107 protein-coding genes and 2 pseudogenes (2 of these 109 only partly in view) are annotated in these 112,023 nt (G+C 67.9%); 51 read left to right on the top strand and 58 right to left on the bottom strand.

What is annotated here, in order from left to right; all coding sequences use genetic code 11:
* A protein-coding gene (locus tag SOM10_RS09125; RefSeq protein WP_056276254.1) for an extracellular solute-binding protein crosses the window boundary here: on the bottom strand, window positions 1-1,090 show its 5' portion. The gene continues 293 nt to the left of window position 1, outside the view; the window shows 1,090 of its 1,383 coding nt (coding positions 1-1,090); it begins with the start codon at window positions 1,088-1,090; its stop codon lies off the left edge, out of view.
* A gap of 195 nt (window positions 1,091-1,285) precedes the next feature.
* Here SOM10_RS09125 and SOM10_RS09120 point away from each other — a divergent pair, with 195 nt between their 5' ends.
* Window positions 1,286-2,311, top strand: coding sequence for a LacI family DNA-binding transcriptional regulator (locus tag SOM10_RS09120; RefSeq protein ID WP_053098481.1), 1,026 nt, complete (start codon window positions 1,286-1,288; stop codon window positions 2,309-2,311).
* A 22-nt stretch (window positions 2,312-2,333) separates the two neighbouring features.
* Window positions 2,334-3,125 carry an IclR family transcriptional regulator gene (locus SOM10_RS09115; protein ID WP_320489569.1) on the top strand — a complete coding sequence of 264 codons (792 nt, stop codon included), beginning with the start codon at window positions 2,334-2,336 and terminating at the stop codon, window positions 3,123-3,125.
* On the opposite strand, the gene SOM10_RS09110 is transcribed toward SOM10_RS09115, so the two are convergent.
* The 3 genes from SOM10_RS09110 to SOM10_RS09100 are packed head-to-tail and all read right to left on the bottom strand — an operon-like array spanning window position 3,108 to window position 6,524.
* Window positions 3,108-3,878: an IclR family transcriptional regulator domain-containing protein gene (locus tag SOM10_RS09110; protein ID WP_320489568.1), complete on the bottom strand. Its 771-nt coding sequence runs from the start codon at window positions 3,876-3,878 to the stop codon at window positions 3,108-3,110. The genes SOM10_RS09115 and SOM10_RS09110 overlap by 18 nt on opposite strands.
* A 40-nt stretch (window positions 3,879-3,918) precedes the next feature.
* A complete protein-coding gene (gene alr / locus SOM10_RS09105; RefSeq protein WP_053098478.1) occupies window positions 3,919-5,049 on the bottom strand; it encodes an alanine racemase in 1,131 nt (376 codons plus the stop codon).
* Window positions 5,046-6,524, bottom strand: coding sequence for an amino acid permease (locus tag SOM10_RS09100; protein ID WP_320489567.1), 1,479 nt, complete (start codon window positions 6,522-6,524; stop codon window positions 5,046-5,048). Before SOM10_RS09100 ends, alr begins: the two co-directional genes overlap by 4 nt.
* A gap of 289 nt (window positions 6,525-6,813) precedes the next feature.
* Between SOM10_RS09100 and SOM10_RS09095 the strand changes: the two genes are divergently transcribed.
* Together SOM10_RS09095 and SOM10_RS09090 are read left to right on the top strand one after the other, a co-directional pair.
* A complete protein-coding gene (locus tag SOM10_RS09095) occupies window positions 6,814-7,866 on the top strand; it encodes a homoserine dehydrogenase (protein ID WP_053098477.1) in 1,053 nt (350 codons plus the stop codon).
* Window positions 7,866-9,275: an aldehyde dehydrogenase family protein gene (locus SOM10_RS09090; RefSeq protein WP_320489566.1), complete on the top strand. Its 1,410-nt coding sequence runs from the start codon at window positions 7,866-7,868 to the stop codon at window positions 9,273-9,275. Before SOM10_RS09095 ends, SOM10_RS09090 begins: the two co-directional genes overlap by 1 nt.
* Before the next feature lie 55 nt (window positions 9,276-9,330).
* Here SOM10_RS09090 and SOM10_RS09085 read toward each other — a convergent pair whose 3' ends face one another.
* Window positions 9,331-9,774 (bottom strand): Lrp/AsnC family transcriptional regulator, encoded by a 444-nt coding sequence (locus SOM10_RS09085; RefSeq protein WP_295103972.1) that lies wholly within the window; start codon window positions 9,772-9,774, stop codon window positions 9,331-9,333.
* 114 nt (window positions 9,775-9,888) lie between these two features.
* Here SOM10_RS09085 and SOM10_RS09080 point away from each other — a divergent pair, with 114 nt between their 5' ends.
* Window positions 9,889-11,103: a trans-sulfuration enzyme family protein gene (locus SOM10_RS09080; RefSeq protein WP_053099350.1), complete on the top strand. Its 1,215-nt coding sequence runs from the start codon at window positions 9,889-9,891 to the stop codon at window positions 11,101-11,103.
* A 130-nt stretch (window positions 11,104-11,233) separates the two neighbouring features.
* A complete protein-coding gene (locus SOM10_RS09075; RefSeq protein WP_187248998.1) occupies window positions 11,234-11,986 on the top strand; it encodes an SDR family NAD(P)-dependent oxidoreductase in 753 nt (250 codons plus the stop codon).
* A gap of 166 nt (window positions 11,987-12,152) precedes the next feature.
* Here the strand turns inward: SOM10_RS09075 and hisD (SOM10_RS09070) are convergent, their stop codons facing one another.
* Window positions 12,153-13,469 (bottom strand): histidinol dehydrogenase, encoded by a 1,317-nt coding sequence (gene hisD / locus SOM10_RS09070; RefSeq protein ID WP_053098473.1) that lies wholly within the window; start codon window positions 13,467-13,469, stop codon window positions 12,153-12,155.
* A 77-nt stretch (window positions 13,470-13,546) separates the two neighbouring features.
* On the opposite strand from hisD (SOM10_RS09070), the gene SOM10_RS09065 reads away from it, so the two are divergent.
* A complete protein-coding gene (locus tag SOM10_RS09065) occupies window positions 13,547-14,473 on the top strand; it encodes a LysR family transcriptional regulator (RefSeq protein WP_053098472.1) in 927 nt (308 codons plus the stop codon).
* A 248-nt stretch (window positions 14,474-14,721) separates the two neighbouring features.
* On the opposite strand, the gene SOM10_RS09060 is transcribed toward SOM10_RS09065, so the two are convergent.
* From SOM10_RS09060 to SOM10_RS09045, 4 genes are all read right to left on the bottom strand, one after another.
* Complete coding sequence (locus tag SOM10_RS09060) at window positions 14,722-15,603, bottom strand: nitrilase-related carbon-nitrogen hydrolase (protein ID WP_320489565.1); 882 nt, start codon at window positions 15,601-15,603, stop codon at window positions 14,722-14,724.
* On the bottom strand, window positions 15,596-16,765 hold the full coding sequence (locus SOM10_RS09055; protein WP_320489564.1) for a hypothetical protein: 1,170 nt from the start codon (window positions 16,763-16,765) through the stop codon (window positions 15,596-15,598). Before SOM10_RS09055 ends, SOM10_RS09060 begins: the two co-directional genes overlap by 8 nt.
* Window positions 16,766-16,795: 30 nt before the next feature.
* Window positions 16,796-17,776: an ester cyclase gene (locus SOM10_RS09050; RefSeq protein WP_320489563.1), complete on the bottom strand. Its 981-nt coding sequence runs from the start codon at window positions 17,774-17,776 to the stop codon at window positions 16,796-16,798.
* 134 nt (window positions 17,777-17,910) lie between these two features.
* Window positions 17,911-18,912: a LacI family DNA-binding transcriptional regulator gene (locus SOM10_RS09045; RefSeq protein ID WP_320489562.1), complete on the bottom strand. Its 1,002-nt coding sequence runs from the start codon at window positions 18,910-18,912 to the stop codon at window positions 17,911-17,913.
* A 99-nt stretch (window positions 18,913-19,011) separates the two neighbouring features.
* On the opposite strand from SOM10_RS09045, the gene hisD (SOM10_RS09040) reads away from it, so the two are divergent.
* Genes hisD (SOM10_RS09040) through SOM10_RS09030 form a run of 3 tightly spaced genes read left to right on the top strand, consistent with a single transcriptional unit; the run spans window position 19,012 to window position 21,838 of the window.
* The gene (gene hisD / locus SOM10_RS09040) at window positions 19,012-20,343 is read left to right on the top strand and encodes a histidinol dehydrogenase (protein WP_053098468.1); all 1,332 of its coding nucleotides are present in this window, start codon (window positions 19,012-19,014) and stop codon (window positions 20,341-20,343) included.
* Window positions 20,340-21,098 carry an SDR family oxidoreductase gene (locus SOM10_RS09035; protein WP_320489561.1) on the top strand — a complete coding sequence of 253 codons (759 nt, stop codon included), beginning with the start codon at window positions 20,340-20,342 and terminating at the stop codon, window positions 21,096-21,098. Before hisD (SOM10_RS09040) ends, SOM10_RS09035 begins: the two co-directional genes overlap by 4 nt.
* Window positions 21,095-21,838, top strand: coding sequence for an HpcH/HpaI aldolase family protein (locus SOM10_RS09030; protein ID WP_053098466.1), 744 nt, complete (start codon window positions 21,095-21,097; stop codon window positions 21,836-21,838). Before SOM10_RS09035 ends, SOM10_RS09030 begins: the two co-directional genes overlap by 4 nt.
* 165 nt (window positions 21,839-22,003) lie before the next feature.
* Here SOM10_RS09030 and SOM10_RS09025 read toward each other — a convergent pair whose 3' ends face one another.
* The 8 genes from SOM10_RS09025 to SOM10_RS08990 all read right to left on the bottom strand — a co-directional run bounded on the left by SOM10_RS09025 (window position 22,004) and on the right by SOM10_RS08990 (window position 28,469).
* Window positions 22,004-22,717 carry an alpha/beta hydrolase gene (locus SOM10_RS09025; RefSeq protein WP_320489560.1) on the bottom strand — a complete coding sequence of 238 codons (714 nt, stop codon included), beginning with the start codon at window positions 22,715-22,717 and terminating at the stop codon, window positions 22,004-22,006.
* Window position 22,718: 1 nt separating this feature from the next.
* Window positions 22,719-23,612 (bottom strand): carbohydrate ABC transporter permease, encoded by an 894-nt coding sequence (locus SOM10_RS09020; protein WP_056276215.1) that lies wholly within the window; start codon window positions 23,610-23,612, stop codon window positions 22,719-22,721.
* On the bottom strand, window positions 23,609-24,481 hold the full coding sequence (locus SOM10_RS09015) for a carbohydrate ABC transporter permease (RefSeq protein WP_056276212.1): 873 nt from the start codon (window positions 24,479-24,481) through the stop codon (window positions 23,609-23,611). Before SOM10_RS09015 ends, SOM10_RS09020 begins: the two co-directional genes overlap by 4 nt.
* Window positions 24,482-24,553: 72 nt before the next feature.
* Window positions 24,554-25,861, bottom strand: a complete 1,308-nt coding sequence (locus SOM10_RS09010; protein WP_053098462.1) for an ABC transporter substrate-binding protein — start codon at window positions 25,859-25,861, stop codon at window positions 24,554-24,556.
* Between the two features lie 153 nt (window positions 25,862-26,014).
* The gene (locus SOM10_RS09005) at window positions 26,015-27,238 is read right to left on the bottom strand and encodes an MFS transporter (RefSeq protein ID WP_295105270.1); all 1,224 of its coding nucleotides are present in this window, start codon (window positions 27,236-27,238) and stop codon (window positions 26,015-26,017) included.
* A gap of 85 nt (window positions 27,239-27,323) precedes the next feature.
* Complete coding sequence (locus SOM10_RS09000) at window positions 27,324-27,614, bottom strand: hypothetical protein (protein ID WP_320489559.1); 291 nt, start codon at window positions 27,612-27,614, stop codon at window positions 27,324-27,326.
* Between the two features lie 3 nt (window positions 27,615-27,617).
* On the bottom strand, window positions 27,618-27,947 hold the full coding sequence (locus SOM10_RS08995) for a hypothetical protein (RefSeq protein ID WP_053098459.1): 330 nt from the start codon (window positions 27,945-27,947) through the stop codon (window positions 27,618-27,620).
* 72 nt (window positions 27,948-28,019) lie between these two features.
* Window positions 28,020-28,469: a MarR family winged helix-turn-helix transcriptional regulator gene (locus tag SOM10_RS08990; RefSeq protein WP_320489558.1), complete on the bottom strand. Its 450-nt coding sequence runs from the start codon at window positions 28,467-28,469 to the stop codon at window positions 28,020-28,022.
* 123 nt (window positions 28,470-28,592) lie between these two features.
* Here SOM10_RS08990 and SOM10_RS08985 point away from each other — a divergent pair, with 123 nt between their 5' ends.
* On the top strand, window positions 28,593-28,844 hold the full coding sequence (locus tag SOM10_RS08985; protein ID WP_053098457.1) for a hypothetical protein: 252 nt from the start codon (window positions 28,593-28,595) through the stop codon (window positions 28,842-28,844).
* On the top strand, window positions 28,844-29,401 hold the full coding sequence (locus tag SOM10_RS08980) for a MarR family winged helix-turn-helix transcriptional regulator (protein ID WP_053098456.1): 558 nt from the start codon (window positions 28,844-28,846) through the stop codon (window positions 29,399-29,401). The genes SOM10_RS08985 and SOM10_RS08980 overlap by 1 nt, the downstream gene beginning before the upstream one ends.
* 15 nt (window positions 29,402-29,416) lie before the next feature.
* On the opposite strand, the gene SOM10_RS08975 is transcribed toward SOM10_RS08980, so the two are convergent.
* From SOM10_RS08975 to SOM10_RS08965, 3 genes are all read right to left on the bottom strand, one after another.
* Window positions 29,417-30,994 (bottom strand): MFS transporter, encoded by a 1,578-nt coding sequence (locus SOM10_RS08975; RefSeq protein ID WP_187249003.1) that lies wholly within the window; start codon window positions 30,992-30,994, stop codon window positions 29,417-29,419.
* 100 nt (window positions 30,995-31,094) lie between these two features.
* Window positions 31,095-31,268, bottom strand: a complete 174-nt coding sequence (locus SOM10_RS08970; protein ID WP_072590528.1) for a CsbD family protein — start codon at window positions 31,266-31,268, stop codon at window positions 31,095-31,097.
* Between the two features lie 56 nt (window positions 31,269-31,324).
* Complete coding sequence (locus SOM10_RS08965) at window positions 31,325-31,573, bottom strand: hypothetical protein (RefSeq protein WP_320489557.1); 249 nt, start codon at window positions 31,571-31,573, stop codon at window positions 31,325-31,327.
* 91 nt (window positions 31,574-31,664) lie between these two features.
* On the opposite strand from SOM10_RS08965, the gene SOM10_RS08960 reads away from it, so the two are divergent.
* Window positions 31,665-33,329, top strand: coding sequence for an SDR family oxidoreductase (locus SOM10_RS08960; protein ID WP_320489556.1), 1,665 nt, complete (start codon window positions 31,665-31,667; stop codon window positions 33,327-33,329).
* Window positions 33,330-33,894: 565 nt separating this feature from the next.
* Here the strand turns inward: SOM10_RS08960 and SOM10_RS08955 are convergent.
* The 3 genes from SOM10_RS08955 to SOM10_RS08945 form a co-directional block, all read right to left on the bottom strand.
* Window positions 33,895-35,952, bottom strand: coding sequence for a BCCT family transporter (locus tag SOM10_RS08955; protein WP_372984536.1), 2,058 nt, complete (start codon window positions 35,950-35,952; stop codon window positions 33,895-33,897).
* A 173-nt stretch (window positions 35,953-36,125) separates the two neighbouring features.
* Window positions 36,126-37,814, bottom strand: coding sequence for an ABC1 kinase family protein (locus SOM10_RS08950; RefSeq protein ID WP_053098453.1), 1,689 nt, complete (start codon window positions 37,812-37,814; stop codon window positions 36,126-36,128).
* Window positions 37,815-37,838: 24 nt separating this feature from the next.
* A complete protein-coding gene (locus tag SOM10_RS08945; RefSeq protein WP_053098452.1) occupies window positions 37,839-38,426 on the bottom strand; it encodes a PadR family transcriptional regulator in 588 nt (195 codons plus the stop codon).
* Between the two features lie 165 nt (window positions 38,427-38,591).
* Here SOM10_RS08945 and SOM10_RS08940 point away from each other — a divergent pair, with 165 nt between their 5' ends.
* The 3 genes from SOM10_RS08940 (at window position 38,592) to SOM10_RS08930 (ending at window position 41,801) form a co-directional block, all read left to right on the top strand.
* On the top strand, window positions 38,592-38,969 hold the full coding sequence (locus SOM10_RS08940; protein ID WP_053098451.1) for a YciI family protein: 378 nt from the start codon (window positions 38,592-38,594) through the stop codon (window positions 38,967-38,969).
* Window positions 38,966-40,153: an RNA polymerase sigma factor gene (locus tag SOM10_RS08935; RefSeq protein WP_320489555.1), complete on the top strand. Its 1,188-nt coding sequence runs from the start codon at window positions 38,966-38,968 to the stop codon at window positions 40,151-40,153. Before SOM10_RS08940 ends, SOM10_RS08935 begins: the two co-directional genes overlap by 4 nt.
* 73 nt (window positions 40,154-40,226) lie before the next feature.
* Window positions 40,227-41,801 carry a glycosyltransferase family A protein gene (locus SOM10_RS08930; RefSeq protein WP_320489554.1) on the top strand — a complete coding sequence of 525 codons (1,575 nt, stop codon included), beginning with the start codon at window positions 40,227-40,229 and terminating at the stop codon, window positions 41,799-41,801.
* A gap of 6 nt (window positions 41,802-41,807) precedes the next feature.
* Here SOM10_RS08930 and map read toward each other — a convergent pair whose 3' ends face one another.
* On the bottom strand, window positions 41,808-42,578 hold the full coding sequence (map, locus tag SOM10_RS08925; protein WP_187249009.1) for a type I methionyl aminopeptidase: 771 nt from the start codon (window positions 42,576-42,578) through the stop codon (window positions 41,808-41,810).
* 78 nt (window positions 42,579-42,656) lie between these two features.
* On the opposite strand from map, the gene SOM10_RS08920 reads away from it, so the two are divergent.
* A complete protein-coding gene (locus SOM10_RS08920) occupies window positions 42,657-42,935 on the top strand; it encodes a helix-turn-helix transcriptional regulator (protein WP_320489781.1) in 279 nt (92 codons plus the stop codon).
* Window position 42,936: 1 nt separating this feature from the next.
* Window positions 42,937-43,695, top strand: coding sequence for an SDR family oxidoreductase (locus tag SOM10_RS08915; protein WP_320489553.1), 759 nt, complete (start codon window positions 42,937-42,939; stop codon window positions 43,693-43,695).
* 31 nt (window positions 43,696-43,726) lie between these two features.
* Here the strand turns inward: SOM10_RS08915 and SOM10_RS08910 are convergent, their stop codons facing one another.
* Window positions 43,727-44,032, bottom strand: coding sequence for an ArsR/SmtB family transcription factor (locus SOM10_RS08910; RefSeq protein WP_053098447.1), 306 nt, complete (start codon window positions 44,030-44,032; stop codon window positions 43,727-43,729).
* A gap of 85 nt (window positions 44,033-44,117) precedes the next feature.
* Here SOM10_RS08910 and SOM10_RS08905 point away from each other — a divergent pair, with 85 nt between their 5' ends.
* The 3 genes from SOM10_RS08905 (at window position 44,118) to SOM10_RS08895 (ending at window position 46,819) form a co-directional block, all read left to right on the top strand.
* Complete coding sequence (locus SOM10_RS08905; protein ID WP_285363704.1) at window positions 44,118-45,332, top strand: MFS transporter; 1,215 nt, start codon at window positions 44,118-44,120, stop codon at window positions 45,330-45,332.
* Window positions 45,333-46,127: 795 nt separating this feature from the next.
* Entirely contained in the window at window positions 46,128-46,616 is a 489-nt protein-coding gene (locus SOM10_RS08900; protein WP_320489552.1) for a DUF2975 domain-containing protein, read from the top strand.
* Entirely contained in the window at window positions 46,616-46,819 is a 204-nt protein-coding gene (locus SOM10_RS08895) for a helix-turn-helix domain-containing protein (protein ID WP_042540715.1), read from the top strand. The genes SOM10_RS08900 and SOM10_RS08895 overlap by 1 nt, the downstream gene beginning before the upstream one ends.
* Before the next feature lie 572 nt (window positions 46,820-47,391).
* Here the strand turns inward: SOM10_RS08895 and panB are convergent.
* From panB to SOM10_RS08880, 3 genes are read right to left on the bottom strand one after another with little or no spacing between them, the layout of a single operon-like run.
* Entirely contained in the window at window positions 47,392-48,261 is an 870-nt protein-coding gene (panB, locus tag SOM10_RS08890; RefSeq protein ID WP_320489551.1) for a 3-methyl-2-oxobutanoate hydroxymethyltransferase, read from the bottom strand.
* A complete protein-coding gene (gene panC / locus SOM10_RS08885; protein ID WP_320489550.1) occupies window positions 48,258-49,124 on the bottom strand; it encodes a pantoate--beta-alanine ligase in 867 nt (288 codons plus the stop codon). The genes panB and panC overlap by 4 nt, the downstream gene beginning before the upstream one ends.
* A complete protein-coding gene (locus tag SOM10_RS08880) occupies window positions 49,121-49,846 on the bottom strand; it encodes a Rossmann-like and DUF2520 domain-containing protein (protein WP_320489549.1) in 726 nt (241 codons plus the stop codon). The genes panC and SOM10_RS08880 overlap by 4 nt, the downstream gene beginning before the upstream one ends.
* A gap of 324 nt (window positions 49,847-50,170) precedes the next feature.
* Between SOM10_RS08880 and SOM10_RS08875 the strand changes: the two genes are divergently transcribed.
* On the top strand, window positions 50,171-51,679 hold the full coding sequence (locus SOM10_RS08875; RefSeq protein WP_187249016.1) for a SulP family inorganic anion transporter: 1,509 nt from the start codon (window positions 50,171-50,173) through the stop codon (window positions 51,677-51,679).
* Between the two features lie 18 nt (window positions 51,680-51,697).
* Here the strand turns inward: SOM10_RS08875 and SOM10_RS08870 are convergent, their stop codons facing one another.
* The 4 genes from SOM10_RS08870 to SOM10_RS08855 form a co-directional block, all read right to left on the bottom strand.
* The gene (locus tag SOM10_RS08870) at window positions 51,698-53,020 is read right to left on the bottom strand and encodes an enolase C-terminal domain-like protein (RefSeq protein ID WP_320489548.1); all 1,323 of its coding nucleotides are present in this window, start codon (window positions 53,018-53,020) and stop codon (window positions 51,698-51,700) included.
* Window positions 53,017-54,603 (bottom strand): aldehyde dehydrogenase (NADP(+)), encoded by a 1,587-nt coding sequence (locus tag SOM10_RS08865; RefSeq protein ID WP_320489547.1) that lies wholly within the window; start codon window positions 54,601-54,603, stop codon window positions 53,017-53,019. The genes SOM10_RS08870 and SOM10_RS08865 overlap by 4 nt, the downstream gene beginning before the upstream one ends.
* Window positions 54,604-54,639: 36 nt before the next feature.
* Window positions 54,640-55,575 (bottom strand): 5-dehydro-4-deoxyglucarate dehydratase, encoded by a 936-nt coding sequence (locus tag SOM10_RS08860; protein ID WP_320489546.1) that lies wholly within the window; start codon window positions 55,573-55,575, stop codon window positions 54,640-54,642.
* A 116-nt stretch (window positions 55,576-55,691) separates the two neighbouring features.
* A complete protein-coding gene (locus SOM10_RS08855; protein WP_320489545.1) occupies window positions 55,692-56,669 on the bottom strand; it encodes a 2-hydroxyacid dehydrogenase in 978 nt (325 codons plus the stop codon).
* 259 nt (window positions 56,670-56,928) lie between these two features.
* On the opposite strand from SOM10_RS08855, the gene SOM10_RS08850 reads away from it, so the two are divergent.
* From SOM10_RS08850 to SOM10_RS08835, 4 genes are read left to right on the top strand one after another with little or no spacing between them, the layout of a single operon-like run.
* Window positions 56,929-58,497 carry an ABC transporter substrate-binding protein gene (locus tag SOM10_RS08850; protein ID WP_320489544.1) on the top strand — a complete coding sequence of 523 codons (1,569 nt, stop codon included), beginning with the start codon at window positions 56,929-56,931 and terminating at the stop codon, window positions 58,495-58,497.
* Window positions 58,498-58,526: 29 nt separating this feature from the next.
* Entirely contained in the window at window positions 58,527-59,516 is a 990-nt protein-coding gene (locus tag SOM10_RS08845; RefSeq protein ID WP_053098434.1) for an ABC transporter permease, read from the top strand.
* The gene (locus tag SOM10_RS08840; protein ID WP_053098433.1) at window positions 59,509-60,474 is read left to right on the top strand and encodes an ABC transporter permease; all 966 of its coding nucleotides are present in this window, start codon (window positions 59,509-59,511) and stop codon (window positions 60,472-60,474) included. Before SOM10_RS08845 ends, SOM10_RS08840 begins: the two co-directional genes overlap by 8 nt.
* 7 nt (window positions 60,475-60,481) lie before the next feature.
* Window positions 60,482-61,207 (top strand): sulfite exporter TauE/SafE family protein, encoded by a 726-nt coding sequence (locus SOM10_RS08835; RefSeq protein WP_320489543.1) that lies wholly within the window; start codon window positions 60,482-60,484, stop codon window positions 61,205-61,207.
* A 36-nt stretch (window positions 61,208-61,243) separates the two neighbouring features.
* On the opposite strand, the gene SOM10_RS08830 is transcribed toward SOM10_RS08835, so the two are convergent.
* Window positions 61,244-62,224, bottom strand: coding sequence for a 2-hydroxyacid dehydrogenase (locus SOM10_RS08830; protein ID WP_320489542.1), 981 nt, complete (start codon window positions 62,222-62,224; stop codon window positions 61,244-61,246).
* Window positions 62,221-63,534 (bottom strand): glucarate dehydratase family protein, encoded by a 1,314-nt coding sequence (locus SOM10_RS08825; RefSeq protein ID WP_320489541.1) that lies wholly within the window; start codon window positions 63,532-63,534, stop codon window positions 62,221-62,223. Before SOM10_RS08825 ends, SOM10_RS08830 begins: the two co-directional genes overlap by 4 nt.
* A gap of 132 nt (window positions 63,535-63,666) precedes the next feature.
* Between SOM10_RS08825 and SOM10_RS08820 the strand changes: the two genes are divergently transcribed.
* The 7 genes from SOM10_RS08820 (at window position 63,667) to SOM10_RS08790 (ending at window position 72,729) form a co-directional block, all read left to right on the top strand.
* Window positions 63,667-64,575 carry a LysR family transcriptional regulator gene (locus SOM10_RS08820; RefSeq protein WP_053098431.1) on the top strand — a complete coding sequence of 303 codons (909 nt, stop codon included), beginning with the start codon at window positions 63,667-63,669 and terminating at the stop codon, window positions 64,573-64,575.
* Between the two features lie 124 nt (window positions 64,576-64,699).
* A complete protein-coding gene (locus SOM10_RS08815) occupies window positions 64,700-66,406 on the top strand; it encodes an ABC transporter ATP-binding protein (RefSeq protein WP_320489540.1) in 1,707 nt (568 codons plus the stop codon).
* Window positions 66,407-66,753: 347 nt separating this feature from the next.
* Entirely contained in the window at window positions 66,754-67,830 is a 1,077-nt protein-coding gene (locus SOM10_RS08810; RefSeq protein WP_320489539.1) for an extracellular solute-binding protein, read from the top strand.
* Between the two features lie 47 nt (window positions 67,831-67,877).
* Entirely contained in the window at window positions 67,878-68,894 is a 1,017-nt protein-coding gene (locus SOM10_RS08805; RefSeq protein WP_320489538.1) for an ABC transporter ATP-binding protein, read from the top strand.
* Between the two features lie 82 nt (window positions 68,895-68,976).
* Window positions 68,977-70,770: an iron ABC transporter permease gene (locus SOM10_RS08800; RefSeq protein ID WP_320489537.1), complete on the top strand. Its 1,794-nt coding sequence runs from the start codon at window positions 68,977-68,979 to the stop codon at window positions 70,768-70,770.
* On the top strand, window positions 70,767-71,804 hold the full coding sequence (locus tag SOM10_RS08795; protein ID WP_320489536.1) for a LacI family DNA-binding transcriptional regulator: 1,038 nt from the start codon (window positions 70,767-70,769) through the stop codon (window positions 71,802-71,804). Before SOM10_RS08800 ends, SOM10_RS08795 begins: the two co-directional genes overlap by 4 nt.
* Window positions 71,805-71,844: 40 nt before the next feature.
* Entirely contained in the window at window positions 71,845-72,729 is an 885-nt protein-coding gene (locus SOM10_RS08790) for a metallophosphoesterase (RefSeq protein ID WP_320489535.1), read from the top strand.
* Between the two features lie 61 nt (window positions 72,730-72,790).
* Here the strand turns inward: SOM10_RS08790 and SOM10_RS08785 are convergent, their stop codons facing one another.
* Entirely contained in the window at window positions 72,791-73,693 is a 903-nt protein-coding gene (locus tag SOM10_RS08785) for a restriction endonuclease (RefSeq protein ID WP_320489534.1), read from the bottom strand.
* Window positions 73,694-73,892: 199 nt separating this feature from the next.
* On the opposite strand from SOM10_RS08785, the gene SOM10_RS08780 reads away from it, so the two are divergent.
* Entirely contained in the window at window positions 73,893-74,264 is a 372-nt protein-coding gene (locus SOM10_RS08780) for a PH domain-containing protein (protein WP_320489533.1), read from the top strand.
* A 63-nt stretch (window positions 74,265-74,327) separates the two neighbouring features.
* Here SOM10_RS08780 and SOM10_RS08775 read toward each other — a convergent pair whose 3' ends face one another.
* The 4 genes and pseudogenes from SOM10_RS08775 to SOM10_RS08760 all read right to left on the bottom strand — a co-directional run bounded on the left by SOM10_RS08775 (window position 74,328) and on the right by SOM10_RS08760 (window position 77,303).
* A complete protein-coding gene (locus tag SOM10_RS08775; RefSeq protein ID WP_320489780.1) occupies window positions 74,328-75,188 on the bottom strand; it encodes an Ltp family lipoprotein in 861 nt (286 codons plus the stop codon).
* Window positions 75,189-75,224: 36 nt separating this feature from the next.
* A pseudogene (locus SOM10_RS08770) lies at window positions 75,225-75,320 on the bottom strand (DUF2510 domain-containing protein); the annotation flags it as partial.
* 147 nt (window positions 75,321-75,467) lie between these two features.
* Window positions 75,468-76,241, bottom strand: coding sequence for a DUF2510 domain-containing protein (locus SOM10_RS08765; RefSeq protein ID WP_320489532.1), 774 nt, complete (start codon window positions 76,239-76,241; stop codon window positions 75,468-75,470).
* 131 nt (window positions 76,242-76,372) lie between these two features.
* Window positions 76,373-77,303, bottom strand: a pseudogene (locus SOM10_RS08760) (NADP-dependent oxidoreductase).
* 90 nt (window positions 77,304-77,393) lie between these two features.
* On the opposite strand from SOM10_RS08760, the gene SOM10_RS08755 reads away from it, so the two are divergent.
* Window positions 77,394-77,897 (top strand): MarR family winged helix-turn-helix transcriptional regulator, encoded by a 504-nt coding sequence (locus tag SOM10_RS08755; protein ID WP_320489531.1) that lies wholly within the window; start codon window positions 77,394-77,396, stop codon window positions 77,895-77,897.
* Between the two features lie 277 nt (window positions 77,898-78,174).
* Here the strand turns inward: SOM10_RS08755 and SOM10_RS08750 are convergent, their stop codons facing one another.
* Window positions 78,175-80,646 (bottom strand): DEAD/DEAH box helicase, encoded by a 2,472-nt coding sequence (locus SOM10_RS08750; RefSeq protein ID WP_320489530.1) that lies wholly within the window; start codon window positions 80,644-80,646, stop codon window positions 78,175-78,177.
* Window positions 80,646-82,634: a site-specific DNA-methyltransferase gene (locus tag SOM10_RS08745; protein ID WP_320489529.1), complete on the bottom strand. Its 1,989-nt coding sequence runs from the start codon at window positions 82,632-82,634 to the stop codon at window positions 80,646-80,648. Before SOM10_RS08745 ends, SOM10_RS08750 begins: the two co-directional genes overlap by 1 nt.
* Before the next feature lie 631 nt (window positions 82,635-83,265).
* Here SOM10_RS08745 and SOM10_RS08740 point away from each other — a divergent pair.
* The 3 genes from SOM10_RS08740 (at window position 83,266) to SOM10_RS08730 (ending at window position 85,747) form a co-directional block, all read left to right on the top strand.
* Complete coding sequence (locus SOM10_RS08740) at window positions 83,266-84,267, top strand: SDR family NAD(P)-dependent oxidoreductase (protein WP_320489528.1); 1,002 nt, start codon at window positions 83,266-83,268, stop codon at window positions 84,265-84,267.
* A 214-nt stretch (window positions 84,268-84,481) separates the two neighbouring features.
* Window positions 84,482-85,198 carry a hypothetical protein gene (locus SOM10_RS08735; protein ID WP_320489527.1) on the top strand — a complete coding sequence of 239 codons (717 nt, stop codon included), beginning with the start codon at window positions 84,482-84,484 and terminating at the stop codon, window positions 85,196-85,198.
* Between the two features lie 168 nt (window positions 85,199-85,366).
* Window positions 85,367-85,747, top strand: coding sequence for a hypothetical protein (locus tag SOM10_RS08730; RefSeq protein ID WP_320489526.1), 381 nt, complete (start codon window positions 85,367-85,369; stop codon window positions 85,745-85,747).
* A 10-nt stretch (window positions 85,748-85,757) separates the two neighbouring features.
* On the opposite strand, the gene SOM10_RS08725 is transcribed toward SOM10_RS08730, so the two are convergent.
* Window positions 85,758-86,168 carry a DUF1428 domain-containing protein gene (locus SOM10_RS08725; protein ID WP_320489525.1) on the bottom strand — a complete coding sequence of 137 codons (411 nt, stop codon included), beginning with the start codon at window positions 86,166-86,168 and terminating at the stop codon, window positions 85,758-85,760.
* A 74-nt stretch (window positions 86,169-86,242) separates the two neighbouring features.
* Entirely contained in the window at window positions 86,243-86,812 is a 570-nt protein-coding gene (locus SOM10_RS08720) for a TetR/AcrR family transcriptional regulator (RefSeq protein ID WP_320489524.1), read from the bottom strand.
* A 137-nt stretch (window positions 86,813-86,949) separates the two neighbouring features.
* Here SOM10_RS08720 and SOM10_RS08715 point away from each other — a divergent pair, with 137 nt between their 5' ends.
* The gene (locus SOM10_RS08715; RefSeq protein ID WP_320489523.1) at window positions 86,950-87,462 is read left to right on the top strand and encodes a hypothetical protein; all 513 of its coding nucleotides are present in this window, start codon (window positions 86,950-86,952) and stop codon (window positions 87,460-87,462) included.
* On the opposite strand, the gene SOM10_RS08710 is transcribed toward SOM10_RS08715, so the two are convergent.
* Window positions 87,440-88,000 (bottom strand): dihydrofolate reductase family protein, encoded by a 561-nt coding sequence (locus tag SOM10_RS08710; protein ID WP_320489522.1) that lies wholly within the window; start codon window positions 87,998-88,000, stop codon window positions 87,440-87,442. The genes SOM10_RS08715 and SOM10_RS08710 overlap by 23 nt on opposite strands.
* A 229-nt stretch (window positions 88,001-88,229) precedes the next feature.
* Between SOM10_RS08710 and SOM10_RS08705 the strand changes: the two genes are divergently transcribed.
* Both SOM10_RS08705 and SOM10_RS08700 read left to right on the top strand, forming a co-directional pair.
* On the top strand, window positions 88,230-88,541 hold the full coding sequence (locus SOM10_RS08705) for a hypothetical protein (RefSeq protein ID WP_320489521.1): 312 nt from the start codon (window positions 88,230-88,232) through the stop codon (window positions 88,539-88,541).
* An 85-nt stretch (window positions 88,542-88,626) separates the two neighbouring features.
* Window positions 88,627-89,010 carry a VOC family protein gene (locus tag SOM10_RS08700; RefSeq protein ID WP_320489520.1) on the top strand — a complete coding sequence of 128 codons (384 nt, stop codon included), beginning with the start codon at window positions 88,627-88,629 and terminating at the stop codon, window positions 89,008-89,010.
* Window positions 89,011-89,106: 96 nt separating this feature from the next.
* Here the strand turns inward: SOM10_RS08700 and SOM10_RS08695 are convergent, their stop codons facing one another.
* A complete protein-coding gene (locus tag SOM10_RS08695) occupies window positions 89,107-89,592 on the bottom strand; it encodes a hypothetical protein (protein WP_320489519.1) in 486 nt (161 codons plus the stop codon).
* Window positions 89,593-89,753: 161 nt separating this feature from the next.
* Here SOM10_RS08695 and SOM10_RS08690 point away from each other — a divergent pair, with 161 nt between their 5' ends.
* Complete coding sequence (locus tag SOM10_RS08690; protein ID WP_320489518.1) at window positions 89,754-90,725, top strand: G5 domain-containing protein; 972 nt, start codon at window positions 89,754-89,756, stop codon at window positions 90,723-90,725.
* A 102-nt stretch (window positions 90,726-90,827) separates the two neighbouring features.
* On the opposite strand, the gene SOM10_RS08685 is transcribed toward SOM10_RS08690, so the two are convergent.
* The 3 genes from SOM10_RS08685 to gnd form a co-directional block, all read right to left on the bottom strand.
* Window positions 90,828-90,992, bottom strand: coding sequence for a hypothetical protein (locus tag SOM10_RS08685; protein WP_157534255.1), 165 nt, complete (start codon window positions 90,990-90,992; stop codon window positions 90,828-90,830).
* A 47-nt stretch (window positions 90,993-91,039) separates the two neighbouring features.
* Window positions 91,040-91,510 (bottom strand): GNAT family N-acetyltransferase, encoded by a 471-nt coding sequence (locus SOM10_RS08680; RefSeq protein WP_320489517.1) that lies wholly within the window; start codon window positions 91,508-91,510, stop codon window positions 91,040-91,042.
* Between the two features lie 198 nt (window positions 91,511-91,708).
* Entirely contained in the window at window positions 91,709-92,770 is a 1,062-nt protein-coding gene (gene gnd / locus SOM10_RS08675) for a phosphogluconate dehydrogenase (NAD(+)-dependent, decarboxylating) (RefSeq protein ID WP_056276027.1), read from the bottom strand.
* A gap of 497 nt (window positions 92,771-93,267) precedes the next feature.
* Here gnd and SOM10_RS08670 point away from each other — a divergent pair, with 497 nt between their 5' ends.
* A complete protein-coding gene (locus SOM10_RS08670) occupies window positions 93,268-94,434 on the top strand; it encodes a MalY/PatB family protein (protein ID WP_320489516.1) in 1,167 nt (388 codons plus the stop codon).
* Window positions 94,435-94,579: 145 nt separating this feature from the next.
* On the opposite strand, the gene SOM10_RS08665 is transcribed toward SOM10_RS08670, so the two are convergent.
* The 3 genes from SOM10_RS08665 to SOM10_RS08655 form a co-directional block, all read right to left on the bottom strand.
* Complete coding sequence (locus tag SOM10_RS08665; protein ID WP_320489515.1) at window positions 94,580-95,764, bottom strand: MalY/PatB family protein; 1,185 nt, start codon at window positions 95,762-95,764, stop codon at window positions 94,580-94,582.
* A 182-nt stretch (window positions 95,765-95,946) separates the two neighbouring features.
* Window positions 95,947-96,693: a 3-keto-5-aminohexanoate cleavage protein gene (locus SOM10_RS08660; RefSeq protein WP_320489514.1), complete on the bottom strand. Its 747-nt coding sequence runs from the start codon at window positions 96,691-96,693 to the stop codon at window positions 95,947-95,949.
* 6 nt (window positions 96,694-96,699) lie between these two features.
* A complete protein-coding gene (locus tag SOM10_RS08655; RefSeq protein ID WP_053098394.1) occupies window positions 96,700-96,927 on the bottom strand; it encodes a DUF2188 domain-containing protein in 228 nt (75 codons plus the stop codon).
* Window positions 96,928-97,144: 217 nt separating this feature from the next.
* Between SOM10_RS08655 and SOM10_RS08650 the strand changes: the two genes are divergently transcribed.
* On the top strand, window positions 97,145-98,629 hold the full coding sequence (locus SOM10_RS08650; RefSeq protein ID WP_320489513.1) for a serine/threonine-protein kinase: 1,485 nt from the start codon (window positions 97,145-97,147) through the stop codon (window positions 98,627-98,629).
* Window positions 98,630-98,735: 106 nt separating this feature from the next.
* Here the strand turns inward: SOM10_RS08650 and SOM10_RS08645 are convergent, their stop codons facing one another.
* Entirely contained in the window at window positions 98,736-99,197 is a 462-nt protein-coding gene (locus SOM10_RS08645) for a VOC family protein (protein ID WP_320489512.1), read from the bottom strand.
* Between the two features lie 100 nt (window positions 99,198-99,297).
* On the opposite strand from SOM10_RS08645, the gene SOM10_RS08640 reads away from it, so the two are divergent.
* Complete coding sequence (locus SOM10_RS08640; RefSeq protein ID WP_320489511.1) at window positions 99,298-100,251, top strand: helix-turn-helix transcriptional regulator; 954 nt, start codon at window positions 99,298-99,300, stop codon at window positions 100,249-100,251.
* Window positions 100,252-100,303: 52 nt separating this feature from the next.
* Here SOM10_RS08640 and SOM10_RS08635 read toward each other — a convergent pair whose 3' ends face one another.
* The 4 genes from SOM10_RS08635 to SOM10_RS08620 are packed head-to-tail and all read right to left on the bottom strand — an operon-like array spanning window position 100,304 to window position 104,611.
* Window positions 100,304-100,699: a Rid family hydrolase gene (locus tag SOM10_RS08635; protein ID WP_200955145.1), complete on the bottom strand. Its 396-nt coding sequence runs from the start codon at window positions 100,697-100,699 to the stop codon at window positions 100,304-100,306.
* Window positions 100,700-100,731: 32 nt separating this feature from the next.
* Window positions 100,732-101,943: an N-methyl-L-tryptophan oxidase gene (gene solA, locus SOM10_RS08630; protein WP_320489510.1), complete on the bottom strand. Its 1,212-nt coding sequence runs from the start codon at window positions 101,941-101,943 to the stop codon at window positions 100,732-100,734.
* A complete protein-coding gene (locus tag SOM10_RS08625; RefSeq protein ID WP_056276002.1) occupies window positions 101,940-103,079 on the bottom strand; it encodes a tyramine oxidase subunit B in 1,140 nt (379 codons plus the stop codon). The genes solA and SOM10_RS08625 overlap by 4 nt, the downstream gene beginning before the upstream one ends.
* Before the next feature lie 59 nt (window positions 103,080-103,138).
* On the bottom strand, window positions 103,139-104,611 hold the full coding sequence (locus SOM10_RS08620; protein WP_053098388.1) for an APC family permease: 1,473 nt from the start codon (window positions 104,609-104,611) through the stop codon (window positions 103,139-103,141).
* A gap of 220 nt (window positions 104,612-104,831) precedes the next feature.
* Between SOM10_RS08620 and SOM10_RS08615 the strand changes: the two genes are divergently transcribed.
* From SOM10_RS08615 to SOM10_RS08595, 5 genes are all read left to right on the top strand, one after another.
* Entirely contained in the window at window positions 104,832-106,343 is a 1,512-nt protein-coding gene (locus SOM10_RS08615; protein ID WP_320489509.1) for an APC family permease, read from the top strand.
* Window positions 106,340-107,023 (top strand): helix-turn-helix domain-containing protein, encoded by a 684-nt coding sequence (locus SOM10_RS08610; protein WP_320489508.1) that lies wholly within the window; start codon window positions 106,340-106,342, stop codon window positions 107,021-107,023. The genes SOM10_RS08615 and SOM10_RS08610 overlap by 4 nt, the downstream gene beginning before the upstream one ends.
* A gap of 84 nt (window positions 107,024-107,107) precedes the next feature.
* Window positions 107,108-109,441, top strand: a complete 2,334-nt coding sequence (purL, locus tag SOM10_RS08605; protein WP_320489507.1) for a phosphoribosylformylglycinamidine synthase subunit PurL — start codon at window positions 107,108-107,110, stop codon at window positions 109,439-109,441.
* Window positions 109,438-109,581 carry a hypothetical protein gene (locus SOM10_RS08600; RefSeq protein ID WP_171821968.1) on the top strand — a complete coding sequence of 48 codons (144 nt, stop codon included), beginning with the start codon at window positions 109,438-109,440 and terminating at the stop codon, window positions 109,579-109,581. Before purL ends, SOM10_RS08600 begins: the two co-directional genes overlap by 4 nt.
* Before the next feature lie 244 nt (window positions 109,582-109,825).
* On the top strand, window positions 109,826-110,536 hold the full coding sequence (locus tag SOM10_RS08595; protein ID WP_320489506.1) for a DUF2786 domain-containing protein: 711 nt from the start codon (window positions 109,826-109,828) through the stop codon (window positions 110,534-110,536).
* Window positions 110,537-110,557: 21 nt separating this feature from the next.
* Here the strand turns inward: SOM10_RS08595 and SOM10_RS08590 are convergent, their stop codons facing one another.
* Window positions 110,558-111,127 (bottom strand): TetR/AcrR family transcriptional regulator, encoded by a 570-nt coding sequence (locus SOM10_RS08590; protein WP_320489505.1) that lies wholly within the window; start codon window positions 111,125-111,127, stop codon window positions 110,558-110,560.
* A gap of 72 nt (window positions 111,128-111,199) precedes the next feature.
* On the opposite strand from SOM10_RS08590, the gene SOM10_RS08585 reads away from it, so the two are divergent.
* Window positions 111,200-112,023, top strand: partial view of an MMPL family transporter gene (locus tag SOM10_RS08585; protein WP_320489504.1) — the 5' end (the start) only. 1,717 nt of this gene lie beyond the right edge of the window; only the first 824 of its 2,541 coding nucleotides appear in the window; the start codon lies at window positions 111,200-111,202; its stop codon lies beyond the right edge, outside the window.

Here is a 112,023-nt window from a genome sequence, read left to right as displayed (position 1 = left end):
AGACACAGTACTTGAGCCACTCCCACGCCTCGTCCTTGCGCGGCGAGGTCTCCATGATCGCGTAGCCGCCGGCGCCGAACTGGTGCCGCTGCCCCGCCATCCTCGGGAAGTAGGTGACGTCGTAGGCGTCGTTCGCGACGCCGGCCTCCTCGAGGCCGCGCACCCAGAAGCCGCCGGCCGGGGTCATCCCGACGGAGCCGGTGGAGAACAGGGAGACCAGCTCGTTGCCGCCGCCCTGCGCCGGGTTCGCCGCGAGCCCTTCCGAGACCATGCGCTCGAGCACCGAGAAGCTCTCGACCGCATGCTCGTTGAGCGCGTCGGCCTGCTTCCACACGTAGCCTCCGCTGCGGGCCGGCTGATCCGGATAGAAGCGGTCCCAGAGCCAGTCGCCGCCGGTCGCCTTCTCCTCATGCAGGAAGCTGGTGTTGTTCACATACAGCCAGGGCACCACTCCGCCCCACAGCCGGTTGTTCCAGAAGTACGGCAGGAACTGCCCCGAGGCGCTCTTCTTCATCGCGCGGGCGGTGCCGAGGAAGTCCTCCAGCGTCCAGTTGTCCGCGGGACGCTCCAGCCCCGCGCGCTCCATGGCCGTCGTGCTGTAAAACACGTTGGCGGCGTTGAAGTTGTCGGGCATCTGGAAGAGGCTGCCCTGATACATGAACGCCTCGATGAGGGTGGGGTTCACGTCATCGAAGTACTCCTGCATCTCGGACGCGTCACGACGCACGAAGTCGTCGAGCGGGTGCGCGAGGCGCGAGGCGAAGAGCTGCGCCCCCTCGGTCGCGACGGTGACGACATCGGGTGGCGTGCCCGCGGCGATCATCGTGAGGATCTTCGCGAAGTACTCGCTCCAGTCCTGACCCTGGATGGCGACGATGCGCACCTCGACGCCGGGGTGCTTGCGCTGGAAGCCGTCGATCAGCGACTGACGAGCCAGCGCATCCTGCGCGGTGCCGAAGAGGGCGACCGTCAGAGTGTCCTTGCCGCGCCCGGGGATGTCCGATCCGGTGAGCCTCGGCCACGAGACGACGGTGCCGACGATGCCCAGTCCGATCGCGCCGAACAGAGCCCTGCGAGTGAGATCAACCACGATGTTCTCTCCTGTGTGATGACTTCGCGGCACGGATCGAGAGTCCCGGACTGCGATGCTAAATTGATTCAGCATCGCCGAGAGTAGCATCGTCGAATCGTGGTCGCAACGATTTTGCTAAATCAATTCAACACGGGTGGTTTCGGGGCTCGGCATCCACTGCCTATGCTGGATCGCAGCGACTGGAGGACGCCGATGCCGAAGAGAGTGGATCGCAGACCGACGCTCGCCGACGTCGCGGCGCTCTCGGGCATGTCGAAGGCCTCGGTGAGTATGATCCTCAACGATCGACCGGGGTCGCGACTCTCCGTCGACGCGGCGCGACGGGTCAAGGCCGCCGCCGAGGAGCTGGGCTATCGCCCGAATCCCGCGGCTCAGAGCCTGCGCCTGGGCAAGACGAAGACGCTGGGTTTCATCTCCGACCAGATCACCGTCACCCGCTACGCCTCCGAGATGATCCGCGGCCTGCTGTCGGCGGCGAAGGAGCACGGCCACACCGTCCTCATCGCCGAGACCGAGGGCGACGACGCGACCATCGCCGATGAGATCCAGGCGATGATCGACCGCCGGGTCGACGGCATCCTGATCGGCCTCCTCGGCGCCCGCATGATCGAGGTGCCCGAGACGCCCGCAGACGTCCCCGTGGTGATCGTCAACGGCACGTCGACGACGGGTCACCCCTCGGTCCTGCCCGACGAGCGCGTCGCGGGCCACGCGATGGCGCGCCTGCTCACCGATGCCGGGCATCGCCGTGTCGGCGTGATCGGCAACAATCCCCGTGCGGTCTCGTCCCCCGTGTACTCGGTGACCATCGGCTCGCGATTCGACGGCATCCGCGCCGCGTTCGCCGAGGCGGGCGTCGATCCGCTCATCATCGACGTCCCCGAGTGGAACCCCGACATCGGATACACGCGGACCCTGCAGATGCTCGACGCGCACCCTGACCTCACGGCGATCCTGGCGGGCAACGACGGCGTGGCGTTCGGCACGTACCAGGCGATCGCCGAGCGAGGGCTGAGGGTGCCGGACGACATCTCGGTCGCCTCCTTCGACGACGAGGAGCTCGCCAGCTTCCAGCGGCCGGGGCTCACGACCGCCCGGCTCCCGTACGACGTGATGGGTCGCACAGCGGTCGAGATGCTGCTCGGCGAGCGGCCGCTCGACGCCGTGCTGATCCCCATGCCGGTCATCGAGCGGGCGTCGATCCGCCGTGTGAGCTGACGCGCAGCGGTAACCTCGTTCCATGCCCCCCGCAACGCCGAGTGTCCCCTCGTCGAGCAGCATGGGCCGAGGACTCGATGTGCTCTCCTCCGTCGCGACTCTCACCCGCGACCTCCGACCGGCCACGGTCAGCGTCATCGCGGATTCCCTCGGTCGCGAGCGCTCGCAGGTGTCGCGCACGCTGGCGAGCCTGGAACGCTCGGGCCTCGTGACCAGAGCGGCGGACCGTACATTCACCCTCGCGTGGGGATGGTACGCCGCCGCCCAGGAGCTGAGTGCACGGCGGCTGCGCACGCACGGCCTGGTGGTGCTCGAGGACCTGTCGTCGCACCTCGGCGAAGCCGCCTTCCTCAGTGTGCTGCAGGGCGACACGACGCTCACCACGCTCGAGAGCCTTCCCGCGGACTCACGCATGATCGGGTCGTGGATCGGACGCGCCTACCCCGCCTATTGCAGCGACGCAGGCCGTGCCACATTGTGGGACGCGTCGGCCGACGAGATCCGCGCGGTGTTCCGCGCCACCGAGTTCTCACCTCAGGCGCCGAACACCCCCACCTCGATCGACGACTTCCTCGCACGGCTCGACGACGATCGGCGCCGAGGGTTCGCGATCGTCGACCAGGAGGCCGAGCCTGGTCTCTACTCCGTCGCCGCTCCCGTGTGGGACCACCGCGGCGAGGTCGTCGCCGCGGTCCAGGTGATCGGCACGCGCGACGTGATGGCGGAGCGCACGGCGACGTGCGGCGAGGCGTGCGCCCGCGCTGCCGCCGAGCTCTCCCGAGAACTCGGCGCCCCTTCAGCCGTTCTCGCGTGAGGGCTGATCCGCGCCCGCTGCGGCGCTGAGCTCGCCGGCGAACTGCATGAGCAGGGCCCGCGTATCCCGCGTGATCCCCGTCGGCCGATGCCTGCCGCGCACAGCCAGGGAGGCGATGACCTCACCCCTGCTGCGGATGGGGAGAGCGAACTCGTCGATGCCCTCGTCGTATTCCTCCGCCGCCGCGATGAGCGAGTCCGCGCGGTCCCGCTCGAGCAGCGCCCACACGTCGCGCGTCGAACGAGCGGCCGTCGGTCCACCGACCCCGACGAACTGGACGTCCTCGAGCAGCGCCTCGAGCTGCTCGAGCGTGTGATCCCAGAGCAGCGCCCGACCCGCGCCGGTGCACCAGATCGGCGTGACGAGCCCCTCACGGATGGAGCGATCGAACCCGTCGGCCGACCTCTCGCAGCGCAGCAGCACACCGCGCGCGCCGTCGGCGATCGTGATCAGGGCGTTGACACCGCGCTGCGAGGCGAGCGCCCGCAGAGCGGCTCTCGAGGCCCGCAGCCACGTCGTGTTGAGCACGGCGGCGGTGCCGAAGAACTCGGGCCCCGCCGAGAACAGCGCATCGTCGTCTCGACTGAGGAACTGTCGCGCACGCAGCTCCTGTGTGAGCCTCGACACACGACTGCGCTCGATCCCGGTGTGCTCCGCAAGACGCGACGCGTTGAGACCCGGCCGCGCGCGGCGCTCCTGCGAGACGGCGGCGTCGAGGAGCTTCAGTCCCTGCACCAGAGACGAGGAAGCCACCACCGGTCCTCCTTCGCTGCGGGTCGAGATCACCGCAATCCTATCCGTCGCCGACCACGCGACGACGAGGGAGAAGGCGTCCCCACGCGACGTAGAGGTCGGCGGCGATGTGACCGTGGGCGCCCTCGACATCAGCCGAAGCGATCGTCTGGTCACCCTGACGGCCGAACAGCACGGCCTCGTCGCCGGCCACTGCGTCGTCTATTCGGGTGACGTCGACGAGAAAGCTGTTCATGGCGATCCGATCGACGATCGGTGCACGTCTCCCCCGCACGAGCACCTCGCCGGTGCCGCTGAGGCTGCGATGGATTCCGTCGGCATACCCCAGGGGGATCACGGCTAGACGCGCATCGTGGTCGAGACGGTGCCAGCGTTCGTACCCGACGGTGCTTCCGCGACGGTAGGGGTTGATCGCTGCGATCCGGGACGCGACCCGCATGGCCGGCCGCAACACGCCGCCCACGGCATCGGTGTCCCCGTACAACCCGGCTCCGATGCGCACGAGATCGAACCGGGATGCGGGCACCCTGAGCGCCGCGAACGTGGTCGCGCAGTGACGCACGATCCGATCACCCGCACCCGCCCGCACGCACACTGCGCGCGTCTCCGCGTCGAAGCGGGATGCACCCTCGACCACGTCGGTGATGTCTTCACAGGGAAAGTGGGAGCACAGGCCGACGACGTCCAGGTTCGGGTCTGCGAGAACGCCGGTCACGGCATCCATCCCCGTGGCCTCGCCGAGGTCGATGCCGTCGCGACCGAGCCCGGTCGAGTTCAGCGAGAGATGGACGCGCATCCTGACCCCCTGCGCTGCCGCGACGGCTCCCACGATTCCCGCGTGCGCGGCACCGCCGATCCACTCCTCCACGCCGAAGCGGATGCCGTCGCCGATCTCGTCGCGTCCGCCGGGGCGCACTCGCATCAGTCGCCCCGTGAAGCCCGCCCGCCGCACGGCGGCCGCGTCGTCGTTGGACGCGACGCCGATGATCGTGACCCCCTGCGCGGCGAGCACCGGAGCGACGATGTCGATCCCGTGTCCGTAGGCGTCGGCCTTCACGACCGCGCAGAACTCGACGTTCTCGCCGAGTTCTGCGCGGATCGTGCGGACGTTGTGGGCGATGGCGCTCTCATCGATCTCCACCCACCCGGCCGCGGAGACGGGGGTCGTCACGCCTCGACGGATTCAGCCTCGTGATCCTGCACGACATCTCGCGCGCCCTTGCGACCGTGACGCCACCAGAAGTACAGGTAGCACGCCCCGACGAACGGGATGCCGAAGTAGAGCGCGGCGACCTGATTCGGGTCGAATGCGATCGCGATGATCGAGATGAGCAGCAGCGAGAAGGCGACGATGGGCAGCGCCGGGTAGAGCGGTGTGCGGTAGGCGAGATCCTGCACGCGTCCCCCCTCGCGGAGGAACCTGCGCCGGTGGAAGAACTGCGAGGCGACGATCGACATCCACACCGCGACCACGGCGAATCCGGCGATCGACACCAGCACCAGGTACACCGTGCCCGCCGCGACCACGCTCGTGAGCAGCGAGACGAGGCCGATCAGAATGCTGACGCTCAGCGCGATGAGCGGCACACCACGCCGGGTGAGGCGGGTGAACGCCTTCGGTGCGTGGCCCTCCTCGGCGAGCGAGAACAGCATCCGTGCGCACGAGAAGAGTCCGCTGTTGCCGGCGGAGAGAAGCGCGGTGATGATGACGAAGTTCATGATGTCTGCGGCGTACGGGACTCCGACGTACTGGAAGACGTCGACGAACGGGCTGCTGGTGACGCTGGCCTGGTCGTACGGCAGGATCGCGGCGATGACCGCGATCGCCCCGACGAAGAGCACAACGAGTCGCAGCACCGTCGAGCGCAGGGCACGAGGGATGTTCTTCGCCGGATCCTTGGTCTCGCCCGCGGCGACACCGATGAGCTCCGAGCCGCTGAACGCGTAGAAGACGGCGAGGGCGGTGACGATCACGCCACTGAACCCGTTCGGGAAGAGGCCGCCGGGGGTCTCGAAGTTGCTGAAGAGGAGTGCGGGCGGGTGCTCGGGCGAGAGGGGCGTGAACCCGAAGATCGCCGCCCCGCCGAGCACGATCAGGCCGACGATCGCCACGACCTTGACCAGCGAGAACCAGAACTCCGCCTCGCCGAACACACGTGCCGAGATCGCGTTGAGCAGGAACAGCACTGCGGCGAAGATCAGGCACCACAACCACACCGGCACCCCGGGGAACCAGCGCTGCATGAGGATGCCGGATGCCGTGAACTCGGATCCGAGCGCGACGACCCAGCACAGCCAGTAGAGCCAGGCCGTGGTGAAGCCGGTCGCGGGGCCGATCGACCGGGAGGCATAGATGTGGAAGGCACCCGAGACCGGATAGGCGACTGCGAGCTCGCCCAGGCACGCCATGACGAGGTAGACGACGAACGCCCCGATCAGGTACGCGATGATCGCGCCGAGGGGGCCCGCCTGCGAGATGGTGTAGCCGGAGCTGAGGAACAACCCGGAACCGATCACGCCGCCGAGCGCGATCATGATCAGGTGCCGGGCATCCATGGTGCGCTGCAGCCGACGCAGCGGCACCTGAGTGGCCGTCGTGTTCGGCAGGACGTTGGGGAGGGGCTTCTCGCCGGGAAGAGGCGTCATCGGAACTCTCAATCGGGTTGTATGTGCATCATATTCACATCTATGTGCCAATGACGCATCTTGTTGATGATCTGCGGGGACACTATCCGCTGCGTCATCGGGTGCGCAAGAGCTCGACCATGGATTGCCGCCTGCAGCCGCCACCGCCGACATTCCGCGCGGGAAGCTGCCTATCCGTCACCTCCCGCTGCCGTTCTGACAGGCGCGCACGGACACCACCGGCGCTGAGGATGGAGCCATGTCAGCACGGCGACGCCGGCGACAGCCCACGTAGAGAAGGAGAACTCCCGTGACTCACCACGACCTCGCCCTCATCGGCTTCGGAGGCGTCAACCGCGCCCTCGCCGAGATCATCCGCGACCGCGGCACGGAGCTCGCGTCCGACCTCGGCTTCACCCTGCGGGTCGTCGCGATCACGGATCTGCGGTTCGGCTCCCTCATGCAGAGCGACGGCATCGACCTCGCTGCGGTGCTCGCGATGACAGGGGATGACTCGTTCGCCGGCATGCCCGGCGGCGACGTCGATCCTCGCAACGACCACGTCATCCGCACCACGACGGCGGGCATCATCGTCGAGGCGACCTACACGAACCCGATCGACGGCGAACCCGCGATCTCGCATGTCCGTGCTGCCCTTGAGAGCGGCAAGAGCGTCACGACCACCAACAAGGGACCCGTCGCGCTCGCAAGTGCCGAGCTCAACCGGCTCGCCGAGCAGAACGGGGCCCGATTCGAGTACGAGGGCTCGGTGATGAGCGGCACGCCCGTGCTGCGGCTGGCACAGCAGACCCTCAAGGGGCTCCGCATCAGCCGCATCCAGGGGATCCTCAACGGCACGAGCAACTTCGTGCTCGGGCAGATGGAGTCGGGCAAGTCGCTCGACGATGCCGTGGCGGAGGCTCAGGCGCTCGGTTACGCCGAGGCCGACCCCACCGCCGACATCGAAGGGTCGGACGTCCAGCTGAAGGTCGTGATCCTCGCCAATGAGCTGCTCGGCGCCGAGATCACGACGGCCGATGTCTCGCGCGTCGGCATCAGCGGGATCACCGCGACCGATGTCGTCGCGGCAGCGGCGGCCGGCGAGCACTGGAAGCTCCTCGGAACGATCTCGCGCGACGAGTCCGGCGCCGTGACGGCATCCGTCCAGCCCCTCTCGCTGGCCGCCGACCACCCTCTCGCGGGCATCTCGGGAGCGACCAACGCGATCGCGTTCACGACCGATCTGCTCGGCACCGTCACGATGTCGGGCCCCGGTGCCGGACGCCTCGAGACGGCCTACGCTCTGCTGTCGGACATCATCGCGATCGATGCGCAGCAGGCGTCGCTCGTAGGAGCGGCGTGATGAGCGCGCCCTCCGTCGAAGCTCCCGTGGCGCACGCGTCACTTCTCGAAGTGCTCGATCCCTACAACGGAGAGGTGATCGCCCGACTCGCCCAGCACTCGGTCGACGACGTCGACGAGATCATGTCGCGGGCGCGGCTCGGTGCCACGCTCTCGCGCGATCTGTCGAGGTTCGCGCGGCATCGGATCCTGGACCGTGCCGCGCGGATCCTCGAAGGCCGCGCCGAAGAGGCTGCCACGCTCATCGTGCGCGAGGCAGGCAAGACGATCACTCAGGCGCGCAAAGAGGTGCAGCGCGCGGTGACCACGATCTCGCTCTCGGCGGAGACCTCCCGCGCCTTCGACGGCGAGGTCATCCCCTTCGATGCCTACGAGGGCTCCGCGAATCGTCGTGGCTGGTACACGCGGGAGCCGCTCGGGGTGATCCTCGCGATCACGCCGTACAACGACGCCCTCAACCTCGTCGCGCACAAGATCGGACCGGCGATCGCCGGTGGCAACGCCGTGATCCTCAAGCCGTCGCAGTTCACCCCGCTGACCGCGCGGTTCCTCGTCGAGGTGCTGCTGGAGGCAGGACTCCCCGATGAGATCATCACCGTCGTGCACGGAGACCGTCATGTGGCGCAGGCGCTCGTCGCCGTGCGCGACATCCGGATGGTGTCGTTCACCGGGGGATTCGCGACGGGCGAGGCGATCGCCCGCGCCGCGGGCCTCAAGAAGCTGGCGATGGAACTCGGCGGCAACGCCCCCGTGCTGGTGTTCGCGGATGCCGACATCTCGGCCGCCGTCGAGGCCTGCGTATCCGGCGCGTTCTGGGCGGCGGGGCAGAACTGCGTCGGCGCCCAGCGCATTCTCATCGAGCGCTCCGTGTATGCCGAGTTCCGTGACCGATTCGCGGCCCGCACTTCGACGTTGCGCGCAGGCGACCCGGTGAACCAGTCGACAGATGTCGGCCCGATGATCTCGGTGGCCGCGGCGACGAACGCGGAGCGTGTGGTCGACGACGCCGTGCGGTCGGGGGCACGCGTGCTCGCCGGACACCGCCGGGAGGGCTCGGTGTACTGGCCGACCGCTCTCGAGAACGTCTCTGCCGACTGCGAAGCGTGGAGCGAGGAGGCCTTCGCCCCCATCGTGGTCTTGACGCCGTTCGACACCGAAGACGAGGCGGTGGCGGCGGCGAACAGCATCGACTACGCGCTGCACGCCGCGGCATTCACCTCCGACATCACCCGCGCGCTGCGAGTCGCCGAAGCGCTCGACGCCGGCGGCGTGATGATCAACGACTCCTCCGACTACCGCATCGACAGCATGCCGTTCGGTGGATCGAAGTACGGGAGCATGGGGCGCGAAGGCGTGCGCTTCGCGTACGAGGAGATGACCCAGCCGAAGGTCACCTGCATCACCACCTGAGATCTCCTCGCAGAGGGGGAGGGGTCCGCGGGGGATGCCCTGCCCCTCTGCGAGGTCATGACCGATCGACCACCCGGGTCAACGACACCGCCGTCACGGTGTTCGCGACTCCGGGCAGCGCGGCGAGGATCTCCCAGATCTCGCCGATGCGATCCATCGACTCCGCCTCCAGCGTCACCAGCAGGTCGAAGTCGCCCGAGAGCACATCACACCGACGCACTTCGGGAATCTGCGCGATCTGCGAGACGACACCGCCGCCGCGCATTCGATCACTGCGGTAGACGAGCACGATGGCCGAGACCGGCGAACCGCCGGCGCGTCCGGGGACGACGCTGTAGCCGCCGATCACGCCCTGCCGCTCCATCCGCTCGATGCGCTGCTTGACCGCGTTGCGCGACAGATGCACCCGAGAGGCGAGAGTGACCAAGGGGATGCGGGCGTCGTCGGTGAGCGCCGTGAGAATCTGGCGATCGATCTGATCGAGATGAAGCCGCTCCATCGGGACCTCCTGGTTCAGTCCGCAAACTGTGCAGTATTGGCAATTGCGTGTGTCTATTATGCACCTTAGGGTGGAAGATGGCACTGGAAGACGGTGCAGAACGAAGGAGTCACGATGAGCGCTCGACCCGACCGCAAGGATCTGCACACGCTGTCCGACCTGAGCTTGGCCGTGCACGGGGGCAATCAGCTCGATTCGACCCTGGCGCTGCGCACTCCCCTCGTGATGGCCAACTCGTACCAGCTGCCCGACGACCCGAGCGAGATCAGCTGGTCGGCGACTGCGCCGGGGCTCTACACCCGCAACACGGGAGTCAATCAGGCCGCACTCGAGCAGAAGCTCGCCGCGCTCGATGGAGCCGAGGATGCGGTCGCCCTCGCTTCCGGAGTCGCCGCCCTGCACGCGGTGTTCTTCACTCATGTGCGCGCTGGCGACCACGTCGTCGTGAGCGACGTGGTCTATGAGGCCACGTGGCGCCTGTGGACAGAGCTGCTGCCCCAGCGCTACGGGCTCGACGCCAGCTTCGTCGACATCAGCGACCTCGACGCGGTGCGGGCGGCCATGCGCCCCGAGACGCGTCTCGTGTGCATCGAGGCCATCGCGAATCCGACCACCAAGGTCGCCGATGTGAGCGCGGTCGCCGAGATCGCCCACTCCGCCGGCGCCATCCTCATGGTCGACTCGACGTTCTCGCCGCCGCCGTTCTACCGACCGATCCACGACGGCGCCGACCTGGTGGTGCACTCCCTCACCAAGTACCTCAACGGCCACGGCGACGCCATGGGGGGCTCGGTCTCCGGCCGGCGCGATCTCATCCAGGCGATCAAAGCCGACGCCATGGTCGACGTCGGCGGCATCATCTCGCCCTTCAACGCGTGGCAGATCCAGCGCGGCACCGTCACCCTGCCGCTGCGCCTGCGCCAGCACTTCTCGTCGGCGCTGCAGATCGCGCAGATGCTCGAAGCCGACACGCGGGTCGAGTACATCTACTACCCGGGTCTCGAATCGCATCCGGACCACGCCCTCGCCGTGCGGCAGTTCGGCGGACGCGGCTTCGGAGGCATGATGGCCTTCGCCGTCACGGGCTCCCCCGACGTGCAGAACCGCTTCGTCGCGAACCTGCGACTCATCACCTCCGGGTTCTCACTCGGCCACGACGACTCGCTCATCGTGCACACGGGCACCGAGGGCGGCCGTGTCGCCACCTATCCGGCACCCTTCCGAGAGTTCGGACACCTGCGTCTGTCCGTCGGCCTCGAAGATGCCGACGACCTTCTCGCCGACCTCTCCGCCGCTCTCGATCTCACCTTCGGCAGCGCTTCGCGGTAGACAGCGGATGCGACGGCACGGATCCATTCACGTGCATCCATCTCCCTGAGACAGGCGTAGGCTGGAGACCTAGGACGGACCGTCCGAGAAGATCTCCCGGCACCGTGACCGTCCGGAAGAGGAGTCACTCGTGGCTCAGTACGACGTCTCGAACCGCTCGGCGATCGTGACGGGAGCAGGCAGCGGAATCGGACGCTCGACCGCTCTGCTGCTCGCCCAGAACGGCGCCTCCCTCGTGGTCAACGACCTGAACGCGGACAACGCGAACGCGGTCGTCGAGGAGATCCGCGCCGCCGGCGGCATCGCCGAGGCATCCGTCGGAGACGCGACGGACACCGACTGGATCGCCAGCTCGGTCGAGCTCGCGAACACGCTCGCCCCGCTGCGCATCGGCGTGAACAACGCCGGCATCGGCGGCGCATCCGCTCCCACCGCCGAGTACGACGACGCCGCGTGGGACAAGGTCATCTCGATCAACCTCAACGCCGTGTTCCGCAACATGAAGGCGCAGATCCCCTCGATCCTCGCGAACGGCGGCGGCTCCGTCGTCAACATCGCGTCGATCCTCGGCAGCGTCGGCTTCGCGAACTCCCCCGCCTACGTCGCCGCCAAGCACGCCGTCGTGGGCATGACCAAGTCGGCTGCCCTCGAGTACTCCGCCCAGGGCGTGCGCGTGAACTCGGTCGGCCCCGGCTTCATCGACACCCCCCTGCTCGCCACCATGGGCGACGAGGCCAAGGCGTTCCTCGTGAGCAAGCACCCGATCGGTCGCCTCGGCCAGCCCGACGAGGTCGCGAACCTCATCGCCTTCCTCGCCAGCGACGCCGCCAGCTTCATCACCGGCAGCTACCACCTCGTCGACGGCGGCTACACCGCCCCCTGAGGCTCGGTCGCCACGCGCCGCTGTCCGCGCCGCGCCGCGCCGTTTGCAGGACGAAAACACGGATGCAGGGCGAGATCGACCATCTCGCCCTGCACCCGCGCTTCTGTCCTGCATCCGGCACCGACCTACCCGTCGGCACCGGATCAGGCCACCCGACGCCCCTCCGTCACCCGAGACGGTCCAACCGCAGGGTCGCCGTGGCGCTGTGCGCGGCCATGCCCTCGGAGTCCGAGATCACCTGCACGGCGTGCGCGAGCTCGGGCGTGGCCGCACGGCTGATGCGCTGATACGTGAGCGGCTTGAGGAAGCGCGACACCGAGAGCCCGGCGCTGTGCTTGGCCCCGCCGGCCGTGGGCAGCACGTGGTTCGTGCCCGCCATGCCCTTGTCGGAGTATGCGACCGTGCTCCAGGGCCCGAGGAAGATCGAGCCGTAGTTGCGCAGATTCTCGTGGTACCAGTCGTCGTCGGCCGTGAGCAGTTCGAGATGCTCGGGGGCGAGGTCGTCCATCAGAGCGACCGCCGTCTCGCGGTCTTTCACGACGGTGACGACGCCGTAGTCGCGCCAGGCGGCGCCGGCGATGTCGACCGTCGCCAGCGTCTCGAGCTGTCGTTCGATCTCGGCGATCACGGCATGACCGTGCTCGTCGGAGGTCGTGATGAGCGCCGCAGGCGAGTTCGGCCCGTGCTCGGCCTGCCCGAGCAGGTCAGCGGCGACGAGCACGGGGTCGGCCGTCTCATCCGAGATCACGGCGACCTCGCTCGGGCCTGCGAGCAGATCGATCGCGACCGTGCCGAACAGCTGGCGCTTGGCCTCGGCGACGTAGGCGTTGCCCGCGCCGACGAGCATGTCGACGGGCAGGTCGCCGAGCAGTCCGAACGCCATGGCTGCGAGCGCCTGCACCCCGCCGATCACGAACACCCGGTCGACACCCGACAGGTGCGCGGCGTAGACGACGGCGTCGTTCGCTCCGCCGTCGGGCTGCGGGGGCGTGCACGCGATGACGGTCGGCACGCCAGCCGCCTTGGCCACGCCCACGGTCATGAACGCGCTGGCCGTGAGCGGGAAGCGTCCGGCTGGCAGGTATGCGCCGACACGCGACACGGGGATGTACTTCGCGCCGGTCACGATGCCCGGAACGAACTCGGTCTCGAAGTCGGTCAGGTGCTCGCGGGAGGCGCGGGCGAACGCCTGCGTCCGCTCGGCGCCGAGCTCGATGGCCGCCCGCAGGTCGGGGGCGAGGCGTTCTCCGCTGCTCGCGATCTGCTCGGGGGTGAGCTCGATGTCGGTCCCCTGGTAGTTGTCGAGCTTTCGCGCGTAGTCGAGCACGGCGTCGAGGCCGCGCTCGCGGATGTCGGCGAGCATGGCCGTGACCGTCTCGATCACGGCGGGGTCGCGCTGCGCGGCGGGTGCGTCGATGAGCGGGGTCTTGAGGTGGTGGAAGTCGCCGTCGAAGCGGGCGAGCACTGCAGAGGAGTAACGCATGCAGGAAGGCTAGATCCGCTCGCAACCACGAGACAAGCCTGATGATCCTGCGCGATCCATCGGGTTTACCATTGGGTGTGACGATCACCCAGCTCACCGCCTTCCTCGCCGCACTCGACGACGGATCCTTCACGGCGGCGGCGAAGACCCTCGGGATGACGCAGGCCTCGGTCTCGGAGCTGGTCGCGCGCCTCGAACGGGAACTCGGCGTCACGCTGTTCGCCCGAGGCAGCAGACGCCTCGTCCCGACGGCCGCGGCGCTCGAACTGCGGCCGCACGCCGCGCAGGCGGTCAGCGCGGTGCAGAACGGCATCGACACGATCCAGGCGCTGGCCTCGCTCGAGCGGGGCACGTGCACCTTCGGCGTGCTGCGCAACGCGGCCTATTACGCGCTCGCCGATCTGGCCGAGACATTCCACCACCGGCATCCCAATGTGCGGTTGCGCCTGGTCGGCATCAACTCGGCGCACGTCGCACGGTCGATCGCGGCCGGCGAACTCGAGGCCGGACTGCTCGTGCTGCCGGTCGATGAAGACGGCCTCGAAGTGCGCCCGCTCTTCCGCGACGAGGTGCTCTACGCCTCGGCCACGCGGACACCGGAAGCCGGCCCGGTCACGATCGAGGAGGCCGCCGACGCCAAGCTCGTGCTCTACGACGCCTTCGCCGGGTGGGACGACCCGACCCGACGCCAGCTGCTCGAACGCGCACGGCTGCGGGGCCTGACCATCGAGCCGGCGGTCGAGGTCGAGCACGTCGAGACGGCCCTCAGCCTGGTCGCCGCAGGCACGGCCGACACGATCGTGTCACGTTCGATCGCCGAGTCCGACGCCTTCCCCTCCGGCATCCGCACCTTCCCCTTCGCCGAGCCGATGCACGACACGATCGCCCTGGTGCAGCGAGCGGGCGTGCTGCTCTCACCCGCGACACAGAAGCTCGCCGAGCTCGCCGAGCGGATGCTGCGCGAACGCCTGCCGGAGCATCAGGGTCGCACGGCATTGAGCTGAGGCCGACTCCGGGTGGGCGGGCGGCGCCACCTCGCCACCCCACCGCGCGCCGTTTGCAGGACGAGAGCACGGATGCAGGACCAGATCGGCGATCCCGCCCCGCATCCGTGCTCAGGTCCTGCATCCGGCACAGGTCAGGACCCAACCGGCACAGGTCAGGACCCATCCGGCACGGGTCACGACCCATCCGGCACGGGGTCAGTTCCTGCATCCGTGCTCAGGTCCTGCATCCGGCACGGGGCCGGACGTCACATACCCACCCAGTACAGGTCGGCGCGCCGATCGGCGAACAGGTCGTTGTGCGGCGGCAGCGCCTTGCCGCGGGCGGCGTCGAGCGACAGCACGGCCGTCGCCCCCATCACCGCGCGGAAGGCGACGATCCAGCCCTGCTCGTCGATGATCGCCGTGCCGTCGGTCCAGTCGACACCGCGCTCGGACCCCCATCGATCGGCGATCACGACGGGCAGTCGCGACGACCGCGCCGACGCCATCGCCTGGATCAGCTCGGGTGCATGTTCGCCGTCCGGCCGGGGCACGAGCGGCCAGTTGACCGGCAGCGCGAGCACATCCGCGCCTGCGAGCGCGAGGCGGCGCGGCACCTCGGGGAACTCGTTGTCGTAGCAGAGCGCCACGCCGAGACGACCGAACGAGGCGTCCACGACGAGTCCGGCCTCGGACCCGCTGTCGAAGACGAGCTTCTCGGCACCCCACAGATGCGACTTGCGGTAGTCGGCCAGGCGCGCGTCGCGAGTGAGCACGGCGGCGGTGTTGAAGAGCCGCTCCCCGTCTGCTTCGGCGTACCCGACCACGACGACGGCATCCGCGGGGATCGCCTCCTGCAGCGTCGACCACCGCGGGTCATCGACGGTGAGAGCGGCACTGTGCGCCTCCTCGCGATCCGCGAACACGTAGCCGCTGGTCGCGAGTTCCGGCAGCACGATCAGCTGCGCCTGCCGACGAGCGGCGGCAGAGATCGCCGAGCGGATGCGGTCGAGATTGCCGTCGACGTCGCCGAGCACGATCTCGGGCGACAGCGCCGCGACGCGCAGCTCAGCGGCATCCGATCCCGTCACGGACGCGCCGGGGCGCGAGGGGGCAGAGCCCCCTCGCGCCCCGTCGTTCTCAGTCATCTTCCGTGGCGGTGACCATCACTCCCAGCGGGGCCAGGTAGCCGTTGGGATCGATGGTCCAGTCGGCGGCGGCCGCCGCTTCGACGACCTCCGGAGCCCACTCGAGGTAGACGCGGTCGTCGCCGCCGTTGATCACGAGCACCGTGCCGGTGCCGGACTCGTCGCCCTCGACGCAGACGTATGAGCGCCAGCTGCCCTCCGGAACCGAGAAGGTGTCTCCGGCGCCCAGCGTGACGGCGGTCGACGGGTCACCGTTGAGGGTGACCTCCCAGCGGCCGGTCTTGAACAGCAGCGCCTGCGTCTTGTCGTGACGGTGGCGCAGCACGCCCTGACCCGCTTCGGCCCGCACCCACGCGAGGTTGAACGAGTGGGGTTCCGTGACGTTCGGCACCTGGCGACGGTTCTCGCTCATGCCGTATCCGATGGCGGTGGCGAGCTCGACGTGCCCGCCGTCGACCGCCGCGCACAGCAGCGCCGCCGACGAGTACTTGCGGTCGCCGGGCTGGATGACCCGCGCGCGCATGTCCTCGACCGTGTAGGTCGTGAGCTCGTCGATGTAGTGCTGCTTCATCGGGGTGATCAGCGGCACGTCGTCGGGCAGCACGTCACCGGCGACCGTGTCGATGAGCTTGTTGTCGGCCGTGAGGTGAAGGCCGTAGGACTCCGCCTCACGCAGCACCGACGGACCCCAGATGATGCCGCCGTTGTCGTCGCGGCCGAGCACCGTGTAGAGGATGCCGTCATCCGGCCCCTCGTTCGTGAACCCGCGGAAGATCCACGTGGGGATCGTCACGATGTCTCCGTCGTGACTGATGTATTCGCCCTGCTTGCCGTCGACACCCCAGCGGAGGCGGAACTCGCCGCCGAGGTTGATGAAGACCTCCGCGGTGAAGTGCAGATGCAGGTTGTTCGAGATGCCGTTCGGCATCCCCGCGGCTCCGGTGTTGAAGCCGTGATTCACCTCGAGGTTCACGTACTGGCTCGCGTTCTGCGAGACGCCGGCGCCGATGAAGGAGTAGTTCTCCTTGCGGTCGGATCCCGGAGTGCGGCAGTCGATGAAAGCGGAGTTGCACGGCACCCAGTCGGTGCGGCGGATGGTGCGGCGTGCGATCTCGTCCGCGGGGACGATGACGTCGACCTGGTCGACGATGGCGTTGCTCATTTCTTCTTCTCCTTGTCGATCAGTCGATGATCAGTAGATGTTGCTGAAGGCTGCCGGCTCGTCGCCGCGGGTACCCGCGATCTGGGCGCGCAGAGCGATGTCGTCCCACAGGCGCACCTCCTTGACGAGGGCTCCCTGATGGAAGGTGAACTGCGAGATGCCGAGCACGTCGACGGGCTTGCCGGTGAGGCTGCCGTAGTTCGGGGCTCCGTTGTAATCGCCGACGAACTTCCAGGTGACCGCGACGCGCAGTCCCGCATAGCGGACGTCGTAGTTGGTCTGGATGTCACGGATCTCGAACTGCCCAGCGGGGAACGACTCGAGGAATCGCAGCAGTGCGCGGCGGTAGCCCTCAGGCCGGATGACGACGCGGTTGCCGACCGTGAGCAGCACGAGGTCGCGGTGGAAGAACTTCTCGACCTTCTGCAGGTCGCGGTCGTTCCACACCGTCTGGATCATGTCGATGACGGTCTCGACCTCGGAGCGGTGGTCGTCGGGACGCACGCCCGAATCGCCCTTCGCGATCGGATCGGCGGGCGCCGGCTCGGTCCACGACCCCGTGTAGCCGCGGAAGGCCTGGGCGCGGGCGAGCTCGTCGAGGTCGTCGCCGCGTTCGAGTGCGCCGGCGAGCGAGTCGCGCACGACCCACTCCTCGACCATGCGGCCCTTGCGGTACAGGCAGCTGGCGATGGTGCGGCTGTGCGAGGAGGTCTGCAGGTGCCCAGACAGCACGAGGTGCGAGCTGAGGAACGCATCGTCGCCGCGAGCCTCCCAGATCACGTCTTCGGCCTGGCCGGTGCGATCGGGTGTCGCCGAGATGCGCATGAGCGTTCCTTCGATGACCTCCTGTCGCGTCGTCGAGGTGCCGTAGGCGCCGTGCACGATCGAGTCGGGCTCGTAGTTGTCGCGGATGAAGCTGATCGACCGATCGACCCAGATCAGATCGGTGACCTCACGGATGAAGTCGTCGGGGTCTTGGTAGGGCAGATAGGCAACCGGGTCGAGAGACACGCGTTTCACTCCTTCGAGATGCGAAGCTGCGGTTCATCGGTGATCGCTGGCTTCTTCCTGGTCAGTGTATGCGTATGCACAAAGCAACGCAAGAGACGATCCTGCGCACACGGTGATCATCGCCGAGAGGCGGGTCAGTCGGCGCGTGCGGCCGCGAGAGTGCGCCTCGGCACGAAGACGGACTCGAAGCGCGTCTTCTCGAGCTCGGCGCTCGGATCCTCGATGCGGCGCACGATGAGGTCGGCGGCCGTGCGCGCCATGCCGACGATGTCGTAGCCGATCGTGGCGAGGTCGATGATCGGCCAGGCCGCTTCGGGAAGGTCGTCGAAACCGAGGATCGATAGGTCGTCCGGCACCCGCAGACCGGCGCGGTGCGCGGCATTGAGCGCACCGTACGCCACCACATCGTTGCCGCAGAACAGCAGGGTCGGGCGCTCCGACCCTTCGAGGAGCTCGGATGCCGCAGCCTCGCCCTCGGCAGCTCCGTAGGGCACCCGGCGCACGTGACTCTCGGGCAGCGTCACACCCTCGGCGACGAGCGCCTCCCGCAGAGCGGCCTCGCGGCTCTGCGCCGTGCTCGTGTTGCTCGGTCCGAGCACCGCGCCGACCCTGGTGTGCCCGAGTCCGACAGCACGCCGAACCGCCTCGCGATAACCGGGAGCCGGATCGACGACCGTGGCGTCCGCCTCGACGAACGAGCCGGTGCGGTTGAAGTACACGAAGGGCAGCCCGCGATCCTTGAGGCGCAGCGGCGCGACGGAGTCCACGGTGGTGGTCGCGAGGATCACGCCGTCGAGGCCGTTGGCCAGCAGTCGCTCGACGATGGTGTCGTTGTCGGCCGACTCGGTGTGCAGCATCAGCTGATACCCGAGCGTCTCGAGCTCTCGGTGCACCGGGGCGATGATGTGCGAGTAGAACTGGTTGTCGAGATCGGTCAGCAGCAGGCCGATGCGCCGCGTGCGACCGGACGACAGAGCTCGCCCCGCCTCGCTCGGCACGTAGCCCAGCAGCTGGGCCGCCTCGCGCACCCGGAGCTTCGTCGCCTCGGACACCCGCGCGTCGTCGCGCAGTGCCCGAGACACCGTCGGCTGCGAGACTCCCGCCAAGCGGGCCACATCACGACTCGTGACGACCATCTGGCGCCTCCCCCTCGATCTCAGGATTCTACCGCCCTTGACGCCCGAATGCATACGCGGTCATAATCAGCACATACGTATGCAACGAAAGGAAGGGCCATGCCCCTGCATCTCAAGACCGCGCCGACGAAGACGTTCGCGGACACCGCTCAGCAGGACGTCGCCGAGCGGGTGAGGGGAATCATCGGCGACATCCGCGAGAACGGCGACGTCGCCGTGCGGCGGTACGCCGAGCAGTTCGACAACTGGAGTCGCGACTCGTATCGGCTCTCCGATGACGAGATCACCGAGATCATCGGCACGCTCGACGCCCAGGTGATCACCGACATCGAGTTCGTGCAGAGCCAGGTGCGCCGCTTCGCTCAGGCCCAGCGCGACTCGCTCGTCGACATCGAGGTCGAGACGCTGCCCGGGGTGTTCCTCGGACAGAAGCATGTTCCGGTTCAGGCGGCCGGTGCGTACATCCCGGGAGGGAAGTACCCGCTGACGGCATCCGCGCACATGACGATCATCACCGCCAAGGTCGCCGGCGTGCCCCGCGTCGTCGCGTGCACTCCGCCCATCCGAGGCGAGATCCCCGCCGCGACCGTGGCCGCGATGAAGATGGCCGGCGCCGACGAGATCTACATCCTCGGCGGAGTGCAGGCGGTGGCGGCGATGGCCGTGGGCACCGACTCGATCGAACCGGTCAACATGATCGCCGGCCCCGGCAACGCCTACGTCGCCGAGGCCAAGCGCCAGCTGTTCGGCGAGGTCGGCATCGACCTCTTCGCCGGCCCGACCGAGATCCTCATCGTCGCCGACGAGCACGCCGATCCCTTCTTCACCGCCGTCGACCTGCTCTCCCAGGCAGAGCACGGCCCCGACTCCCCCGCCGTGCTCGTCACGACCTCGCAGGCGCTGGCGGAGGAGGTCATGGACTGGATCGAGAAGATCCTGCCCGGCATGCCCACTCGCGACTACGCCGGCCCGGCCTGGCGCGACTGGGGACAGGTGATCGTCGCGGACGACCTCGACGAGGCCTATCGGATCGCCGACGACTTCGCCTTCGAGCACGTGCAGATCTTCACGCAGAACCCGCGCGAGGCACTGACGCGGATGCACGACTACGGCGCGCTGTTCCTCGGCGAGAACACCTGCGTCTCCTACGGCGACAAGGTGATCGGCACCAACCACGTGCTGCCGACGCTCGGCGCCGCGAGGTACACCGGCGGACTCTGGGTGGGCAAGTACCTGCGCACGGTGACCTATCAGGAGATCCAGAACAGCGAGTCGTCGGCCGAGCTCGGAGCCGTGTGCGGCCGCGCTGCACGAGTCGAGCTCTTCGAAGGTCATGCCCGCTCGGGCGATGCCCGCGCCTGGAGGCACGCCGGCACGGAGTTCGCCTGGATCGACGAGAGTCACGCGGCGGTCGGCGCGGAGTCGCGATGACCGACCTCGCCGGTCGCACGGCCGTGGTCACCGGCGGCGGCAGCGGACTCGGGGCGGCCATCGCCCGGTCCCTGCACGCCGCCGGTGCGCACGTGGTCGTGGTCGGGAGGGACGCGGAGAAGCTCGACCGCGTCGTCGCCGACCTCGGTTCACGGGCACGCGGAATGACCTGCGACGTGTCGGATCCGGCGTCCGTCGACACGTTGCGGGAGCAGCTGGCGGACACCGAGGTGTCGATCCTTGTGAACAACGCCGGCATCCCGGGTCCGGTCGCAGCGCTCACCGACATCGAGGTCGACGACTGGGACGAAGTGTTCGCCGTGAACGTGCGCGGCACGTTCCTGCTCTGCAAGGCGCTCCTGCCCGGCATGGTCGAACGCGGCGAGGGCGACGTCATCAACGTGGCCTCCGTCTCGGGCAAGCGTCCGCTCGCGCACCGCACGCCGTACTGCGCGTCGAAGATGGCCGTGATCGGGCTCACCTCGACGCTCGCGTTCGAGGTCGGACCGGCAGGTGTGCGGGTGAACTCGCTGTCGCCGGGCCCGGTGCAGGGACCGCGCATGGAGCGCAACTTCCGCCTCGAGGCCGCGAGATCGGGCACGAGCATCGACGACGCCGAGCAGGCGTTCGTCTCGCGCGCGGCGCTCGGACGCATGGTCACCGAAGAAGAGGTGGGCGCAGCGGTCATCGCGATGCTCGGGATGCCGGGCATGTGCGGTGCCGACATCGATCTCTCAGCAGGAATGGTCGCATGATGCGGTCGCTGCGAGCCCGAGCGCTCGCCGGCGAGAAGCTGATCGGGGCACTGCTCCGGATGCCGTCGGAAGAGCTGGTCGAGATGCTCGCCGTCGCCGAGTTCGACTTCGTGCTGATCGACTGCGAGCACGGCCCCGCCGACGTCGTCGCGCTGCGGCAGCACATCGCGCTGGCCCAGGTGCACGGCGTGCCGGTGATCGTGCGCGTCGGCGAGGGCGACCGCGGCCAGATCCTGCGGGTGCTCGACCAGGGAGCCCAGGGCATCCTCGCCCCTCACCTCGACACGACAGCGGATGCCGAGGCGCTGGTCTCTGCGGCGATGTACCCGCCGGTCGGGTTGCGCGGATTCGCGACCTACAGCCGGGCCGGACGCTTCGGTCTCATCGACCCCTCAGAGCACCGCGACTGGTGGCTCGAGAACACTCTCGTGCTCGGGATGATCGAATCGCCCGGCGGGGTCGCAGACGTCGAGGGCATCGCCACGGTGCCACGACTCGACGGCATCATGGTCGGCCCCGCCGACCTCGCGGCGTCGAGTGGACCGGATGACCGACCGGTGCCCGAGGCGATCGCTGCGGTGCATTCGGCGCTGGCCAGGGTCGGCTCACTGCGCATGGACATCGTCGGCACGAGGGATGCGGCGAGCGCGGCCTTCGCCGACGGAGCCGACCTCGTCGTCTACAACCTCGCGTCCTCTCTCATGGCGCATCTGCGCGGCCTCGCGGCGCCCGAGCGCTGAGCGCTCGCCGCATCCCGCGCCGCCCGCGCCCCGCGCCCCGCCACCCACCGTCGATCCGGAGGAGATCTGCGATACGGAGGTCACCTCCCCCGCCTCCACCCTCCGAATCGCGGATCCCCTCCCGACTGCCGCAGCACCACAAGCCGAGGCGCCGCGAACCCGAGGTCAGACGACGATGCCGGCCAGTCGCTGCTGCGACATCCACGACCGGACGAGACGCCCGAACTCACGCGGCCGCTCGAGTGGCAGCAGGTGGCCGGCATCGAGGGTGATGAGACGGGCGTCAGGCATCGCCGACACGATCTCGGTGTGGAAGTGCGGCGGACAGATGGCGTCGTCGAGCCCCGAGACGACGAGGGTCGGCATCGACAATCCGGTGATCCGCGAGAGCAGGTCGGTGCGCGTGAGCTGCATCCGCAGCTGAGCGCGCAGCCGGTCGGCACCGGTCTCCTCCCCCATGCGCAGAGTCCGCTCCACGAGCTCGGGCCGCTCTCGCACGAGCGCCTCCCCGAGCAGAGGAATGAGGATGCCGTCCTGCAGCGCGCGCGGCTCGACGCCCTCGTCGAGTGCCGTGAGCCACCCGCCCCATCCGGCACGCTGCGCGTCGGTCGGCGCCTTGGCATTGGTCGACACGAGGCAGAGGCCGGTCACCCTCTGAGGCGCGGCGAGGGCGAGAGCCATGCCGACGATGCCCCCGAGCGAGTGGCCGACGAGCACGAAGGTCTCGGGCAGATCCCGGAGCAGCGCCGCCACCTGCTCGCCGATCGAGGGACGATCCAGCACCGGCCGGACCGCCCCCTCGAACCGCGCATCCGTCCACAGGTCGGCCGTGCAGTTCATGCCCGCGAGGAGCACGAGCGGCGGCACCGCGGCAGCCACCTCAGCCCTTCACGGCACCGTCGCTGAGACCCGCGACGAGATACTTCTGCGCGATGAAGGCGATCACGAACACCGGGATCGTCAACAGCATCGACGCCGCTCCCGCCTGCTGCAGCATCGGCAGGGTCTGCCCGAGCTGCGTGGCGATGAACACGGGCACCGTCTTCGACGAGGTGTCGGTGAGCACGAGCGCGGTGAGGTACTCCTGGAAGGCGAACAGGAACACGAAGATGCCGGCGGTCAGGATCCCCGGCCCCATCAGTGGGATCATGACCCTGCGCAGCATCCCGATCCTGGTGCAGCCGTCGATCATGGCCGCCTCGTCGAGCTCCTTCGGAATCTCGGCGAAGAAGTTGCGCAGCAGCCAGATCGTGAACGGCTGGTTGATCGCGACGAGGGCGATCGCGAGCGCGAACGTGGTGTCGTAGATGCCGAGCGCGCGGCTGATGTCGTACATCGGCAGCACCACCGCGAAGCGGGGCAGCGCACGGAAGATCAGTGCGAGCACGAGCAGCAGCGCCGAGACGTAGCTGGGGAACCGCGACAGCGCATAGGCCGCCGGGATGCCGATCGCCAGCGCGATCACGGTGGACACGACCGCCACGACCACGGTGTTCACGAGGTAGTCGGCGAAGTACGTGGTCTGCCACAGATCGACGAACGCCTGCAGGGTCGGCTGGTAGTCCCAGAGCACCGGCGGGTTGGCGAAGGCGACGTCGGTGGGCTTGGTCACCGACAGCGTCATCCAGATGAAGGGGCTCAGCATCACGATGCAGAGGATGCCGAGCAGCAGCCCCGTGATCACCGGCGGGCGGTTGGGGCCGCGGCGACGGCGCTTCGGCACGCCCTTCGTGACGATGGCCCTCGTCGAGAGTTCTGCGGAGGTGAGACTCATCGTTCGGCCTTCGCTTCCTTGAAGATGCCCCGGATGAACGGGATCAGCATGATGAGGATCAGGAGGATGGTGAGCACATTGATCGCGCTGCCGAGACCGAGGTTCTCGGCGCCATCGGCGAATGCCACGGAGTAGACGTAGAGCATGATCGATTCGTTGCCGATGTTCTGCGCCTGCGGCGACAGCGGGATCAGGTTGTCGAACATGCGCAGCACATCCATGATCGTGATCAGCGTCACGAATCCGAGCACTCCGCGGATGGTCGGGATGATCACGTTGAGGTGCGTCTGGAAGCCGTTGGCGCCATCGATCTTCGCCGCCTCCTTCAGCTCGTTCGGCACGCCCTGGAGTCCGGCCAGGATGATCAGCATCGCGAACGGGAGCATGTGCCAGACGGTGTTGGCGATCACGAGGATCGCGTTGGGCACCTGGTCGGTGAACCAGAGCACCTGCGACCCGCCGAAGAAGCCGATCAGGCGGTTCACCACACCGCCGAAGTTGTCGTCGAAGAGCCACGAGAAGGCGACGGCGCCGACGAGGTTCGGCAGCACGTACGAGACGAGCATGATGCCGAGCACGAGCGGACGCGACGTGGTGATGCGGTTGATGCCGGTGGCGATGATGTACCCGAAGACGAGCAGGATCGCCGTGGTGACGATCGTGACGGCGACCGTGAACATCACCGCCTTGTGGAAACGGGGATCCGTCAGCGCGTCGGTGAAGTTCTCCAACCCGATGAAGGTGCCTGGTGTGCCGTAGCGGACCTGCTCGAAGCTCCACTGCACCGTGCGCACCAGCGGCAGCACGAGCAGTGCACCCATCACCAGCAGGCTCGGAGCGAAGAGCAGCCAGAATTCGCGTGCCTTCATATGCGTCCTCCCTTGGACGGACTGTGGCCTGAACTCGCGCTCAGGCCACAGTCATGGACGGTCGGATCGGGGTCAGCCGGCGATCTTCTCGCCGGCGGCCTGCATCTGGGCGAGCCCGTCGTCGACGGACACCTGGCCGTTGAGGATCGAGACCAGGATCGGCCGGATCTCGTTGGTGATGTCGGCGATGACCGGCGACACGATCGGCGGCATGGCGCTCGCGATCGAGTCGTTGGCGGCGGCACCGTACGGGGAGTTCTCCTCCGTCACCATGCCCTCGCGGGCCGGGTAGGCGGCGGGGACGGATGCCGTGGACGCGTCCTCGCTGACGGCGGACGCCATCATCTGGAAGAGCATGTCGTGGTCGAGCTTGGTGTTGAAGGGGATCGACCAGCCGTCGATCGAGAGGCGGTTGTAGGAGTACTCGGCGTCGTCGGAGACCTTGGGCGCACCGGCGAATCCGAAGGAGTCGGACAGCTTGGAGTTCGCGGGCAGGGTCAGGTCGAACATGCGACCGGAGAACATGATCGACATGGCCGCCGTGCCGTTGAACATCTGCTGCTGCACCTTGGGCTGGTCGAAGGTCGTGACCTGCGGGTCCATGTAGGGCTTGAGTGCGAGCATCGCCTCGACGGCCTGCTTCGCCTCGGGTCCGTCGAGGGTGACCTCGCCGTCTGCGGTGACGAAGTCGGCGCCGAGGGAGTTCATCGCCCCTTCGAAGCCGGTCGTCACGTCGGCCGTGGCGAGCCAGGGCAGCGCGATCGGGTAGTCCATGAGGCCCTCGGCCTTGATCGCCTCGGCCGCGGCGATCATCTCGTCGAAGGTGGTCGGCACGTCGAGGCCGAGGTCTTCGAAGATGTCGGTGCGGTAGGCCATGACGAACATCTGCGCCTGCATCGGGATGGCGTAGATGTCGCCGTCGTAGGACATGCCCTCGACCATCGACTCGCTGATCTCGCCGAGCCCGTAGTCCTCGCCATACTTGTCCCAGAGGTCGTTCAGCGGAACGAGCTTCTCCTCTTCGCCGAAGCCGGGGATGACGAATCCGTAGGTCTCGATGATGTCGTAGGTGCCCGTGTCGCCGGCCAGGGTGGCCGTGGTCTTGGTCACCTGCCCGCCGAAGTCGATCGGATCGTGCTTCAGCGTCACGTCATCGGTCGAACAGCTCTTGACCATGGTGTCGGTGAAGGGGTCGATGGCGGAGGAATTGTAGGCGAGGACGTTGACCGTGGTCTTGCCCTCGGGAGCCGTGTAGTCGCACGACACCGTTGTCGCGTTCTCATTGTCGGTTCGGGTCCCGGCGCCGCAGCTGGAGAGGGCGATCATGCCCACTGCTGCGAGGGCGAGTACCGGCAGTGCTCGATGCTTGATGTGTCCCATGACGCTGATGGTATACGTATGCAATCGACTTAGGGAAGCCTATGTTCCCGGAAACTTTCAGGATTGAATACGTATACTGCGAAAACCCGCGATACGGGAGGACGAACACCCTTCCGCATCACTCTCACGGCCCTCCGTGGCCGACCCGAACTGCTACTCCCGAACCTTGCGCTTCTCGAGCACTCCGGCGAGAAGCACCGCGACCAGAGCCGCAGCCGGGGCCACGATCAACCCGGCCCGCAGGCTCTCGGTGTCGGCGATGAACCCGACGATCGGCGGTGACAGCAGGAAGCCGAGCCGCAGCAGCCACGACACGACCGTGAGCCCCACTCCCGGTCGCAGGCCGGGCAGTTCGTCCGCCGCATGCATGGCGGCCGGGATGAGCGTCGCGATGCCGAAGCCGACGGCGGCGAATCCGGCGATGGTTCCCGGCACGCTCGGGAAGATGAGCGCGAGTGTCATGCCCGCTGCGGCGATCAGTCCTCCGACGCGGGCCACCGCGCGCTGCCCGAACCGGTCGGTCATGCCGTCGCCCAGCATCCGACCGATGAACTGTGCGCCGACGAGCGCGATGAATCCGAGCGGCGCGATGGCGGCCGCGGCGCCGAGCGATTCACTCAGATAGAGAGTCGCCCACGAGTTGCCGGCGTCTTCGGCCACGGCACCGGCCATCGCGATGAGCGTGAGCGCGATGATGATCATCACGGTGCGAGGGCTGACTCCGCGGCGCACGGCGCCGCCCAGCTCGACCGGCTCGGCCGTCGCCTCCGCATCCGCCTCCTCATCGCGTCCGGGCAGGCAGAACCAGAGCGCGGTGAAGGCGACGGCCGCGAACACCGCGGTCGAGATGCCGAGATGCACGCCGAGCGGCAGCTGCAGGGCGATCGCGGCCGCGGCCATGCCTCCGCCGAGAACCGCGCCGATCGACCAGATGGCGTGGAAGGAGTTGATGATCGAGCGGCCGTATCGCCGCTGCACGCGCAGACCGTGCGCGTTCTGCGCGACGTCGGTGATCGCGTCGGATGCTCCCCCGAGCAGAAGGGCGACGGCGAAGAGGATGCCGGAGGGCGCCAGTGCGGCGGCGAGCAGGCCGAGTCCCGTGGCGATCGTGCCGAACACGGCGATCCGCGCCGACCCGAATCGACGGATCAGCACGGCGGCGAGAAGACCCGCGGCGATCGCGCCGGCAGGGAAGGCCGCGATCGCGAGGCCGTACCCGGCGTTGTCGAGCCCCAGAGCAGCCTTGATCTCGGGGTAGCGGGGCAGGATGTTGGCGAACAGTGCGCCGTTCGTGAGGAACAGCGCCGAGACCGCGATGCGCGCTCGGCGCGACGCCTGGTCGACAGCAGGCCGTCGAATCGATTCGATCGAAGTCATAGCAACGACCGTACACGTCGAGGGACGCCGTCGAAAATCGCCTTCCGCATCGCGTATGCCACCCGTGCGGCGATCGCGATCACCCTCAGTGGAGCAGCGATTCGCCCTGTGCGATCTCTTCGGCGATCACGGATGCCGCAGCGACCGCAGCCTTGGCGGCATCCAGGTCGTCGAACTGGCCGATGAAGTCGGACTGCGCTCCGAAAGCCCGAAAGCCCTCGCGCGGCGTCCCCGCGATCGATCCGAGGAACTGGCGCCGGTCATTGCCGACGTAGAAGCCGGGATCGACCTCGACCCACAGCCCTCGCGTCCGCGAGGCGCCTCGCACCCGCGCGCTCGTCGCCGCCTTGGCGGCATTCCTGATGCGTGCGGACATGGCTCACGCAGTCATCGCGTGCAGCACACGCGACCCCGTGAGCGCCGGAGCGAACTCACCTCGGGTGAGGTCGAGCCCGCCGGCAGAGTTCGCCGCGTTCATCATCGAGACCACCAGCGAGCGGTCGATGCTCGGCTCCTCGTCCATGGCGAACCGGAGGGGGATGGAGGCGTGCACCCAGAGCGTCTCGACGGCGCCGTCGCCGATCGAGAGGGTCAGGGGGAAGGACTCGTTGCGCCGCAGCTTGGTCACGATCACCAGCCGCAGGTGGGTCAGCAGCTCGTCGTCGATCTCGATCGGTGCGGCGGTGCTTCCGTAGGTCAGGTAACCCATGTTCTCTCCCTCACGCTCAGACTGGCTTGAGAAATAGATTACTAGGTTACCTAGCTAAATCCCAGTCCGGCGTCAGGGAAGGTCGCCGATCTCTTCCGTCAAGCGCTGCAGGAACCGCGAGATCGCATCGGTCTGCTCGGGCGTGAACTCGTCGGCGAGGGCGGCGATGCGCTGCGTGAGCTCGTCGGCGGGCGAGTGGAGATCGCGCAGAGAGGGTCGCAGAACCTTCGATCGCGCGTCGGCCGGATGCGGGGCGACGACGATCTGGCCGCGCTCCTGCAGACGACGCAGCAGGCTCGTGATCGCGGCCGTGCTCACGTTCAGGTGCGCAGCGAGTCCTCCCGGGGTCGCGGGAGCATCCGCCGGCGCCTCCGTGATGTACCTCATGGCCTCACGATCGGTGTCGTTGGGCGCGCGCAGCGCGGCGAGACGACGGCCCAGCTGCGCCTCGGCGCGACGGAGTTCGTCGACCCGAGCGACGAGATCGGTCGACGTCGTTCTGATGTCGGTCCTGCTGGCCATGTGTCACCCCCTGACCCTTCCATGCTACTCGAAAGACAGGTAACGAGGTGGCCTAGCGAATTCCAATGCCACCAGGGACTCTGATCGGGTGCGAAGATAGAACACGGGCAGGAAAGGGACGTCATGGTCGAGCGATTCACACTCGGGGATGCGGGGTACATCATGTACGCCGACATGCTCGATCGCCTGCGAGCGCGGTTCCCGTCGGTTCCCGCCTGGCGGCTCGACCAGATCGTGGCCGCCGAGCACGACGCCATCACGGGCGGACTGCTGCGGATCGTCCCTGCCGAGGTCGAAGCCGGCGCGATCGAGATGCTCGCGCGCGAGCATGGAGAGAACGAGGGATCCCTGAGCGATGACGGCGAGGTGGCGTGATGGAGCGCTCTGAAGAATTCGGCCGATCGGGGTACTGGTACCCCGACTCCGACAGCGCGAGCACGGTCGACGTGCTCAACATGCTCCGCCGCTACCGCTCGGCCGAGACCGCCATGCGCGCCCGCACCAGGGCGTCGATGGGCATGAACGAGACCGACCTGGTCGCGCTGCGATTCCTGCTGCGCGAGCAGCGGGCCGGCCGCATCGTGCGCCCGATCGACATCGCCCGCATGCTCGACATCTCCACGGCGTCGACGACGACCCTCATCGACCGTCTCGAGAAGGGCGGGCACGCGAAGCGCGAGCCGCACCCGACCGATCGCCGCGCCGGGGTCGTCGTGCCCACCGTCAGCAGCGACGACGAGGTGCGCGAGACCCTCGGCGCGATGCACCGGCGGATGCTGTCGCTCGTCGACGAGATGAGCGACCGCGAGCGTGGCATCGTGACGCGATTCCTCGCCGGCATGACCTCGGCCATCGAAGAGGCGTCGGATCTCGATCAGGAGCTGCGCGACGTCATCCGCTCGCACGAGGAGTCCGAGCCCTCCGGCGAGTGATCCCTCCGCCGCGGGTCAGGCCTTCTCGACCTGATCCTCGACCCGAGCGCCGGCCTCTCCGTCGTCGTCCGCGGCGTTCTCGAGGCGTTCGGGGAACAGCTCGTCGAGGTCGAGGTCGGGGTTCTCCTCCTGCGTCTCGACCAGTTCCACGGCCTCCTCGATCGTCTGCACGCTCGGCATCGCACCCGGCAGCGGCCTGCGCGCCGACTCCTTGAGCACCACCACGGCGATGAAGCCGGCGATCGAGGTGCCGATCACGTAGAACGCCGGGGCCAGCGACGATCCGGTCATCTGCACGAGCGCCTCCATCACGACCGGAGCCGTGCCCGCGAACAGGGCGACGGCGAGGTTGTACGAGATGCCCATGCCGCCGTAGCGCGACGACGTCGGGAAGAGCGCGGGCAGAGACGAGGCGAGGTTGGCCACATAGAAGGTCACGGGGAAGGCGAGCAGCACCAGGCCGAGAAGCGTCGACCAGATCTCCCCGTGCATCATGAACAGGAACGACGGCACGGCCAGCACGATCGCCGAGATCGAGCCGATGAACAGCACCTTGCGGCGTCCGATGCGGTCGGAGAGCTTTCCGGTGAGCGGGATGCAGAGCGCCATCGCCACGAGCACGGGAAGGGTGAGCAGAGTGCCGTGCACCTCGTCGTAGCCCAGGGTTCCGGTGAGGTACGTGGGCATGTAGGAGGTAAGGGCGTAGCCCACGGTGTTGGCGGCGGCGACGAGCACGAACGCCGTCAGCAGCTCGCGCCAGTATGCGCGGATCAATGCGAGCACGCCCTTGGGCGCATCCGCCGACGCCTGTGCGTCGTCGGCCGCGCGCTTCGCCGAGTCCTGTGCCTCCTGAAATGCCGGGGTGTCCTCGATCTTCAGACGGAAGTAGATCGCGATCAGTCCGAGCGGAAGCGCGACGAGGAACGGGATGCGCCAGGCGAAGCCCTGCATGACCTCGGCCGACAGCGTCAGCTGCAGGATCGAGACGAAGGCGGCGCCGATCGCGAAGCCCATGTACGAGCCGAGGTCGAGCAGGGAGGCATAGAAGCCGCGGCGCCGGTCGGGCGCGTACTCGGTGATGAAGGTCGTGGCGCCCGCGTACTCGCCGCCGGTCGAGAAGCCCTGCGCGAGCTTGAGGACGATCAGCAGGATCGGCGCCCAGACGCCGATGACCGAGAAGTCGGGGAGCACGCCGATGAGGAATGTGGCCGCGGCCATCATGATCAGCGTGAAGGCCAGCACGCGCTGACGGCCGAGTCGATCGCCGAGCTGGCCGAGCACGATGCCGCCGAGCGGACGGGCGACGAAGGTCACCGCGAAGACGCCGAGCGAGAAGAGCGACTGCGCCCCGGCAGATGCGTCCGGCAGGAACGCCCGCCCGATGATCACCGCGAGATAGCCGTAGACGCCGATGTCGTACCACTCCATGAGATTGCCGACCACGGTGCCGGCGACCGCGCGGCGGAGCATCGGGCGGTCGACGACGGTGACGTCCTCGACCGTGAGCCGACGCGGCTCTGCCGCGGCGGGACGCAGCCGTCGCAGCAGGCGCTGCCACAGGTTCGGCGTGTCATTGTTCAGGCGGTCGGACATGCTGTCTCACTCTCTCTCGCGCCGCACGACCATCGCAGGTCGAGCCGCACAGAAGGCGGGGAGGTGGCTCGCGCCACCTCCCCGCCGTTGCTCACCGGTGTCAGTTGTTGAACGCGTCCTTCACGTTCTCTCCGGCCTTCTTGACGTCGGCCTTCGCCTGGTCGGCGCGGCCCTCCGCCTCGAGCTTCTCGTTGTCGGTCACCTTGCCGACGGCCTCCTTCGCCTTGCCGGCGAGGTCCTGAGCGGTGTTCTTGATCTTGTCATCGAGTCCCATGGGGGCTCCTCTCTCTTCTCAGCGGTGGTCTGTGGTCGAGCGCCCGCGCCGTGCGGTCACAGGGGGATGTCGAGGGCGGATGCCGCCAGCGGCAGAGTGCCGGCGGCGATGACCGCGATGAGGCCGACGACTCCGGCGGACTTCCAGAACGGCGTGCGCGATGCGGGGAGCGGGACGCTGCGGAGCCCGGTGGAGCGGCCGACAGCAGCACGTGCCGACAGCGGGGCGACGTCGACAGGACCGTTCGGCAGGATTCGCCGAGACCGGAGCTCACGACGGGTGGGGTACTGCGTGGCTGTCGCCATGTGATCACCTTCCTCCGCCAAAAGATTACTAGATGAACTAGTCAATCGCCAGCCTAGTGAAATTTCCGGTCATCACGCCTACGCTCGACACATGACCGAGCTCACCCAGCCCACCGGGCACGAAGAGGCCCTGCGCGCCCTCCCCCGCGAAGACGGATCGGCGCCTCGCGCGCTGGTGCTCGGCGCCACGGGATACATCGGCGGGCGGCTGACGCCTCGTCTGCTGAACGCCGGATACCGGGTGCGCGCACTGGCCCGGGACGCCGCGCGCGCGGCATCCTTCCCGTGGGGTGCCGACTGCGAGATCGTCGAGGGCTCTGCTGACGACGCGGACGCCGTGGCCGAGGCCATGCGCGATGTCGACGTGGTCTACTACCTGATCCACTCGATGACGGCGGGCAAGGGGTTCGAGGAGAGCGACGAACGAGCGGCCACCACGGTGGCGGATGCCGCGGCGAAGGCCGGCGTGCGCCGCATCGTGTATCTCGGCGGACTGCATCCCGACGATGTGCAGCTCTCGCCTCATCTGCGCTCCCGGGTGCGGGTGGGCGAGATCTTCCTCGAGTCGGGCGTTCCGACGCTCGTGCTGCAGGCCGGCGTCGTGATCGGCTCCGGTTCCGCATCGTTCGAGATGATCCGGCACCTGACCGACGTGCTGCCGTACATGCCGGCGCCGAAATGGGTGCGCAACCGCATCCAGCCGATCGCGGTGCGCGACGTGCTGCACTACCTGCTGGGCGCCGCGCGCGTCGATGACAGCGTCAACCGCGCCGCCGACATCGGCGGACCCGACGTGCTGCGCTACGGCCAGATGATGAACGGCTATGCGCTCGAGGCGGGTCTGCGCCAGCGCGCGATCGCTGCCCTGCCGGTGCTCACTCCGGGACTCGCATCGCACTGGGTGAACCTGGTGACCCCGGTTCCGCGATCGATCGCGCGCCCGCTCGTCGCGTCGCTGCAGAACGAGTGCATCGTGAAGGACCGCGCGATCGATGATCTCATCCCCCGCCCGGACGGCGGGCTGACCCCGTACCGCACCGCCGTGTCGATGGCGCTGGGCCGTCTCGACGCCGACACCATCGAGACGAGCTGGCAGGATGCCGAGGTCTCGGGCGCCCCGAGCGACCCGCTGCCCAGCGACCCGGACTGGGCGGGACGCACCGTCTTCACCGACACCCGCAAGCTGAAGACGTCAGCTCCGGTCGACGGACTGTGGCGGGTGATCATCGGCATCGGCGGGTCGAACGGCTGGTACTCGTCGAAGTTCCTCTGGGCGGTGCGCGGCTGGATGGACCGGCTCGTCGGCGGAGTCGGGCTCCGCCGCGGACGCCGCAGCAAGGCCGAGGCGCGGGTCGGTGATGCGATCGACTTCTGGCGCGTCGAAGCCGTCGAGGAGCCCGGCCGCAAGACCGACTCGTCGCCCGCGAGCGGCGGACTGCTGCGGTTGCGCGCCGAGATGAAGGTGCCGGGCGAGGCCTGGCTCGAGCTGCGCGCACTGCCCGACGGCGACGGATCCCGCTACGAGCAGCGGGCGGTCTTCTTCCCCCGCGGGCTCGCGGGACGGCTGTACTGGCTGGCCGTGCTGCCGTTCCACGGCTTCATCTTCGCGGGCATGGCGGCGAAGATCACCGCCGCGGCATCCGTCCCCGTCGAGACGGTCGCTCCCGGTGTCGGCGAGGCGGGTGCGGGCGAGGCGGGTGCGAGCGAGGCGGGTGCGAGCGAGGCGGCCCCGAGCGAGACGGCCCCCGTCGCCTGAGCCTCTGGGCCGGGGCTGAGGCGGCATCCGCCTAAGCCCTGGCGCCCCGCGCCTCCCGCCTCCCGCCTCGCGCCTCCGGCCTCCCGCACGCCTTTGCGCTTGCGGGGCCACTTCGGCACCGGGGCTCACGTGCGGGGCCACTTCGGCATCGCGACTCACGTGCGGGGCCACTTTCGCAGCGGAAACGGCCGATTCGGATGCGTTACTGACCCCGCACCGGGATGGAGCCGCGGGTAGGGGCAACTCACGCCCAACCCACATGGCGGGGCCACTTCGGCACCCGGACCCACGCGCGAGGTGCGTGCGGGGCCACTTCGACACCGGGACTCACGTGCGGGGCCACTTTCGCAGCGGAAACGGTCGATTCGGATGCGTTACTGACCCCGCACCGCGATGGAACCCGCGGGTAGGGGCAACCTCACGCCCCACCCACATGGCGGGGCCACTTCGGCACCGGGACTCACGTGCGGGGCCACTTTCACATCGGAAACGGCCGATTCGGATGCGCTACTGACCCCGCACCGGGCCGGGGGCGGCGCGGGCGGGGTCAACAATGCGACTGACGTCAGGAAGGACGCTCGGCGAGGCCCGCAGGGTCGCCCCCGTCATCCGACCCGGCGTCCGCGGCCGCACCCGCACTCGCATCGCCGGCCGCACTCGCGTCGCCGGTCGCACTCGCATCTCCGGCCGGACTCGCATCGCCGGCATCGGCGCCGGCATCCGCAGCGCCACCACCGGCGTCGGGGATGATGTCGATCGCCTCGGTCGCGGTCGCGTAGACCTCGGCGAGGCTGTCGTCGACGTCGGCCTCATCGATCCAGGCGAGGTCGTCTTCGGAGTGGTCGTACTCGACAGGCACGAGCGCGAAGTCGTCGCCGTACTCCTCGAGTCCGGCCATGACGCTGTGGCGAACGGCCATGCGGGCATAGCGCTCGCGCAGGATCATGGGGTCGCGTCGCAGATCCTTCATGAACGCGACCATCATGAAGGCCATGATCACCGCGAACGGCAGCGCCGCGATGATCGTGACGTTCTGCAGCGACTTCAGGCCACTGCCCTCTTCGCCGGTGACGAGCAGCACCGCCGCGATCACTCCGACCAGGACTCCCCAGACGACGGCGACCCAGCGCGACGGCTCGGGGCGACCCTGCTGCGAGAGCGTGCCCATGACGAGCGAGGCTGAATCGGCGCCGGTGATGAAGAAGATCGAGATCAGCAGGATGAGCACGATGCTGGTGATCAGCGGGAACGGCAGGTTCTCGAGCACGCCGAAGAGCACCTCTTCGGGCGGGTCGACCGTGAGTCCTGCGCCGTTCATCTGCTGCTGGATCGCCGTGGTTCCGAAGATCGCGAACCAGATGAGCGAGATCGCGGCCGGAACCAGGATGACGACGGAGACGAACTGGCGCAGCGTGCGGCCCCGCGAGATCTTGGCGATGAACATGCCCACGAACGGCGACCAGGAGATCCACCATGCCCAGTAGAAGATCGTCCAGCTCGACAGGAACATCTGCGCCTCATCGCCCTGCGACGCTGACCGCGCGACCATCTCGGGCAGGTCACCGAGGAACTGCACGGCGACCGAGGGGATGACGTTGAGGATCAGCAGCGTCGGTCCGACGAAGAAGACGAAGAATGCGAGCAGCAGCGCGACGACCGCGTTGATGTTCGACAGCGCGCGGATGCCCTTCGAGACGCCCGAGACCGCCGAGGCGATGAAGCAGGCGGTGAGCACGGCGATGGCCGCGATGAGCACGCCGTTGCCGAGTTCGCCGATGCCGCTGACGATCTCGACGCCGTGGCCGATCTGCAGGGCTCCCAGGCCGAGTGACGCGGCGGTGCCGAAGAGGGTGACGATGATCGAGAAGATGTCGATCGTGCGACCGAGGGGTCCGGTGGTGCGCCCCTCACCGAGCAGCGGCGCGAAGATCGACGAGATCAGGGGCGTGCGGCCACGACGGAACGCGCCGTACGCGATCGCGCCGCCGACCAGCGCGTAGAAGGCCCACGCCTGCGGGCCCCAGTGGTAGAGCACCTGCGCCTGCGCCGTGTGCATGGCCTCGAGGGTGTTCGCCTCGACCGTTCCGGGCGGCGGGTTCTCGAAGAAGGTGAGCGGCTCGGCGGCGCCCCAGAAGACGAGACCGATGCCCATTCCGGCGGCGAAGAGCATCGAGATCCACGAGAACATCGAGAACTCGGGCTCTTCGTCGTCGCGGCCCAGGGGAATGCGTCCGTAGCGGCTGAAGCCGACGAAGAGCATGAAGACGAGGATGACGGTGGCGATCGTGGTGAAGAAGAAGCCGAAGTACTCGACGACCCACCCGAGCACGGTCGAGGTCGTGCCCGAGAGGTTGTCACCCGCGAACACGCCCCACGCGATGAACGCGAGGGTCAGCGCGACGGCGATGCCGAAGACGAGCGGATCGGTGCGGTAGGTGCGTCCGGTCTCTTCGACCGAGACGCCGGGCACGAGCGCCGGGTGCACGCCGCGCGGCGGAACCGCGGCGATGTCGCGCACGATCTTCTGCGCGGTCTCGGTGGCCTTCGCGGCCTGCCTGATCGCGGCGGTGGAGGTCTTCGGAGGGTCGTTCCTCGTGGGCGTCTTCTCGTCCGGAGTGTCCATGAGAACCCATTCTCCCATGCCGGCATTCTGCGACCTGGACGGAAAGGCCAGATGAACGGGTCGATCCGCGGCGCTCCGGGGCGCACACGCCGGGCGGATGCCGGATGCTCCGGGTTCTCCGGGCGCGTCAGCGGCGAGCACCAGGGCGCATCAGCGCGAGCACTCCGGGCGCATCAGCGCGAGCGACGACCGCCGAACACCGAGTGCAGCAGGGGCAGCGCCGAGACGCAGATGAGGGTGATGCCGAGCGGCGGCAGCGGCGTGACGAGCAGCGCGCCTCCGACGAGCATCGCGGCGAACAGCACGCCCGATCCGATGCGGCGGGCGATGCCCTCGAGCCGGTCGAGGCGGCGCTCGAGGGCCGAGGTGTCGAAGGTGACGTTGCCGTCGTCGACGCGGGTGATGATCGCGTCGATCCGCTTCGGCAGGCGGTAGGTGACGGCGGCGGTCTCCATGGCCTGCTGCGCCATGTCCTGCATGAGGTTGCCCGACTCGTCGCGCAGCAGGCGACCGGCGTAGGGCTCGGCGGCGTCCCACACGTTGAATGACGGATCGAGGCTCGAGCACATGCCCGAAGTCAGCGACACCGCACGGATGAGCAGCAGCATGTTCTCGGGCAGCTGGAGCGGAAGCGAGCGCACCATGTCGCCGAACTCGTCGGCGAAGTCGGTGAACTCCCGAGGGTCGACCTTGCTGAGCTCTGCGAAGCCCATGCCGCCGAAGCGGGCGAACAGCGCGCGGAGCGCCCGCTCGAGCTCGGCGGTGTCGGCGGAGGGCAGCAGCACGCCGATCTCCTGGGCCGCTGTGACCAGGCCTCGGCTGTCGCGACCGGCGACCGCGATCAGCAGGGTGCGCAGACCGTCGCGGAGGTTGTCGGGCACCTCGGCCATCATCCCGAAGTCGATGAAGGTGAGGCGGAAGTTGCGGCCGGTCGTCGAGTCGGCCTCGGGTGTCACGAAGATATTGCCCGGGTGCGGGTCGGCGTGCACGAAGCTGTGCGTGAACACCTGGTCGAACATGACCTCGGCGAACACGTCGGCGACCTCGGCCGGATCGATGCCGGCTGCCCGCAGAGCATCCGTGTCGTTGATCTTGATCGCGGTGACGTCCGAGAGGGTGAGCACGCGCCGGGTCGACCGCTCCCAGACGATCTCGGGGGCGCTGACGCGCGGGTCGCCGGCGAAGTTCTCACGAAAGCGCTCGGCGCTGGCGGCCTCGTGCAGGTAGTCGATCTCCTCGAGGCTGGTCTGCGCGAACTCCTCGACGAGGCCGGGAGCGTCGACCCGATCGGCGACCAGTCGCACGCGCATCGCCCAGCGGGCGACGCGGCGGAGTGCCGCGAGGTCGACCGCGACGATCTCGTCGATGCCGGGGCGCTGCACCTTGACGACGACGTCGCCGAGACCGGTGTCGACGGCATCCTGTGCGGAGAGGCGGGCCCGGTGCGCCTGGCCGAGGGATGCCGCAGCCACCGGCGTCTCATCGAACCAGGCGTAGGCCTCCGCGAGCGGACGGCCGAGTTCGGCCTCGGCGGCCGCGCGGATGTCGGCGAACGGCACGGCCGGGACCTCGTCCTGCAGTCCCTCGAGCTCCTTCGTGATCTCGGGCGGCAGCACGTCGAGGCGCGACGACATGAACTGCCCGACCTTGATCATGAGGCCGCCGAGTTCGACCGCGAGCACGTGGAACCGCTTCGCGAAGCGCTGCATGCGCGGCGCCCGGGTGCGCTCGGCGATCGAGCTCATGCCGAAGCGCGGCAGCACGAGCTCGAACCACCAGACCTTGAGGAACTCGCGCGCCGCGAACGACAGGATGCGGCGGTACCGGGCACGATGGGCGCCCTGCGCCGCAGCATCCGTCATGTGTCGTCCCTGTGTCGTGTGCGATCAGTCCTGAGCGAGGATCGAGTACAGCCTACGGCGGGCCTCGTCGAGGATCTCGACCGCCTGCTGCACCTGCTCGGTGCTGCCGCTGCGACCGACGGCCGCGGCTGCCGCCGCGAGGTCGACGCCCGCCTTCGGCAGTGCGCTGTAGCGGGGGTTGTCGTGCGAGCCCTCGCTCTTCGACTGCGACTCCCACGGAGCGGGGGTCTCGGTGTGCTCGGCGGCGACGGCGCGGCCGGCCTCGGTGAGCGAGTAGGTCTTGCGACCGTTCTGCTCCTGAGCCTCGATCAGGCCCTCGTCGGCCAGCAGCTGCAGGGTGGGGTAGACCGAGCCTGCGCTCGGCTTCCACGATCCGCCGCTGCGATCGGCGATCTCGTTGATGATCTGGTAGCCGTGCATCGGCTTCTCGGTGAGCAGCGACAGCACCGCGGTGCGGACGTCGCCCTTCGCCATGCGCGAGCCGCCGCTGGGGCGCTGCTCGAAGGACTTGCGGAGCTGCTCCATGGCATCGAAGATCGCGGATGCGGGTCCGCCCTGGCCCGAGCCGAAGCCGGATCCGCCGAACGGGTTCGAGGGGAATGCGTTGTTCATGATGACCTCCCGGAAGTGGTGAGCGATAGTCAACGATATATCGTTAAGGCTGAAAGTGGGGTGGGAGTCTCGGGCCGGAAGGTGAACTTCGGCGGATGTGTCGATCGGCCTGCTGCTCGATCGTCATCTCTCTGTACGCTGACCGTCGAACAGTGAGGAAGAGACATGCGCTACACACTGCTGTTGCACTACGAAGAGCTCGATGCCGAGACTCTGGGCGCCGAGGCGCTCGCAGAGGGCCAGGCCGCATTCGCGAGCTACGCCGCCACCCTGCAGTCGGCAGGGGTGCTCGTCTCGGCCGAGGTTCTGCAGCCGTCGGCCGTCAGCACCACCGTTCGCGTGCGCGATGACGCGCTGCAGGTGCAGGACGGCCCGTTCGCCGACACGAAAGAGCAGCTCGGCGGCACGGTCGTCATCGACGTGCCCGACCTGGATGCCGCGATCGGGTTCGCCCGCCAGGCCCCGCCGGCGTTCTGGGGTGCGGTCGAGATCCGCCCGGGTGCCGTGTTCACGGTCGACGGCGTCTGGACTCCGAACCGATGATCCCCGAGGGGGTCCGGGCCGCTGCAGAGAGTGCGGCGCGGACCTCCTACGGCCGGCTGGTCGCGCTGCTCGCGGCGCGGTCCGGCGACCTCGCGCTCGCCGAGGACTCCCTGTCGGGAGCGTTCGAAGAGGCGCTGCGGCGCTGGCCGGATGCCGGAGTGCCCGACAACCCGGAAGGGTGGTTGATGACCGTGGCGAGGAACAGGCTGCGCGATATGTGGAAGTCGGCCGCGGCGACGGCATCCGCTCCCTTCGCCGAGGAGAGCGCCCGCGACGATCCGCTCGCCGACCACGATCCGCTCGCGATCGGCGACAAGCGACTCGAGCTGCTGTTCGTGTGCGCGCATCCGGCGATCGACCCGGCCGTGCGCGCGCCGCTCATGCTCCAGACCGTGCTCGGATTCGAGGCGGCCGAGGTCGCGCGCGCGTTCGCCGTTCCGGCGACGGCGATGGCACAGCGCCTGGTGCGGGCGAAGCGACGCATCAGAGATGCCCGCATCCCGTTCGCGATTCCGGACCGCCGCTCGATGCCCGAACGATTGCCCGCTGTGCTGGAGGCGGTCTACGGATGCGCCGCGCTCACCTGGCGCGGCGACGCCGAGTCGATGGCGGGCGAGGCGCAGTACCTGGCCGTCACTCTGGCGGGGCTTCTCGAGGACGAGCCTGAGGCGTGGGGGCTGGCCGCCCTCACGACGCTGACTCTCGCGCGGCGCTCTCGCGAGTTCACCCCCCTCGACGAGCAGGATCCTCAGACCTGGGATGCGGCGCTGATCGCCGAGGGCGAGGCGTACCTGCGGCGAGCGCGGCCGACCGGTGCGCCGGGACGATTCCAGCTCGAGGCGGCGATCCAGGCGGTGCACTGCGACCGGCTGCGCACGGGGGCGACCGATTGGGACTCGCTGCGGATGCTGTACGCCGCGCTTCTCGCGGTCGCTCCGACCCTCGGTGCCCGGGTCGCGGCCGCCGTCGTCACCGCGCGCATCGACGGAGCGGAGGCGGGCCTCGCCGCGCTCCCGGCCCACGCAGAGGGATTCCAGCCGTACTGGGCGGCTCGAGCGGGGCTGCTCGCCGAGGCCGGACAGGATGCCGGTGAGGCCTACGCGCGGGCGATCGCGCTCGCCGACGACGACGGCGTCATCGGCTTCCTCCGCGGCCGCGCGGCGGCCCACGCACGATCCCACTGACACGCACTGCACGCACACGGCGCTGAAAGCAAGCCCCGTGCGCTCCATAGCCGACGATGTTTGACTGCCGTCGATGTCGTCTTCCCCTGCCGTTTCCCCACCGTCCACTTCGATCAGAGCGAGCGTCGTCGTTCCCGTGTTCCGTCCGGGAGCGGCGTTCGACGAGCTCATCGCGTCTCTCGATCGGCAGACGCTCGATCACGGCCGGTTCGAGGTGCTGCTCTGTGACGACGGCTCCGGTGAGGAGACGGCGGCTCGACTGGTCGAGATCGCGCGTGATCGTCCCTACGTGCGCGTCGCGTATCTGCCGCATTCGGGGTGGCCGGGAACGCCGCGCAACCACGGGATCGACGATGCGCGCGGCACGTACATCCAGTTCGTCGATCAGGACGACTGGCTCTACGACGGCGCCCTCGAGGCGCTCTGCGACTACGCCGACGAGCATGCATCCGATGTCGTGGTCGGCAGGGAGGTCGGCATCGGCCGGCGGCTTCCGAGTCGCATCTTCCGCCGCGACATCCCCCGTGCGCGCCTCGGCGAGGATCCGCTGCTCGAGATGCTGACGCCGCACAAGATGTTCCGCACCTCGTTCCTGCGCGAGAAGCGCATCCGATTCCCCGACGGCAAGGTGCGCCTCGAAGACCATCTGTTCGTGATGAGGGCGTACTTCGAGGCGTCGACGATCTCGATCCTCGCCAGCCGCCCCTGCTACGCGTGGGTCAAGCACGCGGGCAGTGCCAGTTCGTCGCGGATCGAACCCGAGACGTACTTCCCGCATCTCGAGGCCGTGCTCGATCTCGTCGAGCGGTACACCGAACCGGGGCGACTGCGCGACCGGCTGCTGCGGCACTGGTTCCGCGGCAAGATCCTCAAGCGAGTGTCGGGCAAGAAGTACGCCGGGTACCCCGAGGAGTATCGCCAGCGCCTGCTCGACGTCGTCATCCCGCTCGCGCGACGGCGCTTCGGACCCGGCGTCGACGGGGGGCTGGCCTTTCCGAACCGCATCCGAGCCGCACTGCTGCGAGCCGATCGACGCGCCGACCTGCTGACGTTCGCGCGGTTCGAGGCCGAGCTCACCTGCCGGGCGGTGGTGACGTCGGCACGGTGGTCGCGGGGCGGCGGACTGTATCTGACCGTCGATGTCTCGATCACCCGCGACGGGCAGGACGCACTCGAGTTCGAGCCGGGCACGGGCGTCATGACGTCACTGCCGATCGCGATGGACGGCCTTCCGACCGGTCTTCTCGAAGCCAAGCGGGAGATGTCCAACGATCACGTCGAGTTGGTGTGGCGCGACAAGGCCGCGGCGATCGAGCGTCGCGTGGCGAACCTCCACCCACGCAGCCTCGACTCCCTCCGCATCGCGATCGACCCGCTGAAGGTGTTCCGGCCCGACGACGAGTCGCGCGGGGCGAAGCTCTTCGTGACCGTGCGACGGGCGGGGTGGACCTTCGACGTCCCTCTCCGAGCGGATGCTGCGACGCTCGCCGCCGCGGGACGCTCACCCCTGCTCGCCGGGCGTACGTGCACGCCGGTCGCGGGACGCGGCGGCGCCGTCGAGCTGCGCAGGCAGTACCCCGGCGGCCGGCTCAAGGACCTGGCCGGCCGCGCTGTGCGTCGGGTGCGGAGCGGCTCGCGCACGAAGTGACGAGGGTCAGCGCGGCAGCGTGAGCACCTCGGCCCCGGTCTCGGTGATGGCGATGGTGTGCTCGGTGTGGGCTGTGCGGCATCCGGTCGCACTGCGCAGCGTCCAGCCGTCGTCGTCGGTGACCAGCCGGTCGGTGTCGGCCATCACCCACGGTTCCAGTGCGAGCAGCAGGCCGGGGCGCAGTCTGTAGCCGCGGCCGGGGCGTCCGTCGTTCGCGACGTGCGGATCCTGGTGCATCGTCGAACCGATGCCATGGCCGCCGAACTCGAGATTGATCGGGTAGCCCGCGTCGCCGAGCACCGTGCCGATCGCGTGGGAGAGGTCGCCGATGCGCGCGCCGGGTCGGGCTGCGGCGATCGCGGCGGCCAGCGCACGCTCGGTCGCGTCGATCATGTCGAGGTCGGCGGATGCGGCACCGTCGCCGACCACGAAGCTGATGGCGGCATCCGCTGAGATCCCCCGGAGCGTGACGGCGAGGTCGAGAGTGAGAAGGTCGCCGTCGAGGAGGGCGTAGTCGTGCGGCATCCCGTGCAGCACCGCGTCGTTCACGGCAGTGCAGACGTAGTGGCCGAAGGGCCCCCGGCCGAAGGAGGGGGCGTAATCGACGTAGCAGGACTGCGCACCGGCATCCTCGATCATCTGCTTCGTCCAGCGGTCGAGGTCGAGCAGGTTCACCCCGACCGCGGCTCGCTCCTTGAGGGACTGGAGGATGCCGCCGACGAGGGCGCCCGCGTCTCGTGCACGAGCCAGTTCGTCGCGGTTCAGGATCTCGATCATGGGGTTCTCCACAGCTCGCCGTCAGTCGTTCCAATAACTATCCCGGTAATACTATCCCGGTATTACAATGGGCACATGATGGTTCGGATGCCCCTGACTGCCGCCGAGGTCGAGCGGGGCGAGCGCCTCGGCGCGCTGCTGCGGCGAGCGCGCGGTGAGCGATCGATGCTGAGCGTCGCCCTCGAGGCGGGGGTCTCGCCCGAGACCCTGCGCAAGATCGAGTCGGGTCGCGTGGCGACCCCCGCCTTCTCGACCATTGCCGCGATCGCCGGCGTGCTGCACCTCTCGCTGGATTCGGTGTGGTCCGAGATCGAGCCGGCGGTGCATGCGGTCGGTCGCGCGCAGGTCGCGTCCTGAGATGGCGCATGCGCTGATCACGGGCAGCTCGCGCGGCATCGGCCGCGCAGTGGCGCAGGCCTTCGCCCGACGGGGCGACCGGGTCGTTGTGCACTACGGCCGTGATCGCGCGTCCGCGGAAGAGACCCTCGCCTCGCTCGAAGGCTCGGACCATGCGATCGTGGGCGGCGACCTCGGGGATCCGGCGGAGGCGCAGCGCGTGGTCGAGGAGGGCATCGCAGCCCTGGGTTCACTCGACATCCTGGTGAACAATGCGGCCGTGGCCCCGAGCACGGCGAACGAGCATCGCGTCGACTCGACGACGTATGCCGAGTGGCAGCGCGCCTGGTCTGCCATGGCCTCGGTGAACCTGCTCGGCGCCTCGAACGTCACGATGCTCGTCGCTCAGCACATGATCGAGCGGGGCAGCGGCGGATCGATCGTCAACGTCGGGTCACGCGGCGCGTTCCGCGGAGAGGCCGACCACCCCGCGTACGCCGCGACGAAAGCAGGGCTGCAGGCGTTCGGGCAGTCACTGGCACTGGTGCTCGCACCCCACGGCATCTCGGTCACCTCGGTCGCTCCGGGAATGGTGGCGACAGACCGGCAGACGGCGAAGCTCGAAGGAGAGCAGGGCGACAGCATCCGCGGTCAGAGTCCGTTCGGCCGGGTGGGCACGCCCGAAGAGGTCGCGGATGCCGTCGCCTATCTCACCTCGCCGACCGCGGTGTGGGCATCGGGCACGGTGCTCGACCTGAACGGCGCGTCGTACTTCCGCTGAGGCGGTGGGCTCTCGCCTGGGCGGTTGCGGATCACGAACGCAGCACGGACTCCAGCAGGCCGGGGAACAGCTCGTCGAGCTCTGCGCGTCGCAGCGTCAGCATCCGTCGCCGGCCGTTGGGCTCGTTGCGGATCACGCCCGCTTCACGCAGCACCTTCATGAAATGCGACTTGGTGGACTTCGGCAGGTTCGGGTCGGTCGCGTGGCATTCCGCCATGTCGAGCGGGCCGTCGGCGAGCTGTCGCGCGATCGCCAGACGCTCGGGGTCGCTGAGGGCGAAGAGCACGTCGGTGAGCTGGATCTCGGATCGCTCGGGGTGCGGGAGTTCGCCAGGCATGGTTCGAGAATAGTTGAACAATCGCGGAATCGCGAGTACGCTCCGATAGTTCGATGAATCTCGAACCGATACCGCGGGAGCACTCATGACCACCACGTCACCGATCGACACGACCGCGACGGCACCTCGGATCCGTCGCCCGCGCTTCGGCTTCGCGCTGGCCGTCGTGACGCAGATCGCGATGATGATGGGCGCGAGTGCGCCGTCGCCGTTCTACCCCGTGCTCGCCGCAGAGATCGGATTCGACGCGATCGTCATCAGCGCCGTCTTCGCCGTCTACGCGGTCGCCCTGCTGCTCGCCCTGCTCACCGCAGGCTCGCTCTCCGACCATGTCGGGCGGCGACCGGTCGCGATCGGCGGTCTCCTGGTGCTCGCCGCGAGCATGGTGCTGTTCTGGCATGCCGATACGGTCGCCACGCTCATGCTCGCCCGCATCCTGCAGGGTGCGGCGAGTGGCGTGCTCATCGCCGCCCTCTCGGCCGCCGCGCTCGACCTCGCCCCCGGTGGCCGTTCGAGGGTCGCCGCACTGTGGAACGCGCTCAGCCCCGGAATCGGCCTCGCCCTCGGCGCGCTCGTCTCGGGCATCGCGCTGGACGTGACCGGACAGCCGCTGCTCGACGTGTTCGCACCCCTGACCGCCGTGTACATCGTGCTCGCGGGGCTCTTCTTCCTGGCACCCGAGACCGCTCCGCTGCGGCCGGGAGCACTCGCGTCGCTGAGCTTCCGGCTGTCGGTGCCGGCCGGCATCCGCTCGGACTTCTGGCGCGGAGCCCCTGCGATCATCGCCGGCTGGGCGACGGGTGGACTCTTCCTCTCGCTCGGCGCGAACATCGTGCGTACCCAGCTCGGCGGTGAGGCGCACGTCTGGCAGGGACTCGCGGTCGCGATGCTGGCCGGCGTCGGCGCGGTCACCGCATTCCTCTTCCGCAACCGGCGCCCGCGCACCTCGGTGATCTTCGGCACCGCGGCCCTCGCCGTCGGCACCGCGCTGTCGCTCTGGGCGCTCGCGACCGGGTCGCTTCCGTTCTACCTCGCCGCGACCGCCGTGACCGGCATGGGATTCGGCACCGCCTTCTCGGGAGTCGTCGCCTCACTCGCACCCCGCATCCCCCCGACCGACCGCGCCGACACGTTCGCCGTGATCTACCTGCTCGCCTACCTCGCCTTCGGCGTGCCCGCAGTCATCGCAGGGATGCTGGTCGGAGTCTTCGGACTCGGCGCCGTGTGCGTCGGGTACGGCGTCGCGGTCATCGCGCTCGCGCTCATCGCACTGGTGCTGCGGGTGCGTCGGGCGGAGTAGCTGCTCTCTGTGTGGAGGGGGCCTCTCGCTGCGAAGGGGATCTCGCGCCCCGAAGGGCGGATGCCGCCGACACCTCCTTCGCTAGGCGCGATCTCCTTCCGAGCGCGCGCTGCCCCGGGATCCACCCCCAGCACGAAGGAGATCTCTCGCCCCGAAGGAGGGATGCCGCCGACACCTCCTTCGGTAGCCGAGATCTCCTTCCGAGCGCGCGCCGCCTCCGGGATCCACCCCCAGTACGAAGGAGATCTCTCGCCCCGAAGGAGGGATGCCGCCGACACCTCCTTCGGTAGCCGAGATCTCCTTCCGAGCGCGCGCTGCCCTCCCGCATCCACCCCCAGTACGAAGGAGATCTCTCGCCCCGAAGGGCGGATGCCGCCGACACCTCCTTCGTTATGCGCGATCTCCTTCCGAGCGCGCGCTGCCCCCGGCATCCACCGACTGCGAAGGAGATCTCTCGCCCCGAAGGACGGATGCCGCCGACACCTCCTTCGTTATGCGCGATCTCCTTCCGAGCGCGCCGCCTCCGGCATCCACTCCCACTGCGAGGGAAATCTCTCGCCTCGAAGGAGGGATGTCGCCGATATCTCCTTCGCTAGGCGCGATCTCCTTCCGAGCGCCCCGGCATCCGGAGCAGATCTGCGTAGCGGAGGAGATCTGCGCACCGGAGGACGAACTCGCGAAGTTGACCCTCCCTTCCGTAGATCTCCTCCGCATCGAACGCGCCCCGCGCATCCACCTTGCCGAATCGAACGATTAACGATAGATTTCTGCTGTTGTTCGATGAGAGGTGGAGTCATGGCGAAGTCGACGATCATCGTGCTGCGGGTCGTGATCGCGCTGGCGCTGGTCGGATCCGTGGCCGTGCAGGCGCTCATCGTGCCGCTGCTGTGGCTCGACCTCGCCGACGAAGAGCTGTGGGGACGGATCGCCTTCGTGTCGATCGTCGTCCTCGGGGTCTGCACTCTGCAGGTCTTCGGCATCTGCGTGTGGTTGCTGCTCACGAAGGTGCGTCGCGGATCGATCTTCTCGACCTCGTCGTTCCGCTACATCGACGTGATCATCGGCGCGATCCTCGTGGCCGCGGCTCTCCTGTGGATCCTCGCGGCGATACTCGCTCCGGGCTCGGCAGCTCCGGGTCTCGTCGCGCTCATCGGCGGAGCCGGGGTGGTGCTCGCCGGCGTCGCCCTGCTGGTCGTGGTGATGAAGGCGCTGCTGCGGCAGGCGATCGACCGCGATGTCGAGGCGCAGGCGCTGCGGTCCGAGCTCGACAACGAGGTCATCTGATGCCCGTCGTCGTCGACATCGACGTGATGATGGCGCGACGCAAGATGGGTGTCGGCGAGCTGGCCGAGCGCATCGGGATCACGCCGACGAACCTGGCCGTGCTGAAGAACGGGCGGGCGAAAGCCGTGCGGTTCTCGACCCTCGACGCACTGTGCGAAGTGCTGGAATGCCAGCCCGGCGACATCCTGCGCTGGGAGGCGTGAGGGGACCTCTTTCGTCGCGGCACCCACACCCACGCACCCACACACCCACGCACCCACGCACCGGAGGAGTTCTGCGCTTCGGAAGGCCAGATCCCGGGATTCTCTCCTTCGGAAGCGCATTTCTCCTTCGCAGCGCGCGGGCCGCACGGCTGCGGCACCCCGCCACGACGGCCGCAGCGCACCTGCGGTGCGGAGGAGAACAGCGCACCGGAGGATGGGATCGTCGATAGGGCCCTCCGCATCGCAGATCTCCTCCGCATCGACGATGGCCAGCACGAGAAGGACAGCAGAGCCGGATGCGCACGCAACGGAGGAGTTCTGCGCTTCAGAAGGCCTGATCCCGGGATTCCCTCCTTCGGAAGCGCATTTCTCCTTCACAATGCGTGATGCGCGCGCTTCGAGACCTCGACGTGGCGGGTATCGAGCACCTGCGGTGCGGAGGAGAACAGCGCACGGGAGGATGACCTCGTCGATTCGGCCCTCCGCATCGCAGATCTCCTCCGCATCGACGGTGGCCAGCAAGAGAGGGACAGCACTGGATGCCGGACGTCGAAGCGCCCGGGGGCCAACACCTACCGCCGCGCGAGCAGGTCGCGCAGTCGCGCGGCCTCGCCCGCGGGCATCCCGTAGCCGTGCTCGGGCGCCGGGTACTGCCCGCGACGCACCTCGTCGGCATAGGCCGCGACCCCCGCGATGGACACACCGCGCACATCGGCGTAGCGCTTGACGAACTTGGCGGCCCCGCCGGCGTAGATGCCGAGCAGGTCGTGGAAGACGAGCACCTGGCCGTCGGCATCCGCTCCGGCTCCGATGCCGATCAGCGGAATGCGCAGCAGGGGCGCGAGAGCGGCGGTGACCTCGGACGGCACTGCTTCGATCACGAGCAGCGAGACTCCGGCATCCTGCAGCGCGAGGGCGTCATCGATCACTGCGAGCGCCGCCTCGGCGGTGCGTCCCTGGGCGCGGTATCCGCCGAGCGAGGTCGCAGTCTGCGGCGTGAGTCCGACATGGCCGACGACGGAGATGCCGGCATTCACGAGCGCTCGGGCGCGGTCGACCGTGGTGCCGCCGCGCTCGATCTTGACCAGGTCGACGCCGGCCTCCTTGATGAAGCGCTGCGCGGTCGCGAGGGCGAGCTCATCCGACGCCTCGTACGAACCGAAGGGCAGGTCGCCGACGAGCAGTGGCTTCGTGAGTCCGCGCCGCACGGCTTTCGTCAGCATCAGCATCTCGTCGATCGTGACGGGCACGGTGCTGTCGTAGCCGAGCACGGTCATCGCGGCCGAATCGCCGACGAGCACCAGGTCGACGCCGGCCTCCTCGACGATCTGCGCACTCGGGAAGTCGTACGCGGTGACCATGACGATCGGCTCGCCGGCATGCTTCTTGGCGTCGAGATCGCGCAGGGTCAGTCGCTTCGTCGGGGCGGCGTGGGCGCTCATGGCGTGAACCCTCTCAGCAGGTGGTTGTCGATCAATCGGGCGGCGCCGACACGGGCGGCGACGAGCAGCAGGGCGTCGCGGTCGATGCGGGTGACGGGCTGAAGCGTCTCAACATCCCGGAGTTCCAGGTACTCGACGTCGATTCCCGCCTCGGCGAGAACATCCCGGGCAGCGGACAGGATGCCATCGCCATCGCCGATACCGTCCCCGTCGCCCGAACGGTGCGCCGCATCCGCCGCGTCGAGCGCACGATTCAGCGCGGTCGCCCGGGCGCGAGCATCCGCGTCGAGGTACACGTTGCGCGAGCTCATGGCGAGTCCGTCGGGTTCGCGGACGATGGGGCACGCCTCGATGCGCACATCGAGGTTCAGGTCACGCACGACCCGGCGGACGACGAGCACCTGCTGCGCATCCTTCTGCCCGAAGTACGCGACGTCGGGCTGCACGATGCCGAACAGCTTCGTGACGACGGTGGCGACGCCGTCGAAGTGGTGGGGGCCGCGGCTCGCGCCGTCGAGCACCTCGGTGATGCCCGCCACGTGGATGTTCGTGGCGAAGCCGTCGGGGTAGATCTCGGCCGGCGCGGGAGCGAAGAGGATGTCGACGCCCTCGGCTTCGGCGAGCGCGGCGTCGCGCGCTTCGTCGCGCGGGTAGGTGCTGAGGTCTTCGTTCGCGGCGAACTGGGTCGGATTGACGAAGAGCGAGACGACGACGAGGTCGTTCTGCGCCCTCGCCGCGCGCATGAGCGAGAGGTGCCCCTCGTGGAAGGCGCCCATGGTCGGGACGAGTCCGACAGTCCCGCCGTCACCGCGGGCGTCTCGAACCGCGGTGCGCACCTCGGCGATCGTACGGAGGATTCTCATGACCGGGGCTTTCTGTCGGCGACCGCTCGGGTGGCGGTGGCGAGTGCGTCGAAGAGGTCGGCGAAGTCGGCGGATGCTGCGCGCTGCCGCGCGACGGTCGCCTCGTCGCCGCGAGCGATCGGACCGGTGAGGGCGGATGCCGCGCCGGATGCCACCCAGTTGTCGACCGTCTGCTGCACGAGCGGTGCGAGGTGGGCGCGATCCAGCCCGGAGGGAGCCGCGAGGCGCTCGGCGGCGTCGAGCACCGTGAGCACGAAGTTCGAGGCGAAGGATGCGGCCGCGTGATACTCCGCGCGGTGGGCGTCGTCGACGCGGAAGGGTGTCGCACCGAGCGCTGTGGCGAGCTGCTCGGCCACCGCGAGCGCCTCGGGTGTGCGGCCGTCGACCGCGACGCCGATTCCGGGGAAGACCTCGGGCGTCTCGGTGCCGGTGAAGGTCTGCAGCGGGTGGATGCTGAAGTCGACGTCGGCGAGCGACGTCGCACCTGAGACGTGCGCGACGAGTCGAGCATGCGGTCGCGCGGCGAAGGCCACCGCCGCGATCGCCGAATCGGGAACGCAGAGCAGCGCGATATCGGCATCCGGCATCCGGTCGTCGCGACGCAGCGGGCCGAGGACGCCGAAGCCCGCTGCACGCAGGGCCCGGGCGAGAACGCCGCCGAGACGGCCGGCGCCGACGATGGCGATGGTCGTGTCAGGGGCGAGAGCAGGGGTGCTGTGCATGTCGATTCCCCGGCCGAGAAGGGCGGCGCGGATGGGATGAGTATCCGCCCGAGACCGGGTACGCGCAAAATCTCGGAGCATCTTGACAATCCCAACGCGCCCAGCCCTTGTCATACTGCTGCACAGAACACGCAGATACCTGCTCGCAATGACCTCTCGATCTCGCCACCCTCCCGCGACACCACCGATCGGGAGGGGATCCTCCATGCGGAGGGCCGATTCCCGGCATCCGCCCTCCGTACTGCAGAAATCCTCCGCATCGAGACCGAGGTCTTACGCTGGAACGTCTGCCCCATCCCCGGGCACCTTCTCTGGAGCATCCCCATGTCTGCACTCGCGGTCGACGATCGCGCCCGCTATCGGGCGAATCCCACTGTCCTCCAGGCGCTGAAGAGTCCGCGGATGCTGACGCGCGAGGTGCTCGCGGGCCTGGTCGTGGGTCTCGCGCTGATCCCCGAGGCGATCGCGTTCTCGGTGATCGCGGGCGTCGACCCGAAGGTGGGGCTGTTCTCGTCGTTCATCATGGCGGTGTCGATCGCGTTCCTCGGCGGGCGCCCCGCGATGGTGACCGCGGCGACCGGAGCCGTCGCGCTCGTGATCGCACCGGTCGCTCCGACCTACGGGATGGACTACTTCATCGCGACCGTGATCCTCGCGGGCATCTTCCAGGTGCTCCTCGGGGTGCTGGGCGTCGCGAAGCTGATGCGATTCATCCCACGCAGCGTCATGGTCGGGTTCGTGAACGCGCTCGCCATCTTCGTGTTCAGCTCGCAGTTCCCGCAGCTGATCGACGTGCCGTGGCTGGTCTATCCGCTGGTCGCACTGGGGATCGTCGTGATGATCGTGATGCCGAGGATCACCAGGGTCGTGCCCGCGCCACTCGTGTCGGTGGTCATCGTGACCGGTGTCGTGCTGGCGTTCGCGATCACCGTGCCGACGGTCGGCGATCAGGGCGAGCTGCCGAAGAGCCTTCCCGAGCTGTTCATCCCGAACGTGCCGCTCACCTGGGAGACGTTCACGATCATCGCTCCGTTCGCCCTCGGGGTCGCGCTGGTCGGGCTCATGGAGTCACTGCTCACCGCCAAGCTCGTCGATGAGATCACCGACACCCACTCGAACAAGACGCGCGAGTCGTGGGCGCAGGGCGTGGCGAACATGCTCTCCGGAATCTTCGGAGGCATGGGCGGATGCGCGGTGATCGGCCAGACCATGATCGGCGTCAAGGCGTCCGGGGCGCGCACCCGCATCTCGACGTTCTGCGCCGGCATCTTCCTGTTCCTGCTGGTCGTCGTGTTCGGCGACTTCGTCGGCACGATCCCCATGGCCGCCCTCGTCGCCGTGATGATCATGGTCGCGATCGGCGCCTTCGACTGGCACAGCGTGAAGCCGTCGACCCTCAAGCGGATGCCGAAGAGCGAGACCTTCGTGATGGTGGCGACCGTCGTGCTCGTGCTCCTCACCCACAACCTCGCGGTCGGCGTCGTCGGCGGGGTGCTCGTCGCATCCGTGCTGTTCGTGCGGCGGGTGGCGCACTTCGTGTCGGTCGAGCGCTCGGTCGACCGCTCGGTCTCGGGCGACGTCGCGCGCTACGTCGTGAACGGCGAGCTGTTCTTCGCCTCGAGCAACGACCTGACCACCCTCTTCGAGTACCCCGACGACCCCGAGCATGTCGTGATCGACCTGTCGGGATCGCACATCTGGGATGCGTCGACCGTCGCCGCCCTGGATGCGATCGAGACGAAGTACGCAGCGCTCGGCAAGAGCGTCGAGATCGTCGGGATGAACGAGAGCAGTCAGCGGATGCGGGGACGGCTCACCGGCGGGTTCGAGTAGCGATCCACCCGACGCGCCTCAGCGCACGAGGGCGGGCCGCTTGCTGTCGAACTGCCAGTCGGGCACGAGGTACTGCATGCCGATCGCGTCGTCGCGGGCGCCGAGTCCGTGCTCGACATACAGCTCGTGTGCCTCGGAGAGCCGCACGCGGTCGATCGTCACACCGAGCCCCGGCCGGTCGGGCACGCGCACCGCGCCGTCGCGGATCTGCGGTGCATCGACCGTCAGCTGCTGACCGTCCTGCCAGATCCAGTGCGTGTCGAGTGCCGTGATCTCGCCGGGCGCAGCGGCACCGACCTGTGTGAACATCGCCAGCGAGATGTCGAAGTGGTTGTTCGAGTGCGAGCCCCATGTGAGGTCGAAGTCGTCGCACAGCTGCGCGACGCGCACCGACCCTGCCATGGTCCAGAAGTGCGGGTCGGCGAGCGGGATGTCGACGGCATCCGATCGGATCGCGTGCGCCATCTCGCGCCAGTCGGTCGCGATCATGTTCGTCGCGGTCCGCAGTCCGGTGCGCCGCCGGAACTCCGCCATCACCTCTCGACCCGAGAACCGGCCCTCGGCACCGCAGGGGTCCTCGGCGTAGGCGAGCACGTCGCGCAGTCGTCGACCGATGCGCACCGCATCCTCCAGCAGCCACCCGCCGTTCGGGTCGAGCGTGATGCGCGCCTCGGGAAAGCGCTGGGCGAGGGCGGTCACGACGTCGGCCTCGGTCTCTCCGTCGAGGACGCCGCCCTTGAGCTTGAAGTCCGAGAATCCGTAGCGCTGCTGGGCGGCTTCGGCCAGGCGCACGACGCCCTCGGACGTCATCGCCTCTTCGCGTCGCACGCTCTCCCAGCTGTCGCCGCTCTCGCGCAGATAGGGGAGGTCGGTCCTGTCGGCATCGCCGACGAAGAACAGATAGCCCAGCATCGGCACGCTGTCGCGCTGCTGACCGTCGCCGAGCAGTTCGGCGACCGGCACGCCGAGGTGCTGCGCATGGAGGTCGAGAAGCGCCGACTCGATGCCGGTGACGGCGTGCACGGTGGTGCGCAGGTCGAACGTCTGCAGCCCGCGGCCACCGGCGTCGCGATCGGCGAAGCGCGTCGCGATCGACCGCAGCAGCGAACGGTATCGGCCGACCGGCTGACCCGAGAGCATCTCGCCGGCCTCGATGATGGTGCGGCGGATCGGCTCTCCGCCGGGAACCTCGCCGAAACCCTCGCGTCCGTCCGAATCCGTCACGATGACGATGTTGCGTGTGAAGAACGGCCCGTGCGCGCCCGAGAGGTTCAACAGCATCGAGTCGTGGCCGGCGACCGGAACGACCTCGACTCTGTCGACGGTGGGAACGGCGCTCATGCGGACGCCTCGCGCCGCCCGTCGATGAAGCGCGGGACGTGCCACGGGTTGGCGTCGCGCAGCGTCTCGGGCAGCAGCTCGTCGGGGATGTTCTGATAGGCGACGGGCCGCAGGAAGCGCTCGATCGCGAGGGTCCCGACGCTCGTGGTGCGCGAGTCGCTCGTCGCCGGGAACGGTCCGCCATGAACCATGGCGTGCCCGACCTCGACCCCGGTCGGCCAGCCGTTCGCGAGGATGCGTCCGACCTTGCGCTCGAGCACCGGCAGCAGCGCCGCGGCGAGCTCCTTGTCGTCCGCGCTGAGCTGCAGCGTGGCCGTCAGCTGACCCTCGAGACGCGACGCCGCCTGCACCAGCTCGGCGACATCGCCGTACCGCACCACCAGCGATGCCGCACCGAAGATCTCCTCGTGCAGCACCTGGTTCTCTTCGAACGATCCGAGGTCGGCGGCGTGGATCACCGGCGCGGGAGCATGCGGACCCTCTCCGTCGGATCCCCTCGCGAGGATCTCGGCGTTGGCGTCCCTCGTCTCGACGCCCTCGCGCCACGCGGCGGCGATGCTCGGGGAGAGCATGGTCTGCCCTGTGGCCGCGCGCAGCGCCTCGGATACGGCCTGCAGGAAGGCGTCGCCCTGCTCGCCCCGCGGGACGAAGACGATTCCGGGCTGCGTGCACAGCTGCCCGCTGGATCCGGTCGCGCTCTGCACGTACCCCGCGGCGAGTGCTCCGACATCGCCGCGCAGAGCGCCGGGCAGGATGAACACGGGGTTCACCGAGCTCATCTCGGCGTAGACGGGGATCGGCACCGGCCGCGCCCGAGAGGCGCGCACGAGGGCGAGACCGCCTTCGCGGGAGCCGGTGAACCCGACGGCCTGGATCTCGGGGTCGGAGACGAGCGCCTGTCCGACGCTGCGGCCCGGGCCGAAGATGTGCGAGAAGACTCCCGGGTGGAGTCCATGGGCGTCGATGGCACGCGCGATCGCCGCCGCCACGAGCTCGCTCGTGCCGGGGTGCGAGCTGTGCGCCTTGAACACGACCGGGCAGCCGGCTGCGAGGGCGGATGCGGTGTCTCCGCCGGCGGTGGAGAACGCGAACGGGAAGTTCGACGCCCCGAACACCGCCACCGGCCCGAGAGGGATCTTGCGCTGACGGATGTCGACGCGGGGCACCGGCGTGCGGTCGGGCTGCGCCGGATCGATGCGCACGCCTCGGTGCTCGCCGGCTCGGACGACCTCGGCGAACAGCCGCAGCTGCCCGGTGGTGCGCGCACGCTCCCCGAGAAGACGCGCCTGCGGCAACCCGGTCTCCTGCATCGCCCGCTCGATCAGTGTGTCGCCGATCGCCTCGATCTCCTCCGCGACCGTCTCGAGGAAGGCTGCGTGGGCCTCGGGCTCGAGGCGCGAGAACGTCACGAACGCCTCGGCGGCGGCCGCCGTCGCCTCGCGGAGCTGGTCGACGTCGATCTGCGAGTAGGGCGGATCGAGCTGTTCGTCGGTGTCGGGCGCAATGGCGTGCAGAGCCGAGCCGGTGCCGGCAACGAAGCGCCCGGCGATCGAGGAATGCCCGGTGAGGACGGGAACGGTCATGTCACTCTCCTTGAGTCGAGGGTGGGGAATGGAGGATCAGACGGGGACGGACTCGAGCAGCCCGGCGCGGTCGAGAAGCTCCAGGAGGTCGGCGTCATCCTGCTCCGACAGGTCGTGCAGCGGCGGGCGGACCGGTCCGACGCCGTGTCCGGTGAGACGCAGCCCGGCCTTGACGATCGAGACGCCGAAGCCGCGGCCCCGATCGCGGATCGCGATGTACGGCAGCACGAAGCGTCCCAGCTTCTCGGTCACCGCGACTCGGTCCTGGGCACGCACGTCCCGGTAGAACTCGAGGGCGAACTCGGGAACGAAGTTGAACATCGCGGACGAGTAGGTGCTCATGCCCATCTGCAGCAGCGGCAGCGCATACGTCTCCGCCGTCGGCAGCCCGCCCAGGTAGAACAGCCGCTCGCCGTTGCGGACGTAGACCGAGGCGAGGTGCTCGATGTCGGCCGTCGCATCCTTGAAGCCGATGACGTTCTCGTGTCGGTCGGCGAGGATCGCCATCGTCTCGGCCGAGTAGATCGCATTGCCCCGGTTGTAGACGATGATCGCGAGACGGGTCGCTGCGGCGATCGCCGAGACATGCTCGACGAGACCGGGCTGGTCGCACTCGGTGAGATACGGGGGCAGCACGAGGACGCCCTCGGCACCGGCCTCCTCCGCTGCGCGAGCGTTCGCGATCGCGTTGCGGGTCCAGCCTCCGGCCGACGCGAGCACCGGCACCTCGGGGCGGGATGCCTGCACGGCCGCGCGGACGACCGCGGCCGACTCTGCGGCATCGAGGCTGAAGCCCTCGCCGGTGCCGCCGGCGGCGAACAGCCCGGCGACGCCGAATCCGGCCTGCCACTCGACGTGCTCGCGGTAGCGCTTCTCGTCGAACTCGAGCTCCGGCGTGAATGCCGTCGCGGGGAACGAGAGGAGACCTTCGCGAAGGTGGTCGGCCAGCTCGGTGGGCGTGAATCGTGCCACGGTGCACTCCTGGGGTGTCGCGCCGGTGTCCGGCTCGGATCTGAACAATCGTCACGCTATGCGGGAAACGATGCGCCTACAAACCAAATGGTGGATGGATCAATGCGCCGCCTGCATCAAAGCGCAGACATCTCCGGCACCGGCGTCGGGAGCGGCTCGGCTGCGAGGTACGCCCGCAGGTTCGCCAGCGTGAGGTCTCGCATGTCGCGCCGGGTCTCGTGCGTCCCGCTGCCGACGTGGGGCAGCAGCGTGACATCGTCGCGGATCAACCGCTCGGGCACGTGCGGCTCCTGCGCGAACACGTCGAGACCCGCCCCCGCGATCTCACCGGCCTCGAGAGCGGCGATCAGCGCGTCCTCGTCGACGACCGAGCCGCGGGCGATGTTGACCAGGAACCCGTCCGGCCCCAGCGCCCGGATGACCTCGGCATCCACGAGCCCCACGGTCGCCGCGCCGCCGGGAACCGCGATGACGAGCACGTCCGATCGGCGTGCGAGTTCGACGGCGGAGGCCACGTGCTCCCACGGCACCTCCTCGACGGGCCGTCGGGTCGTGTAGAGGATCGTCGCGTCGAATGCCGCCGCGCGCCGGGCGATCGCCTGCCCGATGCGGCCGAGGCCGAGCAGGCCGACCGTGCTGCCCGAGAACCGACGCGTCAGCGGGAAGCCGCCGGACTCCCAGCGGCCCTCGCGCAGGAACCTCTCGGATGCCCCGAACCGTCGGAACACGTCGAGCATGAGCCCGAGGGCCGTATCGGCGACGCAGTCGGTGAGCACATCGGGCGTGTGGGTGACCTGGATGCCACGTGCGACCGCCTGAGCCACATCGGTCGTGTCGTAGCCCACCCCGAAGTTGGTCACGATCTCGAGGTTCGGGAGCGCGGCCATCAGAGCGGACGGGACACCGTTGCGACCGCTCGTGACGACGGCGCGCACCTTCGCGGCATCCGCGGGATCGAGGGTCGAGAGGTCGTCGGGAAGACGCACCACGGAGTACTCGTCCTGAAGCGTCCGCTCGAGAGAGTCGAGCAGTGGCCCCGCCTGGGCGACGGAGCCGGGGGCGACGGGCGAGGGGGCATCGATGATGTTCGTCATGGCGCGAGACTACGACCCGTCAACGATGCAGTTCCATAAGCGAAGTTGCATGGATTGATGCGTCCGCTGTATTCATCGGGCGAGAACGGCGGAATCCCGCGGATCGCCGCATGTCACTCCACCGCTGCCGAGCGCCGAGCCCCGGTTCCGCCCGCCGATGCGTGCCGCGCATCGGTTGACGCTCGTGAAGCGGTCTGCGACATTCTGAACGAGCCGACGACCACTCTGGGCCTCGGCCGTCCCCTACCTGGAGGAACCGATGAAGCTTTCTTCCCCCCGACGCAGAGCGGCCCGCGCATCCGCCGTCACCGCTGGAATCGCGTCGATCGCACTGCTCGCATCCTGCTCGGTCGCGAACTCGGAGTCGCAAGGCGGCGGCGAGGGCGGCACCGAAGACACCCTCCGCGTCGTGCTCACGCAGGAGCCGCCCACGCTCGAGGCATGCGACGCGAACCTCACGTCGACCGGTGTGGTCGTGCGCAGCACGGTGACCGAGCCGCTCGTCGAGCGCAACCCGTCGACCGGAGAGCTCGAGCCGCTGCTCGCCACCGAGTGGGAGCAGACCGGCGACACCGAGTGGACGTTCACCGTCCGCGATGACGTCACCTTCCAGGACGGCACCCCCTTCGACGCCGAAGCGGCCGCCTACTCGATCGACCGCGCCGTGAACGGCGACCTCGGCTGCAACGTCGAGGGCTACATCTTCGGTGACGACGACCTCGAGGTCGCCGCCACCGATGCCACCACCCTCACCGTGACCACCCCGAGCCCCGACCCGATCCTCCCGCTGAAGCTCTCGTTCATCGAGATCGTCTCCCCCGAGACCTCGAACACCGAGTTCGTGCGCGAGCCCATCGGCACCGGCCCCTACGCGATCGGCGACTGGCAGGCCGGCACGAAGCTCACCCTCGACCGCAACGACGACTACTGGGGCGACGCTCCGCAGTTCGCCGAGGTCGAGTACCAGTGGCGGTCGGAGGGCACCGTCCGTGCCGCGATGATCACCAGCGGCGAGGCGGACATCGCCCTCGGCCTCAGTGCCGAGGACGGCATCGGCGACTTCGGCGTGAGCTACCCGAACAACGAGACGATCGCACTGCGATTCTCCGGGCAGACGGCGCCGCTCGACGACATCCGCATCCGCCAGGCGATCAACTACGCGATCGACCGCGAGGGCATCGTCTCCTCCCTCTACCCCGACGGCGACGTGGTCGCCGCGCAGCTGATCCCCGAGGGCATCGTCGGCTTCAACTCCGACCTCGAGCCCTGGGAGTACGACCCCGAGAAGGCGAAGGCCCTCGTCGAGGAGGCTGCGGCTGACGGTGTCCCGACGGACACGAAGATCCTCATGCCGGTGCGCACCGCGCAGTTCCCGAAGGTCAGCGAGCTCGGCGAGGTCCTGCGCGAGCAGCTCGCCGCCGCCGGCCTCAACGTCGAGCTCCGCATGGTCGACACCACGCAGCACCTGCAGTACCAGCTGAGCCCGTTCGTCACGAACGAGGGCCCCATCTCGATGCTGATCCAGCACGGCAACCAGGCGGGTGACGCGCAGTTCACGGTCGAGCAGTACATGCTCACGGGCGGTGCGCAGGCCGAGTTCGGCGACCCGGGTCTGGACGAGCTCATCAACACGGCACGCACCCTGACCGGCGATGAGCGTCAGGCGGCCTATGAGGACGTGTTCGCCTACGAGCGCGAGAACGTCGTGGCCCTCGCCCCGATCGCGCACCAGACGGTCATGCACGGTCTCGCCGACCGCGTGACGTACGAGCCCAACTCGTCGACCGGTGACGAGCTGCGCATCAAGGAGGTCTCGCTCGCGGGCTGACCGCGAGCGAGAGTGAGAGGCGGGCGACCATGTGGACCTACCTGAGAAAACGGATCCTGCAGAGCGCGCTGCCGCTGATCGCCGTCGTACTGGGTGTCTTCGTGCTCGCCCGTCTCACCGGCGATCCGTCGCAGCTGTACCTTCCGCTGAACGCCACCGACCAGATGCGCGAGGACTTCGCCGCGCGCAACGGCTTCGACCAGCCGCTGTGGAAGCAGATGGGCGACTATTTCCTCGGTGTCCTGCAGCTGGACTTCGGTCAGTCGCTGCGCACCGGGGAACCCGCCGCCGAGATGGCGCTGCGCGCCTTCCCCGCCACCCTGCAGCTCGCCGCGGTGACGATGATCCTCGCGATCGTCATCGCCATCGTGCTCGGCAGCTGGGCGTCGCTGAAGCCGAACGGCATCGCCGACCGCATCGTGAGCTTCTTCTCGATGACGGCGGCCAGCGTGCCCGACTTCTGGGTGGCGATCCTCGGCATCTGGATCTTCGCGATCACCCTCGGCTGGCTGCCGACATCCGGAACCTCCGGCGCCCTCGTCTGGATCCTGCCGGTCGCGACGCTCATGCTGCGACCGGTCGGGGTGCTCGCCCAGGTGATCCGCGGGTCGATGGTGACCGTGCTCGGGCAGCCGTACATCCAGGTCGCCCGCAGTCGCGGCGCCGGCCAGATGCACATCGTCTCGAAGCACGCGCTGCGCAACGCCGCAGCACCCGCCCTGACCGTCGCCGGCGACCTGACCGTCGGCCTCATCAACGGCGCGGTCGTGGTGGAGTCGATCTTCGGCTGGCCGGGCATCGGCAAGCTCATGATCGACTCGATCCTGCAGCGCGACTTCGCGGTGCTGCAGGCCGCGGTGCTCATCACCGCTCTGGCGATCTTCGCCCTCAACATCATCATCGACCTCGGTTACGCGCTGCTGGATCCCCGCGTGCGGCCGACCTCGGGAGCCAAGGCCCGTCGCCGCGGTCCCGGGGCACTCTCCGACACGAAGGCAGAGGTGCTGACGAATGTCTGACAACGCATCGACCGTCACCGTCCTCACGCAGAAGGCGCGCGGAGCCCGCTCGTCGGGTCGCGCCAACCTCTGGCAGCTGCTGCTGAAGGACAAGGTCGCCACCGCAGCCGCCATCGTGCTGTCGTTCATCGTGCTCACCGCGATCATCGGTCCGCCGCTGTTCGGCGAGATGGCCCAGCGACAGGACCTCGGCGCGCGCAACATGCCGCCGTTCAGCTTCCAGCTCGGCTGGGAGTACGTCCTCGGCAGCGACTCGCTGGGTCGCAGCCTGCTCGCCCGCATCATCACCGCGGCGGGGACCACGCTGGGTGTCGCGGCGGCCGCCGTGGTCGTGTCGGCGGTCGTCGGCTCGATCTGGGGCATGTGGGCGGGATTCCATCGCGGATGGCGCGAATCGGTCTCGATGCGCATCGCCGACGTCATCATGAGCTTCCCCTCGCTGCTGCTCGCCGTCGTGATCCTGTACGTGTTCAACCCGAGTGCGGCCAACATCGTGCTCGTGCTCGCGATCACCCGCATCCCTCTCTACCTGCGCACGGCGCGAGCGGATGCCGCCGAGCTGCGCTCGAGGATGTTCGTCGACGCCGCGACGAACTTCGGAGCCACGAACAAGGCCATCGTCTTCCGGCACATCGTCCCGAACGTCCTGCCCACGTTGGTCACGCTGGCGACGCTGGAGTTCTGCTACGTGATGCTGGCCGAGTCGTCGCTGAGCTTCCTCGGCATCGGCATCCAGCCGCCCGACGTCAGCTGGGGCCTCATGGTCTCGCAGGGACGCCAGTACCTCGCCGAGGCGTGGTGGCAGTCGGTGCTCCCCGGTCTCGCGATCGTCATCACCACGGTGTGCGCGAACGTCCTGGCCGCGTGGCTGCGTCTCGCGACCGACCCGGGGCAGCGCTGGCGTCTGCAGAGCAAGAAGCGCCGTCGTGTGATCGGCTCGATCGCCCCGCGTCGCTGAGTCCGCGGTGACGCCGCTCGAGTTCATGATGCTGGGGGCCGTCATCCTCGTCGCCGGCTGCCTGCAGGGCTCGATCGGCTTCGGAATGGGGATGCTGGCCGCACCGTTCATCGCCCTGATCGACACGACGCTGCTGCCGGTGCTCGTGATCATGCTGGCCATGGTCGTGACGCTGATCGTGGCGGTGATGGATCGCGCGGCGCTCGATCTGCGCGGGGCCGGCTGGGCGTTGGCGGGGCGGGTGCCCGGGACCGTCGTCGGCGCGGGTCTCGTCACCGTGATGTCGACGACCGCGCTCTCCTGGGCGGTCGCGGTCGTCGTGCTGCTCGGAGTCGTCGTCTCGCTGCGGGGCTGGCGCCCGAGAGTGACGAGGACGACGCAGGCGGTGGCCGGGGCGCTGTCTGGCGTCATGGGCACGACCACGTCGGTCGGAGGGGCGCCGATGGCGATCATCTGGCAGGGCTCCGACGGGCCGCGGCTGCGCGGCACGATGTCGGCGTTCTTCCTCGTCGGATCATCGCTGTCGCTCATCGCCCTGTTCCTGTGGGGGGCGGTGCCGACGCACGCCCTCGCCACGGCGGCCTGGATGGCGCCGTTCGCCGTGGCCGGGGTGGTGCTGTCGCGGTTCGTGAACAGGTTCCTCAACCGCCGGCGCACGCGCGCGATCGCTCTCGGAGCATCCGCCCTCGGTGCGGTGACGCTGATCGTCACCCGCCTTTTCGAGCTCGGCTGAGCGGATGCCGGAGCGATCCGCCCACGGCCAGCCGCCTCAGCGCACCTGACGCTCGAGTGGGAGGCCCGCGTCGAGCAGGTCGATGTTGCGGGCGATGTCGGCGGCCCGCGCGGTGAAGACCTCGCGGGCATGACCCGAGTGGTGCGGGGTCAGCACGACCCGGTCGAGCCCGGCGAACCGCTGCACGACCGGCGGCGCCTGCGCGCCCTGCGGAGCATCCCACCACACGTCGATCGCCGCTCCTCCGATGCGTCCCTCGGCGAGGGCTGCATACAGCGCGTCCTCGTCGATGAGCGCGCCGCGGGCGACGTTGACGATCAGAGCATCCGAGTGCAGCTGTGCGAGCGCGTCGGCATCGATCATCCCCCGCGTGCTCTCGGTCAGGGGTGCGGTGACGACGACGACATCGCTGTCGGCGAGCAACGGATGCAGCTGATCTTCGCCGTACACCTGATCGAGCAGTTCGGTTCCGGGGCCGCCCGCATCCGGATGCCGGCGCATCGCGACGACGCGCATGCCGAAGGCCTTCGCGAGGTGGGCGACGGAGCGGCCGATCTCGCCGTAGCCGACCAGTCCGAGGGTGCTGCCGGCGAGCGAGCGATGGTACGAGGCGCCTGCCGTCGCGATCGTCCGCCACTCCCCCCGACGCATCTCGGCATCGGCGTCGATCGCGTGACGGCGCAGCATGAGTGCGGTCATGATCACGTGCTCGGCGATCGCGGCGCCGTGGTGACCGGTGTTGCACAGCGGCACATCGTCGGGCACGGCACCGGCTTCCACCCGGTCGACGCCCGCACCCGTCGCATGCACGAGTCGCACGTGATCGGCGCCGGCCATCTCGGCGACCGTGAGCCGCGAGCAGATCACCACGTCGGCGCCCTCGATCGCCGCTCGCGTCGAACCGGGCACGTCGAGGTCGGCGAACACCCACTCGTGCGGGCGCGCGGTGCGGCGCAGATCGTCGGCGAACGCCGACATGATCGGATCGGTGACCGCGATGCGCAGCGGCGCGTTCACCAGCGGGGGCTCTCGAGCACGCATCCGGGATCGACGCGCTGCATGTAGCCGGTGTCGTCGCGCTCCCGGATGCCGCCGTCGAGGTACTGCCTGTGCAGCCGCGCGAGCGCCTCGGGGTCGAGCTCGACGCCGAGTCCCGGTGCGGTCGGCACCGCCAGCGATCCGTCCCTGAAGGTCAGGGCGCCGGGAGCGATGACGTCTTCGTCCTCGCGCTTCCACGGCCAGTGCGTGTCGCACGCATAGCCGACGCCGGGGGTGGCACCGGCGAGGTGGGTCATCGCGGCGAGGCTGATGCCGAGGTGCGAGTTCGAGTGCATGGAGAGCCCCCACCCGAGCGTCTCGGCGAAGCCGGCGAGCAGCCGGGATCGTTCGAGACCTCCCCAGAAGTGGTGGTCGGAGAGCACGATGTCGATCGCACCGAGGCGCACGGCATCCGCGATGTGCGAGAACGCGACGACGCACATGTTGGTGGCGAGCGGCAGGTCGGTGTGGCGGCGCACTTCGGCCATGCCCTCGAGACCCGGGGTGGGGTCTTCGAGGTACTCGAGCACGTCCTTCAGCGCATCGGCGACCCGCAGCGAGGTCTCGACGGTCCAGGCGCCGTTCGGATCGATGCGCAGGGGGTGGTCGGGGAACTCCTCGCGCAGCGCGAGGATCGCGGCGATCTCGTCGTCGGGCGCGAGGACACCGGCCTTGAGCTTGAGCGCTGTGAAGCCGTAGGTGTCGACGATGCGACGGGCCTGCGAGACGATTCCGTCCGGCGTCAGCGCCTCGCCCCATTCGTCGTCGGACCCGCCCGGATGACCCGCCCACTTGTAGAAGAGGTAGCCGCTGAACGGCACGGCATCCCGCACCCGCCCGCCCAGCAGCTCGCTGGCGGGCATGCCGAGCAGCTTGCCGCGGATGTCGATGGCGGCCACGTCGAACGGCGAGAGCACGCGGTCGCCGGTGCTCGTGCCGGTGACCATGCCCGACATGCCGTGTCCGCCCTGCACGCCGTCGCCGGCCACACTGCGTTCGACCCGCGCTCGCAGGTCGTTCGTGGCGAACACGTTGCAGCCGAGTACGGCGTCGGCGGCGACCCGCAATCGCTGCAGGTGCGCGCTGTCGCCGTAGGTCTCGCCGAGTCCGACGACGCCCGATTCGGTGGTCACCTGCACGATGGCGCGCAGCGCGAGCGGCTCGTGCACGCCGACGGTGTTGAGCAGCGGCGGGTCGTGGAAGGCGACCGGCGTGATGCGGACGGACCGCACCGCGTTCTCGGACAACCGCGTGGCAGCCGGGACAGACAGCAGGAGCTCTTCGGACATCACGCCTCCGTTGGTGAGACTCCGGGACTCCGCTTCGACGGATTCCGCGTCATCGAGTTTCTCCGACACTATGGTGGGGACAGATGCGCGGACAAACCAAAACTCGCACTGATTGATGTCGGGAGTGGATCGATGATCTCGCTGGTACAGCTCGAATGCTTCATCGCCGTCGCGGAGGAACTGCACTTCGGTGCGGCCGCGACCCGACTCAAGATGACGCAGCCGCCGCTCAGTCGGCAGATCCAGCAGCTCGAGCGGGAGCTGTCGACACGACTGTTCGATCGCACCAGCCGTCGCGTCGCGCTGACTCAGGCCGGGCGCGCGCTGCTCCCCAACGCGCGGCGCCTGATCGACCTCGCGGCGAAGGCGGTCTCGGACGTGCGCTCGGTCGGCGAGGGCGCCGCCGGAACCGTCACGATCGCCTACACCGCGATGGCCGGGCAGGCCGTGGTGCCCGATCTGCTGCGGCGCGCGTCGGCCGAGCTGCCCGGCGTCACCCTGCTGCTGCGCGAACTCGTCTCGCTCGACCAGGTGGAAGAGCTCGAGAAGGGCACGGTCGACATCGGCCTGATGCGGCCACTGCTCGCCCGACCGCAGATCAGCAGCCGTGCGGTCTACCGCGAGCGGCTGGCGGTGGCGCTCCCCAGCGACTCGGCACTGGCGCAGCGCGCGGAGCCCGTGAAGCTCATCGACCTCAAGGACGAGTCGCTGCTCATGTACTCCCCGAGCGGCGCGCGCTACTTCCACGACCTGCTGCTGTCGATGTTCGTGGCGAGCGGGGTGCATCCGCACATCGTGCAGTACGCCGGGCAGGTGCCCGCCCTGCTGGCGATGGTCAGCGCCGGCATCGGGTTCACGCTCGTGCCGCAGTCGGCCGAGCGGATCTCTCCCGACACCGTGACGCTGCTGCCGATCAGCGAGGCCGATCCGTCGTCGCGGGTGAACAGCGTCGAGCTCGACATCGCGTGGAACTCCGAGTCGCACAATCCCCTCGTCGAGCGTCTGCTGAATCTGATCGACGACGTGGATCACGACGACTGATCTATGCAGTGGGCGCATTGCCCAATGCCGATGTAGTGCTTGATCGGGATGAATCCCCACGCCTAGCGTGAACGAGAAGATGATCAGTGCTGATGACACGACCCGTGCTCGACGAGGAGGACGCATGCCGAAGGACATCGCCGCGACCGCCGATGAGTCCGCCCGACTCGGTGAGGCCGTGAACCCGACATCCGGCGGCCGACCCGCCGCGCGTGACGACATCCTGCGCGTCGAGGATCTGCGCGTCGCCTATCGCATCGGCGACCGCGAAGTCGATGCGGTGCGCGGGGTGAACCTCAGCGTGGGCCGCGGAGAAGTGGTCGCGATCGTCGGCGAGTCCGGATCCGGCAAGAGCACGGTCGCGCAGTCGATCATGAACCTCCTCGCGCCGAACGCCGAGGTCACCGGTGGGCGCATCGAGTTCGACGGTGAAGACCTGATCCCGCTGAGCGAGCGCCGCTGGCGCAGCATCCGGGGCCGTCTGATCGGACTGGTCCCCCAGGACCCCGCACTCTCTCTCAACCCGGTGCGACGCGTGGGCGTGCAGGTGGCGGAGCCGCTGCTCGTGCACGGACTCGCGACCAAGCACGACGCGCATGATCGTGCGGTCGAGCTGCTCGAGATGGCGGGGCTGACGTATCCGGCCGAGCGAGCGAAGCAGTATCCGCACCAGTTCTCGGGTGGCATGAAGCAGCGCGCGCTGATCGCGGGGGCGCTGGCCGCGCAGCCGAGCCTGATCATCGCCGACGAGCCGACGAGCGCCCTCGACGTCACCGTGCAGAAGCAGATCCTCGACCACCTCGCGAACCTCACGCAGGAGCTGGGCACCGCGATCCTGCTCATCACCCACGACCTGGGCATGGCGGCCGAGCGAGCCGACCGGGTCGTCGTCATGAAGCAGGGCGAGATCGTGGACTCCGGTCCTGCCGCGCAGGTGATGACCGCGCCGACGCACGAGTACACCCGCAAGCTCATCGCCGCCGCACCACGGCTGAGCGCGCATGAGCGGCGGACGGCATCCACCCAGGCCCGCATCGAGTTCGGCGGCGAGCCGATCGTCCGGGTCTCCGAGCTCACCAAGGTCTTCCCGCTGCCCAGGGGCGAGGGCGAGCGCCGCACGCTGACCGCCGTCGACGCCGTCTCTCTCGAGGTGCGCCGCGGCGAGACGCTCGCTGTCGTGGGCGAGTCGGGGTCGGGCAAGAGCACGCTCGCGCGACTCGTGCTGCGGCTGGAGGAGCCGACCTCGGGATCCATCTCGTTCGCCGGCGAAGACATCACCCACCTCAAGGGCGAGAAGCTGCGTCAGCTGCGGCGGCGGTTCCAGATGGTCTATCAGAGCCCGTTCGACTCCCTGAATCCGCGCATGACGATCGAGCAGCTCATCACCGAGCCGCTGCTGTCGTTCGGCGAGGGCGACCGGTCGTCGCGGTCGAAGCGCGCCGTCGAGCTGTCGGAGCAGGTCGCTCTTCCCGACGGGATGCTGGGTCGGTTCCCCGACGAGCTGTCCGGCGGCCAGCGGCAGCGCGTGGCCATCGCCCGCGCTCTCGCGCTTGACCCGGAGTTCCTCGTGCTCGACGAGGCCGTCTCGGCGCTCGACGTGTCGGTACAGGCGCAGATCCTCGCGCTGCTCGACGAACTGCAACGCGAGCGCGAGCTGAGCTACCTCTTCATCACGCACGACCTCGGTGTCGTCGCCGAGACCGCCGACCGCGTCGCCGTGCTCAAGCACGGCACGCTCGTGGAGTGCGGCGATGCCGCGCAGATCTTCACGGCTCCGCAAGAGGAGTACACCCGGATGCTGATCGAGGCAGTTCCGGCGTTCTCCGCCTGACGCGTCGCCCTCGGTTCGACCGCGCGTGAGTGGTCACTTTCGCACCCCTCACGGCCATTTCAGGTGCATTACTGACCACCCACCGCACCCCCGGCGCGTGAGTGGTCACTTTCGCATCCCTCACGGCCACTTCAGGTGCACTACTGACCACCCACGGCACAGGCGTCGGGTGTCAGGCGAGGCACAGCGTCGACAGTTCACTTCCCACTCCCCGTGCGTTCACCTCGGACGCCTATCTTGAGTGCGGTCGCGCGAACGCGGCTAAGAATCAGACAGATCGTTGTACGTAAACCACAACATCGCGGTAAAGTCGGATCAGACATACCTCGATGACGAGAAAGGCGACCATGGTCGACATCCGAAAGAAGCGCTGGTCTCTCCTGGGAATCGCTGCGGTGGCGGCCGTGACCCTGACCGGCTGCGCAGGCGGCAGCACCGAGTCCGACGGCGGTTCGAGCGACGGCGGGTCGGATGCGACCCTCATCGTCTACACGAACTCGAACAGCGACGGCCGTGGCGAGTGGATCACCGAGAAGGCCGCGGATGCCGGCATCGACATCGAGATCGTGGGCCTCGGCGGCGCCGACCTCACCAACCGGATCATCGCCGAGAAGAACAACCCCGTCGGCGACGTGGTGTTCGGTCTGAACAACATGTTCTTCGAGCAGCTCAAGGCCGAAGAGGCGATCACCGCCTACGAGCCCGAGTGGAGCGGCGAGGTTCCGGCCGATGCGGGCGACCCCGCTGACGGAGCGTTCTGGCCGCTCGTCGAGCAGGCCATCGTCACTGTCTACGACGAGAACACCATCACCGACGCCCCTTCCGATGAGGAGGACCTCTGGACCGACGAGGAGTACGCGGGCCGCTACGAGGTCAACCCGGCGCTCGGCCAGGCCACCCCGCAGCTCGTGCTCGCCAGCATCCTGTCGCGTCACCTCGACGAAGACGGCGACCTTGGCGTCAGCGACGAGGGCTGGGATCTCGTGAAGTCGTACTACGCCAATGGATCGCCCGCGGTCGAGGGCACCGACCTCTACGCCCGCATCACGCGTGGCGAGATCGACTACGGCGTGCTGCCCTCAAGCGGCATCGCGGCGCGCGATGCGGAGTACGGCACGAAGACCGGCATGATCGTACCCGACTACGGCGTGCCGTATGTCACCGAGCAGATCGCGCAGATCAACGGCACCGGCAATGAGGAGAAGGCCCAGGAGTTCATCGACTGGTTCGGCAGCGCCGAGGTGCAGGGCGAGTTCGCGGCCGAGTTCAACTCGATGCCCGTCAACGAGGGTGCGGTCGAGCAGGCCAACCCCGAGGTCGTCGAGCTCATGGGCGCCCTCGACCGTCAGGACATCGACTTCGGCTTCGTGAGCGAGAACCTCGGTGCCTGGGTCGAGAAGGTCACGCTCGAGTACATCGGCTGATCGAGCCCGACAACACCACCCCCTCTCGCACTAGTCGGAAAGACACCATGATCCGTTTCGAAGATGTCGAGGTCGCGTTCGGCGACCACCGCGCGGTCTCGCACCTCGATCTGGAGATCCAGGAGGGTGAGTTCTTCACCCTCCTGGGTCCGTCCGGATGCGGCAAGACCACCGCCCTCCGCACACTCGCCGGGTTCGTCGAGCCGACGGGCGGTCGCATCCACATCAACGGCCGCGACGTCACTCGCGTGCCCAGTGAGAAGCGCGGCGTGGGCATGGTGTTCCAGAACTACGCTCTCTTTCCCAGCATGAACGTGCGCGAGAACATCGCGTTCGGGCTGTCGATCCAGAAGACGTCGAAGGCCGAGCAGCGCCGCCGCGTCGACGAGATCGCCGACCGCACGGGCCTCGCGCCGTCGCAGCTCGAGAAGAACGTCTCGGAGCTCTCGGGCGGGCAGCAGCAGCGTGTGGCCATCGCCCGCGCTCTCGCGCTGACCCCCAGCATCCTGCTGCTCGATGAGCCGCTGTCGAACCTCGACGCGAAGCTGCGCGTGCAGCTGCGTGAACAGCTGAAAGACCTGCAGCACGAGGTCGGCGTGACCACGGTCTACGTCACGCACGATCAAGAAGAAGCGCTCACCCTCAGCGATCGCATCGCCGTGCTCGACAACGGCACGCTGCAGCAGGTCGGCACTCCCGAGGAGATCTACGACCGCAGCGCGACGCCGTTCGTCTGCCGCTTCATCGGCGAGAACAACCGTCTCAGCCCGGCGCAGATCACGAGCCTCGGCGGCGGACTCGACGCCACGGCCGAGAGCTACGTGCGGCCCGAGAAGCTGCACCTCGCCGAGGCAGGCGACAGCTCGACGGCATCCGCGTCGCTCGCCGGCACGATCGTCGATCGCACGTACCACGGCAGCCACAGCGTCTACACGGTGACGGCAGAGGATGCTGCGCTGCGCGTCAGCGTTCCCGCCGCGGCGAGCGCGCGCCAGTGGAACCCCGGCGACGCGGTCCGCGTCGACGTGGACCCGCGCTGGATCCTGCAGTATCCGGCGGCGTGACATGTCGGATGCTCGGAACCCCCAGAACCCCTCACACCCCGCGGTCCCGCCCTCAGCGGCCGTGACCGGAGAAGCCGGCTCCTTGACGACCGAAGCTGTCGTCGAGGGTCAGACGGCGGGACCGCGGCTCAACAAGAGAGGGCGCCCCGGCAGCGTGAAGGCGATGCTCCGCTCGCCCCTCGCCTGGATCACGGGCATCATCGTGATCTGGTTCGCCGCCGCGTTCCTCGTGCTGCCCAACGCCGCCCTGCTCGGGGTCACGTTCTTCCCCGACGGGCAGTTCAGCATCCGTGCGGTCGAGAAGCTGTTCGGCAGCGAGCGTGCGCTGAAGACCCTCGGCAACAGCTTCCTGCTCGCGGTCACGCTGTCGATCACGGTCAATGTGGTCGGTGTGTTCATCGTGCTGGTGACGAAGTACTTCCAGGTGCGCGGAGCGAAGATCCTCTGGCTCGGCTATGCCACGACCCTGATCTACGGCGGCATCGTGCTGGCCGCCGGTTACAACTTCATCTACGGCCGGTTCGGGTTCTTCACGAACATGATGGTCAACTGGTGGCCCGACATGGACCGCGACTGGTTCTCGGGATACTTCGCGGTCGTCTTCGTGATGACGTTCGCGACCACGACGAACCACATGCTGTTCCTCTCGTCATCCCTCGGCAAGGTCGACTACGCGTCGATCGAGGCGGCGAAGCTCATGGGCGCATCGACGTGGACGATCCTCCGCCGCATCGTTCTGCCGGTGATGAAGCCGATGCTGTTCGCCGTCACGGTCCTGACCTTCCTCATCGGGCTCGGGGCGCTGACGGCTCCGCTCGTGCTCGGCGGGCCCGACTTCCAGACGGTCGCGCCGCTGATCATCGACCTCTCGCGCAGCCCCATCACGCGCGACATCGCCGCGCTGCTGGCGATCGTGCTCGGCATCGCGACGATCATCCTCCTCGCGCTCATGAACCGCTTCGAGAAGTCGGGCGTGTACTTCTCGGTCGCGAAGGTGGCGACCCCGATCCAGAAGCAGAGGATCCGCAACCCGTTCGCGAACGTCGTCGTGCACGTCGTCGCCTACCTGCTGTGGGTGATCTACCTGATCCCGGTCGTGCTGATCGTGATCTTCTCGTTCGTCGATGCGCGCAGCATCCTCGCCGGCTCCATCACCCTCGACAGCTTCACGCTCGACAACTACATCACCGTGTTCTCGAGCGCCGAGGCGATCCGTCCGTTCATCGTCAGCGTCGTCTACAGCGCCGTGGCCTCGCTCGTCGTGGTCGGCGGTCTGCTGTTCGTGGCGCGGATGCTGCAGAAGCACCGCAACCTGCTGACGACCGCGATCGAGTACGTGCTGCACATCCCGTGGATCCTGCCGATCGTGCTGATCGCGCTCGCCCTGGTGACCGCGTTCGACGAGCCGCGGGCGATCGTGGGAGGCTTCGTGCTCACCGGCACGCCGATCCTGCTGCTCATCGCCTACATCTGCGTGAAGATCCCGTTCACGCTGCGCCTGCTCAAGGCCGGGTTCGCGTCGGTGCCCGATTCGCTCGAAGACGCCTCGCGCATCCTCGGAGCGAAGTCGCTGACGACGTTCCGCAAGGTGCTGGTTCCGCTGGTGCTGCCGACGGCCGCGGCGATCACGGCGCTGAACTTCAACAGCCTGCTCGACGACTATGACGCGGCGATCTTCCTCTATCACCCGCTGTTCAAGCCGCTGGGTGTGGCGATTCAGGAGAGCACGCGCGGCGAGAACAATCTCGATGCGATGCCGATCACGTTCGTCTACACAGTTCTGCTCATGATCATCATGGGTGTCACCATGTATCTCGTGTATGGACGAGGTTCGCGCGCCGGAGCGCCCCGCAAGGCCAAGAAGGCGCGCGCGTGAGTGGTGCATCGCCTTCGGATGCTCCGGGGCTGCGCGTCACGGTCAGTGATGTGGCCGCGGCCGCCGGGGTCTCCCGCGCCACCGCGACAAGGGCACTGAAGGGCGAGGGGCGCTTCGCTCCGGAGACCCAGGAGCGGATTCTCGCCGAGGCCGAGCGTCTCGGATACGTGCGCAACACGATGGCCGCCGAGCTCGCCGCCGGCCGCACCGGAACCGTCGGACTGATGCTGCGCGATGCGAGCAACCCGGCGTACGGTCTGCTGTTCTCCCGGCTGCAGGATGAGGCGCATAGGCGTGGCCTCGACCTCGTGACCGTGACCATTGGCGCCGACGAGCAGGGCGCCGAGCAGGTCAACGCGCTGCACCGGCTGCTCGGCATGCGCGTCGCCGGGTTGATCGTCGCGACCGGTGGCATCACGGCCGCGCAACTCGAGCCGTTCGCCGACCAGGTGCCGATCGTGCGCGCGGGGCGGGTCGAGACGGCGGAGGGGATTCACACGGCGCACTACGACGATCCGGAGCACGGACGTCTCTTGGCTTCGCATGTGTTGTCGTTGGGGCATCGGCGCGTCGTGGTGCTTTCGGGCGCGGAGGATGTGTCGTTTGCGGAGCATCTGCGGGCGTCGGCAATGGAGTCGACGTTGGTCGCTGGCGGGGCCTCGGTGACGCGAGTGTCTGCGGGGGCTGCGCCGACCGATGGCGTGGATGAGGCACTGGAGGCCGTGCGCGAGGAAGCGACGGCTGTCATGTGCGCGTCGGACTATCGGCAGCTCGCGGTCATGCGCGCTCTGCGTGCTGCGGGCTTGTCGGTTCCCGGGGATGTGAGCGTGACGGGGTGCGATGGCATTCTTCCCGGCGCTGACCTCTTGGGTCTGACGACACTGCGGATTCCGGTCGAGGCCGTCGCGGCCGCGGCTGTGGAGACGATGCAGCGGTTGCTTTCGGGATCGGATGCTGAGTCGGATTCTTCGGAGACCGTGCGACAGCCGTTCGTCGGAACCCTCGTCCCCGGGTCGACCGCCGCAGCCGTCTGACTTCTGTCCTGTACTTGTTCGTCGTCTCACTGGAAGAGAAATGATCCTCACCGAGCACTCTCGCCCATCGCACACCTTCGTGCACATCTCCGATACGCACCTTCCCGGTGAACGCGCCCCGCTGTATGGCAGCGGGGCGGATGCTGATGCGAACCTGGCTTCTGTTCTGTCACGGTTGGTGGCTTCGGGGCTGAAGCCGGATGCGTTGCTGTTCACCGGGGATCTGGCCGATCGGGGGGACGCTTCGGCATATCGGCGGTTGCGGGAGTTGGTGGCGCCGGCCGTTGAGGCGTTGGGGTGTGAGGTCGTGTGGGCTATGGGCAACCACGACGAGCGCGGGGCGATGCGGGCGGAATTGGGGCTCTCGGGGGCCGCTTCGGATGCTGTGGTCGAGGTGCGCTGGTTCGGTGGGATGCGGGTGATCGTGCTGGATTCGACGGTTCCCGGGCAGCACTGGGGGCGGGTCGACGAAGAGCAGCTGTCTTGGTTGGCTGGGGAGCTTGCGACGCCCGCGCCGGAGGGTTCGCTGCTGATGATCCATCACCCGCCGCTGCCGACGGTGCTCGACCTCGCGGTGACCGTTGAGCTGCGGGAGCAGGCGGCGCTGGCTTCGGTGCTGGCGGGGTCGGATGTGCGGGGGATCCTGTCGGGGCACGTGCATCATCCGTCATTCGGGACGTTCGCGGGGATTCCGGTGTCGGCGGCGTCATCGAGTGCGTACGGGCAGGATCTGGCTCAGCCCGTAGGGGCGACCCGGGGGCAGGATGCTGCGCAGGGCTACAACCTCGTGCACGTGTACGACGGGACGATCGTGCACTCGGTGGTCGGGCTCGAGGTCGGTGCGGATGTCGGGGAGCCAGTCGCGGCGGATGAGGCCGGGAGGCGGATCGCTCGGCGGGGGATCTCCTGGCGGGAGCGGGTTTAGATCACCCGGATAGCGCTAAGCACAGATGGTCAGGTCGCGACAGCGGCCTCTGCACGAGGGGTCAGGAGATTCCGTTGTGCATGAGCGTCTTCGCCTTCGCGTTCATCGCCTCCAGACCGGCCCGCTCCGCGCTGTAGACAAACAAAGCGATGCCCGCATTATCCGCAAAATCGATCGCTCCCCGCGCATATCCCGTGCTTGTGAAGAACAGGGCAACGCGCCTATGCGGGTCGTTCGCTGCCACGCCGGCAAGCTCCCGTATCGGCGCGACCCCGACAGACTTTGCATAGTGCTTCACTTGCGCGATGCTCTTGGAACCCAAGACATCGATTCCTCCATCGCCTGTGTAACTCGTGAGTTCAGCATCGACCTCCCCAATGTGACGCATCCACTGCGCGACGATCTCCTCGGCGCCTCGCGCGTCTACCCCGTTCGGCCTGGGTGAGGGCGGCGGAAAGGCACGATGAGCTGACGGCTCAATAGGCACTCCAACGGAGCGACGCCGATTCTCAAGCACAGCGGTGGCTCCTCGAAATGCTGCTGAGTAGAGCCCAATCACGGCAGCACGATGCGCCTCATTGGCGCGGCGATTCGCGCCGACAACCACGAAGACCAGCACGAGAACGAGGAACAAAAGCAGAGCGGTGACAAGGATCACCGCAACGTAAGGAAGGCTCTCGGCCCATAGTCGAATCCCATCAAGGAACCGAAGCGTCTCCGGTATCTCAAACGACCCGACAAGCAGGGTCGTGCAGGTGACCGCAAGCAGTGTCACCGGTACAAGGAGTGCGAGTAGGCCCGCCCATCCGTCTCGCGTCTTCTCTTCGTCGGACCTCAACAACTTGATGCGCGGATCGATCGTTCGTTGAATGTGTCGACGTAATGCATCGTCGGCGATCCATACGTCGCCGACTCCACGGCCGATCTCGCGCCCCACCTTGTACGCCGTATTGACTGACCTCACGTGCTCATCCTGGCAGGAGAACGGTCGTCAACCTCGTCGAAGGTTGTGGTTCCGCTCGATCGACGTTCGTGAGGGTCGGGGCCGACGTGCCGGACGACACCAACGAGGTCTATCGGCGCGGCAAGAATGGGAGACCTCAAGAACCGATAGCAAGGGAAACGAAAACACGAGCGCTCGTGGCTTACGACATGATCAGAACATGGAAGCCTCACCGATTCTCACGTGGACCCTCCAACAGGAGATCCCCGTGCCGTCCGATGTCCACGAACTCCTGCTCGAAGGCGAGCAAGCAATCACGTCTTTCAAGACGATGCGTGATTCTGCCACCTTCACCTCGAAGAGACTCATCGTTCGCGATGCCCAGGGGCTCACCGGCAAGAAGGTCGAGATCTATTCACTGCCTTACAGCTCAATCAATATGTGGTCGTCGGAGAACGCGGGCAGACTCGACTGGAACTCGGAGATCGAACTCTGGACTCGCGCTGGCCACATCAAGGTGAAGCTATCCAAGGACGCGGACGTGCGCCGACTCGACAGTCTCCTTGCGTGGGCGGTTCTGCAGGCGCACTGACGAGTGCACAAATAGGCCCCGCTCTCACCAAGAGCGGGGCCCATCGTACGTCTGAGACGCGGATCAGTATCCGACCGCCGCGAGACCGAATTCGATCTCGGCGGGAAGGAAGCCCTCGAACGCCATCTGGTCGTACAAGCCTTGACGCGAGAACGAGGAGTACTCGAGATACTGCTGTGCCTTCTCCGCAGCTTCTGCGTTCCAGTCCGCACCCGCGTTGTCCACACCGAACGTGGCTTCCTCCGTGCTGAAGCCTTCGAACTCGAGCTGATCGATCAGGCCCGTGCGCGAGAAGCCCGTGAAGCTCAGATAGTTCTGGGCCGAGCTGATGGCATTTTGCTGAGCCAGCGAGAAGACGGGCTTCTCTTCGAGCGTGAGAGTGATCTCGGTACCCTCTTCGACCTCGGTGTTCGCCGCGGGACTCGTCGACAGCACCTTCGCAAGCGGGTCGGCGAGCGTCGCAAGCACCGGCGGGTTCAGCCCCGCAGCCATGAGGGTCGCCAGCGCCTCGGTCGCAGTCTGACCTGTGACATCCGGCACGGCGACCATCACGGCCGGCTCAGGTTCGGGCTCCTCCGCGGGCTCCTCGTCCACCGTCGTTGCCGTTGAGGCGGCAGGCTTCTCGTCAGCGACATCATTCGTGTTGCCTCCGCCGCCGATCGCGTTTGCGACGCCGCCGATCAGGATGACGGCTGCGGCGACCGAACCACCGATGATCCAGCCCTTCTTCGACTTGGGCTTCTTGTCGGGCACCGGCTCTGACAGTCGTGTCGGCACAGGGAACTCCGTCGGCACGCTCGGCACTCCGCCAGCGGTCGGGAGGCCCGGTGCCCCGACGCTGCCGATTCCACCGGCAGCGGCTGAAGCCGATGGAAGCACAGCCGTAGGCGCGTCCGCGGGCAGCGGCGTCGTCGGGAAAGCCACAGTCTCAGCTTCGGCCGGCGGGATCGCTGTCGGCGGCTGCGGTTCCACCCACTGCGTCCCGTCCCAGTAGCGCGGTTCGTTGTTTGCGTGAGGCGCGGGATACCATCCCGGCGCGGGGTTCTGGTCTGACATCTGTGTTTCTTTCTCGGCGCCGTCGCCGGCTCTTCTTGATCGATAATCGAAGGGACGACTGCCTTCGGTACTGCGGGGTTTGTCGTGCGTCCACCGAGGCCGGCGGTCACGGTCATGCGCTCGTCGTCATGCGCTGAGCCGCGAAATCTAGAGAGCGGAATCCGCCACTCCGCGCGTCGCTTCGACCTGAGCTCGCACCGAGTCGACTGCGGCGAGAATGGTGGCCCCGTCTTGCGTCGAGACGGCATCGCTCAGAACGTCGAGCGTCGCTTCGAGAGAGACGAGCGACTCGGGCCACGCGACAGCGACGTTCGCCGGGACCTCGAGTGCGTCAAGCTGCCCGGAGTTGAACGCCAGTTCGCCTGTGTTGCTCAACAGGCGCCAGAATCCGTTCTCCTGCACCGTGACGATGATGTCGTCGAGATCTTTGTTCATATCGTCGAGATGCGATCCGGCCTGCGCGCGGAAGGCCACTGCATCGACGACCGGGGCCTCAGGTGCCGGGGCGGGTGTCGGGGTCGCGGTCGGTGTTGGGGTCGGCGCGGGTGTGGGTTCTGCGGGTTCCTCTGTCTGCACGACTGCCGGCGCCGCACTCGCCTGCGGGGCCTCGTCTCGATCTGAGCCGCCCGAGCCGATTGCCGCGCCGACGGAGCCGACGACGATCACGCCGGCCGCGATCGCGCCACCGATTAACCATTTCTTCTTCGCGCTGGCGGGCGCTGCAATGGGCGCGGGCGAAGCGAACGGCGCCGGTGCGGGGTATGCAGCGGCACTCAGAGCGGGAGGCGCTGAGTCAACGACCGGAGCCGGTACGGGTGCAGCTGCCGGAGCGCTGTGCTGAGTCCACTGCGCTCGATCCCAGTAGCGAACCTGCGTGGAATCTTCGGGACTCGGGTACCACCCGGCGGGGACGTTGCTCACATCTGCTCCATGCTGCTGAGACGCCCCCAGTTGGGCTCGATCTGAGACTAGCGACTGCATGCAGTCGCATGGTCCTCGTGACGTCACGATTGGGTGACGAGATGTGACGCCTCACCAGGGAGTTCCATTGGCTACGGGATGACGATGACCTTGCCCGCAATCGGCCGCTCAGCCGCCTCCGCATGCAAGGCCGGAAGCTCGGCGAGCGGGATGCGACGCGTGACCTCCAGAGTGAGCCACCCCGCTGTCGACCAGCGACACCAGCTCCGCGAGCTTTTCCGCATCGCTCCGAACGAACACGACCACAGACTTCACGCCACGGTCGGCATCATCGGGCGCCGCCATCCAGGCGGTCGTGCTCACCACGACTCCCCCGTCTCGCACGAGTCGCACCAGAGCGGTGAAAGCGTTCGGCTCGATGGGAGCAAGGTTGAGCAACAGATCGACCTGCTCGGTGACGACGTCCAAGACGTCGGTCTCGGTGTGGTCGATGATCTCGTCAGCACCCGCCGCACGCACGGCGTCCGCGCTCCGCGGGCTGGCCGTCGCGATGACGTACGCCCCCGCACGCTTGGCCAGGGCGATTGCGTACTTGCCGACGACTCCGCCGGCACCGACGATGAGCACTCGCTGCCCAGCCTCGAGGCCGCCGTCATCAAAGAGCGCCTGACGCGCGGTCAGCGCGACCGACGGGAACCCTGCGGCATCCGCGAGCGGCACGCTGGTCGGTGCTTCGACGAGCGCGTCCGCCGGGGCGATGACGTACTCCGCCGCTCCGCCGTCGGTCGCCATCGGCAGGAAGGCGATTACCGCGTCACCCACAGCGAAACCGTCGACTCCGTCGCCCAGGGCGTCGACCGTTCCCGATACGTCGTATCCGGGGATGTGCGGGAGCACCACCGGGATCGGCAGGAAGCCCGCGCGCATGCCGTTGTCGGCGGCACTGAACGCGGATGCAGCGACGCGCAGCCGCACCTGGCCGGCGCCGGGGACGGCCTGGGCGATCTCCTCGTACTTCAGGACCTCGGGGCCGCCCACTTCGTGGAACCGTACTGCCTTCATGATCTTTCCTTTCGTCAGGTACTTCGAATTCGAAGCAATAAGTTGAACCTAGCACTGCTTCGAATTCGAAGCAACACGTATACTGAATCCATGAGCACACCACCCCCTCAGCTCTCCCCGACGGAGCTCGCGGCCTACTTCGCCTTCACCGAGGTGAGCAGCCTGCTGCGGCATGCGGTCGAGAAGCAGCTGCGCGACGTCGGCAAGCTCAGCTACGTGCAGTTCCAGCTGCTCGCGCGGCTCGGCGACGCTCCGGACGGTTCGCAGCGCATGACGGACCTTGCGGATGGGGTCGTGTACAGCCGAAGCGGGCTGACGTATCAGGCGCAGTCCTTGGAGGAGCGCGGACTCGTCACGCGCGGGCCGTCACCAGAGGATGAGCGCAGCACCATAGTCGCGATCACGGACGAAGGTCGGGATGTGTTGGCGAAGGTCTTCCCGGGGCACATCGATGCGGTGAAGACGCATCTGTTCGAGTCGCTCAGCGCGGAGGATGTGGAAATGCTCGCGCGGGTGATGACGCAGGTAAGTGGGCATTTACGGGCGGAACCGCCTCGGAGCGCTACCCCTCGGAAGCGATTGAAAGCCAACTAGCCCTGCCCACGTGCGTCGTGGGCCCCGGGCGTGGCGAACTGCTCTCAGGAATGGAGAGCGCGGTCGCAGAGTTTTCCGATAACTTAGCCTGCTCCTACGGTGAGCGCGCGCTGCACCACCCCAGTCTGCGTGAACGGCGTCAATCATTCGCGCGCCGCGATCAGGAAGTCGGGATTCCTGATCCGCCGGAATCGACCGGCGATGGACCCGATATCTCCGGAGACGCGACTCCGAAAACTGGCGCATGTTCCTCCGACGTACGTGTTGCCCCGCAGGATTACTCTGGCGTGGTGTTGATCAGAAGACTCGCCCAGGAACCCGACGCCGCCTTTATGTCACGTTCCGTCGCAAACACGTAACGCCAGTTGCCGTACCGACCATCGTCCCGTACGGAGCGCGCCCAGTTAACGGCGGCGTCCTTTTTGCGCAACACGTCGGCATCATTTGCATTCTTGTCTGATTTACCCTCGATCAGCCAGAAAGTACCGGCACTGTCCAGTGCGATGAAGTCCGGGAAGTAGTTGCTGTCCGTGGATGTAGGAATGAATGCAGGGCCGTTAGTGTAAATCCGAAGCCACCATTTAATTGTCGGCTCCCTGTCGAGCAGGTGCGCAAGGGCGAACTCTGTCGAGCCAGCATCAAATGTCGCGATGGGCATTACGTTGCGCTGCCACCCAGCGAACTGCACGTGCTTCACGAACGCATCGTTGTACGCGTCCCTGGCGTCGGGTTCCACCAGGACGGGCTCAATCGGGAGCTCTACCGGAACCAGCTCATGCTGCTGTTCACGCTTGCGTCCTGCGTACGCGGTTGCGATGAGGTCAGACATCCCCGCGACAGCCTGACGGCGACGCAGGGCACCCCATTCGGCTGTCGAGGTCTCGCCGACCACGCCAGCGCCCTTCAGGAACGCTCTCACAAGCCGCTTGGCTCCATTCTTCTCCGCTTGCAGCTGCACAACCCCTGGGTGCCGGAAGATCGAAGTCACGAGGTCTTCACGGACGGTATCGATGAGTGCAAGCTCCTGTTGCGCTTCGGCGTGCTCCTGCGGTGCAATCCTCATCGTCACGCCACTCTGCGTGCGGGTTCCATCGATGGCGTCACGGAGGAGGAAGGTCGGCACCTCAGCGATGAATCTCGCGCCGGCAGCCTGCGCGTCACCGTCGGGGATATCCGAGAGAGTGAACTGTGCGAACGTGAGCTTAGATTGGCGACGCGGGAAGACGATCTTCGGAGCGCCATCGACTCGACCTTTCGGCTGAGGGGTCGGCTTGGCCCGATGCTCAGTTGCCTCAACGATCAGCAGCGCGCCCTCCGTTGTCTCGCCATCAGCACTGACCAGCGAGATTGACATCGAGGACGCGCCGGCTGCGGAAGGGCCGTCGGTCGTTGTTGTGGGCATCGATTCGGCACCAGAATCCTCGTCGAACGATGCATCGCCCGAGGACACCAGCGGAGGCCTGGCGGCACCCTGCTCGTCCGTGTCGACCGACGCGGACGGCATCTGTATACGCTGCGCCAGCACATCTTTCTGTGCAAGCAACTGCTTGTATGAGTCGTGTGCAACTAGGTCAACTTGGTCCACGGCCGGAGACCCAGTTCGAGCGCCAAACGGGAGACGCAACCCACGACCCAGGATCTGCTCGGTGAGCGTCTGGGACGCGAGCTTGCGGAGAGCAACGATTACCGCGATATTCCGAACGTCCCAGCCCTCACGGAGCATGTTCACGCTTACGATCGCACGAATCCGCGAGGACTCGGACTCGACCGCGGCCAGGGCTGACAGCGCTTCGTCGGAAGACTGCGAAGTGATCTCAAGCACGGCGGAAGGATCCCCGATGAATCCCGGCTGCGCCAGCAACTGGGCGACCTCGCCGGCATGCTCGATGTTGCTCGCGACGACGAACAAGACCGGTCGCACCGTCGCTGCGCGTGGCGTGATTGCCTGGTACGCCAGATATGCCTCCTGCTTCGAGCGAAGCAGCTGGCAGGCATCGGCAAGCTGCGTGCGCTCGTCCTTCGTGCCGTCTTTCCGGTATACGATCACCGGCACCTTCACGTGACCGTCCGCGATAGCTTCGCCGAGCGTGTACTGGAACACAATCTTTCCGACGTCGGCCTGGCTGGGAGTAGCGGTCAGCCCCACGAGGGCGATTGGACTAAGGTCCCGGACCGCGCCGGAGAACGCCTTCGCCCTCTCATGGTAAACATGATGCTCGTCTGCGATGACGAAAAGGTCTTCTGCGGCCTCAAGATAATCATAGAGTGCGGCGCCCAAGTACTCGTCAGTGTCCCGGACCTTTCGAGACACCTTGTCGGTCGGCCGGATTAGCTGCTGCACGTTGAAGACGAAGACCTTCAGCGCGCCAGGATCTCGAAGCGCGCTCGCCACAGCGCCCGCTCGGAAATTCTCCGGGGTGATGATAACGGGGGCGTGCTCAGCGCCGGCGACGTACTTCTGACTCGCCTCGTCGAAGTTCTCGAGAGTTTTTCTCTGGATCACGCTGCCAGGAGTCACGACCAGCACATGGCGCACTCCCTGAGCTGCCAGGTAGTCGATCAACGACGACATTAGGAAGGTCTTGCCCACACCTGTGGCGAGGTCAGCGACCAGCTCGACGAATGACCCGTCCGCTTCTTCGATTGAAGATACAAGTTTCGCTAGTGCAAGCCGGTTCGGTTCACGCAGATCAAAGCGTGCAGAGACTTCGGCTAGCAACGCCTGATCGTAGGACACTTTCACCGTCATCATTTCACCGTCCGCTTTGGGAATAGGTCATTAGGGGCCTTCCGGATCCGCGATCCTGGAGACTCGGCGGCCAGCAACTCCGCTGCCTCAGGCAGGACAGCCTTCGCGACAATTACTGCTCGTTCACGATCGCCCAGAGCCTCTAGCACAGTTTTCACCACGATTTCATCAGCAACGCCATCGATCACCGCGAGCCGTTGTCGTCCCCGAATACCGCAAAACACCGGATGATCCGGCGTTAGTGTAAACCTAAGCTGGGCCGCCACCGACCTCGACCACATTCCATCTCTGGCCGCAGGGGCCAAGAAGACATCTCCGTCCTCGTCCACCTCATACATCGACGGACCGACCGTCACATGGGTGAAGCCGCCTCCCCCATTCCAAACTTTTGACCTCACGGGCTTCGTTCTGACACTGCTTGTGATCGCTTGAACAGTAACGGAATCGAGATGCACTCCCTCGGCCTCGACATGCTCGAGCACCTGCCTGAGGGTAGTCGCAAACTCGTGAGCATCCGCAGCCAGCATGCCTGATGGGAGGTCGGCTTCCTCGCCGGACCGTGTTGACCAGGGCACACGCGTACTCTCGTAGGTGATACCACCGTCGTCTTCTCCCTGAACCACGCGCGCCAGACGGGGGCGTATAAATGTGTTGACCGTTGTGTCTCGGATCTCGCTGGTTACCCAGCGCCGTCCCATCTTGTGGGCTACGGCAGCTGTGGTGCCGGATCCGGCGAAGCAATCCAACACGATGTCGCCAGGCTCCGTTGCAACGTGGATCACTCGTTGAAGCAATCTCTCAGGCTTCGGCGTCTCGAACGCGTGGTCGTCAGGGAAGAGTGCCTTAATCTCCGACTTGGCCGTCCGATTTGATCCAACTTCATCGAACCGCCACCAGGTTGTCGGCACGGATCCGCCAGAGGGAATCCGAATCTTGAATCCGATGCCTCCCCGCCCTCCCGATCGAAGGATGATGTCAGGCCAATGTCCTGCCTGATAGCGGGTTTCCGCTTGCCGTGCGGCTTCCTCGAGCGGAACGGCGAGCATGACCGCACGTACTGACGGTTTAATCGCGTCCACGCTTACGCCGCAGACGCTGGCGCGCGCTTGGCGATCATCGATGTCACGTAGTTCGTAGGGTGCATACTGTTGCATCTGCGACAGGATCCACTCCTGCGATTTTGCCCAGTGCCGGCTCTTAGTCGGATAGATGAGCTCCCCGGTGATGGGGTGCTGAATTGCGTGTATGTAGTCGTGGTGCTTTCTGTCTCCTCGGACCGTCGTCGGGCCGTCGAACCAACGCTCAGTGTCTCCGTCAGGAGAGGTGTACTTTAGGTCGAGTGCAGCCGCTCGTTTCATCCGGTTGGGGACCCAAAGATCGCTCACTTTATACACGAGCAGCGAGTCATGGGAGATTGAGAACCCACGATTGTTGCTTCGCGTGTTGTCTGCCTTTTGCCATGCCACCTCGGCCACAAAGTTGGACGCTCCAAAAACCTCATCGAGGATGGACCGGCACCGATGGGATTCGGTGTGGTCGAGGTGGACCCAGATCGACCCGTCCGGGGACATCAGTGGCCGAATCTGCCGCAGGCGGTCCCGCAGCATCGTCAGCCAGATCGAGTGCTCGATGTTGTCCTCGTACTGTGCGAACGTCTGCCCAGTATTGAAGGGAGGGTCGATATAAACGAGTTTCACCTTCCCGAGGTACTTTGAAGCAAGCTCGGGGGTCTTCGCCAGCGCGTCAAGCGCGTGCATGGCGTCACCGGTGATTAGTAGATTATCGGAAATCGGCGCATGAAACTTTGCGGGCTGTTCAGGGAACGGCGCCGCTACAACGCGCTCGACTTCTTGAAGCAGGCGAACCTCCTGCACGCGAGGGTCGCTTGGATCGACGAAGGCATAGTCGTAAAGGCCCTCCCCCGTTGAGAGGAGCGCTCGATCTTTGTTCGTCCAGGTGAGCTCGAGGCGACCTCGGTGCGCAATCATGCGTAGTCCTTTCGCGCGCCAGTGACGAAGAGTTCCTGAGGGTGGGTCGCAGGCGGCACTCGCTCAACCTATCGCGGGTACGAATCTCAGCGAGCCATCCCGCGCCGCGTCAGTCATCGGAGTGAGGTCGCCCATCTCTGCCGCCCGACAGGTATCGGCCGCACCGGCGAGAAACCCAACTCCCCGGGTTCGATCCGACCAAGATCGTCGAAGGTCGCGCCAGTCGCTCCGCTCGCTGCAGGTGGTTCGAGCATTCCGCATGTCCTACGAGCACCTCGGAACGAACTTCGATCGCCCCACCAGCCGGGCAAAGCCGCACCGGTCATCAGAACTCGCGACGTGGCGGCCCGCCTTGCCAGGTGCTAGGCAGTTTCCGGGGCAAGTACGCCTCTCAGAACGCGAAACGAAACCGACAAGGGCGCGCTCTCCCGACCGCTTCATCGATTCTCTAGAGAGCGTCGAGCGGATCCAGCGCCGATGATCGGCGTCGACACAATTGAGCCCGCACTCATAGCTCAGCGGCGGATCTGCTTCTCACTGCGATCGGGAGAACTACTCGCGTGCCGCCTGGCGTACACTTTCACATAAGTAGACGCACCGTTGCGAAACCCAAGCCTCAAGGAGCTCGACCATGGCCCTCACCGCACACTCCACCATCGGCGACTGGCTGAACGACCCGACCGGCGGGCCACTCATCCGCGCACTCTTCGAGCAGACGGGCGCCGACCCCGAGCTCCTCACTCCCGTGCTCGGATTGCCGCTGCAGCAGCTCGTCGCGATGAGCCAGGGCCAGCTGCCACAATCGGTCGTCGACGACCTCGTGCGCGCGGCCAACGGTGGCGAGATCCCCGAGGCCGACGAGTCTGAGGGCTGGACCGAGAAGCCCACCACCGGACGTTTCGCCGGCAAGACCGTGATCGTCACCGGCGCAGCATCCGGAATCGGCAAGGCCACCGCATTCCGCATCGCCCGCGAGGGCGGACGCGTCATCGCCTCCGACATCGCCGCCGAGAAGCTCGACGCGCTGAAGGCCGAGCTGCCGGATGCCGACATCACCACCGTCGCCGGTGACCTCACCCAGCAGGACGCGATCGACGCCGTCATCGCCGCCGCGGGCGACCGCATCGACGCCCTCGCGAACGTCGCCGGCATCAACGACGATTTCTCCCCCGCAGGCGAGACGACGGATGCCGTCTGGGACCGCGTCATCGCCATCAACCTCACCGCCCCGTTCAAGCTCATGCGCGCGGTGCTGCCCGTCATGGAGAAGGCCGGCCGCGGCTCGATCCTCAACGTCTCGAGCGAAGCGGGCCTGCGCGGCAACTCGTCGGGCAACGCCTACACGGCCAGCAAGCACGGCATCATCGGCGTCACGAAGTCCGCGGCGTTCATGTACGGGCCGAAGGGCATCCGCGTGAACTCCGTCGCACCGGGCGGCGTCGCCACCGGCATCCCGATGCCCCCGAACATGTCGGAGTACGGCTCCGGCCGCCTGGCCCCGTTCCAGCAGGCGATCCCGACAGTTGCGACCGCCGAGCACCTCGCCGCGTCGATCACGTTCCTGCTGTCGGACGACGCCGTGAACATCAACGGTGCCGTACTGGCATCGGATGGTGGATGGTCGGTGCAGTAAGCACCGCGTGATCTGTTGCGCGAGATCTCAACAGCCAAGGCTGGAGGGAAACGACAGATTCCCTCCAGCCTTGCGCATCAGATCGTGACTTCGCGCCCAGTATGCTGGCTCGGTGCCTCAGGGGGATCTCGCGTCGTATTGGGGCGCCGTTGCGCAAATAATCCCGGTTCTCGCGCTGGCATTCGTGATCGAAGCCAGGCTCATGGTTCGACGAATGAGCAAGAAGAAGGCATATAGGCACCGATCACGGCGAGTACGCTGGTCGGTCGCCTTCTTCGTGCTCGCGCTCTTGCTTACTTTCTCCGAGGTCGAGGCACTGCGAAACTTGTCGCGAGACCCTACGAGAGACATCACTGGACTGGAGCAGTTCAACTACTGGGTATCCCTTCTCACCGTCGCGGCCACCTTGTCGATCGTGATCAGCCTGCCAGTGTCGTCACTCGTTGCTTCGACACTCGGAGACGTGACCCGCTGGCTCGAAGTCAATCTGCCTTGGAGCAAGGTTCAGAAGCTTCGAAGAGACATCGAGCGCCAGCTCACTTCGATCGAACTACTCGAACGTCGAAGCCAGAGCAGTCGCTTGAGCGCGATTCTGGTCTGCGCCACAGCTCTCCTTGATCGGAGCATCAGCGGTTCTTCCTGGCAGGCCGCATTCGCAACCTCGCTATCGGACAAGTCGGGCCTGTACTTCACCGACCCAACCGGGGAGCTGAAAAGGCTTGTTCACTCCGATCCACGTGAGCCACTATGGGCGTACCGAGTCGCGCGCTGGTTGTACGACGACCTGTTGACCGATGCGCAGGAATTGCGTGAACTTCGGAAACAGATTCGTGCGCAGCTCCGTCGGTTGGAGAAAATCACGCGCGTCGATTCATCTGAGTTCACGAAGTTGCAGCGGGCGAACATGGCATCCGCCGCCAGAATGCCGTAGGCCGAACGCTGCTTGCCAGCTCTGAACGAGCTCCGCATCCCGCGGCTTCGATCGCGCTCTTGCTCTTGCGTGACACCACGAAGATCCGATGGGGCGCTAACGTCCGTTGGGTCGGCCCTGCCTACGGCCAGGCGTAGACCTCACATCTCCCCCGCCTACCCTGGCTCTATGAAGAAGCTCCCCGCGCTCGCGACGCTCGCCGTCGGCATCCTCCTGCTCTCCGGATGCTCGCAGGCGTCGACCATCGCCGCGTGTGGCCAGGTCGCAGCCCAAGCCGCGCAGGTGACCGGTGTGATCGGAAGCGTGAGCTCGCCGACTCCGGAGGCCGCGCAGGCAGCTCTTGATGAGGTCAAGAGCGTCGCCGAGAACATCCGCGGTGTCGATGGACCCGACGAGTTCGTCACACTCCGCGACTCGTGGACGACGAGCATCGACGCCTTCGCCGCCGAGGGCGAGAAGGCCATCGCCGGTGACATGACGGGCCTGGATGCGGCGACGACGGAGATGCGCACAGCGACCGACGCGATGCTCGCCTACTGCACCCCGTAGCTATCGCCCGTCACTCTTCTTGCTGAACGCTCATCGCGATCTCGAAGCTGTCACCGATCACGCGACCTCCGTCGAACACGGGATCTTCATCGAGCGTCTCGAGCACACGAGGATCGCTCGTCACGTCAGCGGTTCCGCGATCACGAACCTCGCGTGACGGCCAGGTCGTCACCGTGACCACGACGGACTCCTCGGCGCTCGTGCCCGCGAGATCGGCGATGCTCTTGAGCTCACCCGACTCGTACGATGCCCCGTCTGCGTGAAAGTCACCCGGGTCCGCTGACACGCTCGACTGCCAGTAGTCGACGACACTGATCGCACCGTGATCGCGGTAGACCTCCGCCATGCGTTTCGAGAAGTCCAGATATGCGGCCTTGCGTTCCGTCGGCACCGGAACGACGGTGATGTCAGCGATGACCATACTCGGCTCCAGTCCTCGGCGGTGAGTGTCCGTCGCCAGGGTATCCAGCGCCGGCCTCAGCCAACCCGAGGGACCTACTGAGCGATGCCTCGCAGCAACCGCGTCACCGTCTCGTCGACCCGCTCTGCACTCAACGGCTGACCGATCAGCGCCGCGTACGACGCCATCGCGATGAGCTGGTCGGCGATCGCGCCAGCGTCCACGTCGGCGCGGATCTCGCCCGCCGACTGTCCACGCGCGATCCGTTCGGCGACCCACGAGCGGATCGGGGCCGCGAGACGCTCGTTGAGCGCGAGACCGAGTTCGTGATCGGTGGCGGTCACCGCGATCAGCGCCCGGGCGAGTGCGACACCCTCGGGCCGTGCGAGTCCGGCGGACATCGCGGAGAACCAGGCGTGCAAGTCGGCTCGGATGTCGTCGGTCACCGCGACGGCGGGGTCGGCTCCGGGCAGGTCTCCTTCGAGCAGTGCCTCGCCGAGGATCGCGGCCTTCGACGGCCACCAGCGGTAGATCGTCTGCTTAGAGACTGCTGCGGTCTCAGCGAGTCCCTCGATGGTCACCGCTTCGTAGGTGCCGGCAATGACGGCAGCGCGCATCGCCTCCAGCACGGACTGGCGCGCGGCTTCACTTCGGGGACGGGGCACTAGGACAGGCTACCGAGGCTGTGGGTGGCGCGTTCGTCTCGGGCCGCTTCGCGGTCCTTGCTCAACGACCGAGGGGGAACAACCGCGGGCTCCGCTCGACGACGCGTGTGGCTGCGCAGCTTGGATAGAGTCGCGGGATGAGGGAGACACCAGGGCAGTTGAGCATGGGCATATTGACTCTCGCCCTCACGTTGTTCGGGCTCGTGTTCTTCATCGTGACGATGCTGATCATCCACGGCGCGCCCTACCTCACCGACTCGCTCGGCCACGCGAACGACCAACGCTGGACCAATTGGTACTGGCTGGCCCTGCTCATCGTGGTGCCGACTGTCGTCACCGGCGCCGCATCCGGACTGACCTCAGCCTTCGGCGCGTACATCGGCAAGCGCGTCTCGGCGACCACCGATGGCGCGCCAGCGGATCGCATGAAGGTCAGCGTCGGCGCCGGGCTCGGTGGCGTCTTGGGCAGCGCCCTGTTCCTGATCTATATGAGCTGGCTTTACCAGAACGGGCTGGGCCCGTGGATCCTGGTGCTCGGGTCCACGGCGGTATTCGGCGCCTACGCGGGCTTCACCGCACTGTGGATGGGCCGCAGATCGGGGAGCCCTCAGGCGCCCGCAGCTCCGGTCACCTCCGCGGACGGTATGTGACGGCCACGGCTCCGGAGGCGAACTCTCGACGATCCACGACGACGAGCTCGAGCGGTCCGTTCAGCCCGTCGAGCAACCGCGGCCCGTGCCCGGCAACGAGTGGATGCACGACGAAGATGTACTCGTCGATCAGCCCCAGCTCGGCCAACGCCAGCGGCAGCGTCACACCGCCGACCGATAGCCTCTCGCCCGGCTGCTGCTTGAGCTGCTGAATCGCCTCGGACAGGTCACCCCGGATGAGCTCGGCGTTCCAGTCGACGGCGTCCAGCGTGCTCGATACGACGTACTTCGGCACGCGGTCGATGGCCTCGGCGAACGGGACCTCCCACTCGCTCATCCAGTCGGGCCACTGACCGGATGCCGGGCGACGCCACGCGCCCTCCATCATCTCGTAGGTCGTTCGGCCGTAGATGACGGCATCCGCTCGTTCCATCTCGGCGGTCCAGAAGCGCATCAGCTCCTCGTCGGGAGCGACGCCCGCCTCGTGGTGAACGCACCCGTCGAGCGTGACGTTGATCGAATAACGCAGTGGTCTCATCTCGCCGATCTCCTTCGATGCGGGCGGTGGGTGGTACGGGGTGGGACTCAGAGTACTGTCGGGCCGCAGTCGGGCGACACCTCGCCGCGGCTGAGGCGGCCACAGCGAATATGGTGAACGCATGCCCTCCAGCCAGCCTCGCGTCATCTCCGTTCGGGGCGGTCGCGTACGCCCCAGTGGGTCGTGGCTGTACGTCTGGCTCGACTCCGCCACGGGAGAGATCGTTCACGTGGGTGGCACAGGGTTCGATCCGGAATTGCGGGCGCATCTGCATCTGACGGGCGACGACCCGCAGCTCGGACGAGTGCGTGCCACAGTGCCTCGATCCAGCGAGCGCGACTTCGACGTCCTCGCCTTCGAGCTGAGTGAACGAATCGACCGGCCACGTGCGAAGGAAGCCCTCACCCTCCGCCTCCTGGACTCCTTCAACGAGGTCGGACACCGACAGCACCCGTCGAGCGAGATGAGCGAACTCATCGATTCGATTGCTCAAGAGGTGAAGAAGTATGTGGAAAGCTTGCCAGGGAGCACGGACGGCTGATTGCTCGTCGCCGCGATCTCCACTGCGTCGGTGATCCGATTCAAGCCCCTGTTCAGCACGTGTCAGTGGCCCTAACCTGACCCGCATGTTGAAGATCGTGTCGATCGTGATCCGCGTGAACGACCTCCCGGCGCAGTCGCGCTTCTGGCAGGCGGCCCTCGACTATGTCGAGCGAGACCCGGCATCCGATGACTGGGTCGTGCTCAAGCCTCGCGACGCGGACGCTCCCTGCATCGCCCTCGATGCTCACCACTCCGAGCGGGTGCTGCCGCCGCGCATCCACCTCGACATCTATGCCGAGGATCAGGATGCCGAGGTGCACCGCCTCACCGAGCTCGGCGCTCGCGAGGTGCACTGGGACAACCTGCCAGACGATGCCGACTACGTGATCATGGAGGACCCCGAGGGGAACCGATTCTGCATCGTGGACCGGCCGGACTGGGTGGGGTGGGACCGCCCGCGGGCATGACGGAGCAAGCCCCGGCGCTGGGTCATCAGCGAAACAACGAAGGACGCCGGTCCAGCTTTGCGGGCCGGCATCCCTCAATATTCCCGGACGGCCGACCTACTGCTTCTCGAGGCGCACGGTCATCGTGGTGCCGAGGGCAGTCACCTCGTAAGAGAGCTCACCGTCGGCATAGGTGAAGGTCTTCGTCGGATCGCTCGAGGCAAGCATGGCCGAATCTGTCTTCGACGTGTCGTTCGCCGAATCGAAGGTGAACGAGGTCGAACCGTCCTCGGGCACCGTGACAGTACCCGCCCAGTACAGCGACTTCGTGTCGGTCGAGTTCCACGAGACCTCGATCGTGTCTGCCGTGATCGTGGCGCTCTGGAAGCTGTCGGGTGAGTTCGAGTTGATCTGCGTCCATTCGCCGGCGAGATCGACGGGCTCTGCCACCTCCTCAACTTCTTCGACCGCTTCGGGCGCGGCCGGCTGCGAGTCAGACTTCGAGTCGGTGGACTCGGCGGGAGCGGAGCACGCGACAGTTCCGAGCCCGAGCAGGGCGAGAAGGGCGAGTGCGGCAGCGGACCTGGTGACTGCGGTGTTCATCTGTGACTCTCGTTTGGGGATCAAGCAACGAAGTTGAACGTAGCAGGCCATTGTCACGTTTCAGATTCGGCTGTTGCCGCCCGGCGATCCGAACCGATATACAGGTCGAGGCGCTCTGGGGGCGCCGGCGATTCGTCGCCTCATCGTCGAGGGGAACTCTCATGTCACAGCCGCCTGCCGCCTGGCATCCCGATCCGGAGAATCCGCACCAGCTGCGCTGGTGGGACGGCCATCGTTGGACCGCCTCGACCGCTCCGTCCCCGGCGGCTGTCGCGACGACGCAGATCGCGTCCGCCACCGCGCCGGCATCCGCACCCGCACCCGCACCCGCACCCGCGAAGCGCAAGACCGGTTGGCGCACTGCCGGGATCATCGTCGCCGCACTCGTCGTCGGCGGCGTGCTCGCCCGCCTGTCGCCGATCGCGATCCTGCTCGTCGCCACCGCCGTCGTCGGCATCGCTCTCTATGTCATGATCGCGCGCCCCCTTCCGGCTCTGGGACTCCGCTCGCGGATGTCGGGCGTGATCGCCCTCGGCCTGGCCGCTCTGCTCGTCACCGGCGGCGGAATCGCGAGTGCCAGCAGCGGCACCGCCCCGACGGCATCCGAGCCTCAGACCTTCGCCGCGGTGACGACGTCGGCTCCGACGCCGACGCCCACTCCCACGCCGACGACGTTCGAGACCGCGACCGAAGAGGTGCCCGTGCCGTTCACGGCGACCACGGTCGACGACCCGCAGCTCGACCAGGGCGCCACGGCGCTCGTCGCCGCGGGCGTGAACGGCGTGAAGGTGATCACCTATCGCCTGACTCTGGTCGACGGCGTCGAGGTGTCGCGCGAGGTCGTCAGCGAGGCGATCTCCGTGCAGCCGGTGAACGAGGTCACGGCGATCGGAAGCAAAGCGCCGGCACCGGTCGCGGCTCCGGCGCCCGCTCCCGCCCCCGTGCCGCTCGTGCAGCAGGGTGGCGGAGGGTGCGACTCGAACTACACGGGAGCGTGTGTTCCGATCACTAGCGACGTCGACTGCGCCGGCGGCAGCGGAGACGGACCCGGATATGTGCAGGGCCCCGTGCAGGTCGTCGGCTCGGACATCTACGATCTCGACCGCGACGGAGACGGCATCGCCTGCGACTGAGCGCTAGTCCACCGGGCCGAAGACCTCAGCCCAGATCTCGAGGATCTCGCCGTCGAGCCCTGCCGCGTCCGACCCCGAGAGCGTCGTGACAGGGATCATTCTTCAGCGCCCGGAGTAGCGCTGCGCCGGTCGTCCCTCTTCCGCCAATGCCTGACGATGCGACGTCAAGGCCGACCGCACGGCCGTGTAGATCACGAGCCACAGGATCAGGATGCCGATCAGGAACCCGGCGACGTAGAAGAGGACGATGGTGAGGAAAGGATCCATGGCGTCAGGATAGTCACCGGGGTGCGCGGCGCCTCCAGCCCCGGCAGCTAGTCCCCGACTTCCAGCGACCGATAGAAGTAGAGCGCCCGCTCGCCGGAATCGGGGTCGACGCCATTGAATCCGTGCCGTTCGTAGAAGCGCATCGCCGCGGCATCCGATTCATCGACGTTGATCTCGATCGCCGCGACGCCGAGTTCCCGGCAGATCTCAACCATGTGCCGGAGGACCGCGCCGCCGACACCACCACCGCGGTGCGCGGGCTCGACGTACATCTCGTCGAGCAGCGCGACCGGCCCGTCCGACCACACGTTCGGACGCAGAGTCACGAGCGCGACACCGACCGCAGGATCACCGCCGAGCACCGCGAATGTGGAGGTTCCGCCCAGCAGCGTGCGCAATCGCCCGGCGAGCACCTCGACCCCCGGCGTCTCGGTGTCGAACTCCGTATTGAACGCGTGCAGGAGTTCGGCGAGACGGGCGGCGTCGAGCGGGGTAGCTTGACGTGTGGCGGCGGTCATCGGATGCCTTTCTCGGGTCGGGGGCTTCGGCTCGGGCCGACGGCGGGTGTTCCGCCGGTTCACAACTCCGGAAGAACGGGCGGGCCGACGCATCGGTTCCCCGGGATTCCGGGGCCGAGCCCGCGGACGCACCCGCTTCTTCCGAAGTTGTGAACGTGAACCTCCGCGCGCCACGCTCGACGAAGCGGAAGAACGCGATCAGGCGCTGTCGGAATCCGCCTTGCGCGATCCGGCCTCGAGCACGTCTCCCGCGGGCAGTTCCTGGTGCCCGCCGAACTGCAGACGCATCGCCGACAGCACCTGGTTGGCGAACTTGTCTTCATCGCGTGAGGCGAAGCGCTCGAACAGCGACGCCGCGAGCACCGGCACGGGCACTCCGACATCGACGGCGGCCTTGACCGTCCAGCGCCCCTCGCCCGAGTCGGAGACCCGGCCGGCGAGACCGTCGAGCTGCGGGTTGTCGGCGAGCGCGGCAGCGGTCAGGTCGAGCAGCCACGACGAGATGACCGATCCGCGGCGCCACAGCTCGGCGACCTTCGACGTGTCGATCGGGAACTGGTAGAACTCCGGCTCTTCCAGCGGAGCGATCTCCGCCGAGTGCTCGGCCTCGCGCACCCCGGCATCCGCGTTGTGCAGCAGGTTCAGCCCCTCGGCGATCGACGCCATGATGCCGTACTCGATGCCGTTGTGCACCATCTTCACGAAGTGCCCCGCACCCGACGGTCCGCAGTGCAGGTAGCCCTGCTCCTCGGGGGTGAGGTCTCCGGTGCGGCCCGGCGTGCGCTCGATCTCGCCGACACCCGGAGCGATCGTGCGCAGCACCGGCTCGATGCGCTGCACGGCCTCATCGGGTCCGCCGACCATCAGGCAGTATCCGCGGTCGAGTCCGAACACCCCACCGCTCGTGCCGACATCGACATAGTGGATGCCGCGCTCGCGGAACGCCTTCGCCCGGCGGACGTCGTCGCGGTAGTTCGAGTTGCCGCCGTCGATCAGGATGTCGCCCTCATCGAGCACCTCCGCCGCCTGATCGGCCACCATGCCCGTGAGCGAGGCGGGCACCATCATCCACACGGCCCGCGGCGCCTCGAGCTTCGACGCCAGGTCGGCCATGCTGTCGGCGCCGGTGGCTCCCTCGGCGACCAGCGCCTGTACGGCATCCGTGTTGACGTCATAGACCACGCATTCGTGCCCCGCCCGCATGAGGCGGCGCACGATGTTGGCGCCCATCCGGCCGAGTCCGATCATCGCCAGCTGCATGAGAATCCCTTCGTCTCAGCCCCGGTGGGCCGAGTCGGGGCAATCCTGGCATGGGTACCGATGACGCTCAATGGTGTTGCGGGGTGGCGTGGGGTCGTGCGGGGGGTGTGCGGGCGGCCGTGCGGGGTCAGTTGTGCACCCGAAACGGCGATTTCGGATGCGGAAGTGACCCCGCTCGCGGCTCGACTCCATGCGGGGTCAGTTGCGCACCCGAAACGGCGGTCTCGGATGCGGAAGTGGCCCCGCGCGCGTGCGGCTCCGTACGGGGTCAGTTGTGCACCCGAAACGGTGGTTTCGGATGCGGAAGTGGCCCCGCTCGCGGCTCGACTCCAGGCGGGGTCAGTTGTGCACCCGAAACAGCGGTCTCGGATGCGGAAGTGACCCCGCTCGCGGCTCGACTCCAGGCGGGGCCAGTTGTGCACCCGAAGCGGTGCCCGCTCCCAGCATCCGGAGCTGCCCGCGAGCCCGGTGTCGCCGACGGGTGGAAGGATTGAGACATGACTTCCCCCGCGTTCGACCAGATCACGCAAGACGACCTGCGCGCTGCGGGCAGCGTCAAATGGACGGCCTTCCCCGACACGATCGGCGCGTTCGTCGCCGAGATGGACTTCGGCCTCGCCCGCGCGATCACCGGCGCGGTGAAGGATGCCCTCGACCTCGGCGTGACCGGGTACCTGCCCGAGAAGCTCGCGAAGGACCTCTCGGCGGCCACGGCGCGCTGGTACTCCGACTCGTACGGGTGGGAGATCCCCGCCGAGCGCGTGCACCACGTGCCCGATGTGATCGCCGCGTTCGAGCTGGCGATCGAGCACTTCACCAGTCCGGGTTCGGCCGTGATCGTGCCGACCCCCGCGTACATGCCGTTCCTGCTAGTGCCGCCCATGCACGACCGTCGGGTCATCGAGGTGCCGAGCATCGAGGTCGACGGACGCTGGGTCATGGACCTGGATGCCGTCGCCCAGGCCTTCCGCGACGGCGGCGAGATGCTGGTGCTCTGCAACCCGCACAATCCGCTCGGCACCGTCGCGACCCGCGACGAGCTGCTCGCCATCGCGTCGGTCGTGACGGATGTCGGCGGACGCGTGTTCGCCGACGAGATCCACGCACCCGTCGTTTACTCTCCGGCCCGTCACATCCCCTACGCCTCGGTGTCGGATGCCGCCGCAGCCCACACCCTCACCGCGACCTCCGCCTCGAAGGCGTGGAACCTCGCGGGCCTCAAGTGCGCGCAGATCATCCTCTCGAACGACGCCGACGCCGAACTCTGGGAGAGCCTGGGATTCTGGGCCGGACACGGCACATCGACGCTCGGCGTCATCGCGAACATCGCGGCCTACACCGGCGGGCGCGAATGGCTCGACGACGTGGTCGACTACCTGGACGGCAACCGGCGGACGCTGGCGCAGCTCGTCGACGAGAAGCTCCCCGGCGTGCGGATGGTCGTGCCGGAGGGCAGCTACATCGCCCTGCTCGACTTCCGCGAGACCGGGCTGACGGGCGATCTCGGCGAGTGGTTCCGCGAGCACGCCAGAGTCGCGATGACGGACGGCGCCGCATGCGGTGTGGCCGCGATCGGGTACACGCGATTCGTCTTCGCGATGCCCCGTCCAGTGCTGGTCGAGGCGGTCGAACGGATTGCCTCGGCGCTGCGCGACCGAGGCTGAGCCTCATTCGCCCCGCTGGCCCCCGGCGCGTGCGGGGTCAATAACGCATCGGAACTCAGCGTTTCCGGTGCGTTTTTGACCACGCATCCGACGAGAGGTGCGGAACTGACCCCGCACCCGCCGTCACGAGGCGACGAACAACGCATCACCGAGCGCGAACGGCATCCCCCATCGCCGCGAAGGCCTCTCGCAAGACCGGCCGAGGTGTCGCGAACACGATCCGCACGAAGTTCTCGTATCCCCGTCCGAGCAGCGCACCCTCGGTCAGCACGACGCCGGCCTCCTCGCGGAAGTACGCGGCCGGCGGGCCGGTGATCTCGAGCGCCGTCGTGTCGATCCATCCGATGTAGGTCGCCTCGGGCTCGCGATACACCGCGCCGGGCAGGTGCTCCGTGATGAGGTCGCCGACAAGGCGGCGCGACTCCGAGAGATACCCGAGCACGCCGTCGAGCCACGGCTTGCCCTCCCGATATGCCGCCGTCGACGCCACGACACCGAGCGTCGCTGCACCGTGCTGCACCGAGAACCCGAAGCGGCGGTACAGCTCCTGGTCGGCGTCGTTCGAGGTGATCAGTTGCGCGGTCTTGAGGCCGGGGATGTTCCACGCCTTCGACGCGCTGGTGCCGGTGACGGTGTGGGCGGCCGTCGCCTCAGACACCGACGCATAGGGGATGAACGGTCTCCCGTCGAAGCGCAGCGGCGCGTGGATCTCGTCCGCGAACACCCGCCCGCCGTGGCGTTCGACGATCTCGGCGAGCGCCTCGAGCTCGGAGCGGTCCACCACGGTGCCGGTCGGGTTGTGCGGGTTGCAGAGCACGAGCGTACGGGCACCGGCGGCGAACGCCTCGTCGATGCGCTGCAGGTCGTGGTGCCAGCGTCCGTCGATGTCGACGCCGGGGATCTCGATCACCGGATGCCCGACGGTCGGCAGATATGTCAGGAACGGCATATATGCGGGAGTCGGCACGATCACGGGCGATCCGGCGGGGGCATACTCCTCGACCGCAACCCTCAGGGCCGCCATCACGTCGGAGACCGGATGCACGCGTTCCGGATCGACGGCCCAGCCGTATTCGCTGCGCATCCACTCGGACGTCGCGTCGCCGAGTCGGGCAGCGAGCGGCGGCGACAGGTATCCGAGGTTCTCCTCGTCGATCGCTCGATGCATGGCGTCGGCGATCACCGGCGCGACGCCGAAGTCCATCTCCGCCACCCATGCCCCGATGTGGCCGGGGTGCAGGCTCCACTTGCGGCTTTCGGGCCGGTCGAGGTCGAACCTCGTGCGGGAGTCGAACGGATGCGGGTCAGCGGGCGCGCGGTGGTCGGTCATGGCAGGCGTTCCTCAGCCCGCGAGCCGACATCGAACGGCACCGGCGCGGCGGGTCTGGATCTCGGACACGCGTACTCCTTCTCAGCGGGAGCTTCCACCCTAAGGAAGCGGCGGATCGGTCGCGAGTCGCATGACGGCGGGTGACGATGAGGCTGCAGGGCGAGCCGACCCCGGACCCCGACTCAGGCGTTCATGAAAGCCACAGCCGCTCGCACCAGTGCCGCGTTGTCGGGTGCCGTCCGTCCATCGGGCAGCTGCAGGGTGTCTTCGAGACCGATGCGCGAATCGAGGCCCAGCTCGACGGCCAGGGTGAAGGCCGGCCAGGCGGACCGCTGCTCGCCGTGCAGCAGGATCGGAATGTCCGGGTCGTCGAGGCGCACGTGCGCGATGAGCCCCTCGGCGTGCCGCCGCACGACATCCGCCGCTTCATCAGGCAGCTCGACCAGCACCCGCAGCGTGTCGTCGTGAACGGGCGAGCGCTGCCAGGCGTCGAGTCCGGTGGCATCCCAGATGCCCGCCTCCACGCGGATGCCGCGGCTCACGAGCAGCGCCGCGACCTCGTCAGCACCGGCTTCGTGCCAGTTCACCGAAGCGAAGTCGGGCAGGACGCTCCATTCGCGGATCGCCGTGAGGCGCTCCCCGACATCGGGCTCGATCCATGCACCGGTCGTCACCCCGATCTGCACACCAGGGCACGCCGAGCGCAGTGCTCTCACCCACCGGTCGACATCGGCGGCACGCAGGCTGTCGTCGCCCGCGGCATCCTTCGGGTGCACGTGGATCTCGCGGGCACCCGCCGCGACGGCACGCGCGGCGTCGGCGCCGGCGAGGGTCGTGTCGGCGGTGAGGGCAGGATGCTGCGCTGCGGGTCGCGCACCGTTGAGGCACGCCTGCAACAGCATCCGCCCGTGTCTGTCGTTGCCGGTCACCGGCCCTCAGTTCATGAGATCGCGCGGGTGCCAGTCGTAGAGGTTGCCCGTGCCCGAAGGCCCCTCTTCGACACGCACGGTGTGCTTGACCTGACGTGCCGTCGCGGCACCCCGACCGACTCGAACCGCCTCGGCCTCGGTCTCGAAGCTGGACCCCAAAGTGCGGGATTCGCCCTCGATGCGGTTGAACCAGATCCCGTCTCGCTGGAACGTCTCGATGTCACCTGCGGCCATGCCACATCCTTTCGATCTGACTCTTTTCTACCCGAGGCCGCCGACGCTCGAGGAGGGCCTTGACAGCCTCCGCGCACGCGCTCGCCCGGCGCGAGAGCACGCGAATCATCGACCGCATCCACTTCTTCGTCCATACGTCAACCCCGATGACACACTCCCGTCAGCCGTGGTTATGTCGAACGATGCATGACCCGGGTGCATCTGCAAGGAGCAAGTGATGACGCTGGAAGTGATGTCGCCGACGGCGGCACTGCTCGACGGACGGTACGTACTGCACGACCGCGTCGGACGAGGCGGCATGGCGACCGTGTACCGCGCCGAGGACACCCACCTCGGACGCATCGTCGCGATCAAGATGATCCACGAGAGCGACGGTCCGGTCGCCTCGATCGAGCGCGCGCATACCGAGAAGGCGCTGCTCGCTTCGTTGAGCCACCCGTCGCTCGTGACGCTGTACGACGCGCAGCTCGTGCCCGGTCGACCGCAGTACCTGGTGATGGAGTTCGTCGACGGGCCCACCCTCGGCGCGCGTATGGCCGAAAGTCCGATGACGCCGCGCGACGTGGCCCGCATCGTCCGTGATCTCGCCGAGGGACTCACCGCCGTGCACGCGGCCGGGATCGTGCATCGCGACATCAAGCCGTCGAACGTGCTGCTCGCGCACGCCCGCTCAGGCCGCCCGGTCGCGGCGAAACTCGCGGACTTCGGCATCGCCTGCTCCATCGAGGACACCCGCCTCACGACGCCGGGGATCGTGCTCGGCACACTCACCTATATGGCACCGGAGCAGCTGCGCGACGCCGACCCCGGAACCCCGGTCGACATCTTCTCGCTCGGACTCGTCGCTCTCGAGGCACTCAGCGGATACCCCGGCTACCCCTCCCTCGCTTCCGGACGCGCGGCGGCGGTCGCTCGCCTGCTCAACCCGCCGACCATCTCCGACACGGTTCCCGACGAGTGGCGCGACCTCCTCACCCGCATGACACGCCTCGAGCCGGAGGAACGCCCGACCGCCGTCGAGGTGGCGCGCGCCGCCCGGGCTCTGCTGCGCGACTACGCCGCGAACAGCAACGGCACCGCCGTCGCCGCGGCGGCTGCGGCCATCGTCGCATCGGCCGGCACGGAGCCGGCGGTCGACGCGACACCGGGGGCGGCGGGCGCGGAATCGGATGCCGTCGCCGCCGCGCCAGACGCGGGCGCGGGAATTCAGCCGCGTCCCGCATCCGCCGCCTCATCCGCGAGCGCCGACGCGGAGTCGTCGGCCCTCGACGCTGGTTCCGCGCCGACCGGAGCGACCGCTGTGATCCCTGCGACCGAGGTCACGGATCCCGCATCCCGCTTGCGGACCCGCGACCGCACCCGCCCCGGCACACGCACCCGCACCCGCGTGATCGCCGGCGCCGCGGGGCTTCTTGCCGCCGGTGCGATCGTCACCGGCATCGCGGCGTTCAGCGCGCCACCGGCATCCGAGCTGGGACGAACCGCCTCAGGCGTCGTCGCCCGCACGGCGTCAACCCCGGCGGAGACCTCCCCCATCGACACCCCCGCAGCGCCCGTCGAGGTGGTCACGGAGCCCGTGGACCCGGGGAACTCCGGCAACTCCGGCAACTCCGGCAACTCTGGGAACTCAGGCAACTCCGGGAATAACGGGAACTCCGGGAACTCCGGCAAGGGCGACAAGGGCAAGCCGGACAAGGGCTAGGCGCGTCGCGGTCCGCAACTCCGGAAGAACGCGGCCGATCGTGCCGAGACCCCCGGTTCCGGCCCGATCGAGCGCGAATCTTCCTGAGTCATGAACGGCGACCGCCTCAGCCCGCGTAGGCGGCGCGCACGTCGAGCACCCAGGTGACGCCGAATCGGTCGGTCAGCATGCCGAATCCGGGTGACCACGCCGATGCGGCCAGCGGCTCGACGATCGAGGCAACGTCTGCGAGGGCGTCCCAGTACCCGGTGAGCTCGTCGAGCGAATCGGCGCGCAGCGACTGGAAGAACGTGCGGTCGGTGACGGTCGTCCCGTTCTGCCTCGAGGTGGTTCCCGCGGTGGCGTCAGCGTCGTCGGCGCCGGGGATGTCGTATGCCATCAGCCGGAAGCCGTCGGCGTTCTCGACCTGACCGAACACGATCTTGTCGGCGCCGGGAACTCCCGCCGGCATGCCGAAATCCGCATAGGTCGCCCGCGTGACCTCGCCGCCGAAGACGGACTGGTAGAAGTCGAGCGCCTGGTGCGCGGTGCCGCGGAAGTTCAGGTGGGTGGTGGTCGCGATGGTCATGGGATCTCCTCGGATCTGTGTGGGCGGCGGATGCCGGTGAGACCAACACTCACAGCAGAAGAGGTCAGTTTCGGTCCTCTACTCCGAGCACAATGGAGTCATGACCGGCAGCTCCTCTCGCATGCTCGCCCTGCTCTCCCTGCTGCAGACGGCTCGCGATTGGCCGGGGCAGGTGCTCGCCGACCGCCTCGACGTCACACCCCGCACGGTGCGACGAGACGTCGACCGACTGCGCGAGCTCGGCTACCGCATCAGCGCGATCAAGGGCCCCGACGGCGGATACCGCCTCGCCGCCGGTTCCGAGCTGCCGCCGCTGCTCTTCGACGACGAGCAGGCCGTCGCGATCGCCGTCGCGCTGCAGAGCGTGCCGGCCACTGGGATCGACATCGACGAGGGCGCGGCTCGTGCGCTGGCCACCGTGCGCCAGGTGATGCCGTCGCGCCTGCGGCACCGGGTCGACGGCATCCGCTTCGCCGGGGTCGAGAACGAGACGCGCGTGGATCCGGCGGTGCTCGAAGCCGTCAGCGGTGCGGTGCGAGACCACCACGTGCTGCGCTTCGATTACGGAGAGAACCATGACCGTCCGGCGCGGCGCACCGAGCCCCACGCGGTCGTCGCCCGGGAGGGCCGCTGGTACCTGCTCGCCTGGGACCTCGAGGCCGATGACTGGCGCACCTTCCGACTCGACCGGATGACACCGCGCATCCCGACCGGCCCCGCCTTCACGCCACGCGAGCTGCCCGCCGCCGACGCCCAGACCTACCTCGCAGCTCGGGCGAAGGGATCGGATGCCGCAGACCACTGGCCGTGCATCGGAGAGCTCGTGCTCGATCTGCCCGCCCGCGAGGTCGCGCACTGGATCGGCCGCGACGGCACCGTCGAGCCGATCGACGACAGCTCGTGCCGCGTGACCGTCGGATCGTGGTCGTGGGTCGGCATCCTCGCGTCGATCGCCCGCTTCGACGCGCCGTTCCGCGTCGTCGCGCCGCCCGCGCTGGCGGACGCCGCGACCGCCCTCTCGCGACGCCTGTCCGGCGCGGGCGAGGCCCGCTGACCCGGTCAGACCTGACCGTATCCGAGACCCCGCACCCCGAGTCGCCGAGTGCTCACAGATCGATCTGCGTGCGCCTCGCCGCCCCCGCCCCGCGGTGCGCGGTCACCTCGATCTCGGCCTTGTACTCGCCCGCGAGTGGGCTGCGCGTCATGGTGAGTGCCGGGTCGATGCCGCGGAACTCCTCGCCGAGCACTTCGATCGTCTCGTCCTGATCAGACGCATCCGGAACGAAGACCTGGATCCGGACGACATCGGAGAGCGATGAATCCACGGCGGCGAGCGCCCGCGCGACGGTGGCGATCGCGAGACGCAGCTGCTCTGCCGCCGTGTCCGGCAGGGTCCTCGTCTCGTAATCGATGCCGGCGGTGTTCGAGACGAAGATCCAGTCGCCGATCGCGACGGCCCGCGAGTAGCTTGCGAGGGTCTCGAACTTGCTGCCGCTCTTCACGCTGGTGATTATCAACGGTTCCGTCTTTCTTGTCAGTGGCCCTGGAGGACCGGATAGTCGTCTGCGAGGACAAGATCGTCGGCGCGCGCCTGAGCACGGCGCCGGTGGTGACCAAGCGTGAACAGGGGGTGCTGCAGCGCGCTCGACCCGCTCTCGGCGAGTTGCGCCAACACTCGCCCGTAGGCGGGTGAGAACTTGAAGCCGTTGCCGGAGAACCCGGCTCCGATGATGGTCCGGCCCGACTCGGAGACGTCGAGGATCGGGACATGATCGGCCGTCGCCGACTCCGGGTGGATGGACGACCGGACCACCTCGGGCAGGATGCCGGGGAACATCCGGGTGGCGATCGCCGTGCATCTCCGCAGTTGCTCACGCGACAGTTCGCGGGGATCTGTGTCGGGGTCCTCGATCGTGTCGATGCGGGTCGTGGGGGCGATCTTGACCGAGTAGCCGTCGAGTGCAGGGACGCCGAAGGCATGGTCGCCGTCCAGGTCCCGCATCCAGCATGGGAAGCGATCCGGGGTGAACTGGCTGATGTCCTCCGGCATGAACCACGTGAGCGGTATGGCGATGGCGCTCACCAGATCGCGCACCTCCGGCACGATCCTCGTCGTCCACGCACCGGTCGTCACGATCACCTTCTGCGCGTGGACGATCCCCTCGGATGTCGAGATCACGACACCGCTCTCGTGCTCATCGATGCCGAGCACCGGAGTGTTGTACAGGATCTCCGCCCCGCGCCTGATCGCGGCCCGCTGCGCGGTCGCCACCGCCAGCTCCGAGCGCAAGCCGCCGCCCAGCAGGTCCATGATCCCGATGTCGCCGTCCTCGACGGTGAACTGCGGATACTCCCGGCGAAGCTCTGCGGCGTCGAGGAACCGGTGCGGCAGATCGCCCTCCACGATCGACCGCTGCGTGGACTCGAGGAATGGATGTCCCTCCGGCGCGATCGCGAGGACGCCGGTCTTCAGCAGCAGCTGGCGGCCGGTCTCACGCTCCAGCTCGGTCCACAGCGCCCTGGCCTCGAGAGCAGCCGCCGTATAGAGCGCGCCCTCTTTGTTCGCCGCACGGAACAGACGCGACTCACCGGCGAAGGCCGCGTGGCCGTGCGCCGGTCCGTACTGCTCGACGCCCAGCACGGACATCCCCGTCGATCTCGCGAGGTGCCACAGCGCCATCGATCCCATGGAGCCTGCACCCACAACCGCGACGTCGACGGTCCGGATGACCTCTGCCGCACTCATGCGAGAGCCGGCTCGGTCCACAGGTTCAGCTTCTGGCCGATGCCGCGCTCAAGGGCATTGCGATACACCTTCGTCCCCCACGCGACGTCCTCCACCGGCATCCCGCCGACCGACATGATGACGATCTCGTCGTCGCTCTGCCGACCGGGCCGCTTTCCGGAGACGACATCGCCGATGTCGACGAGCTCGTCACGTGAGAGCTCCCCGGCCTTCACGAGATCCATCCACTTCTGCCCGACCATCGGAATGTACTCGAACGACGGCTTCGGGAACTCCTCGTACCAGGTCTCGTACAACCCGTACGCATCGACGACCTTCGTGATGTCGCTGTCCAGCAGCGAGTCGTCGGTGTTGCACAGGGACGGCATCGCGAAGAACGCCCCCGGCGTGATCCACTCCCGCTGGATCGTGGGGTAGCTCTCCGAGCCGCCGGCACCGGTGCCCGTGGTGCAGAAGCTCACCAGGTCGCTGCCCCGGACGACGTCTTCGATCGAGTCGACGACTTCGATCGTGGTGATCGTCGGGAACTCCTCGCGCACCCACTCCTGGAAGCGCGCGAGGCTCTCCGCCCCTCGCCCCTTGATCTTCAGCGTGTCGATCAGCGGGCACGCATCCATGAAGGCCAGGAGCACCGTACGTGCCATGACGCCGGGCCCGGCGATCCCCGCGACGCGCGAGTCCTTGCGGGCGAAGTGCCGCGCACCGACCCCCGGCACGGCGCCGGTCCGGTATGCCGACAGCAGGTTCGCCGACATGAACGCGAGTGGCGCCCCGGTGTCGGTGTCGTTGAGCGTGAACATGAGGATCGACCGCGGCAGACCCTTCTCGCGGTTGGCGATGTTGGATCCGTACCACTTGACGCCAGTCGTCTGGAAGTCTCCGCCGAGGTACGCCGGCATCGCCATGAACCGTCGGTCCTCAGTGGGCACCGGCATGTTCGGGAACGGCGACGCCTCAGGGAACGTCATCATCGCGCCGTGCGAGTCGTTGCTCTCACCGGTCATGCGGTAGTCGCCGGCGGCGAACAGTGCGAACATCTCCTCCATGGTGTCGACGCACTGATGCATATCGGTCACTCCGGCCGCGATCATGTCGGCTTCGGAAAGGTAGAGGAAATCCACGTGGGGCAGGGGCATGACGGTCCTTCTCGTCGAGGGGGTGGGGGAGAGTGTGTCGGTCGCGCTCATGGTGCGCCTCAGCCGGCGATGGCGTCGGTGAGCTTGACGTATGCCGCGGGCCTGCGGGCTCTGATCCACGCGGCCTGGGCGTACCCGATGAGGGGGAAGACGATCACCAGCCCGAGCAGACTCCAGCTGACCGCGCCGAACACCGGGGCGCCTGTGGCATCCGCATCGCCGACCATGATCGGGAAGTAGACGACGATCATGACCACGGAGAGCACCAGGCCGATGAAACCGAGCACGGGGGCGATCACGGTGTTCCAGATCCTCCGGTCCTTGCGTGTCCTCGCGAAGTAGACGATGACCGCGATCGAGGTGACCGCCATCAGGAGGGCGATCGCCACGGTCGCGACCCCGGCGAACCAGGTGAACACCTGCAGCACCGGGTCGAGCTGCAGAACGGCGAACAGCGCGACGAGGACGATCGCGGTGATGCTCTGCACGAGCGAGGACACGTGCGGAGACATGTGCCGGGGGTGCACGGCGCCCACCCGGTCGGGCAGCACGCCGGCGCCTGACATGGAGTACTGGTAACGGGCGACGACGTTGTGGAACGACAGCACGCAGGCGAACATCGCGGTGATGAGGAGGATGTTCGTGATGATCTCGCCGGTGGCGCCGAGGTACGCCGACATCGTGCGGAGGATGAGCGTTCCCGGGTCGGCCGCGGCCTCCTCCAGGATGTTCGAGGGACCCCACGCCATGACGAGGCCCCATGAGGCGAGCGTGTAGAACACGCCGACGCCGATCACGGCCATATAGGTGGCGCGGGGGATCGTGCGGTCGGGATCGCGCGCCTCGCTGCGGAAGACGGCGGTCGCCTCGAACCCGATGAAGGCGGCGATGGCCATCATGAGGCCGACGCCGGGGGAACCGCTCGCGACGTTCTTCGGCTCGAACGGAGCCAGGCTCAGACCTTCAGGGCCGCCGGAGATCACGACCGCCGCTACGAGAAGGAGGACGATTCCGACCTCGGCGCAGAGCAGGACGCCGAGCACTTTGCTGGACAGATCGATGTGGCGATAGCCGAGGAACCCGACGAGCGCGACGACGGCGATCGAGTACAGCCACCACGGGAGCGTGATGCCGAACCCCTCGAAAGTGAAGCTCAGCACGTAGCCCATGTACCCGTACACGGACACCTGGATCGTCGTATACGTGAGCATCGCGATCCAGGCGGACGCGAGACCGGTCGAGCGTCCGAGGCCGTATCCGACGTAGGTGAAGAACGCCCCGGGGTTGGGGACGTGCTTGGCCATCGCGGAGACGCCGACGGCGAAGAGCACGAGAACGACGGCGCTGATCGCATACAGCGCCGGGAAGCCCGCCCCGTTGCCGAGCAGGATGCCGAGTGGGGCGGACCCGCCGATGACAGTCAGGGGCGAGGCGGCGGCGACCACCATGAAGACGATCGCGGTAGCACCGAGCGATCCCGACAGGACCTTCTTCGGGGAGGTCTCGGTGGCGCTGGGTTGAATCTGGACCATGTGCAAACCCTTCTGAGAGAAGCGGAGTGGAGCGGTTCCCCCACCCTGCCGCGGCAGGATTTCCCACCCGTCTCGCCGGAGTGACGTCTGCGTTCGCCGCGAACGGGACGCCGGAACTCCGGCCGTCTCATTCGGGTGACATCTGCGTGAAACATCGCAGACGCGCTCCGGCAACAGGCCGCTCGTAGCCTCCTCCCATCACGAGACAGGCGGAGGCCCCATGTCTGCACTGGAAGAGGCGATCGAGCGCCCGCAGACCGTGCGCTCGTTCGCCGCCCGCTCGCCGTTGCACGGACTGGACAGACACACCGTGGGTTTCGCCGACATCCTCGCGCAATCGGTCGCGGCCGTCGCCCCAGCCGCCGCCTCGGCGATGGCGGTGCTGCTGGTGGCGGACCTGGCGGGCGGCGCCACCGTGCTCGTGATGGCCCTCGCCATGATCATCACGTTCCTGGTCGCTCGGACGATCAACCAGTTCACTCGTCGGTTCGCCGCCAGCGGCTCGCTGTACACCTACGCGGCGCGCGGACTCGGCGCGGCGGGCGGACTCGCGACCGGTGCAGCGATCCTCGTCGGGTATGCCTTCATCTCGATCTTCGCTCTTCTGGGCGGCGCCCATTATGCGACCATGCTCGTGACCCGACTGTGGCCTCAGCTCGCCGCGACGCCGATCGCCCTGGGCGCTCTCGTCGTCGAAGCGGCGGTGCTCGCGATCGTCCTCGTGCGCGGCATCCGCCTCTCATCCCGGGTCGCGCTCGTCGTCGAACTCATCTCCGTCGCGCTGATCCTCTCGCTGATGATCGTGCTCCTCGTGCACATCGGGCCGCTCCAACCGGCGGCGATCTTCTCGGCCGACGGCATCTCCGTGGCCGGCGTCGCCGGCGGTGCCGTTCTCGCGATCACGGCGTTCGTGGGGTTCGAGAGCTCCGCGACGCTCGGCGTCGAGGCCCGCTCGCCGCTGAAGAACATCCCTCGCGCCATCGTGTGGAGCGTCGGTGTCGCCGGAGTGTTCTACCTCATCGCCGCCTACACGCAGATCGCAGGAGCCGCCGCGATCGGGGGGACGGCATCGGTCGCGCTCCTCGACGATCTCGCGTCGCGTTTCGGCCTCTCCGCATGGGCCGCCGTGGCGGACGTCGGCATCGCCACCTCGGGTCTGGCCTGCGCGATCGCCTCGACGACCGCCCTCACCCGTATCGTGTTCGCGCTCGCCCGCGACGGCGTCCTCCCCGCCCGACTCGGCCGCACGCACGGGCGCCACCGCACCCCGATCGGCGCGGTCGTCGTCGCGGTCCCGCCGATCGTCCTCGCACCGCTCGTGATCGTCGCGGCCGGCGTGTCACCGTGGGACGCGATGAAGGCCGTCCTGCTGATCTCGGCAGCGGGCTACATCGTCGCCTACGTGCTGGTCTGCATCGCCGCGCCCCTGTTCCTGCGCCGTATCGGGGAGGTCACCGTCGGTTCCATCATCGCCGCCGTCAGCGCGGCGGCGGCGCTTGCGGCATGCCTGACGGTCTATCTCGTCGCGGAGGCGGCCGCGGGGAATCCGGGAGTCTGGCTCACCGTCGGCATCGCCGTCATCGCGGCGGCACTGATCCGATGGCGGCGGCGTGCGCCTCTCGGAGAGGTCGGACGCTACGACGAGCCGGTCGCCGCCCACGTTCTCGGCGGCGTGGCCCGCACCGGCGGCGGCAGCGCACACGGGGGCGAACCGGGGGACGCCGACGGATGACGGCTGGCGACGCGGTATCGATCACGGCCCGCCAGCCCGCCGCCATCCACAGCGCGCTGTCGATGCTGGAGGCCGTCGCTGCGATGGGTGCCGGCGTCACAGCGCGGCAGCTGGCCGAGCGGCTCGGGATGCCGCGTGCGACCACCTATCGCCTGCTCAACCTGCTGGTGCAGGACGAGTACCTCGTCCGGACGCCGGATCTCACCGGATTCGCCCTGGGCACGAAGGTGGCGCTGCTGGCCGGCAGCATCGGCGTCGAGCGCATCCCGCGCGCCGCACGGGACGTGCTCGAGCGCACCAGGGCGAGCGCGAGGGGCGGCATCCACCTCGTGCTCTATCGTCACGACCGGGTCGTCGTCGCCGATGAGGACCCCGACTTCCCCCTCTCGAATCGGCAGGGCCTGCAGCAGGAGCCCACCCGCTACGCCCTCGGCCTGCTGCCCCTGGTCGTGCGCGGGGAGACCGTCGCCGGCGACCTGGTCTCCGAACTCCGCTCGCAGGGGGTGATCCGCGCCCGCGACGGTCAGCGTGGCTGCCTCGTCGCGCCGATCACCGATGCCTCCGGCACGCTCGCCGGAGCGCTCTCCTACTCGGGCCCGCGCCGGCAGATCGACAGCTCCGACTCGATCGCGCTCTCCCTCATCGCGGCTGCACGGGAGCTCGGGCCGCTCCTGACGTAGACCCCGCTGTCCGCCCGGGCCGACGGCCACGGCATCCCCCGGTAGACTGGCCATGCCCCGCCGGCCCCTCATCTAGGAGTGCGCGTGACCACCGCCCCTGCACCTGCCCACAAGCACGTCCCCGACTCCGTCGAGAACGCCACCGCGACTCCGGAGAAGGAGCAGCCGTACGCAGCGCTGGGCCTCAAGGACGACGAGTACGCCCGCATCAAGGAGATCCTGGGCCGCCGCCCGACCTCCGGCGAGCTGGCGATGTACTCGGTCATGTGGTCGGAGCACTGCTCGTACAAGTCGTCAAAGAACTACCTGCGCCGCTTCGGTCAGAAGGTCTCCGACGAGATGAAGGAACGCCTCATGGTGGGCATGGGCCAGAACGCGGGCGTGATCGACGTCGGCGAGGGCTGGGCCGTCACCTTCAAGGCTGAGAGCCACAACCACCCCAGCTTCATCGAGCCGTTCCAGGGCGCCGCGACCGGCGTCGGCGGCATCGTCCGCGACATCATCTCGATGGGCGCACGTCCGGTCGCGGTCATGGACGCCCTCCGCTTCGGCGCGATCGACCACCCCGACACCGCTCGCGTCGTGCACGGCGTCACCAGCGGCATCAGCTTCTACGGCAACTGCCTGGGTCTGCCGAACATCGGCGGCGAGACGGTCTTCGACTCGGTCTACCAGGCCAACCCGCTCGTCAACGCGCTCGCGGTCGGCGTGCTCCGCCACGAGGACCTCAAGCTCGCCAATGCGACCGGCGTCGGCAACAAGGTCGTGCTGTTCGGTGCCCGCACGGGTGGCGACGGCATCGGCGGTGCCAGCATCCTGGCATCCGACTCGTTCGACAGCACCGGACCCACCAAGCGCCCCGCGGTGCAGGTGGGCGACCCGTTCGCCGAGAAGGTGCTCATCGAGTGCTGCCTCGAGCTGTACCGTGACGAGCTGGTCGAGGCGATCCAGGACCTCGGTGCTGCCGGCATCTCGTGCGCGACCAGCGAGCTCGCGGCCAACGGCAACAGCGGCATGAAGGTCTCGCTCGACAACGTGCTGCTGCGCGACCCGTCGCTCACGGCTGAGGAGATCCTCATGTCGGAGTCGCAGGAGCGCATGATGGCGATCGTCGCTCCCGAGAAGCTCGACGCGTTCCTCGCCGTCGTTCAGAAGTGGGATGTCGAGACGTCGGTCCTCGGTGAGGTCACCGGCGACGGCCGCCTCATCATCGACTGGCAGGGCGAGCGCATCGTCGACGTCGACCCCTCGACCGTCGCGGTCGACGGCCCGGTCTACGACCGCCCGGTCGCGTACCCCACGTGGATCGACGCACTGCAGGCGGATGCCGCTGAGAACCTTCCGCGGTCGAACGACCCCGAGGTGCTTCGCGAGCAGTTCCTCGACCTGGTCGCCTCGCCGAACCTCGCCGATACCCGCTGGATCACCAACCAGTACGACTACTACGTGCTCGGCAACACGGCCCTGTCGTTCCCCGATGACGCCGGCATGATCCGCGTCGACGAGGAGTCGGGACTCGGCTTCGCGATCTCGACCGACGCCAACGGACGCTACTGCCAGCTCGACCCGTACGCCGGTGCGCAGCTCGCACTCGCCGAGGCGTACCGCAACGTCGCCGTCACGGGTGCCGTTCCCACCGCGATCACCGACTGCCTGAACTTCGGCTCTCCCGAGAACCCCGAGGTCATGTGGCAGTTCGGGCAGACCGTCGACGGTCTCGCCGACGGATGCTACGAACTCGGCACCCCGGTCACCGGCGGCAACGTCTCGTTCTACAACCAGACCGGCGACGTGCCGATCCACCCGACCCCGCTCGTCGGCGTGCTCGGCATCATCGACGACGTCTCGCGCCGCATCCCCTCGGGATGGCAGGACGAGGGTCAGAACATCTACCTGCTCGGCACGACCTCGACCGAGCTCTCGGGTTCGGCGTGGGCCGAGACCGTGCACCAGCACCTCGGCGGACTGCCCCCGAAGGTCGACCTCGCGGGCGAGAAGCGCCTCGCGGGTCTGCTCGGAGCCGCCCGTGACGAGTGGCTGATCTCGTCGGCGCACGACGTGTCGGAGGGTGGCCTCGCGCAGGCCTTCGCCGAGGGCGTCTCGCGCTTCGGCGTCGGCGCACGCGTCTGGCTGAACGAGATCATCGAGCGCGACGGTGTGGATGCGGCATCCGCCCTCTTCTCGGAGTCGACGGGCCGCGTCATCGTCACCGTTCCGCGTGAAGACGACGTCAAGTTCCGCGGACTCTGCGAAGGCCGCGACTACCCGGTGATGCGCATCGGCGTGACCGACTCCGAGGGCGACAAGCTCGAGGTGCAGGACGTCTTCACCGTGCCGATCGCCGAGATCCGCGAGCGTTCGCAGGCCACCCTGCCCGCCGCCTTCGGCCCCACGGTCACCGAGCCGGTCAGCGCATGAGCGGCGACGGTCTGAGCGAGGACTACGGCGATCTCGGCGAGAAGCGCAATCGCCGCATGCGCATCGTCGCCTGGACCGTCATCATCGCCCTCATCCTGGGTGGCGGCGGCGCGACAGTCATCACGCTGATCCTGGGCTGAGTCGAGTTCTTCTCGGGTCTCTTTCCGACGCTGGTTCGGGGTGCCCGGCGGCACTCCGGCGACCGCGGCCCCGGTGGCTGCGTGTCGGCGACCGGGTCCGAACCTGCGCCCGGCCGGCCTCGCGGCATCCACTTCTGCACCGGCATCCGTCATCCGGGTTTCTTCACAGTCCCCGGAACTCGGCCTCGCAATGTAGGTACCCCCGCGAAGGATCCGAGGCATCACAGATCCATTGGGGGATGCCATGACCGAAGCCAAGCTCGACCTGATCGCCAAACTGCTCGCCAAGGCCGAGAGCACGACGCCCGAAGAGGCCGAGTCTCTGACCGAGCACGCCGAGCGCCTGATCGTGAAGTACGGGATCGAGCAGGCGCAGATCGACGAAAGACGGGGACTCCTGGGGCAGACGCGCGAGCAGATCGTCACCGAGAGGATGCTGTTCCGCGGCGTCTACGCGAAGGACCTTCGTGAGATCGGCATCGGCGTGGCCTACGGGCTGGGTGCGGTGCGCCCGATCCTGGCGGAGTACCCGCCGATCGCCGGCCTGCTGCTGGTCGGGCACTCGTCGGATGTGACGCAGGTGCAGACGCTGACCGCCAGTCTGCAGGTGCAGGCCACGGTCGCGATGCGTGCGTGGTGGATCGCGCATCGCGATCTGTATGCCGGCCATCGCGAAGGGGTGAGACGTCGAGCGCGCAGCGGCTTCCTCCGGGGGTTCGCCGCGGGTGCCATGAACCGGATCGAGGAGAGTCGCCGCGCTGCGGTCGAAGAGAGCGGCTCGGGGACCGAGCTCGTTCTCACCTCGCGCCGGAGCCGAGTGGACGACGCGGTCGACGAGATGGCGACGACACACGCCCGGCGACGCCGCGGCGCGGATCCCGGCTCCTTCGCGCACGGCCACCGTTCGGGCATGGAGGCTCAGACCGGCGGCGGCACAGCGGTCTCGGCGCGATGACCACGCACGCGCCCGCTGCCGCTATCGCGAGAAGAGGAAGCGCGTCAGCCGAACGATCGCGTCGGTGTCGTGCTCGTCTCGAACGAGGGACTCGACGATGATCGCCCCGAGGATCGCCCGTCCCAGCTGCTCGACCGGTGCGTCCGGGGCGAGCTGCCCGTCGCGGATGCCGCCGCGGATGCGCTCGGCGAGGTACTTCTCGACGCCGAGGCTCTCACCGAGGTGCGCGCCGACTCCGGCGTCCTCGGTGGCGGCCGCCACGAGCGAGCGGAGAAGTGCCCCTCCCTCCGGCGCTTCGAGGATGGACAGCACGCTGCGCAGCCAGGTCTCGACATCGTCGGCGAGGTCTCCCGTGTCGGGAACCACGAAGTCGACGGGGATCAGGCGGCCCTCGGCGAGGCATTCGCCGATGAGGGCTCCGCGCGACGGCCACCACCGATAGATGGTCTGCTTGCCGACGCCGGCCTCTTTCGCGATTCCCTCGATCGTGAGACGGTCGTACCCCTGGTTATGGAAGAGGCGTGCGGTGGCGTCGAGGATCGCTTCGCGGGCAGCCGTGCTGCGCACGGGTCCGCTCCGATGCTCGTTCACCACACGTTCAGGATAACCACAGAACACTAGACGAGACGCCCCGTATGATCTATTCGTCTGAAGGAGATCGTTTTGGCTTCACTGCTGTTCCGCCTGGGTTCGTTCGCTGCACGCAAGGCGTGGACGGTGATCGTCTCGTGGGTCATCATCCTCGGCCTGGGTGTCGGCGCGTTCCTCACGCTCGGCGGCACGCTGAGCAACAGCTTCGACATCCCGGGCACCGCCTCAGGCGCTGTGACCGACCAGCTCGCCGAGAAGCTGCCCGACACCGCCGGGGGCACGGGCACGGTGGTCTATCAGACGACCGAGGGTTCGGCTTTCACGGAGCAGCAGAAGCAGGAGATCTCCGCGCTCGCGAAGAGCGCCGAAGACCTCGACGGCGTGGCATCCGTGATCGACCCGTTCGACGCGCAGCAGCAGCAGGCCGTGCAGGCGCAGGATCTCGCCGACGGCAAGGACCAGATCGAGGGCGGCCGGGCGCAGCTCGACGCCGGTCAGGCGCAGCTCGACGAGGGTCGCACGCAGCTCGAGGCCGGTCTCGACCAGCTGACCACGGCTCGGTCGCAGGCAGAAGCGGGCGGCGCTCCGGCCCCGCAGCTCGCAGCACTGGATGCGCAGATCGAGGCTCTGAACGCGCAGGCAGCCCAGCTCGATGCGCAGCAGAAGACCATCGACGACTCGCGCGCCGAACTCGATGCGAACGCCGAGAAGGTCGACCTCGGTTCCACGCTCCTCGACCTCACGAACGGCATCGGCGTCGTCTCGGAGGATGGCTCGACGGCCATCGTCAACGTCTCGTTCGAAGACCCCCGTCTCGAACTCTCCGAAGAGGTCAAGCAGGGCACGATCGAGCACTTCGAGTCCTCGCCGATCGAGGGCGTCGAGGTCGACTTCGG

Source organism: Microbacterium sp. CFBP9023 (assembly GCF_034045055.1).
GTDB lineage: Bacteria > Actinomycetota > Actinomycetes > Actinomycetales > Microbacteriaceae > Microbacterium.
This window is presented reverse-complemented; position numbering and strand designations above follow the sequence as displayed.

Bases quoted from the DNA above. Each gene is read 5' to 3' on its own strand.
- SOM10_RS08735 (WP_320489527.1), top strand. From the start codon at position 84,482: ATGAGCAAGAAGAAGGCATATAGGCACCGATCACGGCGAGTACGCTGG.
- SOM10_RS08755 (WP_320489531.1), top strand. From the start codon at position 77,394: ATGAGCACACCACCCCCTCAGCTCTCCCCGACGGAGCTCGCGGCCTAC.
- SOM10_RS08970 (WP_072590528.1), bottom strand. From the start codon at position 31,268: ATGGGACTCGATGACAAGATCAAGAACACCGCTCAGGACCTCGCCGGC.
- SOM10_RS08715 (WP_320489523.1), top strand. From the start codon at position 86,950: ATGAGGGAGACACCAGGGCAGTTGAGCATGGGCATATTGACTCTCGCC.
- SOM10_RS09090 (WP_320489566.1), top strand. From the start codon at position 7,866: ATGAGCGCGCCCTCCGTCGAAGCTCCCGTGGCGCACGCGTCACTTCTC.
- SOM10_RS09100 (WP_320489567.1), bottom strand. From the start codon at position 6,524: ATGACGCCTCTTCCCGGCGAGAAGCCCCTCCCCAACGTCCTGCCGAAC.
- SOM10_RS08725 (WP_320489525.1), bottom strand. From the start codon at position 86,168: ATGGTCATCGCTGACATCACCGTCGTTCCGGTGCCGACGGAACGCAAG.
- SOM10_RS08685 (WP_157534255.1), bottom strand. From the start codon at position 90,992: ATGGATCCTTTCCTCACCATCGTCCTCTTCTACGTCGCCGGGTTCCTG.
- SOM10_RS08780 (WP_320489533.1), top strand. From the start codon at position 73,893: ATGGAAGCCTCACCGATTCTCACGTGGACCCTCCAACAGGAGATCCCC.
- SOM10_RS09120 (WP_053098481.1), top strand. From the start codon at position 1,286: ATGCCGAAGAGAGTGGATCGCAGACCGACGCTCGCCGACGTCGCGGCG.
- SOM10_RS08920 (WP_320489781.1), top strand. From the start codon at position 42,657: ATGGTTCGGATGCCCCTGACTGCCGCCGAGGTCGAGCGGGGCGAGCGC.
- SOM10_RS08610 (WP_320489508.1), top strand. From the start codon at position 106,340: ATGACGGCTGGCGACGCGGTATCGATCACGGCCCGCCAGCCCGCCGCC.
- SOM10_RS08840 (WP_053098433.1), top strand. From the start codon at position 59,509: ATGTCTGACAACGCATCGACCGTCACCGTCCTCACGCAGAAGGCGCGC.
- SOM10_RS09085 (WP_295103972.1), bottom strand. From the start codon at position 9,774: ATGGAGCGGCTTCATCTCGATCAGATCGATCGCCAGATTCTCACGGCG.
- SOM10_RS09080 (WP_053099350.1), top strand. From the start codon at position 9,889: ATGAGCGCTCGACCCGACCGCAAGGATCTGCACACGCTGTCCGACCTG.
- SOM10_RS09005 (WP_295105270.1), bottom strand. From the start codon at position 27,238: ATGACTTCGATCGAATCGATTCGACGGCCTGCTGTCGACCAGGCGTCG.
- SOM10_RS08655 (WP_053098394.1), bottom strand. From the start codon at position 96,927: ATGGCCGCAGGTGACATCGAGACGTTCCAGCGAGACGGGATCTGGTTC.
- SOM10_RS08690 (WP_320489518.1), top strand. From the start codon at position 89,754: ATGTCACAGCCGCCTGCCGCCTGGCATCCCGATCCGGAGAATCCGCAC.
- SOM10_RS08865 (WP_320489547.1), bottom strand. From the start codon at position 54,603: ATGACCGTTCCCGTCCTCACCGGGCATTCCTCGATCGCCGGGCGCTTC.
- SOM10_RS08960 (WP_320489556.1), top strand. From the start codon at position 31,665: ATGACCGAGCTCACCCAGCCCACCGGGCACGAAGAGGCCCTGCGCGCC.
- SOM10_RS08740 (WP_320489528.1), top strand. From the start codon at position 83,266: ATGGCCCTCACCGCACACTCCACCATCGGCGACTGGCTGAACGACCCG.
- SOM10_RS08710 (WP_320489522.1), bottom strand. From the start codon at position 88,000: ATGAGACCACTGCGTTATTCGATCAACGTCACGCTCGACGGGTGCGTT.
- SOM10_RS08615 (WP_320489509.1), top strand. From the start codon at position 104,832: ATGTCTGCACTGGAAGAGGCGATCGAGCGCCCGCAGACCGTGCGCTCG.
- SOM10_RS08680 (WP_320489517.1), bottom strand. From the start codon at position 91,510: ATGACCGCCGCCACACGTCAAGCTACCCCGCTCGACGCCGCCCGTCTC.
- SOM10_RS08665 (WP_320489515.1), bottom strand. From the start codon at position 95,764: ATGACCGACCACCGCGCGCCCGCTGACCCGCATCCGTTCGACTCCCGC.
- SOM10_RS08620 (WP_053098388.1), bottom strand. From the start codon at position 104,611: ATGGTCCAGATTCAACCCAGCGCCACCGAGACCTCCCCGAAGAAGGTC.
- SOM10_RS08935 (WP_320489555.1), top strand. From the start codon at position 38,966: ATGATCCCCGAGGGGGTCCGGGCCGCTGCAGAGAGTGCGGCGCGGACC.
- hisD (WP_053098473.1), bottom strand. From the start codon at position 13,469: ATGCGTTACTCCTCTGCAGTGCTCGCCCGCTTCGACGGCGACTTCCAC.
- SOM10_RS08985 (WP_053098457.1), top strand. From the start codon at position 28,593: ATGGTCGAGCGATTCACACTCGGGGATGCGGGGTACATCATGTACGCC.
- SOM10_RS08895 (WP_042540715.1), top strand. From the start codon at position 46,616: ATGCCCGTCGTCGTCGACATCGACGTGATGATGGCGCGACGCAAGATG.
- SOM10_RS08730 (WP_320489526.1), top strand. From the start codon at position 85,367: ATGAAGAAGCTCCCCGCGCTCGCGACGCTCGCCGTCGGCATCCTCCTG.
- SOM10_RS08825 (WP_320489541.1), bottom strand. From the start codon at position 63,534: ATGTCCGAAGAGCTCCTGCTGTCTGTCCCGGCTGCCACGCGGTTGTCC.
- SOM10_RS08945 (WP_053098452.1), bottom strand. From the start codon at position 38,426: ATGAACAACGCATTCCCCTCGAACCCGTTCGGCGGATCCGGCTTCGGC.
- SOM10_RS09035 (WP_320489561.1), top strand. From the start codon at position 20,340: ATGACCGACCTCGCCGGTCGCACGGCCGTGGTCACCGGCGGCGGCAGC.
- SOM10_RS08905 (WP_285363704.1), top strand. From the start codon at position 44,118: ATGACCACCACGTCACCGATCGACACGACCGCGACGGCACCTCGGATC.
- SOM10_RS08955 (WP_372984536.1), bottom strand. From the start codon at position 35,952: ATGGACACTCCGGACGAGAAGACGCCCACGAGGAACGACCCTCCGAAG.
- SOM10_RS08815 (WP_320489540.1), top strand. From the start codon at position 64,700: ATGCCGAAGGACATCGCCGCGACCGCCGATGAGTCCGCCCGACTCGGT.
- SOM10_RS09015 (WP_056276212.1), bottom strand. From the start codon at position 24,481: ATGAAGGCACGCGAATTCTGGCTGCTCTTCGCTCCGAGCCTGCTGGTG.
- solA (WP_320489510.1), bottom strand. From the start codon at position 101,943: ATGAGTGCGGCAGAGGTCATCCGGACCGTCGACGTCGCGGTTGTGGGT.
- panC (WP_320489550.1), bottom strand. From the start codon at position 49,124: ATGAGAATCCTCCGTACGATCGCCGAGGTGCGCACCGCGGTTCGAGAC.
- panB (WP_320489551.1), bottom strand. From the start codon at position 48,261: ATGAGCGCCCACGCCGCCCCGACGAAGCGACTGACCCTGCGCGATCTC.
- SOM10_RS09020 (WP_056276215.1), bottom strand. From the start codon at position 23,612: ATGAGTCTCACCTCCGCAGAACTCTCGACGAGGGCCATCGTCACGAAG.
- SOM10_RS09000 (WP_320489559.1), bottom strand. From the start codon at position 27,614: ATGTCCGCACGCATCAGGAATGCCGCCAAGGCGGCGACGAGCGCGCGG.
- SOM10_RS09055 (WP_320489564.1), bottom strand. From the start codon at position 16,765: ATGAGCAACGCCATCGTCGACCAGGTCGACGTCATCGTCCCCGCGGAC.
- SOM10_RS09030 (WP_053098466.1), top strand. From the start codon at position 21,095: ATGATGCGGTCGCTGCGAGCCCGAGCGCTCGCCGGCGAGAAGCTGATC.
- SOM10_RS09010 (WP_053098462.1), bottom strand. From the start codon at position 25,861: ATGGGACACATCAAGCATCGAGCACTGCCGGTACTCGCCCTCGCAGCA.
- SOM10_RS08750 (WP_320489530.1), bottom strand. From the start codon at position 80,646: ATGACGGTGAAAGTGTCCTACGATCAGGCGTTGCTAGCCGAAGTCTCT.
- SOM10_RS08845 (WP_053098434.1), top strand. From the start codon at position 58,527: ATGTGGACCTACCTGAGAAAACGGATCCTGCAGAGCGCGCTGCCGCTG.
- SOM10_RS08670 (WP_320489516.1), top strand. From the start codon at position 93,268: ATGACTTCCCCCGCGTTCGACCAGATCACGCAAGACGACCTGCGCGCT.
- SOM10_RS08745 (WP_320489529.1), bottom strand. From the start codon at position 82,634: ATGATTGCGCACCGAGGTCGCCTCGAGCTCACCTGGACGAACAAAGAT.
- hisD (WP_053098468.1), top strand. From the start codon at position 19,012: ATGCCCCTGCATCTCAAGACCGCGCCGACGAAGACGTTCGCGGACACC.
- SOM10_RS08910 (WP_053098447.1), bottom strand. From the start codon at position 44,032: ATGCCTGGCGAACTCCCGCACCCCGAGCGATCCGAGATCCAGCTCACC.
- SOM10_RS08995 (WP_053098459.1), bottom strand. From the start codon at position 27,947: ATGGGTTACCTGACCTACGGAAGCACCGCCGCACCGATCGAGATCGAC.
- SOM10_RS08820 (WP_053098431.1), top strand. From the start codon at position 63,667: ATGATCTCGCTGGTACAGCTCGAATGCTTCATCGCCGTCGCGGAGGAA.
- SOM10_RS08790 (WP_320489535.1), top strand. From the start codon at position 71,845: ATGATCCTCACCGAGCACTCTCGCCCATCGCACACCTTCGTGCACATC.
- SOM10_RS08880 (WP_320489549.1), bottom strand. From the start codon at position 49,846: ATGCACAGCACCCCTGCTCTCGCCCCTGACACGACCATCGCCATCGTC.
- SOM10_RS08950 (WP_053098453.1), bottom strand. From the start codon at position 37,814: ATGACGGATGCTGCGGCGCAGGGCGCCCATCGTGCCCGGTACCGCCGC.
- SOM10_RS08940 (WP_053098451.1), top strand. From the start codon at position 38,592: ATGCGCTACACACTGCTGTTGCACTACGAAGAGCTCGATGCCGAGACT.
- SOM10_RS08965 (WP_320489557.1), bottom strand. From the start codon at position 31,573: ATGGCGACAGCCACGCAGTACCCCACCCGTCGTGAGCTCCGGTCTCGG.
- SOM10_RS08915 (WP_320489553.1), top strand. From the start codon at position 42,937: ATGGCGCATGCGCTGATCACGGGCAGCTCGCGCGGCATCGGCCGCGCA.
- SOM10_RS08625 (WP_056276002.1), bottom strand. From the start codon at position 103,079: ATGCCCCTGCCCCACGTGGATTTCCTCTACCTTTCCGAAGCCGACATG.
- SOM10_RS09115 (WP_320489569.1), top strand. From the start codon at position 2,334: ATGCCCCCCGCAACGCCGAGTGTCCCCTCGTCGAGCAGCATGGGCCGA.
- SOM10_RS08900 (WP_320489552.1), top strand. From the start codon at position 46,128: ATGGCGAAGTCGACGATCATCGTGCTGCGGGTCGTGATCGCGCTGGCG.
- SOM10_RS08645 (WP_320489512.1), bottom strand. From the start codon at position 99,197: ATGACCATCGCGACCACCACCCACCTGAACTTCCGCGGCACCGCGCAC.
- gnd (WP_056276027.1), bottom strand. From the start codon at position 92,770: ATGCAGCTGGCGATGATCGGACTCGGCCGGATGGGCGCCAACATCGTG.
- map (WP_187249009.1), bottom strand. From the start codon at position 42,578: ATGATCGAGATCCTGAACCGCGACGAACTGGCTCGTGCACGAGACGCG.
- SOM10_RS08980 (WP_053098456.1), top strand. From the start codon at position 28,844: ATGGAGCGCTCTGAAGAATTCGGCCGATCGGGGTACTGGTACCCCGAC.
- SOM10_RS08805 (WP_320489538.1), top strand. From the start codon at position 67,878: ATGATCCGTTTCGAAGATGTCGAGGTCGCGTTCGGCGACCACCGCGCG.
- SOM10_RS08595 (WP_320489506.1), top strand. From the start codon at position 109,826: ATGACCGAAGCCAAGCTCGACCTGATCGCCAAACTGCTCGCCAAGGCC.
- SOM10_RS08810 (WP_320489539.1), top strand. From the start codon at position 66,754: ATGGTCGACATCCGAAAGAAGCGCTGGTCTCTCCTGGGAATCGCTGCG.
- SOM10_RS08855 (WP_320489545.1), bottom strand. From the start codon at position 56,669: ATGACGAACATCATCGATGCCCCCTCGCCCGTCGCCCCCGGCTCCGTC.
- SOM10_RS08850 (WP_320489544.1), top strand. From the start codon at position 56,929: ATGAAGCTTTCTTCCCCCCGACGCAGAGCGGCCCGCGCATCCGCCGTC.
- SOM10_RS08930 (WP_320489554.1), top strand. From the start codon at position 40,227: ATGTCGTCTTCCCCTGCCGTTTCCCCACCGTCCACTTCGATCAGAGCG.
- SOM10_RS08695 (WP_320489519.1), bottom strand. From the start codon at position 89,592: ATGAACACCGCAGTCACCAGGTCCGCTGCCGCACTCGCCCTTCTCGCC.
- SOM10_RS08990 (WP_320489558.1), bottom strand. From the start codon at position 28,469: ATGGCCAGCAGGACCGACATCAGAACGACGTCGACCGATCTCGTCGCT.
- SOM10_RS08640 (WP_320489511.1), top strand. From the start codon at position 99,298: ATGACCGGCAGCTCCTCTCGCATGCTCGCCCTGCTCTCCCTGCTGCAG.
- SOM10_RS08600 (WP_171821968.1), top strand. From the start codon at position 109,438: ATGAGCGGCGACGGTCTGAGCGAGGACTACGGCGATCTCGGCGAGAAG.
- SOM10_RS09060 (WP_320489565.1), bottom strand. From the start codon at position 15,603: ATGACTGAGAACGACGGGGCGCGAGGGGGCTCTGCCCCCTCGCGCCCC.
- SOM10_RS08975 (WP_187249003.1), bottom strand. From the start codon at position 30,994: ATGTCCGACCGCCTGAACAATGACACGCCGAACCTGTGGCAGCGCCTG.
- SOM10_RS09045 (WP_320489562.1), bottom strand. From the start codon at position 18,912: ATGGTCGTCACGAGTCGTGATGTGGCCCGCTTGGCGGGAGTCTCGCAG.
- SOM10_RS08875 (WP_187249016.1), top strand. From the start codon at position 50,171: ATGTCTGCACTCGCGGTCGACGATCGCGCCCGCTATCGGGCGAATCCC.
- SOM10_RS08870 (WP_320489548.1), bottom strand. From the start codon at position 53,020: ATGAGCGCCGTTCCCACCGTCGACAGAGTCGAGGTCGTTCCGGTCGCC.
- SOM10_RS08650 (WP_320489513.1), top strand. From the start codon at position 97,145: ATGACGCTGGAAGTGATGTCGCCGACGGCGGCACTGCTCGACGGACGG.
- SOM10_RS08700 (WP_320489520.1), top strand. From the start codon at position 88,627: ATGTTGAAGATCGTGTCGATCGTGATCCGCGTGAACGACCTCCCGGCG.